This is a genomic window from Olleya marilimosa CAM030 (assembly GCF_000518485.1).
Lineage (GTDB): Bacteria > Bacteroidota > Bacteroidia > Flavobacteriales > Flavobacteriaceae > Olleya > Olleya marilimosa.
The window spans coordinates 634,386-749,728 of the sequence record NZ_JADR01000001.1 but is presented as its reverse complement, the minus strand read 5'-3'; the positions used below and the strand labels follow the sequence as shown (position 1 = coordinate 749,728).

Sequence of the window (115,343 nt, the reverse complement as noted above, 5' to 3'; positions counted from 1 at the left end):
TATTAGAGGTAAAATTGAAAACAAAGCAGAGTTTACCGAAAAATTCATGCAAATATCTCATGATTTAGATGTAGATATTGCGTTTCAAGAAGATAATATTTACAGACGTAACAGACGTTTAGTATGTTTTGATATGGACTCGACATTAATACAAACTGAAGTAATTGACGAGCTTGCAGAATTAGCAGGAGTTGGAGCAGAGGTAAAGGCAATTACAGAGTCTGCTATGCAAGGCGAAATTGATTTCAACGAAAGTTTTAAACAACGCATGCAATTATTAAAAGGGTTAAGTGAAGACGTTTTACATAACGTAGCAATCAATTTACCAATTACTAAAGGTGCAAGACGGTTAATAGATACTTTAAAAAAATACGGTTTTAAAACAGCCATTTTATCTGGTGGTTTTACTTACTTTGGACACTATTTGCAAAAAGAATTAGGGATTGATTATGTTTATGCCAATCAATTAGAAATAAAAGATGGTTTGCTTACTGGAGGTTATCTTGGAGAGATTGTAGATGGTAATAAAAAAGCCGAATATTTACAAGATATAGCTAATAAAGAAGGCATCGATATTAGTCAAACCATAGCTGTTGGAGATGGAGCCAATGACTTGCCAATGCTCAACCTAGCAGGATTAGGTATTGCATTTCATGCCAAACCAAAAGTAAAAAATAATGCCCAAAGTGCTATTTCCAGTATAGGATTAGATGGTGTATTATATTTATTAGGATACCACGACAGACATATAGATTTAATAGAATAACGATAAAAAAAATGTTAGTAGATTTTAACACATTACCAGAGACATCAAGAGTATGGATTTATCAATCTAATCGCTCATTTTCGGATACCGAATTAGAAGAGATAAAATCTAAGCTAGATATTTTTATCGAAAGTTGGACTGCTCATGGTAGCGACTTAAAAGCTGGCTATGATATTAGATATAAGCGTTTTATAATTTTAGCTTTAGACCAAGAGGTAAATAAAGCAACAGGCTGTAGTATTGATGCTTCTGTCACGTTTATTCAACAACTAGAGAAACTGTATAATGTAGATTTGTTAGATAAAATGAATGTGTCTTATAAGCAAGGCGAATTTGTAGCACATAAGACCTTAACCGATTTTAGAAAAATGGCTAAACAAAAAGCGGTTTCAAAAAACACAATTGTCTTTAATAACTTAGTTACTAATATTGAAGAGTTAAACGAAAGTTGGGAAGTACCAGCTAGCGAAAGTTGGCACAACAGATTTTTAAATTAATCACTTACTTTTATTTCTTAAGGTATCTTATTTTTATAACTATTTTACTTACTTAAATTTGTTAATTATAGTTTGATTATTAGTTAATTAGTATTTAAATCTTTTTTTTTAAATTAAGGTTAAAGTAACATATGTTACACAATTTGCAATTAATTATCACGTTATTTATTGGTAAATTTATATTAACTAGTTATGTCTAAAATCAAAGTTATTTTATTTGTTACCCTATTATTCTCAATACAATCTTTTGCTCAAGATTGGCATACTGATATAGATAAGGCAAAAAGTTTGGCTAATAAAAATAATCAAAATATAATATTAGTTTTTCAAGGTTCTGATTGGTGTGCGCCTTGTATTAAATTGGACAAGGAAATTTGGAGTACTTTACAGTTTCAAAATTTAGCTAAAAATCACTTTGTAATGCTCAAGGCAGATTTTCCTAAAAGAAAGCAAAATAAATTACCTCTAGATTTACAAGCAGATAATAATAAGCTTGCAGAAAAATACAACCCAAACGGTTATTTCCCTTTCATACTTGTATTAAACGCTAAAGGCAATGTGTTAGGTAGTTTAGGTTATGAAAAATCAACTCCTGAAGACTTTTACAAAAAACTAATAGCTTTTGAAAACTAATATTTTAATAGTCGTATTATTATTTTATGTTTTGGGTTTTAGCCAAGACACTTATAATAAGAAACTTAAATTAATGGGAAGTAGTTTTGATATTACAGTAGTAGCAGACTCCCAAAAGCAAGCAGACACTTTTATTAATATAGCAATTTCTGAAATTTCTAGAATAGAAAAATTAATATCGTCTTGGGACCCAAATTCACAAACGTCTTTAATTAATAAAAATTCAGGAATCAAAGCAGTAAAAGTTGATTTGGAGTTATTTAATTTAATAGATCGAGCTTTAAAAATCTCTAAATTAACCAATGGTGCTTTTGATATTAGTTACGCATCTATGGACCAAATATGGAAGTTTGATGGTACAATGACTGAAATGCCATCCAAAGAAGCTATCAAAAAATCAGTAGATAAGGTTGGTTATCAAAATATAATATTAGATAAAGACCAACAAACAGTTTTTTTAAAATTAGAAGGCATGAAAATTGGTTTTGGAGCTATAGGTAAGGGTTATGCTGCAGACAAAGCAAAAGCATTGCTAATATCAAAAGGTGTAATCTCTGGAATTATTAATGCTTCTGGTGATTTAAATACTTGGGGAAAACAACCTAATGGAGATGATTGGAAAGTTGCCATAATAAATCCACTAAATAAAGAAAAAATTTTCTCGTGGTTACCAGTTAATAATAGCGCAGTTGTCACTTCTGGTAATTATGAAAAATATGTAAAATTTAATAACATCTTATACACGCACATTATAGATCCAAGAACAGGGTATCCTGCAACAGGCATTTTAAGTGTTACTATTTTTACTAAAACAGCAGAATTGGCAGATGCATTAGCGACTTCAATATTTGTTATGGGAAAAGACACAGGTTTAGATTTTGTAAATCAATTAAAAGGAGTAGAGTGCATTATTATTGATGAAAACAATACCATTATTACCTCTAAAAACATAGCATTAAATAACTTAAAACATGATTAAAAAAGCAATTATTTTAGTTACTCTTATTTTTTCGTTTAGCTCATGTGTAGTAGTAAAAGAATATGAGAAAGTAAATTTAAGTGATCCAGATATGTCATTAACACAAAAAAAAATTGATCGTTTTGAAACAGCCTTTCAAGTCTATCGTGAAGGTGCTTCAGGTGCTAATGGAGGTAAGTCAGGTGGTGGATGTGGTTGTAATTAATAAGCAAAAAATGAAAAATAATATAATAATTATAATGTTTTTGTGCTTTGGAAGTGCATGGTCTCAACAAGATTCTACATTAGTTTACAAAAAACGTGTTTTAGAAACAACTGAGGTTGATTTTTTATCAAGTTATTACAGTCAAGATGGTAATAATGCCTCAGTTACTGGAGGTATAGGTACTGAAGAATTGACAGATGCAACAGCAACCATAGTCGTTAGTATGCCTCTAAATGAAGATGACGTTTTAACTATAGATGCAGGAATTTCAGCATATACTTCAGCATCTTCAAGTAATACAGATCCCTTTGACGATTCAGATGGTGCAACACCATGGTCAACTTCGTCAGGTGCTTCAGCTAGTGATGTTTGGGCAAATATTAATGCAGATTACTCTCATAGTTCTGACGATAGAAATACTATTTGGAATGCCGATCTATCTTTGGCTTCTGAGTATGATTACTTTTCATTAGGTTTTGGTGGTGGATTGACTAAACTTTTTAATGAAAAAAATACGACAATAGGTGTAAGTGCTAAAGTGTATTTAGATACATGGAATCCTGTTTACCCAATAGAGTTAAGATCTTTTGAAGATAATAATGGAAATCTAACACAGGGTTTATTTAGTAATTTAAATATAATTGATCAAAACGGAAACACATCATTAGCGTATAATCCAGTTAATTATAAATCCATTCAGGATAAGGGTAGAAACACCTATTCTTTATCATTAAGTTTTTCTCAAATCCTTAGTAAAAATGCACAATTTTCTGTCTTTTTAGATCTTGTTAATCAACAAGGCTGGTTAGCAAATCCACTACAACGTGTATATTTTTCAGATGTAGACAATTATTACGTAGGTAATGCAGCTAGTATTCCTAATTACACATCATCTGGTAATACTGATGTATTTCAATTAGCAGATGATATAGAGCGGTTACCAGACAGTAGAATAAAAATTCCTGTAGGATTTCGCTTTAATTATTATTTAAATGAAGTTTTTACCGTTAGAACTTATTATAGATATTATTTTGATGATTGGGGAATTAAATCAAATACAGCTAGTATAGAAGTCCCAATAAAGATTTCGCAAAAATTTACATTATATCCATCGTTTAGATATTATGATCAAACCGAAGCAGACTACTTTGCACCTTATGAGCAAAACCTATCTACAGAACAGTTTTACACATCAGATTATGATTTATCTAAATTTAGTGCCAACCAGTATGGTTTTGGTATAAGTTATACAGATATTTTTAGTTCTGCACATATCTGGGAATTAGGATTAAAAAGTATAGATTTTAAGTACAATAATTATCAACGTAATACAGGACTAAGTGCTAATTATTTTGGATTAGGTTTTAAATTTGTTATGGATTAACGGTTTGTAATTAGGTAATAAATCTATCTTAAAGTCTTTTAATAATAGGGATAAATATACTAATTTGGCATAGTTTTTAGTTGTACATTAAAGTGTAACTATAATAGTCAATTTCAGTATATGCAATATTTAAAATCCCTCGTCTTATTTTTATGTTTTACTTGTGTCATGGTTGCACAAGATACGCCTAACCCTTTATTAGATAAAAACCCTGTAGCCCAACAACAATGGGTGGATAGTCTGTATAATAGTATGTCTTTAGAAGAAAAAATTGGACAACTATATATGGTTCAGGTGTTTTCAAGTCAATCACCACAAGAAAAAATTAATATTGTAAATCTAATTAGAGACAACAAAATTGGAGGATTAATTTACTCAAAAGGTGGTCCTGTTAGACAAGCAAAACTAAATAATGAGTTGCAAGCTGCTGCTAAAGTACCATTGTTAATTGGTATGGATGCAGAATGGGGTTTGAGCATGCGTTTAGATTCTACTTACGCATTTCCTTGGAATATGACGCTTGGTGCTGTTAAAAACAATCAGTTAATTGAGCAAACAGGACGTCAGTTAGGAGAGCATTGTAAACGAATTGGAGTTCATTTTAATTTTGCTCCAGTTGTAGATATTAACACTAATCCAAATAATCCTATTATTGGTAACAGATCCTTTGGAGAAGATAGAGATAACGTGACAGATAAGGCTTTAGCCTTTATGAAAGGTATGCAAAGTACAGGAGTATTAGCTAATGCTAAGCATTTTCCTGGTCATGGAGATACAGAAGCAGACTCTCATAAAACATTACCAACAGTCAGTTTTGACGAAAAACGTATTGATTCGGTTGAGTTATATCCTTATAAAAAATTAATTAAAGAAGGTTTATCTAGTGTTATGGTAGCGCACCTTAATATACCAAGCTTAGAGCCTAGAGATGGTTACCCTTCAACGTTATCAGAAAACATAGTCACATCTATTTTAAAAGAGCGTTTAGGCTTTAAAGGTTTGATTTTTACAGATGCATTAACTATGAAAGGTGCTTCCAATTTTAGTGCTCCAGGAGATATTGATTTAGCAGCTTTTAAAGCTGGTAATGATGTCATGCTTATGTCAGGAGATGTTCCTACTGCTATAAATAAATTTATTCAGGCATATAATGCTAATGAAATTACTGAATCGCGATTAGCACACTCGGTTAAAAAAATATTAATGGCTAAATATAAAGTAGGTTTAAATAATTACAAGCCCATAGGTACGTATAACTTAGTTTCGGATTTAAACAGAATTAAGGACGATGCTTTATATGAAATGTTAATGGAAAACGCTATTACTATAGCTAGAGATACCACTAATCAATTACCTTTTAGGAATCTTGAAACAAAAAAGATTGCCTATGTCAATTTAGGTGACGATTCTGGTAGTGTTTTTTATAACGAATTAAAAAAATATACCAAAGTTCATGAAATTGCTGCAGATAATTTAGACGAGCTTATTGCAAAGCTTCAATCTTACAATACAGTAATTGTTGGTTTTCATAAATCAAATGATAGCCCATGGAAAGATTATAAATTTACAAATAAAGAGTTAGTTTGGTTGCAAGAGATAGCACGTACAAACAATGTGGTTTTAGATATCTTTGCTAAGCCTTATGCTTTATTGGATTTAAGCACAGTAACAAATATTGAAAGTGTTGTGGTTAGTTATCAAAATAGTAAAATAGCTCAAGAAAAATCGGCTCAATTACTATTTGGTGCAATTCCAGCAAAAGGAACATTACCAGTATCTGCAGGTGAGTTTTTTAATGTTGGAGATGGTAAACAGGCTAATTCTTTAGAGCGTTTAGGATACTCAATACCAGAGCGTGTTGGTATGTCAAGCTACGCGCTTAAAAAAGTTGATTCGATTGCAAACTACGCTGTTAATGGTAAAATGACACCAGGAATCCAGTTAGTGATTGCTAGAAAAGGAAAAGTAATTTATAATAAAACCTTTGGCAAGCACACTTATGAAGGTTCACAAAAAGTAGAATTTGATGACCTATACGATGTTGCATCTTTAACTAAAATAGTAGCGACCCTACCTTTATTAATGGAGTTAGAGGAGCAAGGTATTGTGTCGTTAGATACTAAACTTTCTGAAATTATACCTTCGTACAAAAATTCAAATAAAAAAAATGTTACTCTAAAAAAAATGTTGTCACATTATGCGCAACTAAAACCTTGGATTCCTTTTTATTATAAGACTTTAGATCCTGAAACTAGTAAACCTTCGGCTAAATATTACAGAAAAACTAAAAGTAAAGGATTTACGGTAAAAGTTGCTCCTGAACTATATATGAGAGACGACTATAAGGATTCAATCAACACTATTATTAAGGATACAGAGCTATTATCAAGATTAAAATATCGCTATAGTGATTTACCTTATTATATTTTAAAACAATATATAGAATCACACTATAATAAACGTTTAGACGAGTTGACTGCGGATCATTTTTATAAATCTTTAGGAGCAAATAACACCATGTATAATCCTTATGACAAGATTAGCGATACTAAGATTGTACCTTCAGAGAATGATGATTATTACCGTTACCAAACTGTACAAGGTTACGTGCACGATATGGGAGCAGCAATGCAAGATGGTGTAGGTGGTCATGCAGGCGTATTTAGTAACGCTAATGATATTGCTAAGATCATGCAATTGTATTTACAAAAAGGATTTTATGGCGGAAAACGTTATTTTAAAAATGAAACCTTAGATAAATTTAATACCTGCTATTATTGCGAAAGTGACAACAGAAGAGGTATAGGTTTTGATAAGCCACAATTAGGAGACGCTGGACCAACTTGCGGTTGTGTAAGTATGACTAGTTTTGGTCATTCAGGATTTACAGGTACTTATGCTTGGGCAGATCCTGAGCAAGAAATTGTATATGTATTTATGGCTAATAGGACGTATCCAACGTCAAAAGGTCCAAATACATTATTAAGAGAAGATATTAGAACAAATATTCAAGCTGCAATTTACGAAGCAATTATAGATTAAATTGTAAAGTTATTTGATTTACACAGACCAAGTTATAAAACTATAAAGATTACATGAAAATAGGAATTGTATGTTATCCAACATTTGGAGGAAGCGGAGTAGTAGCAACAGAATTAGGTTTGGAGCTATCCAAACGTGGTCACGAGATTCATTTTATAACATATAATCAACCAGTTAGGCTTGAGTTATTGGGTAATAATGTGCATTTTCATGAAGTAAATGTGCCAGAGTACCCATTATTTCACTATCAACCATATGAGTTAGCATTATCTAGTAAATTAGTAGATATGGTTAAGCTTCATCAAATTGAAGTCTTGCATGTACATTATGCAATACCACATGCTTATGCTGCTTATATGGCTCAAAAAATGTTAAGAGAAGATGATATTTATGTGCCAATTGTAACTACATTACATGGTACAGATATTACCTTAGTAGGTAGTCATCCATTTTATAAACCTGCAGTAACTTTTAGTATTAATAAATCTGATGCAGTAACTGCTGTATCGCAAAGTTTAAAAGATGATACCTTGCGTTTATTTGATATTAAAAACGACATTGATGTAGTGACAAACTTTATAGATATAAATAAGTTTAGTCATAATTTCACGGACTGTCAACGTGTTATGATGGCTAATGATAATGAAAAAATAATTACTCATATTAGTAATATGCGAGAAGTAAAGCGTATTCCAGATGTAATAAATATTTTTAATAACATTCAAAAAGAAATTCCTGCTAAGCTAATGATGGTTGGTGAAGGTCCAGAAAGAGAACCTGCTGAGCGTTTATGTGAAAAATTAGGTATAAGCGATAAGGTTGTCTTTTTTGGAAATAGTAATGAGATTGATAGAATACTTTGCTTTTCTGATTTGTTTTTATTGCCAAGTAAAACCGAAAGCTTTGGATTATCAGCTTTAGAAGCTATGGCATCAGGAGTACCTGTAATATCTAGTAATACAGGAGGCATACCTGAAGTGAATAAAGAAGGTTTTTCCGGTTATTTAAGTAACGTTGGAGATGTAGATAGCATGAGTAAAAATGCTATTAAAATATTGGTAGATGAAACAGTTTTAAAGCAATTTAAAATGAATGCTAAAGTACAAGCTAAAACTTTTGATATTCATCAAATCGTACCACAATATGAAGCCATTTATCAAAAAACATTAAACAAGTGTAAAATTTTAAATTAAAAACATAAAAAACCACCTTATAAAGGTGGTTTTTTATGGATTATATATAAGGAATATTAAAATCTATAACGGATTCCTAATGCAATATCAAAATCTAAATCATCTCTGTAATCTCCAAAACCTAATTCTGGTCTAAAATCTAAAGATAGTTGTAACGGAATATCAAAATTGTATTCTATACCTATATCTCCAGCAGCAAAAACAAATGTTTCGTCGTCAAAAGCTTTGTTGTCAAAACTATACGATCCAACACCACCACCAACTCCAGCATACCAATTAAAGTCGCCATCTAAGACCCAAACCCATTGGTATAAACCAGCTAATTTAAATCCATCATAAGCACTTCCAGAACGCCATCCTAAATCTACTTCTAATCTATTATTATCTCCTAAAGCACGTTGATAAGAGACTTCAGCTCCAAAACCATCGCTATCACCTAAACGTAAACCAATAGCATTATCAGAAATGTCCTGACCGTAAGTAATTGTTGCAAATCCAAAAATTGCAAAAGCAAATAAAAAGTATTTTTTCATGTTAATTAATTTATTAGTTAATGTATGTACGTTTAAAATCCGATTAAAGATTATAACGCTCTAATATATTATCAAGTTAACTTTTTTTTTGTTAAAAATATAAAATTTATTAACAAAAAAAAGGCTGATAAACAACTGTTTATCAGCCTTTAGTAAACTAAAACTAACTAACTATAATATTCTATTTTACAACAGAAACATCAATTCTTCTATTTTTAGCACGCCCTTCTGCTGTTGTATTGTCAGCAATAGGATCAACAGATCCAATGCCTTGAGTGTTAATGCGTCCAGAAGCGACTCCCATTTCTACTAATTTATTTTTAACAGATAATGCTCTGCTAGCAGATAAACTTTTGTTTCCTTCTGCAGATCCAGTATTATCAGTATGGCCTCTAAACAAAATATTTACTTTTGGATAAGCTTTCATTATGGCTGCTACATTTTCAATTTGATTCATAGAATTAGCATCCAAAGAAGAAGATCCTGTGTTAAAATATAATCTATCAAAAGCGTAGTATTTACCAGCTTCCATTTTTCCGTCTTTGATATAGCTTAAAAAGTTATCTTCAAATCCACCTTCAGGTATATTTAATTTTGTTCCATTAGGTAAATCAGAGCTAAAAAAGTTTCCAATAGCTTCACCAAAAGCATTGACTACGTTACCAGAAGCATCAACTATTCCTCCAGCAACATTACCAATTGTGTTTCCAGCTGCATCAACAGCATTACCTGCTGCGTCTACTGTTTTACCAATAGCGTTACCAGCAGCATCCAAAACATTACCTGCAGCATCAACTGTGTTATCAATCGCGTTACCAGTAGCATCTACAACGTTTCCTGCAGCATCAGTTACTCCATTGGCCGTATTTTTAATTGCTCCTGTTGTTTCATTAGCTGCATCTTTTACATTATCCATTATAGATTTTTCACTATCACATCCTTTTATTAAAAAGAAAGCTAGTAACAAACCAATTATTCCGATTGCCCAAGGTAAAATCTTTTTCACTAAAGATCCACCAGATTTAACAGCATTATTTGCTGTGTTAGCAGCAGCACCTGATACTTTACTTGCTCCATCAAAAGCAGCTTTACCTGCATTACCAGCTAATCCTGCAGCTCCTCCAGCCATTCCTGCTGCACCACCAATAATTTTACTAGCAACATCAACAGCAGCTTTTCCAGTGTTACCAGCAAAACCTAAAGCTCCACTAGCTAAGCTTCCTAATTTATCAGAAATTCCGGAAAATGAACTTAGACCTAATAATGAAGCTAATCCAGCAGGAGCAAACTTATCAAGAAAACTACCTTGATTTGATAATAAGCCAACAAAACTACCCAAATCCATTCCTGATGCTTTTTGTTTTCCTAAGACACCTCCTAATACAGAACCAGCAATGCTAAGAATTGAAGATGACGAATCTTTACCCATTCCAGATACAGAACTTACCAAGTCAATAACTCCTGATGCTTTTTCTCCTAATATATTTTTGACAAAATCTAATCCTTTACCTAAAAAACCTTCCGATTGTGCTCCTCCAGCTCCTAATGTTCCTGCTAAGTTGTCAACAGTACTACCATCACCTAGCATGTTGAAAATAGATTTAGCACCTTCAGGAGAAGAGGCTTTGTCCATTATTCCTCCCAATAAAGCAGGTGCTGCAGCCATAAGCCCTTTTTGGATGGTGTCCTTTTGTTCGCCTCCTAAAAGTGAAGAAACATTACCAAGTACATCATCAGATAATTGATCTTTAAATAGATTTAATAGATTTGTTGCCATTTATTTATTTTTTTAAGTTAATAATTACAAATACAAAGATATTTTTCTTACTAGCTTTAGTATTTTTGTTAAATAACTTAATTGTGTTTGTCGACTAAAAGCACTAATTATAGGTTGAAATACCGTTTTTGTTAACTTAATTTTAGTTTTATTTTCTAATATGGATTTAAAAAGCCTGAAAAACAGCTTAGTAGGTGATTTGTATCATGACGATTTAATTAAATCTATTTACGCTACAGACGCATCAGTTTATAGAATGCTTCCTACAGCTGTAGCTTATCCAAAGAATATTGACGATTTAAAACTATTAATCAAGTTTGCTAAGCAAAATAAAACGTCTTTAATTCCTAGGACTGCTGGTACATCTTTAGCTGGACAATGTGTTGGAGAAGGGATAATAGTAGATGTGTCAAAATATTTTAATGCTATTGTTTCTTTTGATAAAAAAAACAAAACAGTAACTGTGCAACCAGGTGTAGTTCGTGACCAATTAAATAATTATCTAAAACCTTTTGGTTTATTTTTTGGCCCTAACACATCAACCTCAAATCGATGTATGATTGGTGGAATGGTTGGTAATAATTCATCAGGAACAACATCAATTAAATATGGTGTTACAAGAGATAAAATATTAGTTCTAGAGACTATTTTAAGTGATGGTAGTGTTGCTGTTTTTAAAGATTTAACTAAATCTCAAATACAAGAAAAATTAAAGCTTAACAATTTAGAAGGTCAGATATATAGGCAATTACAAAGCGATTTATTTAATGATGACGCTAAGGCGGAAATAATAAAACACTTCCCAAAACCTGAAATACATAGGCGTAACACTGGTTATGCGATAGATGAATTAGTTAAGGATGAAAGTTTTAACATCTGTAAATTACTATCAGGAAGCGAAGGTACCTTAGCTTTTACTACGCAAATAACATTACAATTAGATGTTTTGCCTCTTCCAAATCGGATTATGGTTGCAATGCATTTTAATTCTATTAAAGATTGTTTAAATGCTGTGCAGCCAGTAATGGAGCATGATTTATATACTTGCGAAATGATGGATAAAACCATCTTGGACTTAACTAAGTATAATAAAACGCAACAAGACAATCGGTTTTTTATTCAAGGTGATCCCGAAGCTATTTTAATGTGTGAGGTTAGAGGAGCAACTTTAGAGCAAGCAAAACAACAAGCTAATGACTTAATTAATCTATCTAAATCAAATACAGCAAGCTATGCATATCCTGTACTAATAGCAGATCAAATTGATAAAGCAAATAATTTAAGAAGTGCTGGTTTAGGTTTAATGGGAAATATGATTGGTGATAAAAAAGCAGTAGCTTGTATAGAGGATACTGCTGTTGCATTACCTGATTTAGCTAATTATATAGCAGATTTTACACAATTAATGGCTAATTACAACCAAAAAGCTGTGTATTATGCGCATGCAGGAGCAGGAGAATTGCATTTACGTCCAATTTTAGATTTAAAACAATCCGATGACGTTAAGCTTTTTAGGCAAATTACAACAGATGTAGCGCATTTAGTTAAAAAGTATAATGGATCCTTTAGTGGAGAGCATGGTGATGGTATTGTTAGAGGTGAGTTTGTTGAGCTTATGATTGGCAGTAATAACTATCAATTATTAAGACAAATAAAATCAAGTTTTGATCCTAACAATATTTTTAATCCAGGAAAGATTGTAGATGCTTATCCAATGGATAAAAACTTAAGGTACCAACCAGATAAAGAGGTGCCTGAAATTACAACTCTTCTAGATTTTTCTAAGTCTGAAGGTATTTTACGTGAAGCAGAAAAATGTAATGGTTCTGGTGATTGCAGAAAATTACCTGAGTTTGGTGGTACCATGTGTCCAAGTTACAGAGCAACTAAAAACGAAAAAGATACCACTAGAGCAAGAGCCAATGCATTACGTGAATATTTAACCAATTCTGATAAAAATAATAAGTTTAATCACATAGAATTAAAGTCTGTTTTTGATTTATGTTTAAGTTGTAAAGCATGTGCAAGTGAGTGTCCAAGTAGTGTTGATGTTGCTAGTTTAAAAGCAGAGTTTTTATACCAATTTCAAAAAGAAAATGGAGTGTCTATTAGGACCAAAGTATTTGCTTATAATAATAAATTAAATCAAATTGGAAGACCCTTAATAGGCTTGACAAATTTTATGTTTTCTAATAAAATTACTGCTTCATTAATTAAAAAAACTTTTGGTATTGCTAAACAAAGAAGTTTGCCTTTATTATCAAGTAAAACTTTAGATAAAGCTTATCAATTAACTAAAAATAAGAATATTAATAAAGAAAAATTAAAAACAGTTTACCTTTTTAATGACGAGTTTACTAATCAATTAGATGCTAACATTGGTGAAGATGCAATACAACTGTTACAAGCATTAAATTACGATGTCATACTTATTAATAATGCAGAATCTGGACGTGCTTTTATATCTAAAGGGTTATTAGATCAAGCTAAAAAAGTAGCCGAAAAAAACGTTAGTTTATTCAGAAATATAATCACTAAAAATTCGCCTTTAATAGGTATTGAACCTTCAGCAATTTTAACTTTTAAAGATGAATATCCAAGACTAGTTGAGGATAAAATTTCTGCGGAAGCAATAGCAAAAAACACCTTTTTAATAGAAGCTTTTTTGTCAAACGAAATAGCTATTGGAAACATTACTTCGGATCAATTTACAACCGAAGCACAAGTGATTAAATTTCATGGTCATTGTCATCAAAAAGCACAGTCTAATCAAATCTATAGTTTTAATGTTTTAAATCTTCCAAAAAATTATAAAGTAACTATAATACCTAGTGGTTGCTGTGGTATGGCTGGAAGTTTTGGTTACGAGAAAGAGCATTATGAGATAAGTATGCAGGTTGGTGAGCAAACCTTATTTCCTGCTGTAAGAAAAGCACCTGAAACGACTATAATTAGTGCAAATGGTACCAGTTGCAGACATCAAATAAAAGATGGTACACAACGCATTGCATACCATCCAGTAACTATATTAAAAAATGCTTTATTGTAATTATTCAATAACATTGTAATCTGTTAATACTTGTGTATTAGTTACAGATAACGAAGTTTGTAAAGCACCTAAATCTGCGCCTAATTGATTTAATAATGCAGCAGTTTCAGTATTTAGCTGGTAATTTGTATTAGCTTCAGCCTTGATTAATCCTATATTTTCAGCGTAATAACTATTAACAGATAAGACTTGTTGTGGGTCTAAAATAGATATTGTTTGAGTGACTAAAATAGTAACTTCTGTAGTTACAGATAGTTCAAGACTTATGTTAGATGACGTTACAGAATTATAGGTTGTACCATTAACATCAAAGCTACTAAGGTTTTGTAATTGCGTGCTTTTTAATGTATAATTTATTGTTACTGGATATCCTTGAAAATCTTGTGTAAATGATCCTGATTTTATGGATAATTGTGCGCCATTATCTGCTTGTGTATTGTAAAGCAATGCGTTTTCAAGATTAATTTGAAAATCAAATCCATCAATAGGTAGGCCAACAGTACCATTAGCTGCTAATGTGGTTTCGGTTCTAGTTAATTCTCCACTAGTTAAAATACCACTCATGGTTCCATTAGCAAGACCACCTTGATTTACTGATAACGAGTAGCCATTTGTTGTTTCAATTTCCACATATAATTCGTCCTCACTTGTAGTATTTTGAGCAGTATTATTATCTGTATTTACCACATTGTAATCCCAAGAGTTATCTACATTTAATGGAAAAAAGTCTCCTTCAAATTGTTGCTGAGGCGTTGCTGGAGTATCCTCGTTTGAGTCGCTGGAACAACTAATAAAAATAATGCTAAAAAATAATAGTGAAGCAAGTTTGGAAAATGTCATAAGTGTATATTTTTTTTAACAAATTAACACAAACTATAACAAACACCAAAATTACTGCCTATTTAGATTTTTTTAAGGGTTTCATTATTGTTATTGCAGCAATTAACTCTTGCTCAGACATATCCTTAATCTCTTCATCAGCAAAAAAAGCAGACAACTTATCTTCACTGTATCTATATAGTTTCCAACGTTTAAATTGATATTCTAAAGCGGTAAAATTTTCTACCCAATCTCCAGAGTTTAAGTAATTTGTGGTTCCTTTTTTTGTTTCAACTATTTCATTTTTTGGTTGGTGGATATGACCACAAATAACATAGTCATAGCCATTTTCTATAGCTAAATCTGTTGCGGTCTTTTCAAAATTACTAATAAAGCGAACAGCACCTTTGACACTGTTTTTTATTTTTTTAGATAACGAATAACGCTCTTTTCCTAAGGTTACTAATATCCAATTAATAACTTTATTTATTAAAATTAATAGGTCGTAACCATAAGCACCTAATTTGGCTAACCATTTGGCACTTTGTATGGAAGCGTCAAAAACATCACCATGAAAAAACCATGCCTTTTTACCATCTAAATCCAAAACTAGTTTGTTAACTATGGATATGTTACCAATCTCAGAATCTGTAAATTTCCTAAGCATTTCGTCATGATTACCAGTAATATACGTCACTTTAGTGCCTTTTGCAGCTAAGGATACAATCTTTTTTATAACTTGCATGTGTGACTTAGGGAAGTATCGCTTGCTAAACTGCCAAACATCAATTATGTCACCATTTAATATTAAATGTTTAGGGTCTACGCTACTTAAATAGGTTAGCAATTGTTTGGCATGACAGCCATAAGTACCTAAATGCACGTCAGATATTACTACAACCTCAACCTTTCGTTTTAATTTCAATAGAGTATCATTTCTTAATTACGATACAAATATTAAATTCTATTGTTAATCAAACATTATTGCATAATTATCTAATTATAAGCTAATTGTTAAGTTAACATTACCAATTTTTTCAAGTTGAAATTACTAGGGTTTTGTTTGACTATTATTTATGATTACATTAGCGTAAATTAATTTATTTATGGCAGGTAATAGCTTCGGAAACTTATTTAAACTTACCACTTTTGGAGAATCTCATGGTGTGGCTATTGGTGGAATTATTGATGGATGTCCTCCAGGAATAGAACTGGATTTGGAAGCTATTCAAGTAGAAATGAATAGACGTAAACCAGGTCAATCCAATATTGTTACACAACGTAAAGAGCCAGATGAAGTTAAATTTTTATCCGGAATTTTTGAAGGTGTTACAACAGGTACGCCAATTGGATTTGTAATAGAAAACTCTAATCAAAAATCTCATGACTATTCGCACATTAAAGATAGTTATAGACCTAGTCACGCAGATTACGTCTACGAAAAAAAATATGGTTTAAGAGATTATAGAGGAGGAGGTCGTAGTTCTGCCAGAGAAACCGCTAGTCGTGTCGTTGCAGGTGCAATAGCCAAACAAGTATTAAAAAACGTAAAAATTAATGCCTTTACATCTTCAGTTGGAGATATTTTTATAGACAAACCCTATCAAGATTTAGATTTTTCTAAAATTGAAAGTAATGATGTGCGTTGTCCAGATTCAGCTATAGCTGAAAAAATGATAACACGTATTAAAGACATACGTAAGGAAGGTGATACCATTGGAGGTACTGTAACATGTGTGCTTCAAAATGTGCCTATAGGCTTAGGTGAGCCTGTTTTTGATAAATTGCATGCCGAATTAGGCAAAGCAATGTTATCCATTAATGCTGTAAAAGGCTTTGAATTTGGTAGCGGATTTTGTGGTGCTAAAATGAAAGGTAGCGAGCATAACGATTTATTTAATATTGACGGAAGCACAAAAACCAACCTATCTGGTGGAATACAAGGTGGTATTAGTAACGGAATGGATATTTATTTTAGAGTTGCATTTAAACCTGTAGCAACTTTAATTCAAAAATATGAAACCATTAATAGAGCTGGTGAAATAGTAGAAATGCAAGGAAAAGGAAGACACGATCCTTGTGTGGTGCCAAGAGCTGTACCTATTGTAGAAGCTATGGCTGCATTAGTATTAGCAGATTATTTATTAATAAACAAAACCTACTCTTAAAAATCAAAATCTGTAACTTTATATAAATTATTGTATTAATTTAAATGAACACTCAAATTTATTATACTGCTTTAAACACCTTTGATCCTGATAGCAAAACAGGTTTTAGTTGGGTAGATTTTATGGCGTATTCTGATTTGACACATCTAACAGAATTAGTATCTTTAGATGGTAACTTAAATAGGTTGGCTTTTATGCCTGATTTAGACTCGGTTGAGGATTGGGATCATATTATTACAGATCAAGGCATGGTTATGTTTTATTTTAATGATTTAGATTACGTGTTAGATAAAGTTAAACAATTACAGCACTTTAATTTGTTAGCTATTGTTAAACAGCCAAACAAGAACAAAGCCGATTTAGCAACTCATTTTGATTTTGTAGGTTATGATTTAATTGACGTAACAGGAGATACAAGTGCTTTAACTAATGCAGGAGGGTTTGATACTACATTTTCACCTTCAGATTTAAATAATTATGGTTTAATAACAGATTATAATCAAGCTAAAACAATACAAACACAATTACCTTTAGATAATCCAAATCAAGAACATACAACGTGTCATCTTTACGAAGTTTGGAGACATAAAATAATAGGAAGAAAAACCAATTTAATAACTTAAAACAGTACTTTTTAAAAGGAAATACAACCAATAGATATGAAAAAACTTGCATTACACTGGAAAATTATAATAGGAATGATATTAGGTATCATTTTTGGATTTTTAATGAATAGCGTTGATGGAGGTAGAGGTTTTGTTGGAGATTGGATAGCACCTTTTGGAACTATTTTTATTAATTTATTAAAATTGATTGCTGTTCCGTTAATATTAGCATCACTTATAAAAGGAATTTCTGACTTAAAAGATATTTCTAAAATAAAATCTATGGGCTTACGTACCATAGGAATTTATATTGGGACAACTGTTATTGCTATAGTTATTGGTTTAAGTATTGTAAATATTGTTAAACCAGGTACAGGAATGCCTCAAGACACAATCGAGAACATTAAAACAGCATACCAAGGTAATGCAGATGTTATGATTGGTAAGGCAAAAGTGACTAAAGAAGCTGGTCCATTGCAACCATTAGTAGATATTTTTCCTAGTAATATATTTAATTCGTTTGCTGAGCCAGCTATGTTACAAGTTATTTTCTTTGCCTTATTTGTGGGTATATGCTTACTATTAATTCCGGAGAAAAAAGCCAAACCATTAATAGACTTCTTTGATTCTTTAAATGAAGTAGTTATGAAAATGGTTGACTTAATTATGTTATTTGCGCCATACGCTGTATTTGCACTAATGGCAAACGTTATTATCGCTTTTGATGATACTACCATATTAGTTAAATTGTTAGGTTATGCAGCTTGTGTAGTATTTGGTTTATTTTTAATGATTTGCTTTTATTTAATGTTAGTTAAAGTGGTTACTAAAAAATCACCTCTATGGTTTTTAAAACAATTTAGTCCAGCACAATTATTGGCATTTTCTACATCAAGCAGTGCTGCAACATTACCAGTAACTATGGAGCGTGTAGAAGAACATTTAGGAGTAGATAAAGAGGTAGCAGGATTTGTTTTACCTGTTGGAGCAACGGTTAATATGGATGGTACAAGTTTATACCAAGGTATTGCTGCTGTATTTATTATGCAAGTTATTTGGCCAGAAGGGTTAACTTTTACAAATCAATTAGTTATTGTAGGTACTGCTTTATTAGCTTCAATAGGTAGTGCTGCAGTACCAAGTGCTGGTATGGTTATGTTAGTTATTGTATTAGAAGCTATTGGTTTTCCAGCAGAGTTATTGCCTATTGGATTAGCCTTAATCTTTGCTGTAGACAGACCATTAGATATGTGCAGAACTGTAGTTAATGTTACAGGTGATGCTACAGTGTCCATGCTAGTTGCTAAATCTTTAGGTAAGCTACATGATAATCCTAAGGCTAAAGAATGGGATGATAATTATGAAAATGTGAAATAAACCTTTAGTTTTATTACAATCAAAAGGAGGAGCAAACCTAAATAAATATTAATTATGGAAGGATTTGGTAATTTAGTTTCGGTAGATTGGTTAAAAGCTAATTGTAATCATGCAAAACTGATTATACTAGATGCAACTATTTCCAAAGTAGGAGGTACATCTTCAGAAGCAAATATTAACCAAATTCCTAATGCGCGATTTTTTGATATAAAAAATGCTTTTAGTGACGTTAATGCAAGGTTTCCTAATACCATACCTTCAGAAGTACAGTTTGAAACAGAAGCACAACGTTTAGGGATTAATAACGATAGTTATATTGTTGTTTATGATGCTTTAGGAATTTATTCTAGTCCACGTGCTTGGTGGTTACTTAAAACGTTTGGACATAATAATGTTGCAGTTTTAGATGGTGGTTTGCCAGAATGGGAAGCACAAGGTTATAAAACAGAAAAAACACATAATTTAGACTATAAACCAGATAATTTTACTACAAAATATAATCCAAGTAATGTAGTCTATTTTGAGTCGCTTGAAGCCATTAGTAAAGATCCTGATTTTGCTATTATAGATGCTAGATCAAAAGATAGATTTACTAGTAAAGTTGCCGAGCCTAGAGCTGGATTACGATCAGGAACGATACCAAATTCTATAAATTTACCTCATGAAGCTATTTTAGATGGTAATAAATTAAAGTCTAAAGAAGATTTACAGTTAATATTTAGTACTATTTTAAAAGAAAATCAACACTTGGTCTTTAGTTGTGGTTCTGGTATAACAGCATCTATTTTAAGCTTGGCAGCAACAATTATAGGTTATAATAATAGTGTTTACGATGGATCGTGGACGGAATACGGAACTTTAAAATCATTAAAAATGAATCAACCAAACACATGGTCTAAGGACGAATTATTAGCTTATATTTTAATTTTTATAGCACATTCTGATTTAGACGAAACTAAAAAAGAAAAAGAGTACATTCTTTCTAGAGTTAATAAGGACGTTTATAATCGTGTGCACGAAAAATTTGAAGAAGATAACGACTATCAAAGTATTCAAAATATTATTGAAGCAGTTAAATCTCATGATTATTATCGTAATGATTTTGCAGACCTATTTGCAGATATAAAGCTTATGGCTTTTGCAGATGGTGAAATGGATCAAATGGAGAAAGCTGCTTATAATTTATTAAAAAAGATATTGAAAGCTTAGTTAACCAACTTTTAATTAAGCTTTGTACTTAAATAAAAAGCCTCAAAGCAATTAATTGTCCTAAGTATAGCACTCTGCTAATTTAAGGGTAGACATTCCTTAAACTAAAACTCAATCTATTCCCTACTAACAGAAGCAAGGCTTGAGCTAACCTAATTGCTTTGAGGCTATAACCAACCTCATACTCAAAGTTAAAACACTAACTAGTGTTATAAAATTATAATTGAGTAAAGTGATGCTTTTATCGAGGGAACCATCCTTTTGGATGAGTTAAAGCCTATTAATCTAAAAATTTAGCTTTTAGTTCTGGTGTAGGTATCATACACGCCTCCTTTTTGCCATACCATTTGTAACGGTTTTTAGCTACAAAGTCATAAACCCAATTTCTAATAAAAGTAGGCACTATTAAAAAGATACCTAACATATTTGTTGGAAACCCTAAGTTAGCAGCTATAATTAAAGCTGCAGTAGATTTAGCCTTTAAGCCTTTAGTATTGGAGTAGAGTAGTATGGAGTCCGTTTTGCTAGTATCCAAGTTATATTTTTGGATAATTGCTTGTCCAATATTACTTTGTAAAGGTGCAAATAGATACTTATTTTTAGTATCGTGTTTTATAACAAATTGGACAGATGTGTTGCAAAGGTTGCACACACCATCAAAAAGTATAAGTGATTTGTCGTTTGGTAAATTTTGCATATCACAAAAATAAATTAATATATTTACAAAAATCAATAATATGAGAACTTTACAACAGTGGTTTGATAGTTATGCGGTCAGTCATCAAAATCCAACCAATATTTCTATTCATTACATATGTGTGCCAGCTATATTTTTTAGCGTTGTTGGTTTGTTTATGTCAATACCTAGTGGTGTTTTAAACTCGATTTTACCTCATCCCATAATTGCTAATTGGGCTTTTGTTTTACTAGTTTTAACCTTGGTGTTATTTTATTTTAGACTGTCTGTAAAAGTTGGGATACAAATGTTATTGTTTTCTGCTTTTTGTCTTGTACTTAACTATGTTATTGCGCAATATGTTTCTTTAGTTTATTTCTCTTTAGTGTTATTTATTGTAGCTTGGATTGGTCAGTTTTATGGTCATAAAGTAGAGGGTCAAAAACCTAGTTTTATTGATGATTTACAGTTTTTATTAGTTGGACCTGCTTGGGTTATGTATAAACTGTTTGGTAAGTAGTAACATTTGAGTAATAACATTACGTCAGTTCGAGTGCTTTGATTTTGGAGACGTGTATCGAGAACTTTTACTTTGTAGTTTATTTATTTCATGCGCTTCTCGATACAATTTGCTCGTGCCTCACAAACCACTCGAAGTGACGTTATAGTGTAATGAATTATCAATTACACTTAGATTAATTACTTTAGCATTTGAGTAATCACATCACGTCAGTTCGAGTGCTTCGACATAGGAGAAGTGTATCGAGAACATTATACGTTACTGCTAAAATTTCATTTAAAAATTTTCTTAGCTAAATTAGGTAGCTTATCAAAATCATTATTAATTAATGCTAGTTTTTTTGATTTTGACCATTTTTTTATTTGTTTCTCAGTAGCAATAGCAACGTTGATATCGGTAAATTCGGCATAAAATTTTAACTCAATGGGTCGTCTAGAATAGGTGTAACTTTTAAGGTGTTTACCTTCTTGATGTTCAATTAATCGATTACTAAGATTTGATGTAACTCCTGTATAATAGGTGTTATCCGAACATTTTAATATATAGACATAGGATAATTTCATTTTTAAATATATGAAATTAATGACTTTTTAGTATATAACTTATTTTATAGGCTTCTCGATACAATTTGTTCGTGCCACACAAACCACTTGAAGTGACGTTGGGGAGTTTTACTTTATAAACTTCTCGATACAATTTGCTCGTGCCTCACAAACCACTCGAAGTGACGTTGTAGAGTTTTACTTTATAAACTTCTCGATACAATTTACCCGTGCCTCACACATCACATGAAGTGACGTTGTGGAGCATTTTGTTACTTATTTTTATTTCTTTTTAACAGCTTCAACAAGCTCCAATACATCGACGTTGACGTTAGTGGTAAACATACCATAGTTAACAATTGCCTTGCCTTTTTCAAACTTATCAATAGTACCAACAGCACGACCATCATTCATCCTAACGCGATCTCCAACTTTTAAGATTGCTTTTGGTGCAACAGGTTTGTTTTTCTCTTTTTCTTTAGCGTCTTTCTTCTTTTTACGAATGACTTCAACCTTTTTTTCTGCTTCTTGTTTGATTTGCTTCTCTTTAGCTTTTTCAGCTTTAGCTTGCTTTGCAGTAACTTTTTTGCGCTTAGAGTTTTCAATTTGTACTAATCTAAACAACTCTGACATTAACTCTTTTTTCTTCTTATCGTTAAAAAACTTCTCCGCTATATCATTCATTTTCTGACCTAAATAAATCAGTCGTTGATTACTGTCATATAACTCTTGATAGTTTTCTAGTTTTTTCTGAATCTTAGCATTGATTTCCTCTAATTTATCAGCTTCAGTTTGCTTTTTCTTTTCGTTAACCTTTAGCGATTCGCTTGTTTTTTCAAGCTTAGCACGTTGTTTTTGTAATTTCGCTATCGTGGCATCAAAACGGACTTTACTGCGTTCAATCTTCTTTTTAGAACGATTAATTAAGCTATACGGAATTCCATTTTTTTGTGCAACTTCAAACGTAAAACTACTACCTGCTTGACCTAATGCTAATTTGTACATTGGTTCCAAGGTACGCTCGTCAAACATCATGTTGGCGTTTATCATTTCTTCCTTTTCATTAGCCAACATTTTTAGGTTAGCGTAATGTGTGGTAATAATTCCGTAGGCTTTTCTAGCATAAAATTCTTCCAGAAAAGTTTCAGCTAAAGCACCTCCTAATTCTGGATCAGATCCAGTACCAAATTCGTCAATTAAAAACAATGTATTCTTGTTGATTTTCTTCAAGAAATAATTCATTTGTTTTAAACGGTAACTATAGGTACTTAAATGATTCTCGATGGATTGATTATCTCCAATATCGCTAACAATACGATCAAATAAAAAGGCTTTGCTTCGCTCGTGCACAGGGATTAAAAAACCGGATTGTAACATGACTTGTAGTAAACCAACAGTTTTTAATGTTATGGATTTACCACCAGCATTTGGTCCCGAAATCACAATAATCCTACTGTCTTCTTTTAGTCCAATGGTCTGCGGAAACGTAGTTTCTTTTTTCTCTAAATTATTTAAATAGAGTAATGGATGGTAGGCATCACGTAAGTATAACTCTCTGTCTTCGCTTATTTCTGGTAAAATAGCGTTCATGGATTTGGCGTATTTCGCTTTCGCGGAAATCACATCCACTTCTGTTAAAAAGATTTGATATAACTCTAATAACGGTAAGTAATGACGAATGTAATTAGTCACTTCTTTTAGGATACGTACAACTTCTTCGCTTTCTTCGTATTCTAAATTATTAAGTTCTCTGGTGTGTTGTAACGTTGTTTCAGGCTCGATATAAACAATACTTCCTGTTTTACTTCCACCCATAATGGCACCTTTAACTTTACGTCTATACATAGCTTTTACTGCTAGTACGCGTTTGTTGTCCACCACAGACTCTCTAATATCATCTAGATATTCTAGATTGTGATATTGGTTTAAGGCAGAGGTAAAGCTAGAGTTAATTTTACCTTTTAACTTATTTATTTGTTGTCTAATGTTTTGTAATAAAGCCGAAGCGTTATCCTTTACGTCTCCAAAACGATCCACAACGCTATCCACCTTTTCAATAATAGCAGTGGTGACTTCAATTTGGGTGCTGTATTGATGTAAACCTGGATAATAGGTGTCAAACTTTTTTAAAAATTTGACAATATCGTTAGCAGTTAAGGATATAGACACTAGTTTTTTAAGACTGTGGGTTTCTAGATACGTATTTTCTATTTTTAATAATTGCAACTCTTTAGTAATGGTGTCAAAACCATGATTTGGTATGCGATTATCGTTGTAATAAGACGACAGATACTCGTTAGTTAACTGTAACGCGTTAAGTAGTGTCTCTTTATCTTTATATGGTAAAATGCTTAGTGCTTTTTGGTTACCTAAAGCAGTGACGCAATACTCGCTTACTTGCTCTAAAACCGTAGAAAACTCTAAATCTTGTAATGTTTTTTCGTGAATGTTTATCATCTATTTTATTTTCTGTGACAACAGAAAACCTTTAATAATCGTTAATTATTCTTTTTTTAGCATTACAAATTTACGGAATTGCGTTGGTATTTTATATTTTACTTACAAAGTTTGTGGTTTGACTATGGTTATTGGTATTATTAAGTCGTACTGACAATATTATTGTTTTTGTAACCACAATCTAATGGCTTTACGCAAGGAAACTTCAGGTTTTGGTAACGGAATGGTTTGTCCAAATTGTTTACTTCGGTTAAATTTTGAATAGTTTGTTTTATGTTTTTTCCAAACGTCAGGATATAACTCCAAGAACTTATTAAAAAAACTTTGTTCGTTAATTTTACCTTCTAATTTAGAAAGTACGTCTTTAAAAATTTGTTCTTGATCTATAAACATTGGGTTGTTGTATTGTGTAGATTAAAGGGTTTTTAGTTTATGAATATTTATGTTTTAAACTCTAAAATGACCTCAAGCAATTTCTATTTGTTTTTAAAGTAATTAAAATACAGTTTAGCTATTACTCTAGATAACGCTAAAACTATTATAAAAACAGGTATATATCTTTTTTGAAAAACAGTTTGTGTAAATAAGTCTGTAACGCTTAATATAATTAAAACAACAGATACCATCCATAATAAAGTAAATACTATCAAGTTTGCTTTTGTCGGATTTTGAAGGATGTTTTTTTTGGTCATTTTACAAACAAAGGTTACTATTTTAATTTAATCATTTCTTGTTTTACAATAACATCTCCAGAGTCGGTTTGACACATTATTTTATTGTCGTTAATCTCAATAATTTCTATAACATATTTGACACCAATAATAGGTTCCATTTTAGGATCGTTAACTTTAGTGTAAACCATTTGGTATTTACAATCTGAAAGCCAAGTCACAGTGCTTGTCATTTCTAAATTTAATTTTGGGTAAGTGTCTATTTGTATAGAGTCTTTCCTGATGGTTAGTAAGTCTGCGTAATCTGGATCAGTATAGGTAAATGTTCCGTATATAAATTCCGAACAGTTTAACTCTTGACTAAAACAACTTGATGTTATTATAAATAGTACTATAAAAATGATTTTTTGCATATTTTATCAAAATGAATATCAACAGTGTTACTATTGGCTAGGCAACTAAATTAAGCAAATTAAAATTGATGCTTGTTTAGAAATTTGGTAAACTACGGTTGGGGCAATTTTGAAATGGTAGATTTTAGTATTATGTAATTATTAAAAATTAATAAATTTTTACAGTTTAGGTTTTATTTTTCCTGAACATATTTATTACATTCTTCAACTATAAAATCAGGAATTAAATCATAATCATTTGGATCAAGTTGACAAATTAATTCGTTTTCTATGTGAAATGTTTCATTGATGAACTTTCTTAATACACTCGGTATTTTTTGAATATCCTCTTCATAAATTAGTCTAAATACATTTAGTTTAGTATAATTATTTTCGGAATTTAAATATAGGTTCTTTAAAAAGGAAAGACTATTTAGAGAGTTTATTAATGTACTATATTCAAAAGTTGGTATAGATTCTTTTATTTTTACTTCTCCTAAATTGAAATCGATTTCAGAAAGAGAATCATTTCTTCTTTCTTTTCTATGGTCTTTGCAATCTTCTTTATTTCTCTTGTGGAATAAATTTGATAACACTTGATATTCGTTACCTAAATCATCTATAATCTCAAAATGACGTCTTAAATAGATTAGTTTAATTAAATCGTCTATGTCTGATTCTATTGCTTTTTTACAAATTTGAGCAAATGAAGATAAATTGTTCCTTCTTATTCTAATTTCATTAAGTTGTCCATTTTTAGTAGAAATGAAGTTTGATTCCGAAATGTTATTAAATTCTTTTAAAACTTTCACAGTATCTATAACTGGGTCAAGGTCGTGAGTTAGCATCAATACTGTTTTATTTAAGAAACAATCTTTACTATCTCCTCTAAACAACATATGCATAATAGCGTATTTTTTACTCTTATCAAATGAAGAAATAGGGTCGTCTAAAATAATTAACTCTGGTTGTTTATGTAATGCTTCGTACATAAAAAGCACGAGTGAAAAAGCATTTTTTTCACCGAAACTTAAATATTGTTTTCCTCCATTAATTATATCTGCTGATTCAATATGTTTTAATAGTAATTTGTAATCATTTGAAATATTATTTTCAATTTCAACAGTATATTTATATCCTGCATTTATTAAGAAAGAGTTTATACTATCTCTGTGTTTTTGAATTAATTTTTTAACAAGATTTTTTTGTTTGTTAATCTCTCCTTGTAATATTCCAACTTTTTCTAATACAGTATTAAGTGAAGAATTTAACGAGGTTATTATTTCAATAGTTTTATTCGCTTTTAATCTGTCGAATAAATTAACTTGAATTTTTAAATCATTTAATTTTTCTTCTACTTTTTTGTCTTCACTAAAACTTAAAGGGGAAATGTTTTTTAATGATTTTAATTTTAATAATAAATCGTCTATTTGTTGTTTGACAACAACGATATAATTCATTTCAGAATCTTCTAACCCAGTTTTTTTTTCTGTTATGCTTTTTAACATTGTATTCGCATCTTCTGAAAAATATTCACCAAGATTTTTCAATGCTTCAATTATTACATTAAAGTTCTTTATTACACTTTTATTATAGAAAGTTGAAACTGATTTTATCGTTTCTTTATTTTCTAAAGTAGAAGAAGTGCAATAAGGACAATCGTCAGATATTTCAAGAAATTGCTCACCTTTACTTTGCCAATCTAACCAAGTTATACAACTTTTATTTTGAATTAATTTTTTGTATCCATTTAGCTCTGTAGGAATATGTTCAATTTTATTACCCTCTTTTAATCCTTTATAAAGTGCTGAAGATTTAGATAGCCCAGTTTGAGTCGTGGTAAAACTTTTCGATAAACTTTCAAAATCAGTTATAATTTTATCTAATTCCTTATTTTCTGAAAATACATTTTTGATTTCAGAAAGTTGCTGGTCAATTTGATTTGTGTAATTTTTAAATTCAGGTGTTTCAATAAAAATTTGGTAACTATTTGTAATTAATTCATCTTCTTTAAACAGAAATTGATTTAAATACTCTTCATTGAATATAAGTACACTTTTAATTTCTTCACTACTTTCTACTTCCGGAACTATTTCGTTTTCTTCATTTCTAAACTTAAAAGGTATTAATTCTTTCAATGAATCAGGTGATTCTACACTATATTTTATTGCACGTGTAATTGTGCTTTTTCCTGTACCATTGATTCCAAATTTTATATTTAATTTGTATTTAGAAATTTCTATTTTTCCACTCTCAATATTGTTGCAATTTTTTAATTTTATTTCCATTAATTTATAAAACAGTAATTTTTTAAGATTTGTATTACTTAATAATAACAACTAAAGTATTTCATATCTCTCAAAACGGAATTTTTCAAAAGCATGATTAGTTCTTTAATCATCTTAACGAAGCTACAAGTATCTAATTTAGCTTGCAATACGTACAACTACGTATTTTTAGTTTCGGTTGTGTTGTAAATGTAAAATAAGTTTTGGTGGTATTTTTACGGTATTCCGTAATCATATTAAATGTTATAAACATTAAAAGCACAAACTAAGGGTTTGTGCTTTTTGTTAAAGTGGTTATAGCTGTTGCTATAATGTAAACTGTTTAGGTTTGGTTTAATAGTTTCGGTACTAGGTAAGTGGCTTATGGCTTTATTTCCGCGAAAGCGTTATACTATTAACTTGTGGTTAGGCTATTATAAAATTGTAGAGTAGTCCAACGCTTATGGCTATTCCAAAACTAAGTAGTGTACCTATTAAAATATATTCGGTTAATTTACGGTCTTTGGCTTTGGATAAATCGCCAAATCTAAACACGGATTTTGCTGCAATTAATAGTCCTATGGCACTCCATTGATTGATGATTATAAAGCCAAATACAAATAATCGCTCTAGTATACCAATGTATTTTCCTGCTTTTTCTAAAGAGTCGTTTGCATCGTCCTCGTCCAGGATCCATTTGCTCATGACTAAGCGCATGATTACGGATGCAATACTAGTTATAGCTATTAGGGATAGTAGTAATGCTAAGACGTTTTTAGAGTATAATGTGTTGATGTCAAAGCTATATTGCGTGTAAGTTATGGCTACTATTGCAATGACTATAAGGTGTGCAATTTGATCTAATATAAATAGTAGTCTTGGGTTTATTTTTTTGGTTAGATTAAGTTTGATGACATCTATTATGTAATGAGAGACGACTATGCTGACTATTCCTATCCAATAGTTGGTATTAAATTGTAGTAATATTAGTAATGCTAAGGCGTGTATTAGCACATGAAAATATAGGTATTTGGACTTGTGTTTTTTTATGGTTTTGTCTTTTACCCATTGGTCTGGTTGCAGGACAAAATCGCCAATTGCGTGTGCTAAAACTAGCTTAAGGACTAATAACATCATAGTTTTTGTAGTTGTTGTTGGTAGTAGTTGTTTAGTTGCATGACCTCGTCATAGCCACCTCGTTTTAGGGCTTCGCTGATATTACTTTGGGATTTACCTAATAGTGTTGCTATTTCGTTTTGGTTTTTTGTAGGATGCTCTAAAACCGTTACAATAACTTTAGCGACTGTACTGCTCCAATTATTTGCGGTTAATAAGGCTAAGTTTAGCATGATATTTAAGGGTTGGTCCCAATCTGGTTGGTTAGCGTTAATGGCTAGTGTGTGCTTTTTTAAGTTTTCAAAAGCTAATCCAGAGTTTATGTAAGCAGGACCATTGGATTCGGCAATTTTTTTAGCCTTATGGGTTTGCTTGCCTAAACCAATTGCGATTCTGACATCGTATAATTTGCTTTCTTTTATGGCTGCTTTTATATGTATTGCAGCTAATAAAGCACGTTGTGGTGTGGTAACTAATTGAAAACTGTCTCCTCTAAAAATTTCCCAATCGTGTGGCTCTTGTCCATATTGGTTTAGGATGTTTTTTAAAGTATCCAACCATTGTAAGACATTACCTTGTCTTGAATTAATGATGTCTCCTGTTAAAACTGCAATCATAGTACTATTAATTTTTATAAAGATATCTGTTTTTAAGACGATATACAAATATATCTGCTAATAATACGATAATTGGTAATATCTGATTTAAAACAGATAATTAGTAATATCTGATAGGTTACGTTTACATGTAACTAGTCACTGTCATGACAACTAAAGTAAATATAATTAGCATAATAAATAATGGCATTACAAATTTTAGCCATTTATTAAATCCAACTTTAACCACTGCTAAAGAGGCTAAAATTAAACCTGTTGGGTTGATAAAATAAAATAATCCCATACCAAATTGATACGCGTTAACCACAACCTCTCTACCAATACCAACACTATCTGCTAAAGGTGACATGATTGGCATAGTTAATACTGCCATACCAGAGCTACTTGGTATAAAAAAGGATAAACCAGCGTAAATAGCAGTTAAGGCACTAGCAAAAACACCTTTATTCATACCTTGTGTCATTCCGCTAGCATAATGTAATAAGGTATCACTAATTAAGCCATCTGCCATAATAACGGTTACACCACGTGCAATACCAATAATTAAAGCCACACCTAATAAATCTCCTGCACCTTTTACAAAGGTGTCTATAAAATCTGCTTCTTTAATATTCGCGATAATACCAATTAAAATACTACCAACTAAAAAGGTAGAAGTCATCTCCACAAACCACCACTCTAAAGCGACAACACCATAAATCATGATAATAAAGCAAAGTGCAAATACAATTAAGGATAACCTTAGACGTGTTGTAAAGGTTACTGTTTTTGAGTTGTTTTGTGTAAATAAAGCAGCAATTTGCTGTTGTTGGTCATAAATAATAGATTTTGTAGGATCTTTTTGTACACGCTTACCATATCTAATAATATAAATTAAAGCAATAGTCAGACAGGCAAACAACATAAAAAGACGAATCCATAATCCTGTGGTCCAACTAATTCCAGCCGAATCACTAGCAATAATAGTACTAAACGGATTAATTGTGGAGCACATAGTACCAATCGAGCTTCCTAAAAAAATACACGCAATACCAACCATTGCGTCATATTTTGCTGCCAAAAACACAGGAATTAGAATAGGGAAGAAGGCAATAGTCTCTTCAGCAAAACCAAACGTTGTTCCACCAGCAGCTACCAACACAGTAACAAGTATAATCAGGATAAACTCGCGACCTTTTAAAGCGTTAGCTAACCATCCAATACCAGCATCAAAAGCACCTGTACTATTAATAATACCAATTAATCCTCCAATAATTAAGACTAGAAAAATAATATCGGAAGCCTCTATAATACCTTTAACAGGTGATTTAACAAAATCAAAAAAACCTTGTGGTTTAGCTTCTAATTGTTGATAGGTATTTGGTATATTAATAGGTTTGTAAATATCTCCAGAAGTGAATTTTTCTAATGGGATTTTAATATTTAAAGTCTCCAACGTTTCCTGAGTTGCAGGTAAGGTAACAGATTCCTCCAAACTAACTCTTGTAAATTGATTAGCTGTTTTATCGTAACCTAAAGTTTGATATTTACCAGCAGGAACTAACCAAGTTAGCAATGTCACTAATCCTGCAATAATTAGTAAAATGGTTTGAGCAGAAGGAAATTTAAGTGTTTTCATGTATGATGTATTCAGCTTTTTGATAATCAAATGCTATTTTATATAAATTAAATAGTTTTCAATATTACTAAAAGTTGAGTTTTAGAGGGTTATTTAATATTTTAAATATTGGTTTAGTGTTATTAAAGATAGTATTATTTTTAGCATACCATTTAAAGCACATTGCAGCAAAAATAAACAAGATATGAACGTCACTATCCATGAAAGTTGGAAAAAATATTTACAAACCGAATTTGATAAACCTTATTTTAAAGATTTAACTCAATATGTGGACAATCAATATAAAACAGAAACTTGTTTTCCGCCAGAAAATTTAATATTTAATGCTTTTAACACCTGTACTTTAGAGGCTTTAAAAGTCGTGATTATTGGTCAAGATCCTTACCACAATTACAATCAAGCCAATGGATTATCTTTTAGTGTTAATGATGGTGTAAAACATCCTCCATCTTTAATAAACATTTTTAAAGAAATTGAAACGGATTTAAATACACCTTATCCGTCAAGCGGAAATTTAGAGCATTGGGCTAAACAAGGCGTTTTTTTACTAAATGCTACTTTAACCGTTAGAGCACATGAAGCAGGCAGTCATCAAAATAAAGGTTGGGAAACCTTTACAGATGCAGTAATTAAAACTATTAGCAATCAAAAAGAAAATGTGGTGTTTTTGCTTTGGGGAGGATTTGCAAAGAAAAAATCGAAGTTAATAGATGGTACAAAACACCATATATTAACCTCTGGACATCCTTCGCCTTTAAGTGCTAATCGTGGATATTGGTTTGGAAATAAACATTTTAGTCAGACTAATAGCTTATTAACATCAAATGGATTGGATTTAATAAACTGGTAGATTTTTAAAACTGCTTTACGTTTTATGTTAAACGTTCTCATTTTATAAAATTATCTTTTGTAGTTAAAGCGAGGAGTTGTGAGTGATTATACTAGTATATATAATACAAATAAAAATGCCTCATTTTTAGTGAGGCGTTTTTTATTGTTTATACATCGGCAACTAAATCTTCATACTTCCATTTTTCAGGAATAATGTTTAATGCAAATAATTCGTCTTGTACTTTTTGGACGGTTTTTTCAGAAATATTGTCTTGAGACCACTCGGTTAAACCAAGCCATTCCTGCACATCTTCCAATTCTTGCTCGTAACGATTAGCAATCATACGGTCAATACTTGGTATGTCTTTAAACTCTTGGGTTGTGGCATTAACAATGTTTAAAATAGCTTTAACGTCGTCTTTATTGGTTTTTAAAAACTCTTCTCTTACAGCTATAACAAAACAAGGCCAAGGTGAAGGACAATTGTCCACGCGTCTAAATGTACCATTATCTACTAATGGTTTTGTGGTAAATTTTTCCCACATAAAGTAGTCCGCTTTTCCTTGGGTTAAGCCTTCAACAGCACCATCTAAATTTTTTATAACTTCAAAATCTAAATCTTTTTCTAAATCCCAACCGTTATTTTCTGCATTAATGTAAGCCATTAAATGCGATCCAGAACCATATCTACTAATAGCAGCTTTAGTTCCTTTTAAATCTTCAATGGTATTGTATTGTGACTTTGCAGCCACATGAATTCCCCATATTAATGGTGTTTTTACAAATACTTGAACAATTTTAGATTTATTACCATCAATAATATCTTTAATAATACCTTCTGTTAGGATCACAGCCATGTCTATATCACCATCTCTTAATCCTTTGCACATAGCACCTGTACCACCAAAATAGTCTTTCCAACGTAAGTTGATACCTTCTTCTTTAAACTCGCCATTTTTTAATCCTAAATACCAAGCTAGGTTAAAATGTTCTGGGACACCACCAATATTAATCTGCTTCATCTTAACTAACTATTTTGTCTAACGTATACGTAATTAATTGATCTACTACTTTTTTAGGATCTTGACTAAATTCTCCGGTTGCACGATTGGCTATAATAGCATTCATAGATACTGCACGATGACCTAATAATTTAGATAAACCATAAATTCCTGCGGTTTCCATTTCTAGATTAGTAATAGGTTGACCGTTAAAACTAAAGCTGGCTAGTTTATCGTTTAAATCGTTATCCTGAATAGACAACCTTAACACACGACCTTGTGGTCCATAAAACCCTACATTTGTTGCTGTAAAACCTTTAGTGGTTTGGTCAGATTCTAGCTTTGCAGCTAAATCTTTATCTGCTGTGACAACATAAGGTTTTGATTTGTCCGAAGACCAATTTGTATGTGCTACTAAAGCCTCTGCAACGTCTGTCTGTTGGATGTGTTTACTATTATAAAAGTGAAGTAAACTATCAAATCCACAAGCTTTTTCGCTTATTAAAAACGTGTCAATACCTATTTCTTTTTGGATAGATCCAGAAGTACCAATACGAATAATATCTAACGACTTATGCGTTTTATTTATGGTTCTGGTTTTTAAATCAATGTTTACTAAGGCATCTAACTCATTAAACACAATATCTATATTATCTGTTCCAATGCCTGTAGATATAACTGTAATACGTTTGCCTTTATAGACTCCCGTTTGGGTATGAAACTCTCTTTTATGAGTTGTAAACTCAACCGAATCAAAGTATTTTGTTACTCCAGAAACACGATCAGGATCACCAACGGTAATAATTGTATCTGCAATATGTTCTGGTTTTAAATTAAGATGGTAAACACTACCATCAGGATTTAAAATTAATTCTGATTCTTGTATAGCCATTTATATGGTATGTATTAATTTATTTTCTTTTTTATTGTACTGATAATCCGCTTTATTTACGCCTCCAAATCTAAAATTAGTATCAATAATCTTAAAGAAACTTTTTTGATGTTCTAAAGCTAAATGTCCATTTCTGTTAAGCGTCAAAGTATCTTCAGTTTCGTCATAAAATAGGTGTAACCTATCAATCATGCGTTCTAATTGTAAATCTCCAAAACCATAATAACCTTGATAATGTAAACAGTATCCAAGTAGGTGATGGCGTGATTTAATTTTGTATTCTTTAATTAATTTTAAAGTATTAAACTCTAAAGTATTTAAACCACTTCTAGTATCTGGAAAACGACGTAAGTGTGCTTTCAAACAGTTGCTTAAATATTTAAAATTAGAAGGTCTTACAATTAATTCTTTTAATAAATTGTGGTCTTCTTCACAATAGATTCGCCAAGCTTTTTGTGCAGTAGCAATATCATCAACGTTTAGTTTGATTTTGTTTTCAAACTCTTTTAATAGTTGTTTTTCAGATAATTGCGCAAGTGCTTTTAAGTCTTTTTCGCCTTCAATACGTCCGCTACAAACTAAATATAAAGGTAGTTTTATTCCTTTTTGTTTAATTAAGCTAATAGCTGCTATTAGGTTAATGTGGCAAAAAAGGTCGTATTCAAACCATAAAATAATTTGGTTGTAGTTAGAGACATCATTTAGTTTGTTATACTCCGTTGTAATGCTATCCACGTCATATTCGACATCATAAGCATTTTCTAAAAATGTTTTTCTTATTTTAAAAAACTTAGGCGTATCAATTTCTTTAACTGTTGGACCTTCACACAACATTTCATGCCAGGTTAGCATTTCACCTTCAAATTTTAATTTTTTAAGGTAATCTGTAACGTTAGATCCATTGGTAATATGCAGACTAGTTTGACTCATTGTTAACCTCCAACACGTTTAACGTTAAAACCCTTGTCTTTAAGAATAGCCATTATTTTATCACGATAATCACCTTGTATAATAATCTTATTGTCTTTAAAACTTCCACCAACACTAAGGGTTTGTTTTAGTTCTTTAGCCAAAAGTTTAAAATCTTCAGTTGCACCAGTATAACCTTCTATAATAGTAATAGGTTTACCTTTACGTTTTTCGTATTTACAAAGTATTGGGTCATCTTGTAGCCAGATATCACTTGTTTTGTCTTGTTGTTCAACAGTTTCAGGTTTGTGATCTGGAAAAAGATTTTTTAATTGATCTTTTAAATCCATTATAGTAGTATTCCGCTTTAAGATAACAGACTTTAGTTAAACTATGTCAACTAAAGTCTGTAACTAAAAACTTATTTTTTAAGCCCAAGTTCTCTTAAACGCTCGTCTAAAAACTCTCCAGCAGTAATATCTTCAAATTGTTTTGGGTTATCCTTATCTACACAACTATCTAAAACATTTAGTTTCATTTCGCTAATTGGATGCATGAAAAAAGGAATAGAATAACGTGATGTTCCCCAAAGTTCTCTAGGTGGATTAATAACTCTATGTATTGTGGATTTTAATTTGTTGTTGGTATGTCTTGATAACATGTCTCCCACATTAATCATTAATTCGTCTGGCTCTGCAATAGCATCAATCCAATCGCCATTATGATTTTGAACTTGTAATCCACGACCTTGTGCACCCATTAATAAAGTGATTAAATTAATATCACCATGTGCAGCAGCACGTACAGCATTATCAGGCTCTTGCGTAATAGGAGGATAGTGGATAGGACGTAAAATTGAGTTTCCGTTGTGGATGTAATTATCAAAATACGTTTCTTCTAAACCTAAGTATAAAGCTAAAGCACGCAACACGTATTTAGCAGTTTCTTCTAGTTTTTGATACGCTTTTTTACCAACTTCATTAAAATGCTCTAACTCATTAACAGTAACGTTTTCAGGGTATTCCTTAGCACGTTCAGCATCATCTTCAACGTATTGTCCAAAATGCCAAAACTCTTTTAAATCACCTTCTTTTTTTCCTTTTGCACTTTCTTTTCCAAAAGATACATATCCACGTTGACCTCCAATACCTGGGATTTCGTATTTATGTTTAGTTTCTAATGGTAAAGTAAAAAAGTTTTTTATCTCTTTATATAAATCGTCAACTAAGGCTTCATCAAGAAAATGACCTTTTAAGGCTACAAACCCTATTTCTTCATAGGCTTTTCCTATCTCAGCAACAAATTTTTGTTTTCTAACAGGATCTCCAGATGTAAAATCCTTTAAATTAACGCTAGGTATGCTATTCATCTTTATTATTTTATAAGTGTAATATATACAAATGTAGCGAAAACATTGGAAAAATGATAGTCATATTTTTTTAAAAGCGCTGATTTACTTTTAAGCAATTATTCTATATTTGACAAACGCTATTTATGAAAACAGCAGTATTAGAAAAAACGATAATGACTTTTGATAAAAAAACTCTAGATAACACAACGCTTTTAAACCTTTATAAGCGTATGCTAAAACCAAGATTAATAGAAGAAAAAATGCTGATTTTACTACGTCAAGGTAAGGTAAGTAAATGGTTTTCTGGAATTGGTCAAGAAGCCATATCTGTTGGTGTTACTTCAGTTTTGGATAAGGAAGAATACATCTTGCCAATGCACAGAAATTTAGGTGTTTTTACTACTAGAGACATCCCTTTGTATAGGTTGTTTTCCCAATGGCAAGGAAAAGCTAATGGGTTTACTAAAGGTCGTGACAGAAGTTTTCATTTTGGAACACAAGAGTTTAATATTGTGGGAATGATTAGTCATTTAGGTCCTCAATTTGGTGTTGCAGATGGGATTGCATTAGCATCAAAACTTAAAAATAAAAATCAAGTCACTGCTGTATTTACAGGAGAAGGCGGAACAAGTGAAGGTGATATACACGAAGCGTTAAACGTAGCTTCTGTATGGCAATTACCAGTGTTGTTTTGTATAGAAAATAATGGATATGGTTTATCTACACCAACTACAGAGCAATATAATTGTAAAGATTTAGCAGATAGAGCAATAGGTTATGGTATGGAAAGCCATATAATTGATGGTAATAATATCCTTGAGGTTTATACTAAATTAAATGACATTGTAACAAGTATGCGAGAAAATCCGCGTCCTGTTTTAATCGAGTTTAAAACCTTTAGAATGCGAGGACACGAAGAGGCTAGTGGTACCAAATATGTGCCACAAGACTTAATGGATGAATGGGCAGCTAAAGATCCTATTGATAATTTTCAAGAGTATTTAATACAACAAGCACTTTTAGATGATACGATTATTGCAGATTTAAAAGACGAAATTATTAAAGAAATTAATGATAATTTAGATATCGCTTACGCGGAAACTCCAATCGTTCCTATTGAAAGCAATGAATTAAACGATGTATTTCAATACTTTGAATATCAAGATTTTAAAGAAAATAGTAATACTGAAGAATTACGATTAATTGATGCTATATCTGAAGGATTAAAACAATCTATGGAGCGTCACGACGATTTAGTAATTATGGGTCAGGATGTTGCCGAATATGGTGGTGTATTTAAAATAACTGATGGTTTTGTAGCGCAATTTGGAAAAGAGAGAGTACGTAATACTCCAATTTGTGAATCTGCTATTATCGAAACTGCAATGGGTTTAAGCATTGCAGGAATTAAAAGTGTTGTCGAGTTGCAATTTAGTGACTTTGTTACCTCAGGATTTAATCCTGTAGTTAATTATTTAGCTAAATCACATTATCGTTGGAACCAAAATGCAGACGTCGTATTAAGAATGCCATGTGGAGCAGGTGTTGCAGCAGGACCTTTTCATAGTCAAACCAACGAAGCTTGGTTTACTAAAACACCAGGTTTAAAGGTGGTTTATCCAGCGTTTCCCTATGATGCAAAAGGACTTTTAGCTACAGCTATTAACGACCCAAATCCTGTCTTGTTTTTTGAACATAAAGCATTATATAGAAGTATTAGACAGCAAGTTCCAACGGATTATTTTACAATTCCGTTTGGTAAAGCTGCAATCTTACAAACTGGAAACGATGTTACTGTTATAGCTTATGGTGCAGCTGTACATTGGGCTTTAAATACACTAGAAAAACATCCAAATATTAAAGCAGATGTTATTGATTTAAGGACTTTACAACCTTTAGATACAGACACTATTTATGCGTCTGTTAAAAAGACAGGTAGAGCAATTATATTACAAGAAGACTCATTATTTGGTGGAATAGCAAGTGATATATCTGCATTAATAATGGAACATTGTTTTGAGCAATTAGATGCTCCAGTCAAACGTGTAGCAAGTTTAGATACACCAATACCATTTATAAACCAATTAGAAGATCAATACCTTTCTAGAGATAAATTTGAAGGTGAATTGCTAAAATTATTAGAGTATTAATATATTTTTAGCATTTAGGTATGATTTTTGGTTTATTTTCGACTAATAATAGATTATAATACCATGAAATTTTACATTTCTTTTTTAATTCTTTTCAGTGTTTCTTTATGTGGTTATGCACAAATAGACAGTCAGAATAATGGTTTTGCCATTCCTGCAATAGAATCTGAAGACCCTAAAGATGATCCAGAATTAATCATAGAACCTGCTCCTGAAGCAGAAACTGTTAAACCTGATACTGCTGATAACAACAAAATTGTAGCACCAAAAGAAGTTAAAACAGCTGTTAAACCTAAAAAAGAATTCTCGATGATAGAAGAGGATAACAATTTTAGAAATCCAGCAGAACTATTTAACAAGCAATTAAAAAAACAACTTAAGTTTAAGGAAGATGACGAAAAATCTAATAACGGAAGTTTGGTTAATCAGTTTTTAGGAGAATATAAAACGACTGCCAAAACCGTAAATATTATTTATAGAGATCATCAATATCCAGATGGAGATGCTATACGTGTTTTTTTAAATGATGATATTATGGTACCTAGTGTAACGTTAACTTCTGGATTTAACGGGCTGCTTATTTATTTAGACGAAGGAATTAATAAAATAGATTTTCAGGCCTTAAACCAAGGAACGTCTGGTCCAAACACAGCAGAGTTTCAGGTTTTGGATGAGGCAGGTAACGTTATTGCAGCAAACCAATGGAATCTTGCAACAGGTGTTAAAGCATCAATTGTTGTTGTTAAAGAAAAGGGTAGTGTACTTAAGTTAAAATCGCAGGAAGAGGATAAATCTGAAGCTGATCCAAATCCAAAAAATGACGAATAACCTAATTAGGTACTAATCCTAAACTGTTAAACAACTTCGCTTTTGTAACATTAAACTTATTATTAAGCTTAATTGCTTTTACTTGAGATTCAATTAATTTGTTCTCTCTGCTATTTATTAAAAACACTGAGCTTTCTCCAAAGCTAAATTTACGTTCTTCAGCACTTAGCAACGTCTGATAGTCCGCAACGATTGTTTTAATAAGTTTATTTTGTGTCTTATAAGACTCTAATTCTTGTGTTATAGCTTCAATTTTATTTTTTATTTGAAGTTGTGTGTCTGCAAATGTAAATTGAGCATCTTGTAATTTTAATTTAGATAATTTTAAATCACCACGTTCCTTTCTTAAAAACAACGGAAATGCAACATTTATGGTAGCCTTGTAAGATGAAGCATTAAAACTATTGGCTTGATTTGGAGTTTCTGATAAAAAATTATATTGAGCATCGATTACAGGTAATAACTTATTAGCTTTTAATTGTCTATCCACATCTAAACCGTCTATTTTGCTACCTAAAGCTAATAATTTTGGATGGTTGTCAACGTTATAACTCTGGATGGTATTAATGCCTAGAACCACATCAATATCTTCTTCTAAAGTGGACATTGGGCTTACGGTTTGATTTATATCTACAGGCGTATTGTTTAGCCATATAAAATTAGAAGCCTCTAAACGCGTTTTTAATAATTTTACTTTGGCTTGTTCAAGTTCAAGACTTCTGTTTTTAACAACAATACCAGCTTCTAAACTATCAATACCAGCTTTATCTCCTGCTAAAACGCTAGAGCGTACACCTTCAAATCTAATGCTAGCATTTTCTAAAAAACGTTCATAAATTTTAGTTTCATTATATGCTTGTAACCAATCAAAGTAAGCAATAGAGGCATCATAAAGAATTTGATTTACTTGTAAATTACGTTCTGCTTGAGTTTGTGCTTTAAAAAACTTAGCTTTTTTAACATCAGCCATACGCTTATTCATCAATAAACCTTGTCCTAAAGAAAATCCAATTCCAGCACTAAATAATCCATCGTCAGGTACTGTGTTTTCTGGATTTAAATAATAGCCTGTATTTTCTTCAAAATTAGCTTTAAGCTCTATACCATACCAAGTAGGAACTTTAAATGTCGCATTTAAACGCTCATAATACTCTGTGTTTTTATAATCTTTTTCATTAAAATCTGCTTCAAGTTTTGGGTCAAAACCACCACGTGCTTTCATTAATGACGCTTGACCACTTTCAAGCAATAAATCGGCTTGTTTTGCAACAGGATGGTATTGTTTTACGTAGCCTAAAAATTCGGCATAACTTAGACTGTCTAATGTTTGAGACTGCAGGGCAATAGGAATAATAATTGCTATAAATAAAATAACTTTTTTCATATTTATTTTTTATCTGCTTTAGCTGTTTTGCTACCACTAGGTTGATAATAGTTAGGAGGGAAGCCATTTAATTGTCTCCACAACTCAAACCAAATAGGGACATCCTCTAATAATCCAATAGCTCTGGCACCAGAACCAACGCGAATAGCTTCAGGCCATTTGTGCTCGTTTTCAGCAGGTGCTAAAAGCACTCTAAATTTTCCGTTAGGACTAATAAAACGCTCGATTGCTACCACTTTAGCTCCATAAGTACCATACGATACGTTAGGCCAACCACTAAATATAATGGCAGGCCAACCATCAAACTGTACTCTAAAAACTTCGCCAATATGCACTAATGGTAAGTCTATTGGGTTTATAAAAGTCTCAATAGCTACGTCAAAATTAGAAGGAGAGATTCCTACCAACTGTTCGCCTTCTTTAAACGTTTCTCCTATACCAGCCTTTATAGCTTTATTAATGTAACCATCCTGAGGTGCTTTAATATAGTACATCTCATTACGTATTGAGTAATTGGTAAAAGCGTTTTCAAGTTTTGTAACCTGAGCTTCGGCATCAAAACCACTAGATTGTGCTGTAAACTTATCGCTTTGCGCTTTAGATATTTTATCTGTGTATTCTGCGCTAATACGGTTTAACTCGACTTTAGCATTGATAATTTCATTTTGAGCAGCTAAATATTTATTTTCTTGAGATATTAGCTTTGCTTGAGTTTCTTGCAATTTTAGGCGTTTTTCTTCAACATCTGTAACTGCTTTTAAGCCTTCTGATTGTAATTGCTGTGTACGCTCAAATTGTTTTTGCGCAATACTTAAATTGGTTTTTGAAGCTTCAAAATCTATACTATCACTTTTAGCCTTTAATTTAGATTGTAAAAGTTTGTTTTCTGCTTGTTCAAGTTTTAATTTTCTTTCATTGGCTAAAGCCGAAATCTGATTATTTAAAGCATTGACTTTACCAACATACGATTGTACAGAAGATGATTTGGCTTTAATTTGTTGACTTGTTCTTTCAGCTAAATTTGGATCAAAATATTCGTTTTTGATTTCAGAAATAAATAAGATTGTATCTCCTTTAGACACAAAATCCCCTTCTTTAACAAACCATTTTTCTATACGTCCAGGAATTGGAGATTGTATAGTTTGAGGACGTTGATCTGGTGTTAACGTAGTGACTAATCCTGAAGCTGTAATATTTTGAGTCCATGGTAAAAACAATATAATAATACCAATGACTCCAAATGTAATAAGTAAACGATTAAAATGTTTGTAATGCCTCCTGTGTAGCGCTTTTTGCACTGAAGTGAAGCGACTGATGTCAACGTTTTTATTGACGCTATTTGTTGAAATATTTAACATACTATTTAGTGTTAATTATTTGACCTTTATCTAAAATAATAAGCTTGTTTAATTTTGGTTTCCAAATGTTATTCTGGCTTACCACAACTAATGTCCAAGGGTGTTCAGGTTGACTTAAAAAATCTACCAGTTGTTGAGCTTCTTTAGCTTCAAACTGATCTAAAGGCTCTTTAAGCATTAATAATTTAGGATTTTTAACAATACTTCTAGCTAACATAATTTTTTTAGAAACAGTAAAGGAAACCCCTTTTCCTTCTGGATAAATCATTGTATTTAAACCATTAGGTAATTGTTTTACAAAATCTTTTAATCCTACATTTTGAATAGCCCAATCTAGTTGCTGACTTGTAATGTCTGTATCTCCAAACGTAATGTTTTGTAAAAGTGTACCTTCAAAAGGAGTTTCTTCTACTAAAGTTTGACCAATATGTTGTCTATAACTATTAATATTTAGGCTTGTTAGCGATTTATCACAAACATAAACGCTTCCACCTGTTGGACTGATTACTCCAGCTATTAATTTTAACAAACTAGATTTACCAGAACCACTATTACCTTGAATTAAGATGCGGTCTTTTGCATTAATTTTTAAAGAAACATCTTGTAAAATCGGTTTTTTTCTGTCTTTAACACTATAAGATACATTGTCAAGTTCTATATTAAAGTCATTATGTTTTACATTTAAAATTTCGCCATCCTGAGGCTCTAACTCTTTATCAACAACTTTACCTAATTTTTCAATAGAAGTTAAAACATCATAAAAGGTTTCTAGCCCTAATATTAGTTTTTCTACAGAATTAATAACTAATAAGATAATGATCTCTGCAGCAACAAATTGACCAATATTCATTTGTTGATTAAGTACTAAAGCACCACCAATCATTAATAATCCTGCAGTAACAAGCACCTTAAAGCCAATTAGTTGAATGAATTGTACAACCAATATTTTAAAATGACTCTCACGTGCTTCTAAATAATTAGTAACTAATTTATCATTTTTATTTAGCGCTAAACTTGTTTTACCAGATAATTTAAAACTAACAATTGATCTAGCAATTTCTTGTAACCAATGTGCTACTTTGTATTTATGGTTAGACTCGTCGATACTTGTTCTTAGCCCTTTTTCTGCAGTAAACTTAAATACTACGTAAATTAAGATTAAAAGTAAAGCACCATAAATTATAAAAAAGGGATGGTAAAAGGATAATAACATTAATCCAAATACAATTTGTAATACTGCAGCTGGAAAGTCTATCATTACCTTAGCAATCCCTTTTTGTACGTTTATTGTATCAAAAAAACGATTAGCTAATTCTGGCGGATAATATCCATTTAATTCGCTCATTTTCATTTTAGGAAAACGGTACGCAAACTCAAATGACGCTCTTGTAAAAATCTTTTGCTGAATGTTTTCAATAATTCTAATCTGCATTAGTTGTAATACACCAACAAAAACGACACCTAAAGTAACTAATATGACTAAAACTATCCATGACGTACTAACTTGAGCTGCTTGTAATAAATTAATAATAGCTTGTATTCCAAGTGGTAGCGATAGGTTTACTAATCCAGCAAAAATTGCATAGAAAAAAACTTGTCTAACGTCCTTTTTGTCTAGTTTTAATAGGCTAATAAAACGTTGCCAAGCGGTAAGGATTTTTTTACTCATTTGTTGGGATGTTTAGGGTTTTGAAAACTAAATCTTTAAAATAGTTAGTAGGATCGTCTGCTCTTTTAAGGTCAGATATGGTAGTAAAATGATCTTTTAAAAAATGCTGATGTAATGCACCATCAATAACAGTACTTGCCAAACTAAAGGCATACGGATAGTCATTATCTATAGACAATATCATGTCGTGTAGTCTTGTCACAAGTCTTTTGTATACTAAAAAATAACCATCTTTATTTTCGTTATCGACCTCTTTAGTTAAATAGGATTTAGAATACTCATTAATTACAATACGCTTTAAAATTACCTCATCTATATGAGAGAAATTAGAGTCTAGTGTTGCAGATTGCGCAAGTACTTCAATAGCTTTTTCAATTTTATCTTTTGGATTAGCTATACTATTTGTTGCAAAAACTAATTGATATTCTAACCAACTCCAATACCACGAGGTAAGGTAAATTAATAGTTTGTGTTTACTTTCAAAATAACGATAGATACTACTTTCGTTGGAACCAATTTTAGCACCTAACTTTTTAAAAGTAAATACATCAAATCCAATCTCGTCAATTAATTGAATACTGTTTTCAACGATACGTTTCCCTAAATCAGAGGATTCTGGGTCTTTAAGGTAAATTTTATCGTTAATATTAATCTTTAAATTTGAAAGTAAAGTATGCATAATTAATTATTTGATTGCAAAGATAATAGTAATACTATTACAATTGAAATCAAATTAACTATTAATTAACTTTTTTAAAGAAATATAAAAGAAATTTACTTGAAAGTACTGTTGCTAGGCAATTCAAACAGTTCTAAATCAAAGTAAGGTACAGCAGCAAGGAAGTGATCAAAAAGGTCACTCATAACATACTCATAACTCTCCCAACGTTTGTCTTTACTAAAACAGTAAATTTCTAGAGGTACACCTTGTGAGGTAGGTTGTAGTTGCCTTGCCATTAATAGCATGTTATTATTAATAGCAGAATGTTGCTCTAGATAGGTTTGAATAAATTTTCTAAAAACACCAATATTGGTCATGTTACGACCATTAATTAATGAGGATTTATCTATACCATGCGATGTATTAAAATTGTTAATTTTATCTTGCATAGTGCTTAAATAAGTCGAAATAATTTCAATCTGTTTTAAACGTTCAATATCTTCATTATTTAGATATTTGATAGACGTTTGCTTAATTAACATGTGTCGTTTAATACGTCTACCATCAGAGTTTGTCATTCCTCTCCAGTTTTTAAACGAATCAGATATTAAAGCATACGTTGGTATAGTAGTAATAGTGTTGTCAAAATTTTGAACCTTAACCGTTGCTAAATTAATTTCAATAACATCTCCATCTGCTCCAAATTTTTCAAAGGTAATCCAATCACCAATGCGCACCATATCATTAATAGATACTTGTATACTAGCTACAAAACCTAAAATGGTATCCTTAAATATTAACAATATAATAGCTGTAGCAGCACCAAAACCAGTAATAAACTTCCATAACGAGTCGCCTCCAACAAGAACAGCCATAGCTAATCCTGCACCAACAATCCATGCAAATATCATAAATACTTGTATGTAACTATCAATAGGTTTGTCTCTTAAACTAGGTAGTGTCTTAAAGTAGTTTTTTAAAGTATTAAGTAAGCTTCTTACTATCCACAACCCTAAAATAATACCAGCGACTTGCATACATTTTTCAAAAAGCAAATGCAAATTTGAAAAGTCACTAAATACTAACGGAATACTTTTTATTGCTGTGTATAAAGCTGGAATATGCGCTATATTTCTTGGCACACGATTGGTAATAAGTAAGTCGTCAAAATTTGATTTTGTTCGTGATGCAATTTTAGCCGAAATCAACCTTAAAACCTTTCTAACTAATAGATCTAAAATTAAAATAAAGATTAGTGTTAAAACTAATAACACTAACATATTTAGGTACTTAGATGTTACTCTAGTAAGTCCTAAATCTCTAAAATAATCGTAAAAAAAATGTGCGTATTGTATCATGAAATATGTTAATATTTAAAACAAAAGTACTATGTTTTTGACAATTACTCTTGCTATAAAAACTAAAGATACGTTAAAGTAATTGGTTTAGATTTTTAATAGCTAAAACATCTGCAACTTGCATGTTATCTAAAGTAATATTTCCGACTCTAACACGCACTAAACGCAGGGTTGGGCAATTTACAGCACTAGTCATTTTACGGACTTGTCTAAATTTACCTTCTGTTAAGGTTACCGAAATCCAAGTTGTTGGACCATGTCTTGCATCTCTAATTTTTTTAGAGCGTTCTGGTAATTTAGGTATTTCCGTTAATTTACGGACCTTACAAGGTTTGGTAGTGTATTTTTTACCATTAAATCCTATTTCAACACCTTCTGATAATTGTTGTATCGCTTTCGCGGAAATGTCGCCATCTACTAAGGCATAGTATTCTTTTTCAATTCCGGATTGGTTAACATGGTCACTTAGCTTACCGTCTGTGGTTAGTAGGAGTAGACCTTCACTTTTTTCATCTAGACGTCCAATAGGCATAATGCCTTGCGGAAAATCACCTAATTCGCTTAAAAAACGCTTTTTTTGTTCTTTAGCAGCATTGCTAGAAAACTGACTTAGCATCCTATAAGGTTTGTATATTTTAAAGTGTTTATGGCTAGTTTCCATATAAAATTTTAAATACTAAATCCTTTGTAAGTTGCTGTCCATTGGCTTTTTCACGAATCAAATCATAACTAAACCTAAAGTCACATCCTGATTTATAGTCACTACAACCATAAGCTGTTTTGCCTTTTATAATTGTTCCTTTTTTACATTTAGGACAAGGGTTAGTTTCGGAATTTGAATTTGCTTTAGCAGGCTTTTTTTGCTTAGGTTCTAATTTAAGTTTAAAATTATCATCAAAACGCAGCAAACCTTCAACAGTTACACCTTCGACTTTAAAACCTTTTAAATTAACGGTAGATCCTTTGTCCAATAAACGTTTGTATTGATTTTCGGATATGTTTTTTTCGCCAAAACTAAACGGTAATACAAAATCACATGTTTTACCATAATTAGTACAACCGTAGGCCTTTTTTCCTTTTAAAAGTTGTCCTTGTTTACATTTAGGACAGGCTTTACCAACAATACCTTTGCTTTTTGACTTGGTTTTAGATTTTGTTTTGGTGGTCTTTTCTGTTTTATTATTAGTGTAACTTAATTTAGCTTCAATTTTTTCGCTTCGTACTTCATACACTAATTGATCCACCATATGCTTCATGTTTTTAATAAAAGCAGCAGCAGAATATTCGCCTTTTTCTATATCTTTTAATTGTTTCTCCCAAAGACCAGTCAACTCGGCTGATTTTAGTAAATCATTACTAATAATATCTATTAATTGGATACCTGTAACGGTTGGTAATACTTGTTTTTTATTACGTTTTATGTACTTACGTCTAAATAGTGTTTCAATGATATTTGCACGTGTTGATGGTCTACCAATACCGTTTTCTTTCATTAAGTCACGCAGCTCATCATCGTCCACTTGTTTTCCTGCAGTTTCCATAGCACGAAGTAGTGTTGCTTCTGTATATTGGTTGGGTGGTTTGGTTTGTTTTTCTAAAAAACTAGGTTCGTGTGGTCCTTTTTCGCCTTTAATAAAGGTTGGTAGTAAACCAGGCTCTTTAGTTGGGCTGTCTTTAGTTTCAAACACGACACGCCATCCTTTTTCAAGGATTTCTTTACCAGTGGTTTTAAAGTTAACGCTTTCGGCTTTTCCAATGACTGTTGTGTTAGCCACTTTGCAATCGTCGTAAAAAACAGCAATAAAACGTCGTGTAATAATATCATACACTTGTTGTTGATTATACTGCAGATTACTTTGCACACCTGTTGGTATAATGGCATGGTGATCTGTAACCTTAGCATCATCAAAAACCTTTTTAGATTTTTTAATTTTTTTTGCTAACACAGGAGCAGTTAAAGTTGCGTATTGTGTCAGATTTTTTAAAATACCAGGTACTTTTGGGTAAATATCGTTGGGTAAATAGGTTGTATCTACTCTTGGGTAGGTAACCACCTTCATTTCATACAGTTTTTGTACAATTTTAAGGGTATCGTCTGCAGAAAATCCAAACTTGGTATTACAGTAAACTTGTAACCCTGTTAAGTCAAATAATTTTGGAGCATATTCATTACCCTTTTTCTTGGTGATAGAGACAATTTCAAAGTCATGCGCTTTAACAATATTAGCTAACTTTTCTCCATCTTCCATTTTTAAAAAACGACCTTCTTCATAGCTAAACAGCGTATCGCGATACATGGTTTGCAGTTCCCAATAGGGTTGAGGCTTAAAGTTTTCTATTTCTTTCCAACGGTTTACAACCATTGCTAAAGTTGGCGTTTGTACACGTCCAACACTTAACACTTGCTTGTAACCACCATATTTAACCGTATATAGTCTTGTAGCATTCATACCAAGCAGCCAATCACCAATAGCACGCGAAAAACCTGCATAATATAGATTGTCGTATTTTTTACTTGGCTCTAGTTTTTCAAAACCTTCTTTTATTGCTTCAGTCGTTAAGGAGCTAATCCATAAACGCTGTACTTCACCTTTATATTTAGCTTGATCAATAACCCAACGTTGGATTAATTCTCCTTCTGTTCCTGCATCACCACAGTTTATCACCACATCTGCTTTATCAAATAGGCTTTTAACAATTTTAAATTGCTTTTGTATACCAGAGTCCTTGGTGACTTTAGTTTCAAATTTTTCTGGTAACATTGGTAAGTTGTTTAAATCCCAACTTTTCCAATAGGGTTTATAATCGTTTGGTTCTTTTAAGGTACAAAGGTGACCAAAAGTATAAGTTACTGCATAGCCATTACCTTCATAATAACCATCGCGTTTAGCGTTGGCACCTAATACTTGAGCTATTTCTCTAGCTACAGATGGTTTTTCGGCAATACAGACTTTCATTTTATTAGGTCAATTTATTATTAAAACACAAAAGATTAGTGTGTTGCGCTAATGTATTAATGCGCCACAATTAGGCTTTAATTTTTAGATTTAAAGTCGCAAAATAAGTGAATAAGTTAACTAAATAAAAGGGTTTTGTCAGTAGTTATTAACTATTGATTAAGTCTTTTGGTTGTTCCTAAAATTTCAGAATAATTAAACTCTCCAAAGTTACTAGTAAATTCGCTATCTTTTGAAATGACTAAATAGCTAGAGCAAGGATAATGGTATTCAAAAAATAAAGATTCAATTAAACCATCTGGATCTTGATGCCATTTAGATAGATCATAATTATTTGCTAAACCATCTATAGTTTTATACAAGTAAATAGGTTTGATTTGAGCTAAATTGTATAATTTATCTTCAAAGTCTTGTTGTGCTTTTGCTCGTGTTTGTTTTGTTGCAGATCCACTAGAATTACAAGGGTCTTTTCCTGGATAATAAATAATCACTACAGGTTTGTCACTAGCAATATCAATATTTAATGTATTGTTTAATTGTTTTATTATAGTTGCTTTATTTGATATGATACCATGTTTTTGACCAGCTACTAATCGTTTATCAAATTTTGTTTTATTGGACACATAAGCCCATGATAAATCTTGGTTTTTTAATAGTTGATTGTAAAATTTAGATTCACTTATTCTATTATTTTCCTGATCGTATAAACGGGATTTTTTATAGGTATCTTCAATGTTATTATTGGCAGTTTCTTGTTTAGATTTACAAGAAACTAAAAACACTAAGGTGATTAAAAGTGGTATTGATTTTTTCATTTTAAGCGATATAATAATATAATTTAAAGACTAATATACTAATATAATTATTAAGTAAAACTATTACACTACCAAGCAACCACAAAGCATTTGGTCATTTGACCATTAGGAAACTTTAGCCATAATAATGGTGAATAGTTTTCGGATTGATACACAGTTAATTGTGGTTGTATTTGCTCTAAAGTCAACCAATTAACATGACTATTTAAATCTAATAACCAGTCTGTTTTTTGTGGTTTATAAAACTTACAATCTTTAAATAAACCTAAATCTTTATAATTAAAGTAAAATCCATAAACACAAGCATTATTTATAGTTTTAAAAGTAATGTCGCTTCCGTAAGGCACAAAAATTTGAGCTTTAAAATATATTTGTTGTTTAATAGTGTTTGCTTTTAATTGTAATTTATCCAAATAAGGTGTAGTAGCATTATTATGTAGTAGTGGTAGTTGCTTTAGCTTAAGTTTATTTAATTTTTCAATTAAACTATCACGACGCATAGGTCCAATTAAACACTCTATTTCAGTATTACCTAAATTAGCATCATATAGATAGTATTTAAACTGAATTTCTAAATGAATAGGTTGCGCTTTATCCAAAAGTAAGCAATCTAATTCGCCAATAGTTTGATTAACATTTTCTTGAATTTGGATATTTTCTGACAAAACAGAAATATCATCAAAATGCTTTAACTCTTCAAATACAAATTGTTCTACACGTTGCCCTAATCTTATATTAGGTCTAACCACTTTATTAAACACAAAAAATCTATCTAATTGCTTAACAAAAGGTTGCATGGTATTTATTTCGGAAAAAAATAAATGTGGCGTATTAAAAAAGCCACTAAATTGGGCTTGAAAATTATCTGTTTTATCACTCATAATATCATGTAAAAGTAGACATAATAATTTTTTTTACAGAATAGTCGTTGAAACCCTTTAAATCGTTGTATTTTTGCACATCTTAAAATTTAAAAATTGCAATTAATTAATGTCTACTAAAACTCTAGAATTACAAGAACGTACAGAAGGAAAAAGTCTTTATAGCTACCAAAAAGGTGCAATAGATAAGATTTTTAAATGTTTTGAAGAAGCGCCTGAAGATTATCACTTATTATATCAACTACCTACAGGAGGTGGAAAAACGGTTATCTTCTCTGAAATTGTAAGACAATATTTAAAACACCACAAAAAACAAGTGTTAGTAATGACACACAGGATTGAATTATGTAAGCAAACATCAAATATGCTTACAGAATTTGGTGTTAGTAATAAAATTGTTGACAGTAAAGCAGATTTAAGTGATCAAGGTGATTTTAATTGCTTCGTGGCAATGGTGGAGACACTAAATAATCGTTTAACCGATAATAAACTAGATATTTCAGACATTGGACTAGTCATTATTGATGAGGCCCACTACAACAGTTTTACTAAGTTATTTAAGTTTTTTGAAAAATCGTTTATTCTTGGTGTAACAGCAACACCTTTAAGTAGTAACATTAACCTTCCAATGAAGGATAATTATAACGAGTTAATTGTTGGTGAAACCATCCAATCTTTAATTGAAAACGAATTTTTAGCGCGTGCTGAAATATTTTCATACAACGTAGGATTAACCTCTTTAGTGGTTGGTGCAAATGGAGATTATACAGTAAAATCATCAGAAGATTTATATACCAATACTGACATGTTAACTAAGCTTATCCAAGCTTATGAAGAGCGTTGTAAAGGTAAAAAAACATTAATATTTAATAATGGTATTAATACCTCATTACACGTATACGATACCTTTAGACGTGCTGGTTATCCAGTAGCACATTTAGATAATAATAATACTAAAAAAGAGCGTAAAGCCATCTTAAAATGGTTTAAAGAAACGCCTGATGCCATCTTAACTTCTGTAAGTATCTTAACCACTGGTTTTGATGAGCCAACAGTAGATTGTATCATGCTTAACAGAGCAACCAAGTCATTAACATTGTATTATCAAATGATTGGTCGTGGATCACGTATATTAAAAAACAAAAACAAGTTTATAGTTATCGATTTAGGTAACAATTTACACAGATTTGGACCTTGGGGAAGTGATTTAGATTGGCATAAAATTTTCCGTTCTCCAAATTACTATTTAGATGGTATTTTAAGTGATGAAGAGCTTGAAAACAATTTTAGATATGAAATGCCAGAAGACTTACGTGAGCAATTTAAAAAGTCTGACCATGTGTATTTTGATATCAAAAAATGCTATATTGATAGTATCAGAGCAGGAGAAAGCTCTAAAGTGGTATTAGAGCGCTCTATCCAACATCATGCACACATTTGTACAGAAAACAGCGAGGATTTATGGGACGCTTTAGCTTTAGCTAAGTTATTGGGTGACGATATAGATTACCGTATTTCTAGATATACTAAATGTATTAGTAAAAGTACCTTTAACTTTGTAGAGTGGCTAAAAGACGATTATCGTAAAAAATTAAACGCTTATTTACGTACTAATTTTGACGAGATTTTTGAAGAAATCAATGGTTTTCCACCAGAAGATTAAACCTTAAATGTAACAGTATTCAGTCGCAGTTTGCAGTTGCTTACTTTTGTAAAAACATATTAATAACACAGACTTATTACTTTTAAATTATGACTTTTAAAGACCTTGGTTTAGATAAAAACTATATAAAATCACTAAAGGAATTAGGGATTAAATCGCCAACCGAAATTCAGGCACAAGCGATTCCTATGTTATTAAAATCATCAACCGATTTTATTGGTTTAGCACAAACAGGAACTGGTAAAACCGCTGCTTTTGGTTTACCTTTATTACACAAAATAAATCCTAAAAACGAGGCTGTCCAAGCGTTAATAATTGCGCCAACAAGAGAGTTGGTTCAGCAAATTAAAAAGCAACTATTTAAATTCACTAAATACAATAATTCTAAAATATTTTTAGAAGGTGTTTATGGTGGAGAAAAGATTGATATTCAGCTACGTAACGTTGCTAGAACAACACATATTATTGTGGCAACTCCAGGTCGATTAGTTGATTTAATGACGCGTGAGGCTGTAGATTTATCTCAAGTTAAAACCATTGTTTTAGACGAAGCAGATGAAATGCTAAGCATGGGTTTTAAAAATGATTTAACCTCTATTTTAAAAGGGGTTACAGGTAAAAAAAATACGTGGTTATTTAGTGCTACTATGTCTAACGACTTAAAAGATATTGTGAAGCGTTACATCGCTGATGAAGCTATAAGATTAGAGATTGATAGAAACAGTGTTGTAAACCAAAACATATCTCATTATTTTGTTGAAACGACGTTGCACGAAAAATCGTCTACATTAATTAGACTTTTAGAAGACCGAGAGAACCAACGTGGAATAATTTTTACAAAAACAAAAGCTGGTGCACAAGCGCTAAGACATCAATTAGAAACCGAAGGATTTAACGTTGGAGCTTTAGAAGGTGATATGCAACAAAAAGAGCGCGATAAAGTCATGCGTGCTTTTAAAAACACAACATTACAATTATTAATATCTACAGACGTCTCTGCTAGAGGTATTGATGTTAATGATTTAGCATTTGTAATCCATCACCAATTACCAGAGCATACTGAGTATTACACACATAGAAGTGGTCGTACAGCACGTGCTGGTAAAAAAGGAGAATCTATTGCATTAATTTTAGGCAATGAGCATAGTGATCTTAAAAAAGTAGAAACCACATTAGGTATTAAATTTAAACAACTATCTGTTTAATTTTAAAACATAAAAAAGCGACTTTTTCAAGTCGCTTTTTTTTATATAAAGTATAGCATTAAATTAATGCGTATTCATTTTTCCTTTACGTTTTGCTAATTGTCTTTCTAATTGATTGACAACTTCGCTAACACTTTTGTGCAAGGTCTCTTTGCTTTCTTCAGCAAATAGTCTAGGTCCTGGAGCACTAAGTCTAATACCAGCAATTTTACCTGATTTATCGTCATTAGTATTTTCTAATTTAAAAAATACATCAGCACGTACTATAAATTCATATTTATTAAAAAGTTTTTGGATTTTTTCAGTAGTAAATTCCTCTAAAGCCTCACTTGCTTTTACCTTGTCATATTCAAAATTGATATCCATATATTTAGATTTTAAGATTACTTAAAGATAATTAAATTCAATTTCATTTTCATTTAATTTATTAAAAATTTAAGACAAAAATTTATTGATTATCTTTAAACCACAATCAAAAAAACTAAAAATAATGCGTACAATTAAATTTGCTTTACTGCTAATGTCCTTAACAGTAATCTCTTGCAAAGATTCAGGTACTACTGAAACTACCAAAACCGAAGATTTTAAAATCAATTATGAAAAATTCACTTTAAAAAATGGTTTAGAAGTAATCCTTCATGAAGACCATTCTGACCCAATTGTAGCTGTTGCTACATTAATGCACGTTGGTTCTAACCGCGAAAAACCAGGAAAAACAGGATTTGCTCACTTTTTTGAGCATATGTCTTTTAATGATTCAGAGAATGTTCCTGTTGGTGCCAATCGTAAAATGATACCAGAATGGGGTGGAAGTCGTAATGGTGGAACCTCTAACGATTATACAGTATATTACGAGGTTGTACCTAAAGACGCATTTGAAAAAATCATGTGGATTGATTCAGACCGTTTTGGTTACATGATTAACACAGTGACAGAAGCTGCTTTAGAGCGCGAAAAGCAAGTGGTTAAAAACGAAAAACGTCAGCGTGTTGATAATGCAGCTTACGGTTATACAGACGAGATTATTAGAAAAAACCTATATCCAGAAGGACATCCTTATAGTTGGACAGTTATTGGTGCCTTACCAGATTTACAAGCAGCAACTATAGATGATGTTAAAGCCTTTTACCAACAGTATTATGGTGCAAAAAATGCCTCTTTAGTTATTGCAGGAGATATTGATGTTGCAGAGACTAAAAAATTGGTTGAACAATGGTTTGGAGAAATCCCAAGTGGACCAGAAGTTGAAGAGCAAAATTTTGAACCTGTTGTATTAAATGAAACCAAGTCTTTATATTTTGAAGATAATTTTGCGAAACTTCCAGAAATTAGAGTGGTGTATCCTACAGTTAAAAATTATCATGAAGACACTTATGCTTTGGATATTTTAGGGCAATTACTTAGCGGAAGCAAAAAATCACCTTTATATAATGTGATTGTACAAGAACAAAAATTAGCACCTAATGTTGGGACTTATCAAAATAGTAGCGAATTAGCAGGCGAATTTGTTTTTAGAGTGCGTGCTAATGCAGGTACAGATTTAGATCAAGTCAAGTCTGCTATTGATGATGGTTTAAAACGTTTTGAAACTAACGGAGTTAATTCGGCAGATTTAAAACGCATTAAAGCGCAATTAGAAACAGATTTATATCAAGGTGTAAGTACTGTGTTAAATAAAGCATTTCAATTAGTTCAGGATAACGAGTTTAATGGTGATCCTAGCTTTATTACAAAACGTGCTAAATTAACTAATGCTGTTACAGAAGCAGATATTATGCGTGTGTATAATACCTACTTAAAAGATAAACATGCTGTAATGACTAGCGTTGTACCAAAGGGACAATTAGATTTAGCTGTAGCTGAAAGTAAAGAAGCAACAGTTTGGATAGAAGAGGTTAAACAAGACGTCGCTAATGAAGAGGTTAGTCAAGGTGAAGAAGCGGTTTACGAAAAAACTCCTAGTAAATTTGATAGAAGCGAACCTGATTTTGGTAAACTTCCGGTATTTAAAGCACCTGCTATTTGGAAAGGAGAATTAGAAAACGGAATGGCTTTATATGGAATAGAAAATAACGAAGTGCCTTTAGTACAGTTTGATATTACAATTCCTGGTGGACAATTATTAGATCCAAAAGGAAAAGAAGGTGTCTCTAATTTATTTAGCGATTTGATGATGCAAGGGACAAAAACAAAAACTGCTGCAGATTTAGAGGAAGCTATTGGGTTATTAGGTGCTAATATTAATATGTATAGTGCAAATGAGGATTTTCATATTACAGGATCGTGTTTAACTAAAAATTTAGACGAGACTATTAAACTAGTTAAAGAGATTATTTTAGAACCACGTTGGGATGCTAGTGAGTTTAGTAGACTTAAACAAGCTTTAGAAACAAGTTTAAAAGGTAGCGAAGCTAATCCTAACGCAATAGCCTCCAATGTATTTAACCAATTAATGTATGGCAAGGATAACCGTTTTGGTATTAATAGTTCTGGGACTTTACAAAGTACTAAGGATATTACAATGGAAGATTTAAAAGCCTATTACCACAACTTATCACCTAAGGATGCTACATTCCATATTGCTGGAGCCATTAACAAAACGCAAACCATAGCTGCTTTAAGTCCTTTAAAAGCTTGGAAAGGAGATACTATAAATGTACCAACATTAGCGGTTCAATCAACAGATGCAGCCGGAACACTATATTTTGTAGATGTACCAGATGCTAAACAATCTGTGTTATATATTGGTAAATTAGCGTTATCTGGAAAAGACCAAAATGCCAACAATCTTGATTTTGCTAACGAAATCTTAGGAGGAGGATCAAGTGGTCGTTTATTTCAAACGCTTAGGATTGGAAAAGGATATACTTATGGAGCATATTCTGGTATTACAAATCGTGAAGCTGTTAGTCCTTTTGCTATTAGAACAAGTGTTCGTGCCAATGCCACTTTAAAGTCTCTAGAAATCATTAAAAACATGGTTAAAGACTATAAAGAAAGCTTCACAGATACAGAAGTAGAGTTAACCAAAAATAAAATATTAAAAGGTAATACTAGAGCTTATGAAAGTTTAGGCGCACAATTAGGGATATTAAGACGTATTAGTAAATACAATAAAGCTGATAACTTTTTAGATACAGACCAAGACGAATTGTTATCTATGAGTTTGGAAGATTATCAAACAATTATAGACCAATATTTAAAAGAGTCTGAAATGGTTTATTTAGTAGTTGGTGATAAAGCCACTCAATTTGAAGAAGTCAAACAACTTGGTAAACCAGTGGTACAAATAGATATCTACGGAAACAAAATATAACCAGTCACTATTATAGTACTTAAAAGCACAATGTAATCATTGTGTTTTTTTTATGCTTTAAAGTTAAGGTATATGTAAATGTTGTAAAGGTCTAAGATAATTGTATAATGAAAATAGTAGTGTTTATATCCATCTTTGTAGTATAACAAATTAGTAACCCATTAAACACTAAAATTATGAAGCTAATAAGCATAATATTCAGTCTATTTTTTGCTTCCACAATAGTAGTAAACTCTAATGCCATTAATATGGAAAATAGAGGTGTTACCAAACAAGTCGTTTATGATGGCTATGATGGAAGGATTTTTTACTTCACAGATATAAAAGATAACACTATAATTATTGAAGATATTAACGCAAGTAAAACTTTAGATAATTACAATTTACAAGCCAATAAGCATGTAGGTAAAGCCTTTAATTTAACCTTAAAACAAACTACAGAGGACAACATCTACAGTGAAATTGAAGTCGTATCAATCAACCTTTTAAACCAATAAATTATGAAAGCATTTAAAAATATCAAACTAATACTAATCGCACTTATAGCATTTAGTTGTCAAAACACAGTTAAAGGACAAATACCAAACGCTGTCAAACAAGCTTTTGAAGCTAAATATCCAAATGAAAATAATCCAGATTGGGAAGTTGATGCTAATGGTAATTACGAAGCACAATTTAAACAAAATGGAGAAAAATATAGAGCAGATTTTAGTCCTAGCGGAAATTGGATTGAAACCGAATCTAGCATAAAAAAAGACGATTTACCTAAAGCTATTAGAGACATCATTAAAAAAGAATATGGTAGTGAAGACATTACCGAAGTCGAACATGTTGATAGCGCGTCAAAAGGAGAATTTTTTGACGTAGAGTTTAAGCAAAAAGGGAAAAATATGGATGTCGAGTTTAGAGCAAACGGAACAATTATAAATTAGTATTGCCTTTAGTTAATAAAGCCCAACTAACTAGGTTGGGCTTTTGTAGTTTTATATTCCAATACCAACATGACAATCACAAAAACATTTAAGCTTACAAGTTTACCCAAACTGTTGTTAACAACAGCAAAGTCATGGTATAAAAGCGAACCCTTTCAGCGTAGCGCAATTGTTGCGTATTACGCCATTTTATCTTTACCTGCTTTAATTATAATTATATTAAATTTAGTAGGATCTGTTTGGGGACGTGATATGGTTCAAGGCGAATTGTTAGATGAAATCGCTAAAGCTATAGGACCTGACACTGCCGAAACCATACGACTAATGATTGTTGGTCGTGGTAATGAAGCGACCTCATTATTTGCAACAGTTGTTGGTATAGCAACCTTATTATATGGTGCTACAGGAGTGTTTTTTCAACTACAAGCTGCTTTTGATAAAATTTGGGAACATGAAGACGATTATACCAATGGATTTATGTCAACTCTTATAAGTCGTTTAAAAAGCTTTGGTTTTATATTAATTATTGGTTTCTTACTGCTAACTAGTTTTTTATTAACCTCATTATTAAGCACGTTTAGTAGCCAATTACAACATGTTCTTCCTGATAATGTTGTAGAATACTTGTTTGCTTTTGACTTTATAATTTCTATTGGATTTATATACGTATTATTTGCTGCTATGTTTAAGTTTTTACCTTCAGCAACTATTTCCTGGAAGTCGGTTAGGGTAGGAGCATTATTAACGACTTTACTATTCATATTAGGTAAATATCTTTTAGCTATATATTTTAATACCATGCAACCAGGATCCACCTATGGAGCAGCTGGTTCAATAATATTAATCATGCTTTGGGTATCGTATTCAAGTTTAATATTACTATTTGGTGCGCATTTTACAAAAACTTATGCTAATGCGTATATTAAAGCATAAAAGTAATAGTTAATACGCAACCATTATTCAGCTAATGTGTCAATATTGTAAAGGACTACAGTAATTGTGTAACATGAAAAGCATACATTATTGTGACCTTTGTTTAAAACAATTTCAAACCAATTAATTATAAAACGCTATCCAAATAGCAACACGTTTTTGATTAATTATAAAACATAAAAAGCTGTGATTAAACCAAGAGAAAAAGCACCAGAATTACAAATCAAATTAGTTAACGATACCACATGGAAATTAAGCGATCAATCGCCAGAAAATTTCACATTAGTATTATTTTATAGAGGTAAACATTGTCCTGTTTGCAAGAGTCAATTAGAAGAGCTTCAAAAAAAGTTAGATAAATTTACAGATAGAGGCGTAAATGTCATTGCCATCAGTTCGGATACAGAAGACGTTGCAAAAGCAACACATAACGAGTGGGATATTTCAAACATTCCGTTAGGTTACGATTTTTCAATTGAGGAAGCTAGACAATGGGGATTATTTATTTCTTCAGGAATTAAAGAAGAACCAGAATTATTTACAGAACCTGGACTATTTTTAATAACTCCAGATCAAACCGTGTATTGGGAATCTATCCAATCCATGCCATTTGGAAGACCAAGTTTTAATGATGTTTTAGGTGGTATTGACTACATACTAAAAGCGGATTATCCTGCTAGAGGAGAAGCCTAAAACCTTTAAATTAAATAAAATTTAATCCAACAACACGATTAGCCTTTCATTAAAGGCATTCAAAACACGCTTATTCATATTACAATCCAACTTGGACATTGCTAAGCGTATCACTAACTTAAATATAAATTTACATGAGTAATACCACAGATCAAGGATTTAAAACTATAAATCCAGCAACAGAACAAACAATAAAACATTACGAATACATGACAGCAGACCAAGCTATTAAAGCTGTGGACAATTGTCATGAAGCTTTTTTAGAATGGAAACTAAAACCGTTAGAAGAGCGTGCTACAATTATAAAAGCAGTAGGTAAAGCATTAATGGATGTTCAGGACGAGTATGCCGAATTAATGACTCAAGAAATGGGTAAATTAGTGAGTCATAGTCATGATGAAATCGAGCTTTGTGCAGGAATTTGCGAATACACTGCAACCGAAGGTGTTAAACAACTACAAGACGAAGTTCGTACCATGGAAAATGGCGGAAAAGGAATTATCCAACAAGCACCTTTAGGTGTTATTTATGGTATCCAACCATGGAATTTCCCCTTATATCAAGCCATTCGTTATGCAATAGTAAATCTAATGGCAGGAAACGGAGTGTTATTAAAACACGCTAAAAACGTTACAGGATCTGCATTAAAACTTAAGGACGTTTTTGAAAAAGCAGGATTACCTAAAAACCTATTTACGGTCTTAATTATAGATCACGAAACATCAGATAAAATTATCGAACATAAAGCAGTTAGAGGTGTTACGCTAACAGGAAGCTCTAAAGCTGGTGAGTATGTAGCACAAAAAGCAGCCAAAGTCTTAAAAAAGACAGTCTTAGAGTTAGGTAGTAATGATGCCTATTTAGTATTAGACGATGCAGATATAGATTTAGCAGTGCAAACAAGCATACAAGGACGTACGTACAACAACGGAGAAACGTGTGTAGCTGCAAAACGTTTTATAGTGGTAGATAAAGTGTACGACCAATTTAAAGAGGCTTTTGTTAAAGGAATGAAAGACATTAATTTTGGAGACCCAATGGACAAAGATTCTAAATTAGGACCTATGGCTAGAAAAGACTTGAGGGACAAAATTCACCAACAAGTAGAAGACAGTGTTGCTAATGGAGCAACCATTTTATGTGGTGGTACAATTCCTGAGGTTACAGGATATTATTATCCTTCAACCGTTTTAGGCGACGTTAAACCAGGACAACCAGCATATAGCGACGAGTTATTTGGACCTGTTGCTTCACTAATTAAAGCAAAAGATAACAAGGATGCAATGCGAATAGCTAATGACAGTCGTTTTGGACTTGGAGGCGGAATATTTAGTAAAGACGAAGACAAAGCCATCCAATTAGCAAAAGACCATTTTGATACAGGAATGATAAACATAAACTCTTACGGATTAGCGCATCCAAACATGCCATTTGGAGGAATTAAAGACTCTGGTTATGGACGTGAACATGGTGGATTTGGTATCAGAGAGTTTGTAAATTCTAAATCTATAATGTTGAATAATAGCAAATAAATTATAATAGCGCAACAGCTATTGTATATCAAAGATCAAGTTGAAAAGCTTGGTCTTTTTTTTGTTTTATTGTGAAATTTTAATGTTGAGGTTTGAATTAAGAATGATAGCAAAAGTTTTTTCAATCCTTTTCATTAAAATCCCTATGTATTTTGTAGTTTTAATTTTTCTACACAACTAAAAATATTGTCAATTTTGCTTAATCTAAATTGAAAAAAATAATATAAATCATAGGTAGAATTTAATCTCTAAAAATTTCTTATTTAAGAGAAAATTTGAATTAAAATGAAAAACGAAAATCAAATAAAATGTCCTAATTGTGGGACTTCCATAGATGTTCAAGATATTTTAGCACATCAATTAGAAGAGGAAATAAAACAAAAGTATCAGTCGCAAATAGCTGCCGAGAAAAAACGATACGAGAGTCAGCAAGAGCAACTTAAACAAGAGAAGTTAGATTTTGAACAAAAGAAAAAGCGTGAGAATGTGTTATTTCAAGAACGTTTAGAAAATCAGCTTAAAGAAGATAAAAAGGAAATTGAAGCAAAGCTAAAGCTTAAGTTAAAGGAAGAGCAATCGGACCAGTTTGCAGCTTTACAAAAAGAGTTAAACGAAAAGTCAGAACAAGTCAAAGAGTTAAACCGATCCAAAGCTGAAATTGAAAAGCTTAAAAGAGAAAAAAGTGAGCTTAAAGAAGCTGCTGAGGCGGAAGCACAAAAAAAGCTGAACGAGATTTTGATTGCTGAAAAGGAGAAGATTAAAAAATCTGAGGAAGACAAAAACGAATTGCGTTTTAAAGAAATGCAAAAGCAATTGGAAGACCAGAAAAAGCTAACCGAAGAAATGAAACGTAAGCAGGAGCAAGGCTCCATGCAATTACAAGGTGAAGTGCAAGAGTTAGCAATAGAAGAGTGGTTAGCAGCTCAGTTTCCGTTAGATACTATCGAGGAAATTAAAAAAGGTGCTAGAGGTGGAGACTGTATTCAAATTGTACATACCAGAACCGAGCAAAACTGTGGTACTATCTATTACGAGAGTAAACGCACAAAAGATTTTCAGCCTAGCTGGATAGAAAAATTTAAAGCAGACATTAGAGATAGAGGAGCCAATATTGGTGTATTAGTGACTGAGGTTATGCCTTCCGATATGGACCGAATGGGTTTAAAGGATGGTATTTGGATTTGTAATTACGACGAGTTTAAAGGCTTGTGTGCTGTGTTAAGAGAGGGAATTTTACAAGTTAATAACGCTATTATCACTCAAGAAAACAAAGGTGATAAAATGGACTTATTATATGATTACCTAACTAGTAATACCTTTAGAATGCAAATTGAAGCAATTGTGGAAGGTTTTACACAAATGAAGTCTGATTTAGAGAGCGAAAAACGATCGATGCAACGTATTTGGAAGCAAAGAGAGAAGCAAATTGAAAAAGTTGTGACTAATACGATAGATATGTATGGTTCTATTAAAGGAATTGCTGGAAACGCAATACAATCTGTAAAAGCTTTGGAGTTGCCTGGTTTTGATGAAGATGACGACTAATTATTACTATTATTTACACTATGTTTTGAGTTTATTTAATTGAAAATCAAATAATAAATGAGATTTATGAGTCATTATCTAATTAATGGCACTATACTTGCATAATATTAAGTATTAATAAATAAATTACATTACAATGAGTAAAGGAACAGTAAAATTTTTCAACGACACAAAAGGATTTGGTTTTATCACTGAAGAAGGAGTAGACAAAGATCATTTTGTACACATTTCTGGATTAATCGACGAGATTAGAGAAGGAGATGAGGTTGAATTTGACTTACAAGAAGGAAACAAAGGATTAAACGCAGTTAACGTAAAAGTTATCTAAGATATATATTCAGTACAATTCAAGAAAAAAGGTTGCCTATAAAGGCAGCCTTTTTTTATGCGCTTAATTTAAGATCTATTAAAACTAAGGACTGAAAAGGTTTAGACGTCTAATAGATTTATTTTGGCATAAAATTACTAACAAAAAAAGGTTGTCCATTTGGACAACCTTTTTTAATAGATTATAAAGCGAAGCTTATCTTAAGCTTTCTAATAATTTTTCTGCAACTAACTCAGACGATGCTGGGTTTTGTCCAGTAATTAAATTACCATCTTGAATAGCGTATGCTGCCCAATCTTCTTTTTTAGAGTAGATTCCTCCATTTTCATTTAACATGTCTTCCACTAAAAATGGAACAACGTCTGTTAATCCAACAGCAGCTTCTTCAGAGTTTGTAAATCCTGTTACTTTTTTACCTTTAACTAATGGTTCACCATTTGATCCTTTAACACCTTTTAATGCAGCAGGAGCGTGGCAAACAAATGCTACAGGCTTCTCTTGAGTATTAAATTTTTCGATTAAGGCAATAGATGTTGCATCGTTTGCTAAATCCCATAATGGTCCATGACCTCCTGGATAAAATACAGCATCAAAATCGTCTGCATTCATGTCTGATAATTTATGTGTATTAGCAATTAATGCTTGTGTTGCTTCGTCTTTGTTGTAACGCTCAGTATCTTCAGTAGCAGCATCTGGTGAGTCACTACTTGGATCTATTGGAGCTGCACCTCCATTTGGAGTGGCAATAGTAATTTTAGCACCTTTGTCTAATAATGTGTAAAATGGATTTGCGAATTCTTCAACCCAAAATCCTGTTTTTTTTCCTGTATCTCCTAATTTATCGTGAGATGTTAATACAAATAATACGTTCATTTCTTTTTCTTTTTTAGTTTCTGTTTTTACTTCTGAAACGTTTTCAGAAGGTGTTTTGTCCTTACAGCTAGTTGCTGTAATGATGGTTAGCGTTAAGGCCAATGTTTTTATTAAATTCATATTAATAAAACTGAGTATATTTAATTATCATATCAGTTTGAGTGCAGTTAAAAACCTTAGAATTTTTGCTGTTATAGCACTTTAACTACACCCAAAAATGATAGTATGTTTAGTATGCCATTTTTACAATTTTTTCTACTTTATCTGGAGATAGGTCTTGGTGTTCTCCTAATCCTGTCCATCCACGATCTGTAAAACGTTTTGAGATTTTTTCAGCAGTTCCTTCATAATCGTTAGTGTAATCTGATAATTTAGTATCAATACCTAATTGATGGAAAAAATCTACTGTTTTTTCAATAGCAGCATAGGCTTTATTGTCTGTACTACCTTCAGTAATATTCCAAACACGCTCTCCATATTGCGCTAATTTTTCTTTTTTAGCCTCAAAGTTAAACTTGTAGTGACTTGGAGCAATTACAGCTAAAGTACGTGCGTGATCAATACCAAACATAGCTGTTAACTCGTGACCCATTGCGTGAACAGCCCAATCTGTTGGTACACCTTTTTGTATTAAACCATTTAAAGCCATAGTACAACTCCACATAAAGTTTGAAGCTGCTTTATAGTCTGTTGGATCTTTTAATACTTTAGGAGCAACCTCTATTAGCGTTTGTAAAATGCTTTCGGCAAAGCGGTCTTGTAGTAACGCACCAATTGGATAAGTCATGTATTGTTCTAACACGTGTGTAAACGCATCAGTTAATCCATTGGCTAATTGACGTTCTGGAATAGACGTTATCACTTGAGGATCTAATATTGAAAACTCAGGAAATAATCCAGGTCCACCCATTGCAAGCTTTTCTTTAGTTTCTTCACGTGTGATTACTGCTCCAGAATTCATTTCAGATCCTGTTGCTGGTAAGGTTAATACGGTTCCAAAAGGCATGCCTTTTTCGGTTCTGATATTTTTAGTTAAAATATCCCAAGGAGTATCGCCATCGTACACAGCAGCTGCAGATAAAAATTTAGTTCCGTCAATTACAGAGCCACCACCAACTGCTAGTAAATACGTAATGTTTTTGTCTTTAATTACTTTTAAAGCCTCCATTAGCGTTGCATATTCTGGATTTGCAGGAATACCTCCAAACTCAGTGACATCAACATCTGCTAAAGCAGTTTTTACTTGGTCGTAAATTCCGTTTTTCTTGATACTTCCTCCACCATAAAGCAATAATACTTTGGCATCTGCAGGAATTTCTTCTTTTAATTTTTCTATGGTATCCTTTCCAAAAATAATTTTGGTAGGATTTTTAAACTCAAAATTGTTCATCTTCTTTTTCTTTTTTGGTTATTATATTTTTACAATCATTTTCCCTTTGTTTTTACCTTCAAATAAATCGATAAAAGCTTGAGGAATATTATCAAAACCATCAACGATAGTTTCGGTATAGGTTAACTTACCTTCGTTTAACCAAACAGCTAATTTTTGAATCGCTTCTGGGAATTTTTCGGCATAATTAGACACAATAAAACCTTGCATTAAGGCACTATTTTTTACTAAAAATGGCTGTACGCTTAGGCTAGTAGGTAATTCAGTTTCATTATAAACCGAAATGGCACCACAAATTATAATTCTTGCAAATTGATTTATACTGAATAAAACCGCATCCGAAATTGGTCCACCAACATTATCAAAATACACATCCACACCATTTGGCGCAGCTTCTGCAATAGCAGATTTCATATCTTTAGTGGTGTTATAATTGATACCTTCATCAAAACCGAATTTAGTTTTTAGCATCTCGATTTTTTCATCTGTACCAGCAATACCAATAACGCGCAAGCCTAGTATTTTTGCTATTTGTCCAACAACACTACCAACAGCTCCTGCAGCTCCAGACACCACAATAGTTTCACCTTTTTTAGGTTTTCCTATTTCGGTAAGTCCTAAGTACGCTGTTAAACCTGTCATACCTAATACACCTAAATAGGTGCTTAAAGGAGCTTTTTCTGGATCCACTTTATTTAGACCTTCGCCATCAGACACTTGTTGTGTAGACCAATTTAGCATACCCGAAACGTAATCTCCAACTTGGAATTTTTCGTTTTTAGATTCTAAAACTTTAGCCACAACACCAGAGTGCACAGGTTGGTTTAACTTAAAAGGAGGAACGTAAGATTTTGCATCGCTCATTCTTCCTCTTAAATATGGATCAACCGAAACATAGGCTGCTTCTAATAAAATCTCTCCATCTGAAATGGTTAGCGTTTTATCTTCTTCTACAAATTCAAAATTTGAAAGTGTAGGTTTTCCTTGAGGTCTATTATTTAATACAATAGTTTTCATTGTTGATGTTTTTTAATCAATTACGGTTACCATATCTTCCATAGGTTTTCTAACCTTTACAAGATTTACTAACCAATCTTCATCTTCTTTTCTATAACCAATTGGTAATAATACTGCACTGCGTAAACCTTTTTCGCGCAAGCCTAATATTTGGTCTACAGCTTCCGGATCAAAACCTTCCATTGGAGTTGCATCTACACCTTCAAAAGCACAAGCAGTTAATGCTTCAGCAAAAGCTATGTAAGCCTGTTTTGCAGCGTGATTAAAGTTTTCTTCAGCATCTTTTTGAGGATAAGAGTTTAATAACATTTGACGGTAGTTTTCCCATCCTTCGTTTTCAAAACCTCTAATTTTATTTGTTAAATCAAACATATAGTTGATACGCTCTGGCGTGTAAGTATCCCAAGCAGCAAATACAAGTAGGTGAGAACAATCAGTAACTACAGATTGATTCCAAGCTACAGGTTTAATCTTCTCTTTAACGTCTTGGTTTTTTACAACAAATATTTCAAAAGGTTGTAAACCTGATGATGTAGGAGCTAAGCGTGCAGCTTCTAAAATACGTTCTACTTTTTCTTCTGGTACGACTTTACCATTCATTGCCTTAGCAGCATATCTCCAATTTAATTTGTCTAATAATTCCATAGTTTTAATTTTTATTTTAGTTGTTTTTTGTAATACGTTGTATTGCGTCTGATGTTATAATAGTTTTAGCATGATTAGTGCTATTAGCTAAGTTTAACATGGCTTGTGCAATGGTTTCTGGTTGAATAATTTTATATTTTTTTAAAGCACCAATAAATAGCGGTTTTAAGGCTTCAAATATTGAGATTCCTATTTTTTCAAGTGTGCGTCTCTCTTCGCGTTGTCCTCCAATTAATGAAGGTCTTAAAATAAAGGTTCGGTTGATGTCTTGATTTAGGACCTCTTGCTCCATTTCGCCTTTAGTTTTATTATAAAATATTGAACTGTTAGCATTTGCTCCCATTGCAGATATTACCACAAATGTATCTATAGCATTAGCTTTTGCTAATTTTGCAGCAGTCACTGGAATGCCATAATCTATTTTTTTGTAAAGTGTTTTATCTGGTGTTTTACTTTTAGTGGTACCAATACAACAATACACTTGATGTGCAGTAAAGTCGTCTTTAAAATCCTCTAACTTTAGTAAATCTCCTATATACTGAGTTACTTTGCTAGGTAATCCTTCTATTTTTGATCTTGAAAATAATTTGATACTTGAATAATCTTGATCATCTATTAACTTTTGAAGTAAAATACCTCCAGTTAAACCTGTTGCTCCTAATATTATTGCTGTTTTATTCATTCTATTGACACACTTTTATGCTGCTCCAAGCAGATTGATAAGCTTCTTCTAGATGTCTTTCATCTAGCTGAAAATCGCCTCTTTTTTGAATAATCATTAAAAAGGATAATGGGTTTATGGAATAAGCATACAGTAAGTAGTCAGACATTGGTTTAATAATGCCTTCTTTTTTTCCGCGAGCCCAAAGGTCTAATAACGGTTGTAGATGCATTATACCTTGTTGTCTGCTTTGATCGTCAATCATTGGTGTGTTGTCACATTGTGCTAAAAACATTGCATTTTCGCACTCTTTAAGCTTAAAATCTGCAATACGTTTCCAGATTAACTCAAAACCTGCTTCAACAGACATTTTTGGATCGTAAGTCGCAAAGGCGTATTTGGTATATTCAGCCTTAACATCAATGTAAGTTTGATTAACTAAATCCTGCTTATTTTCAAAATATAAATAAATTGTAGCAGGAGAGACGTTAGCCATTTTAGCTATTTTACTCATTGGTGTTGCATGAAAACCGTTGTTGTTTACCAGCTCGATTGTTGCTTTTACCAATGCGTTACGTTTATCTATGCTTTTTTGAAGTTTAGCCATTTTGTTTTATATCTGATACAAAGATATGTAAAAATGAACGTTCATTCTTTTTCTTTAACAAAGATTTATATTTTACCGAAAATCATAAAATTAACTTATGCTAACAACGATGAATAGGTGAGTGCAAAGTAGATAGAAACTATTTTAAAATGGTAAATATAAATGAGGATCCTTTGTTAATCTCAGAATTTGCTTCAATGGTACCTCCTAATTTGCTAACTAGTTTGCTGACAATTGGTAATCCTAGACCAGCACCTTCATTACCATATTTATCTGTCTTGGATAGTTTGACAAATATTTTGAAGATTTTTTCTAAGTACTCTTTTTTAATTCCTGGTCCATTATCGCTAACATTAAATCTGTAATGAGTATCTGTTTCAGAAATATCAATGTTGACATTTACGGTTGGTTTATCAGTATATTTTTCGGCATTATTAATAAGGTTGGTTAAAATTTGACCAACAATGACTGAATTGATATGTAATTTTTTTAAAGTTGTGGAAAAGCTTAGTTTTAAAATTTGATCGTTAGCATAATAATCCAAAATATCTTTTTTAAAGGCTGTAATCGTAAGATCTTCTTTAAGGTCTGAAAGTTGGTCTAACTTTGTGCTATATTCCATTAAACGGTCTAAAAATTTATACGATTGTTCTGTAGATTTTATAATCAAGTCAATAATGTTAATGCCTTTAGAGTCAATTTTGTCTTTATAATCGGCTAAAAACATGCCTGCTAAATTAGATATATTTGATAAAGGAGATTTTATATCATGGGATGCTGCATAAGCAAATTGCTCTAAATCTGAATTTTTTTCTTCCAATTGCGTCACTAAATCATTTAGTTTAAAATTCTTTTTTCTTAAAGCTAGTAGGTTTACGACTTGTTTAGATAAGGCAGTTAAAGCTTCATTTTGACTATCTGACAATACTCTTGGTTTAGAATCAATAACGCATAAAGTACCCAATGGTAAGCCATTTGAGGATTTTAGAGGGACACCTGTATAAAAAATTACTTTTGGTCCTCCAACAACTAAAGGATTATCAACAAAGCGTTGGTCTTTTCTAGCGTCTTCAACAATTAGCGCATTATCTTTATCATTAATTGCGTGACCACAAAAGGATAGGTCTCTGGGGGTTTCTGTAGCTTCTAAACCAAAACTTGATTTAAACCATTGTCTATCATTATCCACAAGACTAATTAATGCAATTGGCACATCACATATTTGGGCAGCGATTTTAGTCAAACCATCATAATCTTGATCAGGTAAAGTGTCTAAAATATTATACGATTTTAATTCTGCTAACCGTTCAGCTTCTTTTATGTGTTTTTTTGGAGCAATCATAAACTAATGGTGTTTATATGCAATATACTATTTTTTTGAAATTAATAATTTTAAATACACTAGATTGAAATTAAGTTTTAGAAACAATTGATATCGATTTAGTAGCCTACAGAAAACTATTTATTTTTAATACAAATTTAGTAGAATGTTTTAAAAATAATATTGATTTATTAAATTGGAATAAAGATGCTTTTTGTTTACCATGACCTGAATGTTACATAGAATATTTAAAGAGATTAATGTAGTATTAATTTTTAATAATGTATTGATATATAGTTAAATGAGATTTGTTTTTAAAACAAAAGGTTTAAACATAATTAATAGTATTGTGTAAATAAATAATAGTAATAAATACCAGGTATTAGATACTAAATCTAAATAATCAATTTTACCATTAGCAAAACTAAGTATCATTAATACTTGTGCACCATAAGGCAAGATTCCTTGGATAATACAGGCAAAAATATCTAAAATTGAAGCAGTTTTTTTGTTATCTAAATGATATTGATCATTGATTGTTTTTGCTATGGGACCAGCTATGATAATAGATACTGTGTTATTAGCAATAGCCATATTAATAGTACCAACCAATGTAGCAATACCTAGCTGAGCTGAGCGTTTACTTTTAATTAAAGTTTTAATTTTATTTAAAATAAAATCAATACCTCCATTTTTTTCAACCAAAGCAGCTAAGCCACCTGTTAAAAGAGATAATAAAAAGATTTCGGTCATGCTAGTAAAACCATTGTATGCAATTTTAGTGGATTCGATTAATGTAAAATCTCCATAAATAATACCTAACAAACCACCAGCAATAACACCTAATAGTAACGTAACAAACACATTAATACCTATTATTGATAATATGATAACTAATAAATAAGGTAAAATTTTAACTACTGAATACGTATAAATGATAGCTTCTGATTTTACTTCTTTTAAGCCAAAACCTTGAACAATTAAAATACCAATAGTAATTAAAGCTGCTGGAAAAGCAATTTTAATATTTTGCTTAAACTTGTCACTCATTTTGCAACCTAAAGACTGTGTTGCAGCAATAGTAGTATCTGAAATAACAGAAAGATTATCTCCAAACATACTACCACCTAATAATGCACCACATAATATACCTAAATCTACGTTGCTTTTATCTGCAAAACCAATCACAATTGGAGCTAAAGCTACTATAGCTCCAACAGATGTACCTGTAGAAACCGATAAAAATCCTGCAATTATAAATACACCAAAATAGATATATTGTATTGCAATATAATCTAGCCCTAAATTAACAATAGCATCTACACTTCCTGTTGCTTTAGTAATGGTAGCAAATGCACCTGCTAATAAATAAATAAGGCACATGGTTAAGATCTTGTCGTCACCACAACCTTTAAGCAGCGTATTTATTTTAGAGGTTATAGATTGTCTAAACATTAAAAACGCCACAATTATACCAACTATAACTGCAATTGGAGCTGGAAGTGCGTAAAAATCGTTTTGATAAATACCTACTCCTAAAAACGTAAATACAAATACGAATAGTGGTATTAATGCTGAAAATTTTGGAGTAATTGTTTTTGAATTTGCCATGTTTCCTTTTCATTTTTTAAAGGAAATAGCAACAAGTAAAAAGAAGTATGAGTTAACATTTGTTCCAATTAATTGGCTTATCTATTTAGCACCTTGCTTGTTATTGCAGGTTGCTATCTCCTTTTATTGAGATTCTTGATAATTAATTTAAGTCGGCAAATGTATAGCATAAAGCCATACCAAAATATTAAAATACGTTAAAATTTCTTAAAAATATAACATCTGTAAATTTTAAAGCTAAAAGAAGAAAAGTAGTATTAGTCTTCTATAAAAATTTTTAAACTCTATTTAAATTGTTACTTGTTTAAAAACATATTAAATAAACTCTAAAAATATTTATTTTTTACATCATCGGGATTAATGATTTTAGTTGTTGTAATAAACTTCATGAAAAGGTATAAAGACATGTAATGACAGAATAATATTAGAACACTAAATGTTTGATTGTATAAAAAATACTCATTTATAGGAGATAAACATAGATTAAAAATAGTTGCTACTCCTGAAGCTAATAAAATAGTAGCATTTTCATAATTATCACTAATATAAATTATAGCAAATGTGATGGAGTATATAAATAAGCATACAGCACAAATTAGAATAAAAATCAAGTTAGAATTGGGCATTTGACCAATTAATAAGTCCACAACAGCATAAATTACATAACCCACTAATAAAACACCTAAAACAACTGATAAAGATAAAAAGGACTTGAGCCTACTTTTAATAAGATATTTTTTAAGTATTAAAGAAAAAAGTATTAAATAGGTTGATGTTAGTAAACTAATGGTATTAAAATATTTATTATAAGCATAAAAACTTATCACGTTAAGAAAAAGAAAAGCTAGTAAAGCTATTATAAATAAAGGGTCTAATTTCTTTTTTACAACACTAAAATACTTAATGATTATTGTTAATATAACAATTGGAGAAATGTAAATTAAATTCTTTTTTTCTTTAAGCGTAATACTTAATATTATTGTAGTTATAAACACTAAAAAAAATAGAAGATCAAAAACAGTCGTGTTTTTCCTAATTTTATATGAGACCAATTTTTTAATACTCATGTTTAATACTCATGTTTAATACTCAAAATTTGTTGTTTGACTATAAATATAGATAAATAGATTAATAAAAATTTAAATTTTCAATTTAGAATCAATCTATAATATGGTTTTACTTAAATTATTGATATTCAGTTTTAATCAATCATAATCAATTTTAGTAAGGCTTAACAATTAGGTTTTATATGTGTTTTAGTATTCAAATTTTTGATCTATTTTTAAAATAACAACTTGTACGAGCTTTAAATTGATTAAAATTTAGTTTTAATCGCAGATGGATATAAATTGCTTTTAGTCCAATTGTTAAAAATAATCACCAAACAGAAATAGATATTCAAAATTCAGGATTGGATTGGACAATTGTTTAAGAAGGTATTTTAAATCATATATGATGTAAATTCAAGTTATAAACAGGCTAAAGGCAGATTAGATAAACCTACATTAAAGATTATAGTAAAACACATAAAAGCACAATTGCATTTTTCAAAACAGATTATTTTAATCGCATACATAAAAATTTCCTGAAAAGTCTATCAATTTTGTAAGAATTGTGGCAGAAAACGACTTAGTGATATAAACACACACACATCAAATTTGGCCATATAATGACCACTACGTTACAATGGATTGTTTAAATTTGATGATAATGGCAAATCTAAATATGAATATTGTAACACATTTTAAACAGGTAAGAGCGCAAACAGTATCGTTTTGCAGTCATTTAAATGTTGAAGATTATTCAATTCAAGTGGTTGCTTTTGCAAGTCCACCAAAATGGCATTTAGCACACACCACTTGGTTTTTTGAAGAGTTTATTTTAAAACAATTTTTACCTGATTATAAAGAGTTTAACAATAATTACAGTTTCCTATTTAATAGTTACTACAATACTTTAGGATCACGCATATTACAATCTAATAGAGGTAATATGTCTAGACCTGTTACTAGTGAAGTATTGGATTATAGAAGTTATGTAGATGAACATGTTTTAAAATTATTAGCTCAAAATTCAAATAAAGAATTAACCAATTTAATCATTTTAGGATTAAACCACGAGCAACAACATCAAGAATTATTGGTTACAGATGTTAAATATATGTTTGGTCACAATCCATTATTTCCGGTTTATAAAAAGGATGAGAACCTTTTAAAAAATCATAATCAATCTAAAGAAACCTTTCAAATAAAGGAAGGTGTTTATGAGATTGGCTATAAAGGAAATGACTTTTGTTACGATAACGAGTTAGGAGTACATAAAGTCTTTATTAATGACTTTGAAATAAACAACTTTTTAGTAACCAATGGAGATTACATTGCATTTATGGAAGCTGGAGGTTATTCAGATTTTAATCTTTGGTTAGACGAAGGTTGGTCTTGGGTAAATAAAAACCAGGTAAATGCACCTTTATATTGGTATAAAATGGACCAAGAATGGCATTACTACACTTTAGCAGGTTTACAACTTGTGGATAAAAACGCCATATTAGGTCATATTAACTTTTATGAAGCTAATGCTTACGCAGAATGGAAAGGGATGCGATTACCAACAGAATTTGAATGGGAAGTCGCTTCTAAAAACCTTGATTGGGGAAAACGTTGGGAATGGACCGCAAGTGCATACCTTCCTTATCCAAACTTTGAGAAAGCAAATGGAGCAGTAGGCGAGTATAACGGAAAGTTTATGAGCAACAAAATGGTCCTTCGTGGCGCATCTGTTGCAACATCACAAAACCATAGCAGGAATACATATAGAAATTTTTTCAGTCCATTAGAGCGCTGGCAATACACAGGAATTAGATTAGTAAAATAATTTATGATAGAACAATTTAAAGAGGCTGTAAACAACGGTTTAAGCGCACCACATAAAAATTTACCATCTAAATATTTTTACAATAAAAAAGGAGATGCGCTTTTTGTTAAAATAATGGGTCTGCCAGAATATTACTTGACTAGAGCAGAGCATGATATTTTTAAAAACCAAACGTCTAATATCATAGCATCTTTAAAATTAGAGAAAGACACCTATTTTGAACTGATAGAATTAGGTGCTGGTAATGGCACAAAAACCAAAGAGCTACTTAAATTGTTAAGCAAAGAAGGTTATAATTTTGATTATTTACCTGTCGATATTTCTCAGAATGCCTTAGATAATCTTGAAAACAATTTAAAAACAGAATTACCCTTTGTTTCAGTTAAAACAAAACAAGGTGATTATTTTGAGGTTTTAGAATCTTTAAAGCATAGTAATCATCCCAAAGTAATACTATTTTTAGGTTCTAATATTGGCAACATGAATGATGCTATTGCATCAATATTTATGCAAAACCTAAGTGCTAATTTAAACTTAGGTGACAAACTATTTTTAGGTGTAGATTTAATAAAACCCGAAGCTATAGTTTTACCAGCTTATAACGACAGTCAAGGTGTCACAGCTGCTTTTAATTTAAATTTATTAGACCGAATTAATAACGAATTACAGGGTGATTTTAACCCAAACAATTTTGTGCATACGCCAACTTATAATGAAAAAGAAGGTATTGCTAAAAGTTACCTAACAAGCATTAAAAACCAAGAGGTATATATTAAGGCTATAGATAAAACCTTTCATTTTGCAAAAGACGAAAAAATTCATTTAGAAATTTCTAGAAAATATAATGATGATATTTTAAATCAGATTATTGCTAACACACAATTTTGTATTAAAAATAAACTAAAGGATAGTAACAACTATTTTGCTAATTACATCCTTGAAATAGTATGAAAACATTAGGATTATTAGGATTAGGAAGTTTTTCAACCTTGTATTATATACAAAAGCTTAACACCTTTTATAATACAAAGTATGGCGGATTTAGTACGTGTCCTTTTAAAATGCTAAATGTAGATTTTAATACCATAAATAATTTACTTCCAAATACTTCTACAGAATTAGATATAATTGTAAAATCATGTATTAAAAACCTAGAAGAACTGCAAATAGACGCTATTTTAATCCCAAATATAACCTTACATGAAACCATTGACAGGTTAAATATTTCAACCAAAATAATTCATCCTATAACCAAAACTATAGCTAAAATACTAAAGAATAAACACGCTAAAGTGACCCTTTTTGGAACAAGACATACCATGCAGTCCGACTATATTAAATCCAAATTTGAAGCGGAAAATATAATGGTTTTGCAACCAAACGTAAAAGAAATGTCTCAAATTGATAATTTAAGAATTTCGGTTTATAATAATCAACAAACCCAAGAGCAATTAATGATTTTTAATAATCTGCTTAAAAAATATACAACAAACGGAGTCGTGGTTTTGGCATGTACAGAGTTGTCTGTAATACAAAATTCCAAAAATAAATTGGTTTATGATATGGCTCAGATTCAGCTTGAAGAAGCTGTAGATTTTATTTAGAGTTTCTAAATATAAACTTTCATTAAGAATATAATATCAAAAAGACACCTAATAAAATCCCAAATAAAGGGATTAGTTTTTTGCGTTTATTTTGTTCTTTAAAGACTATACCTCCAATAACTACAGCTATTATTAATTGACTTCTTTTTATGGCAGACAATAGCATGATTAAAGCGTCTGGATCTTGTAAAGCCTTAAAGTAAAAATAATCTGCAGCTTGTAATAATACTCCAACCGCAATAATAGTCCAACGCCATTTAAACGCTTGACGTTTAGCTTTAAACGGAAACCATGTTATGGATAAGATAACTAGCAAAATTAATATGGTATACCAGCAAAACCAAAACTGTAAAGTTTGTGGGTTTAGGTTTAAACTTTGAATCAAAAATTTATCATACAATCCACTAGAGGCACCTAAAAAAGTAGCACCAACAATAGCAAATATCCACTTATTACTCTTAAATATAATTCCTTCCTTTTTACCAATTCTAGAATATAAGATTACTGAAAAAATTATAAGAAAAAAGCCTATCCATTGCAAAAACTTAGGTGTTTCATTATAAATTATTATGGCGCCAATAAAAGTAAAAAATGGTCCAGCAGATCTTATGGGTGTTACAATAGTTATAGGTAAATGTTTTAAAGCTTGGTAGGCTAATATCCAAGATGCAGCCATAATCATTGATTTTATAACTATAAAACCATGCGTTTGCCAAGGAATACTATTGATATAAAATCCTAAATTTTTGGTTGCCTGCGGAAAAAAAACAGAGCCAATAAAAAAAGGAAGAATAAACAAAAAACCAGAACCTATGGTACCTAAAAGTACAGGAAACACTTCATTACCTTGTACTGCGTGTTTTTTGCATAAGTTATGTAATCCTAAAAAAAGTGCTGCTAATAAGCCTAAATACATCCACATGTTGCGAATATAGTTTTTTAAGAGATTTTGAAATATTAAAATTTAATTTTTAATTTTTTTTCACAGTCAAAAAAAAGAAACTTCAATCAAAATTCTACAATTTAAATTCGATAAGATTTTTACTACAACGGACTTTTTTACTGATAAACGTTTGAGTAGATTTTCTGACTGATATTAAAAACACTTTTTTTAAGTTTTAAGACGAATTTAACTTTTATAGATTTACTAGTTAAGTATTAAAAACATTGGACTTAAAACATATTTATATACAATTATTTAACGATTCAATAATCTTATGCAAAAACATTATTATATCAATAATGCCTAGTTTTGACAGCTATTTATTTAGTTAAAACAATTGTTTTTTATTGATTACAATTGTTGTTAATTTGCCGGCTTAATTAATTTTTAAAATAAAAAATAATTTAAATATGAAACAGTTTTACAACATTTTATCATTAACCCTTATACTAGTATTTAGTATGCAATTTTCTTTTGCACAAAACACAGAAAAGACTTGGTCTTTTGAAACTGGTTTTGCTGCAATTGATGTTTATCCTGTAGGAGAAGATTTTCCTCAAGGTGAATATTTAGACGAATTTTTAAATCTTAACGACCATTGGAATTATGGAGTTTATGTTGGGATTGCAAGAAACTTTAATAACAATTTATCACTTTCTGCTAGAGGTACTTTTAGCGAAATTAGCAAATGGGGTGATTTAGGTGCTGCTGATGAAAGTGTCTTAGTTGATAACCTTAAATATTATGGTTTAGATGCTATGATCAATTATGCTTTTGGTAAAGGAAAATTACAACCATTTTTAGCAGTTGGTGGTGGTTATACTTGGATTGAAGAAGGTCCATATAATACATCTTATGCAGCTAATGGATCTGATTTAGTTGGTGCAGGAACAGCAAATGGTGCTTTAGGTTTACGTTATAACGTTTCTAATAGATTTGGTATTAACTTACAGACCACTTATAAACATTCATTTGAAGACTATTTAACTAAACATTGGGCACACAGTTTAGGTTTAGTTTATAATTTAGGACAAGACACTATTAAAGAAGAAAACAGTACTGATATGTCAGTTACAACTTCTAAAAAAGATAACCGTTGGTCTTTTGAAACTGGTGTAAGCGCTATTGACGTTTATCCTGTTGGAGAAAATGCACCTCAAGGCGATTATTTTGACGAATTTTTTAACCTTAACGATCACTGGAACTTAGGTGTGTATGTTGGTGTTACTAAAAACTTCAACAAAAACTTATCTATTACAGCAAGAGGTACTTTAAACGAGTTAACTAAATGGGGAGATTTAGGAAGTGCAGATGAAAGCGTATTAGTAGACAATCTTAAGTATTATGGTTTAGATGGTATGATTAACTATGCATTTGGTAAAAACGATTTACAACCATTTTTAGCAGTTGGTGGAGGTTATACTTGGATTGAAGAAGGTCCTTATAATACCTCTTATGCAGCAAACGGTTCAGATTTAGTAGGTGCAGGAACTGTTAATGGAGCTGTTGGTTTAAAATATAGCATCAATGATGATTTTGGATTAAACTTGCAAACTACTTATAAGCATGCTTTTAAAGATTACTTACCAAAACATTTTGCACATAGCTTAGGTATCGTGTATAAATTAGGTAATGGAACTGAAAAAGAAGAAGTAAATAATGACACTGATGGAGATGGTGTACCAAACGAGTATGATGTATGTCCAGAAGTTGCTGGAGTAGCTAGTCTTGGTGGATGTCCTGATACTGATGGAGATGGTGTTGCTGATAAAGACGATTTATGTCCAGAAGTTAAAGGTAGCGTTGAATTTGGTGGATGTCCTGATACTGATGGAGACGGTTTCCCTGATAATAAAGATAACTGTCCTGATGTAAAAGGTACAGATAACGGTTGTCCTTTAGTAGTTAAAGAAGTTGAACCTGTTGTTAATCCAATTGAAGGAGAAAGAAAAGTATACTTTGCATATGATAGTGCCGAACTTGATTTAAATGCTAAAATAATATTAGATCAATTAACGTCTAACATGACTAAAGATGCAACTTATAACGTATCTATTGTTGGTCACGCAGATAATAAAGGTGGTGTAAATTATAATTACAATCTTTCTGTAAAAAGAGCTCAGGCTATTAAAGCTTACTTAGTTTCTAAAGGATTAGCTTCAGATACTATTACAACTACAGGAGTAGGAGAGACGCAACCTGCATCTTCTAATACTACTGCAGCTGGTAGAGCAGAAAATAGAAGAGGTGTATTAACTATTAAGATTAACTAATAAGTTAACTTTAATTTCAGCTTATAAAAAAAGCTATCATAATTTTAATTATGATAGCTTTTTTGTTTTATAATATTTAGCTTTTTAATGCGATTTAGTATAGTGTTTTAATAGCTAGTTATTCAAAAGTATGACGTTGCTCTGCTATAACAGATGCTTTTAGTAATTGGTTAAAGGTTTTAATTGAGTCAAAGTTTTTAGTAATCTCAGTTGACACAGCTACACCAGATATACCTGTTTTTAAAATGGCTTCAATATCTGCTGTATTTATACCTCCAACACCTATAACTGGCGTTGTTGTATTTAATACGTCGATAATTGCTGTATAACCTTCTAAACCTAAAATTGGACCTAATTCTGATTTAGTATCAGTAAATCTAAAAGGACCTAAACTAATATAATCAACATCCTGAGCTATTAAAGCTTCACAATCTTGTAAAGTGTTAGCAGTACCACCAATACTTTGCCAAGTATATAAATGTTTTCTAGTAATTGTAGGGCTCACGTCTGATGGACCTAAATGTACACCATCAGCTTTAATTGTTTTAGCTACTTTATAATGGTCATTAATAATTAGTCTAGTTTGAAAATGAGATGTTATCTTTATAACCTCTTCTGCTAATTTTAAAAACTTTTTTTCAGATACATTTTTGTAACGCAATTGTACTAATTCTGCTCCAGAGGTGCATGCCTTCTGGACATTTTCCAAAATTTGTTTAGGGGAATCGCCTTGTGTTATATAATGTAATTTAGGTATAATCATGTATTTAAGACTTATAGTTACAACGATTGACAGGTAAGTAAAGTGCAAAAATACAATTATTATAAAGACCTGAGTGTATCTTATCATACTCAAAATATTATAGTTTTTTATGAAGGCTTTAGCAAAAGTTTAATAGCTGTATTTAGGCTTTGCATTACTAGGTTATGTAACTTTGTAATAGTAATATGTATGGTCTTAATTAGACTTATATTAGCACATAAAATTTATGAATACTCACAAAACATCATATTCTATATTAGATTTGGCGTTAGTATCTCAAGATCACACACTAAAGCAAACCTATACTAACGCGTTACATTTAGCACAACAAGCCGAAAGCTTTGGTTATAAAAGATATTGGTTAGCAGAGCACCACAACTCTACAAATATTGGTAGTACTGCAACCTCCATATTAATTGGTTATGTTGCTCAGGGTACAACTACAATCACCATCGGTTCTGGTGGAATCATGCTACCAAACCATTCTCCTTTAATAGTTGCAGAGCAATTTGGGACTTTAGCAACACTATATCCAAATCGTATAGATTTAGGTTTAGGTAGAGCACCTGGAACAGATCGTGAAACAGCAGAAGCGATTCGGTCTGACTTTATGGAAGCTGCACATGCGTTTCCTAATATGGTAGGACAAATCCAACAATATTTTTCAGTAGATAATGCAACGTCTAAAGTAAGAGCTACAGTAGCAGAAGGTGTCTCAGTGCCTATTTATATTTTAGGATCTAGTACAGATAGTGCACATTTAGCCTCTAAAAAAGGATTACCATATGCATTTGCCAGTCATTTTGCTACAAGCCACTTATGGGATGCTTTGGAAATATATAGAAGTAAGTTTCAACCTTCATCAGTGTTACAAAATCCTTATGTGATTGTTGGATTAAATATTATTATTGCAGATACAGATGAAGAAGCAGAGCGCTTATTTACCTCTTTAATTAGTATGATTGTTGGTTTATTTACAGGTAAAAGACAAGCAGTACAACCACCAACAGATATGACAGAAAATTACAGAGAAATTTTAAAAAATCCACAAGTACATCAAATGCTAAAATATACGTTTGTTGGTAGTAAAAACACTGTAAAGCCTAAAATTAAGGAATTTATGGATCAAACTAAAGCGGACGAGTTTATAGCTGTATCAAATATTTATGATATTAATGATCGTATAAAATCGTATAAGTATTTTGCCCAAATAATGGACGAACTAAACAATTAGTATTGAATGGAACTTTTTCAAAAATAGTTTTAAAACATAAAAAAAGCCTCTAAAACTTAAGTTTTAGAGGCTTTTTTTTTATATTAAGGATATAATTAAAAACCCTTATTGTTTTTTACTAGAAGATTTAAATCTATAAGTGATACCAAAATTAATCCCGAAAGAAGAGTATGGTACTTTTTGAGATAATTTTCTTGACGAATCCGTATTTGAATTAGATAAATTATCTACATAAGTTGTTTCTTTATTATAACCGTTTGGCAAATTATCTATATTATAAAAACCAGCAAATGCAACAGTACCATCAGGTAAAACTACGTCTGTATTAAATTCTGTAATTTCAGAGTCTTTACGTTTTAAGCTAATTCCGTAATACTCAGCTTCAACAAATAAATTTAAGTTATCATTTAGGTTAAATTTATAACCTAAAGCACCTACAAATCCTAATGGAAAATGTCCATGAAAATCTTCTTTATAATTTGTCTCAGAATAAGACCCTAAAGGGATTCCAAAAGCATCAGCTTCTGCCTGAGAAAGTACTGATTTATCATATACTACAGCTTCGGTTTTTCCTCCTAATTTTAATAAAGCACCAAAACGACCATAAATATTGTTTGTAAATTTATATACGATAGATGTTGATGCTCCAAAAGCACGTGCTCTAGCAACAGCATCTACTTCACGATTTGGAACATTAACTTCCGATATTGTTTGGTCTGTACCATGTAAATATCCTAAACCTAAATCTACACCAAAAGACTCATTAAAATAATAAGTCCCTCTTAGTTGTACGTTTGCACCTTCACCATAACTACCATAAGAGTTTTCTGTTTCTGATAAGTTAATTGATTCTCCTAATTTCATTCCTGCACTTCCAACAGCATAACCTGTACTTAAAGAGACTTCTACTTGAGCAAATGATAAACTACTAATTAATAGCGCTGTTAACACTATTCCAAATTGTTTCATAATTGTTTGATTTGAAAATTATTTTATGTAAAAAAGAAAGATTGAATTTAGAGTCAATAAACTCCAATTTCAATCCCAACAAATATACTTGATTTTTAAACAATTTAGCCTAATAAAACATGTAAACTATAACTATAAACACTGACTAATTTGCTAATCAAATACTTATGTTACCAATGGTGTTTAAATGATTGTTTAAAAAAATGTTAATTTGAACTGTCATAAATATTAATTTTAAAAATGTATATATTATATTAGTAAATCCAAATTAACTTAACCGTATTTAAAATTTTGATTTTTGCTATGAATAATGATTATCAAGACCTTTTAGGAACCCACTCAGAACAACTTAAAACTAATAAAATTAATTACTTACAACAGTTAGAAAAAGATAAAATTATTGAAAGACAAATACGTTTTCAAGAATTATTAATTAGTATTTCTACACAGTATATTAATTCGGATTTATCAGACATTAATAACTTGATTAATAAATCCTTACAACAGATTTGTGAGTTTGTAGAGTCTGATAGAAGTTATATATTTTCATACGATTTTATAAGCAATACAACATCCAATACTTATGAGTGGTGCGCGAAAGACGTAGAGCCTGAAATAGATAATTTACAGCAAGTGCCTTTAGATTACTTTCCGCAATGGGTAGAAGCTCATAAAAAAGGAGAGGCCTTTTTTGTTGAAGATGTTAGTTTACTACCAGAGGATGGAGAACACGGTTTGCGTGCTGTTTTAGAGCCACAAGGCATAAAAAGTTTGATTACCATACCTAAGTTTAAAAATAATGAATTAATTGGCTTTATAGGTTTTGACTCGGTAAAACAAATTAATAAGTTTAATGACCACGAAAAAGAAATCTTATTTGTTTTTGCTAATATGTTAGTCAACATTATACAGCGAAAAGAAAATGAAGAACGCATTAAAGCGCAAGAAGCTAAAAAGGAAGAGTTATTACAGTTTTTATCCCGTCAAAATGAAGAGTTAAATGAATACGCTCATGTTGTATCTCACGATTTAAAAGCACCATTAATTAATATCCACACTTTAATAAGTTGGTTTATGGATGATAACAAAGAGGTTTTGGATGATGCAGCATTAACACCATTACATCAAGTGATTTTTAATGTAGAGAAGATGGATTTTTTAATCAAAGGAATTTTAGATTACTCTACCATTGACAGGCTTGAGACAGAAGATATATCTATTGATTTTAATCTTATCGTGGACGAGGTTATTCAAACATTATTAGTACCAAGCCACGTTACTATAACAGTACAAGATAATTTACCAAGTATATATGGTAACGCTTGGCGTTTTAAACAAGTGTTTCAAAACTTGATACAAAATGCCATAAAATATGGTAATCCAGAAAAAGGAACTATACAAGTTGGTTATACAGATCAAGAGGATCATTATCAGTTTTTTGTCAAAGACAATGGTATTGGAATTAAATCTGATTATTACGACAAGATTTTTAAAGTCTTTACTAAATTAGAAAGCACAGGATCGTCCTCTGGTATTGGCTTATCTATTGTAAAAAAAATAATTACTTATTATAAAGGTTCTATTTGGGTAGATAGTCAAGAGGGTAGTGGTACCACGTTTTATTTTACGTTATTCAAAAACTAATCTAAATTGTAGACCAAGAATTATATAAGCTGTGCTATTATTATGAGTAAATCTATTGTTTAATATAACTCTTGTGTATTATTTTTACACTAAAAAAACACCTAATTATAATTAACTCGAGTTATTTTTTATGAAGCAAGCCATTACGCTATTACTACTTGCACTTATATTATGCAATTGCGAAAGTGAAAAATCAAAACAACAACAATTAGAGGCAGCACAAATACAACTTGAAATGGCTTCCGAAAAAGAGTTGATTAAACCTAAAATTGAAGCCACAGGTAGCTATCGTAAGAGGCAAACACAAGCTGGTTACCAATTAAGCTTGATGCTTACTAACACCTCTAAATATACAACTTATAAGGATTGTACAATTGAAGTGCAATATTATTCCAAAACCAACACGATTATACATAAAACGCTTATTAAAATATCTGATACTATAAAACCAAATCAAACAATAACGGTTGAAAAATTTACGGATGAAACAGCAGATATTAAAGATGTTAACTCCTTAGGATGGATTTGTATTGATGCTGTTATTGTGGATTAATTGTAATTTAAAAACTAAGCGATTTTCATGTCTATAGTTTAGTCATAATCTTAATATTTTAAAATAATGGTGCTTTTCAAAAAGTAGTAGCTACATTTTAAAATATTAAAAGATCCTTTTTTATCATTATTTTAGAGGTAAATTCGCTATAATTTTTTCTAAAACACCTTTTTAATTTGAAGTTGATTTTTTGTATCTTATTTCTATTGTTATTTCAAAATAACCTTGTGTCTCAAAATCTAGATTCTATTATTAGTAGTTTAGAATTTAAGATGCGTAATTATAAAATGTATGATTTAGAAAAGGAAGCACAAATAGATAGCTTAATTAAAAAAGTAAGTAATACTTCTAACCTCAATGACCAGTACATAATTAACAATGCTATTTTTGAGGAGTATCAATTTTACAGTTTTAATAAAGCATTAGAATATATAGAAAAAAACATAGAGATTGGAAAATTGCTTAATAATGATGAGTTACTAGATAAAGCTATCCTAAAAATGGGATTATTATTAGTTAACACAGGACGATTTAAAGAATCAATTGATGCATTAAGTAAAATAAAAAGAAACTCACTACCAAAATCTTTACTAAATAATTATTTTATTGCTCATAAAGAAGGTTATTCTGGCCTATCCTATAATACAGCAGTAAATAGCAATAAATTAATATATTTAGAGCTATACAAAGCCTATCAAGACTCATTATATGATAGACTTAAACCTGACACTGAGGAAGCCTTAAGACTTAAAGAAAAGGAATATAGAGATAAACGAAATTTGGACAAGGCTTTTAAAGTCAATTCACAAAGACTTGGTAAAGTTAAATTAGGTTCTCGTTTATACTCTTTAATAACTTTTGAAAGATCCTTGTTGTATGAGTTAAATAACCAATTAACTAAACAAAAAGAGTATTTAATACACTCTGCAATATCAGATATTCAAGCGTCTGTAAAGGATAACGCATCAATGGGGACTTTAGCTAAAATACTTTTTTCTGAAGGTGATATTGACAGAGCACATAAATACATTAATTTTTCTTACAATGATGCTGAGTTTTATAATTCGCGTTTACGTTTTGTAGATATTGCTAATAATATGCCTTTAATTACAAAAGCCTATGAACAAAAAACTGCAAAGCAAAAGCAAAAGTTAGAATACTCTTTAGTTTTTATTAGTGTTTTAGCTGTTTTTTTACTAATCGCAATTTATATGGTTTATAAGCAAGTCAAAAAAGTATCAGAAGCCAAGGATAAACTTAAAATTGCTAATAATCAACTTCTAGTTTTTAATAAAAAGCTTAATACATCTAATCAAGAACTTAAAAATCTTTATTTAGAGCTCTCAGAAGTAGATAAAATTAAGGAACATTACATTGGTAATTTTGTAAATCTGTATTCAGAATACATCACCAAATTAGATGTTTACAGAAAATTGGTAAGCAAATATGTTAATGCAAATCAAATGAATGCGTTGCTTAAATTATCAAAATCTAAAAGACTAATTGATGAAGAATTAGAAATTTTTAACAACAATTTTGATAGTTCATTTTTACATATTTATCCAAATTTTTTGTCAGAAGTCAATAAGTTACTAAAACCAGACCATCAAATTGAATTAACAGATTTAAACCAATTAAATACAGAATTAAGAATCTTGGCACTTATCAAATTAGGAATTGATAATAGTTCAAGAATTGCAAAAATTTTAAGGTATTCTGTAAATACCATTTATAATTACAGATCAGCTATTAATAAATCTGCAATTGATAAAACAAATTTTGAGAAGATGATAAAATCTATCTAAAAATTAAATAATATTATCAAAAACACCCTCTATAAATTACTGATTTCGGATATAAAACTCTGTAATCATCCAATAAAATCCACTTTTCGTATTCTGATTAAATCTTATAAGTAGTTGATTTTAAATATTTTAACAAATATTTACACGCTATAAAATCCACTTTTACAGATTTCTCTATTGTAGTTGCTGTTATTTCAGGGTAATTTGCTAAACCATTTTATTGACTTCATAATTTAATACATATAGAGGCAAATGATTTATAAAAAATTAGTTTTCATTACGGTAATTTTCATTTCATTATTGTGTACAAGTAAAAGTGTAGCACAAAATAAAGTTACAGGTGTTGTAACAGAGAATGATGGATTACCTATACCTGGAGTTTCCGTGATATTAAAAGGAACTACAATTGGTGTTAGTACAGATTTTGATGGTAAATACACATTAAGTGAAGGTGTAAATCAAAATTCAGTGATAGTATTTAGTTATATTGGATTTAAAACACAAGAGATTTTAGTAAAAGGACAGTCTGTTATTAATGTTGATTTGCAAGAAGATACAAGTGTTTTAGATGAAGTTGTAATTGTTGGTTATGGATCGCAACTTAAAAAAGATATAACAGGATCGGTCTCTACAATTGACAGCGATTCTTTTGAATCTAGACCCAACACTCAAGTAGGTTCTTTATTACAAGGACAATCAGCAGGTGTACAAGTCATATCTGGATCAGGTAAACCATCAGGTGGATTTAGTGTACGTATTAGAGGTACAAATTCAATTAATGCCAGCAGCGAACCATTATATGTGGTTGATGGTGTACCTACAACAGACACAAGATCAATTAATCCTAGTGATATCGATACAATAACCGTATTAAAGGATGCCTCTTCGGCTGCTATTTATGGTGCTCAAGGAGCAAATGGTGTGGTTTTAATTACTACTAAACGTGGAACAACTTCTAAACCAAAAGTAAGTTTAGATATCTATTCCGGAGTGTCACAAGTCTGGAACACTTTACCAGTATTAAATGGTGAACAATATAGAGATTTAATGACAGAAATGGGATTGTCAACAGATTGGGACAGCTTTACAGCACGTACTGATTGGCAAGAAGAGATATTTCAAAATGGATTTTCTCAAAATTATCAAGCCTCAGTATCTGGTAAAACTGAAGGAACTAGTTATTTTATTTCAGGAGGTCATTTAACCCAAGAAGGAGCAGTAAGAACGTCTGAAATTGAAAGAAGTAATTTTAAAATTAATATCGATCAAGACATTAATGATTGGTTAAAAATTGGTACCAGAATAGCATATACATCTTATAAGGATGTGGATATTAATGACAATAACAACGTAAATCAAGGAGGTGTCCTTTTGGGTGCATTAACCACACCTTCTATAATTGGTGTATATAATGACGCTGGTATGTTTACTAGTAACCCGTTTCAAAATTGGGAAAATCCATTAGCTAGTACAGACGGTTTAGATAGAGAATATAATAACAACCGTTTTTTAGGAAATATTTATTTAGAAGCTAAATTTATTGAAAATTTTAAATACAAGTTTAACTATGGGATTGATAATAGTAATGGCGTATTTGATTCGTTTTTAGATCCTTTCAGAACAGGTTTTGGTGCTGCAATTGGTGGTCAAGGTATTAATAATACAGATAAAAAATCTTATTATATTGTTGAAAATACACTTAGTTATAATAATTCATTTAATAAACATACTGTTGAAGCCTTAGTGGGATCTGTCACACAAAAGTTTACATTTGAAAACAGTTCTATTCAGACTAGAAATTTTGCTAGTGCATCCGTAACAACACCAAATGGAGGCTCTGAAATTTTTGATGCTTCTGCTTGGAAATCAGAAAGAGCGAATGCTTCCTTTTTAAGTCGAGTTAATTATAGTTTTGACGATAAATATCTGTTAACTGCTAATTTTAGAGCAGATGGATCAAGTGTTTTTGGACCTAATAAAAGATGGGGTTATTTTCCATCATTCTCTTTAGGATGGCGAGTTTCAAACGAAAAATTTATTAATAAAGACGGATTAATTAATGACCTTAAACTTAGGGCAGGTTGGGGACTTGTTGGTAACGATAATATTAACGCTTATAGTTATTTAGGTCGTGTTGGATCTGGAGCAAATTACCCATTTGGTGGTGTCACGCAACCTGGTACATTTCCGGGATCTATTGAAAACTTAACATTAAAATGGGAAGAGTCGGAACAAACAAATATAGGTTTTGACCTTTCTATGTTAAATAACAGACTATCTGTTACAGCTGATGCCTACATAAAAAAAACTAATGACTTATTGTTAAACGCACCATTGCCAACGACTTCTGGTTTTGATAATGCAATTAGAAATATTGGAGAAATACAAAATAAAGGAATAGAATTAGCTTTAAATACGGTAAACGTTAATTCTGATAACTTTTCATGGAATACTGGATTTAATATATCCTTTAATCGTAATGAAGTGGTTAGTCTTGTTGGACAAGAATTATTACAAGGTGGTATAACAGGAGGTAGAGGTGAAGCTAGTCTAGTAAGAGAAGGCGAACCTTTGGGTACTTTATATGGTTATATTTTTGGTGGTGTTGATCCTGCATCTGGTAACGCTTATTATATTGACAATGAGGGTAACTCCACCTTCAATCCTACACCAGAAGACCGTACAATTATTGGTGATGCTAATCCAGATTTTTACTATGGTGTAACTAATACTTTAAATTATAAAGGCTTTGGTTTATTTGTTTTTCTTCAAGGATCTCAGGGTAACGATATGTTAAATGTCACACGAATTGAAACCGAAGGTATGATAGATCCTAAAAATCAATCTACTGCAGTTTTAGATCGTTGGAGACAACCAGGAGATATTACAGATATACCAAGAGCTAGTTTTGGTAATAGTGATAATTCTAGGGTCTCAACACGTTTTATCGAGGACGCTTCATATTTAAGATTTAAAACCATAACCTTAAGTTACGATTTGCCTAAAAATCTAATTGACAAGCTAGGTATAACTGCCCTAAAAATTTACGGTACAGGAGAAAACATTTTTACTATAACAGATTATTCTGGTTTTGACCCAGAGGTTAATGCTTTTGGTGGAAGTAATACAGTACAAGGTATAGACTTTGGAACCTATCCTCAAACAAGAAACTTAATTTTTGGTATAAACGCAACATTTTAATTATTACAGTTATGAAACTATTTAAAATATTAACTTTAGGATTACTTCTAACAACAATGGTTGGTTGTGAAGACTTTTTAGACCTTCAACCTATTTCAGAGGAAACTAGTGGTAATGCCTATGAAACAGCAAGCCAAATAGAGGCAGCATTAGTTGGTGCTTATGAGTCCTTTCAATCATCAGAGTATTATGTTTGGGATTATTTATTGTTTCAAGATGTACGTTCGGATAATTGTTATGCAGGTGGTGACAATCCAGAGGTTTTTCAAATAGATAATATTACAATTCCTGCTACACATTCTAGAATATTTACACATTGGTCTAATCTATACAATGCAATCTCAAAAGCTAATTTAGTAATTGAGCGTGTTAGTAATATTTCTGACCCTTTACTTACTGAAGCACGCAAAAACCAAATAAAAGGTGAAGCCATTTTTTTACGTGCTTACCATTATTTTACCTTAGTTAAATTATGGGGAGGCGTTCCATTAATTACTAATACAATAACATCAACAGATGCAGATGCTGTTAATATCCCAAGAGCAACACAAGAAACCGTTTATGCACAAATAATAGCAGATTTAGAGCTAGCAGCAACCTTATTACCTGAAACCTATAGTAATGATGCTAGTATAAATAAAGCTAGAGCGACATCTGGTGCTGCTCATGCTTTAGCAGCTAAAGCATATGCACAACAACCTAATCCAGATTATAATGCTGTATTATTACACATACAAGCTGTAGAGACTAGTAGCGCTAACTATCAATTAATAGTATATAACGATTTGTTTAGTGGTAATAACTATAATAATGCAGAATCAATAATTGAGGTGCAATATCTTGGAGGTAATGAAGGTAATTATGGACCACAATTATTATTACCACCATCTGTAAGTGGAGATTCCTGGAGAAAATTTGTTACACCATCTGTAGACCTAATTAATGCTTTTGACACTGAAGGTGATATTGTTAGAAAAAATGCTTCTATTTTATTTGAGTCAGTCCAATGGGTTGACGAATTTTGGGGGAATACACAAGGATCTGTAATTCCATTTAGTTATAAATGGAAAAATGCCAATGGTTTTGCAAGTTCTGATAATACCTATCTCATTCGTTATGGTGATATTGTTTTACTTAAAGCTGAAGCCTTGAATGAAACCAATCAACTTCAAGCTGCAATAACAGAAGTAAATAGAATAAGATCTAGAGCTGAATTACCTGATTTAACTAATGCACAAAGTAACTCTCAACAAGTTTTAAGAGAAACTATACTTAAAGAAAGACGATTAGAATTATTTCAAGAAGGTCAACGTTGGGATGATCTTGCTAGGTATAATGCTTTAATTACAACAATGAATACCTTAGTAGAAATTGACTTAAGAACTGGTAATCAGGTAAATTATAACATGACTGATGCTAAAAAACTATTACCAATTCCGCAACAAGAATTAGATAGAAACCCAGCTCTAACACAAAACCCACTTTAATAATTAGCTATGAAAACAAAAAACCTATGTATTGTAATATTTAGCATACTACTTAGTTTTACATATTATTCCTGTGAAACTGATGGAAACTTACAACCTGAGGGAGAATGGGACCTAAGTGCTCCTGTAATTTTAACACCAACATCTGAGCAAAGTATTGTTTTAGATCAAGACACACCTTCTGAATCCGTTACTTTTAGTTGGGAAGCAGCAGAGTCTTCATTAGGTTACGCTGTTACCTATAAGGTAATGTTATTACAAGAAGGTACAGTGGATTTTTCTGAACCAATTTTTATTTCAGAATCCTCAAATAACGGAATTAACACTTCATTATCCATTAGTTATGAAGCATTAGATCAAGCATTAGCTTTTTCAGGTTTTCCTGCTAACGAATACGCATCATTAACCTTAGCTGTGCAAGCCAGTAGTTTAAGTAAAACTAGTGTAGCATTTACTACTGTTAATATGACGCGTTTTGAAAACGATATGCTACCACAAAGCTTGTATATTTCAGGAACAGCAACCGAGAATAATAATGATTTATCTCAAGCAATTGCATTAAAGCGTTTAACAAATAGTGATGGAGCTTTAACTAATATTTATGAGGTTTACACCAGTTTAATTGCTGGAGAAAACTATAAATTTTATAGTGAGCGCTCACTTCCTGCTTTACAATTTGGTGGTAATGAAGGTAATATAGTTCCGTTTGGTGATGCGATAGTAGCGAGCACTTCTGGACAATTTAGAATAAAAGTAGATCTTGACACAAACACTTACGAGTTGTTACAAATTAATTTTTGGAGTATGGTTGGTACACCTATTTCTGGTGGTTGGGGAGGAGACCAACCTTTGGAATATCAAGGTAATAGTGTATGGAAAGCTTCAATAAGCCTTATAGAATCTGGTGGATTTGTATTTAGAGCTAACGGAGATTGGTCGTATTTATTAAAACAAATTGTTGGTACAACCAATACGCTTGTTTTAGAAGCAGATGCTAGTAGTCAAGGAGTATCAGTTGAAGATATATCAAACAATCCAGTAGGGTTATATTTTGTGACGTTAGATTTATCTGCAGACAATTATAATTATTCATTTGAAATAGATGATACAATTATAGAGCCAATAGTAACGCCAACTCAATTGTTTTTATTTGAAAACGGAAATATGATAGAAGAATTTTTATTAGATGGTGACACCTTTAGTTCAAACCATTACATACCCATGCAAGCTAGCAATGTTTACAGTTTAAATAGTGCAGCAGATGGTAGCGGAACTTCCTATACGATTAACCAACCTCTTGCAGATAGTACGACACCAGATGGCGATTTAGTTTCTGATACTTTAACTCTGATAGAGAGTAATAATACTTTTTCAGTCATCACTGACAGAGCTTTACAATTTAGTTTAGATTTTAGTGCTCCCACTTTGACGTGGACGTATTATAACATTAAATTGTTTCATTGGCAAGTTTGGGATGATCGCCAAGAGATTGCAATGACTTATAATCATCCTAATACATATACTGTAACTACAAATCTTACAGCAGGATATGATAGCAAATTTATAAGTCCATGGGATTTAGATTTTGGTAGTGATAATCCAACAGCATTAACCGGAAACCTTATAAATGGAGGTGGATCCAATCTACTTAATATTAATACAGATGGATCTTATACGGTAACCATAATTTTAAATGATGATTATCAAACAGGAACCTACGAATTTGCACAATAAAAAGATAATACTTATGAATTTATTAAAACGATATAATTTGAAATTTTACTTTACTTTGCTTCTTCTAGTTGCCTTTCAAGCTTGCAACGAAGATGATAATAAAACGTATCCACCACCTACAATAGCAGATGTTAACGTTAATTTTTATTTAACTTCACCAGACCAAGCTAATCTACTTAAAGCAACTACAAATGGGTTGTTTCCAATGGTAACAAACTCTAACTTTACTATTAACGTAACAGAAAGTACAAGCTATCAAGAAATGGATGGTTTTGGATATACATTAACAGGAGGAAGTGCTATGTTAATTAACAATATGTCCACTAGTTCAAGATCTGAATTATTACAAGAACTTTTTGGTACAGGAGATAATAGTATTGGTATTAGTTATTTAAGAATTAGTATTGGAGCTTCAGATTTGGATGCAACCACATTTAGTTATAATGACTTGCCAAGTGGTCAAACGGATGAGAATTTAGATAATTTCTCAATAAATCCAGATATGTCAAATTTAGTTCCGGTATTAAATGAGATTTTAGCTATAAATCCTAATATTAAAATACTAGCAACACCTTGGTCTGCACCAACATGGATGAAAGACAACAACTCTACAATAGGAGGAGCATTATTACCACAGTATTATAATACGTATGCTAATTACTTTGTAAAATACATAGAGGCTATGGCTGCTCAAGGCATTACTATAGATGCCATTACAATACAAAACGAACCAGAAAACCCATACAATAATCCAAGTATGGTAATGAGTGCTGACCAACAAAAAGATTTTATTAAAAATAACTTAGGACCTGTATTTCAAACGGAAAACATCTCTACTAAAATTATTCTATTTGATCATAATTTAGATAATCCCGATTACCCGATTTCTATTTTAAATGATGCTTCAGCAAAAAGTTATGTTGATGGTTCAGCGTTTCATTTATATGCAGGTCAAATAAGTAATATGTCTCTTGTTCACAACGCACATCCTGACAAAAATGTGTATTTCACAGAGCAGTGGATACAAGCACCTGGAGACTTCTATACTGATATACGTTGGCATGTTAGAGAGTTAATAGTTGGAGCACCAAGACATTGGAGTAAAAACGTGTTACAATGGAATTTAGCTGCAGATCCAAACAATAACCCTCATACTGATGGAGGTTGTACAGAATGTTTAGGTGCCATTACTATCGATGGGAATTCAGTACAACGTAATCCTGGATATTATATTATTGCACATGCTTCAAAATTTGTACCAGCAGGTTCTGTTAGAATAGAATCTAATACGTCTTTTGAATTTCCTAATGTTGCTTATAAAACTCCTGATAATAAGATTGTTGTTATTGTACTAAATAACTCTGATGTACAAAAATCCCTTAATATAAACGTAGAAACTCAACCAATATCTGTAACCATGCCTGCAGGTGCTGTAGCAACTTTTGTTTGGTAATTAAAAATAAATAAAATGATTAAAAACTGTTTTTATATATTATTTGTAGTCGTTACTGTATTTGCTTGCAAAAACGTAGACGCAGATAGTCAAAGTCAAAATGATAACACTCAATCGATTAAAAAAGAAGCTGTTGCTAAGCAGCAAATTAATTTATTGGGTAAAGACGTAAAAGTTTATACTACCGCAGAAAACACAGATAAAAGGTTGTCTTTAGATAGTTTAAAGACTTTTAATAACGCGCAACAACCTTTAGAAACGCAAGTTGCCATATTTGTTAATCCTAAAAAACAATTTCAAGAATTTTTAGGTATTGGTGGCGCTATTACAGATGGGTCTGCAGAAGTGTTTTCATTATTAAGTAAAGATAAACAAGATGAGCTGCTTAAGGCCTATTATTCAGAAGAAGGTATTAACTATAATATTATTAGAACTAGTATTCATAGTAGCGATTTTGGATTGGGAAGCCATACCTATATAGAAGAAGGCGATAGTGATTTGAAGACGTTCTCTATTGAAAAAGATCTAGTAAAACGTGTTCCTATGATTAAAAAAGCACAAGCAATAATTAAAGACGATCTTGTGTTTTATGCTAGTCCATGGAGTCCTCCAGCATTTATGAAATCTAATAATCACATGCTGGAAGGAGGAAAATTATTACCAGAATATTACCAAGCTTGGGCCAACTATTTTGTTAAATTTATTCAAGCCTATGAAGCAGAAGGTATACCTGTTTGGGGTGTAACAATCCAAAATGAACCCATGGCTAAACAACGCTGGGAATCTTGTATTTATACAGCAGAGGAGGAGCGTGATTTCTTAAAAAATAATTTAGGACCAACATTTGAAAAAAACAATTTAGGTGATAAAAACATTGTAGTTTGGGACCATAATAGAGATTTAATATCGCATAGAGCTAATACGATTTTTGAAGATCCAGAAGCTATAAAATACGCTTGGGGAATTGGTTTTCATTGGTATGAAACATGGACTGGTGGAGAACCTAAATACGATAATTTAAAAAATATTAAAGCCTCTTTTCCTGAAATGAATTTACTATTCACTGAAGGGTGTCAAGAAAAATTTGATCCTACTCAATACAATCGTTGGTCTAATGCAGAGCGTTATGGTAACTCTATGATTAATGATTTTAATAGTGGAACAGTAGGTTGGACCGATTGGAACATCCTATTAAATGAAAAAGGTGGACCAAACCATGTTCAAAATTTTTGCTTTGCACCAATACATGCAGACACTAAAAATAACGAACTTATATATACTCCAACGTATTATTACATAGGTCATTTTTCAAAATTTATTAAACAAAAAGCAAAACGTATTAGTACAACTACTAGCAGAAGTACCATTGAAAGCACGTCGTTTCAAAACCCTGATGGGCAAATTGTAACAGTATTAATGAATAAAACAGACAGTCCAATTGATTATAAATTACTTGTAGGTGGCTATCAAATTCAAAATACAATATTACCACATGCTATGCAGACACTAATTTATTAACCTAAATAATTTATAATTATGAAAAAAAATTACTTCACAGGATTAATAATTCTAACCATTCTATTGTCAATACCAAGTTTTTCTCAAGTTAATGTAACTCTAAAAGTAGATATGACTGGCCAGACAATAAATGCAGACGGAATTCATGTTGTAGGAACAATTAATGGATGGTCTACAAATGCAACAATACTTACAGAAGAAGGCGCAACAGGTATTTATTCTGTAACTATACCATTAAATGAAGGTTGGCATCGTTACAAATTTTTAAATGGTAATACTTGGGGTACAGAAGAAACTGCAAATTATCCATGTGCGCCATCAAATGGTGATAGATACTTGTATATTAATAATTCTAACCAAGATGTTGTTTTAGAAGCAGTACCTTTTAACGGTTGTAATACATCAGGAACAGGATTTGAAGTAACTTTTAATGTAGATATGGCAAGTGAAGGGACTATTGCTGCCGGAAATGTACATATGGCAGGTTGGTTAACTGACTGGAATCCTAGCGTATTGTCATTTCCAAATGCTAATGGAAATATTCATAGTGCTACATTACGTCTTCCAACACCTGCAGACTATCCAATAACATTTGAATATAAATACTTAAGTGCAGCAGGTTGGGGAAATGACGAAACACCAGGACCTGAAGACTCTTGTGCAACAGTATCTGGAGGTAATAGGTTAATAACGGTTAACACTTCAGGAGAGAACATATACGATATATTTAATGCTTGTAATTATACGTTAAGCAATACTGAATTTACAATAGATGCATTAAAAATAGTATACAGTCCAACGGATAGAGTGGTTAAACTTTTAAATAAACAATTTGATAATAAGTTATCTCAATTAGAAATATTTGAAATAACTGGTAAATCCATTAAAGTAATAAATACCATTACAGAAATAAAGGATACATTGATCGACTTTAAAAACCAATCAAATGGACTATATTTTGTAAAAATAAAACATGGAAACAAGCAATTAGTTAAGAAAATTATGGTTTATTAAGGTCTTAAAAATATAAGAGCAGAGGGTCTACTAAAAAAACAGAAATTTTATTCAATACTTTTGTTTAACTTTAACAAAGTATAGTTAAACATATTGTATCTTTATACAATAATATAAAAGGTGTTATTAGTATAAAAGATTAAAATCTATGTTCGGAATATTTAAAAAGAAAACAGAAAAAGAAAAATTACAAGCTCAGTATGAAAAGCTTTTAAAAGAAGCCCACTCGTTATCTACTACCAACAGAAAACTAAGTGACCAAAAAACATTTGAAGCTGAAGAAGTTATGAAAAAGCTAGAAAACCTTAAATAAGGTTTGTAGCTTTTTTTATTAAACATCTTATAACATACTTTAAATGAGTCTTTTAAATTTAGCAATACTATTATCTAGTTGTTCCTTTTTATTTTACGGTATTAATTGCCTTGTTTCTCAAACAATGAAAGACGAGTTTGTCAGATTTGGTTTAGACAAACAAAGACAGCTAACAGGTATATTACAATTGTTAGGCGCTTTAGGTCTAATTTTAGGTTATTTCTTAATTCCAATAGTAACAGTAATAGCTGCTGCAGGATTATCAATTTTAATGTTTTTAGGCTTTTTAGTTAGAATAAAGATTAAGGATAGTATATTACAATCCCTACCATCTCTATTATTCGCAGTTATAAATTTATATATAAGCGTACAATATTATTACAAAATAGTCTCATAATCAGTATTATACAAATGCAATAACTAGGCATAACATTAAAAACAAAGCTGCCGGAAAAGACTTAATCAATGGATCATTTATCTTAAAGTGCATCACAACAGATCCCGATAAAAGTAAAGCTAAACCTAAAGCTGCTGGTTGTTTTAAAACAGGAAACCAAATAGCACAAATTAATAAAACAGCAAGTGTTATCTTAAAAAAACCAATAACGTAACACATTTGCTTTGATAATCCATAAACGCGAAACTCTTCCATTAAGGTTTTAGCCTTTCCACCTCGCCATTTGGTGGCCTTGTTATACTGTATTAGCCATACGTTAAGTATACTTATACCTACTATAATTTGAAGTGCAATAATTAAATAATTCATGATAATGATGGCTTTATTGGTTTATAACTTTAAATAACTACTCTCAAAAATACTAATTTTGTTTATCTTTACACAAAAATAATTAAACAAAAAAAATATAAAGTGAATAAACAGGATTATAAAATACACATTGTTGGAGCTGGAATTAGTGGCTTAATTGCTGCAACTGTTTTAGAAAAAAATGGGTTATCTCCTGTTATTATTGAAACAACAGACAGTATTGGAGGCCGAGTAAAAACAGATATTGTAGACGGTTATCAATTAGACCATGGCTTTCAGGTATTATTAACTGCTTATCCTGCTGCTCAAAAATATCTTAATCTAGAAGCTTTACAATTACAATCGTTTATACCAGGAGCTTCAATTTTTAAAAACGGTAAACAACAAATTATTGGCGATCCTTTAAGGGATAAGTCTTTATTATTATCTACAGTATTTGCTAGGGTAGGAACCCTTTCTGATAAATTTAAAATATTGAAGCTCAATAATAAATTAAAGAAAAAATCACTATCTGAAATATTTTCAACTCAAGAGCAAACCACAAAATCATATTTAATGGCATTTGGTTTTTCAAATTCAATTATAGACAACTTTTTTAATCCTTTTTTTAGCGGAATATTTTTAGAGAACAAGCTAGAAACCTCCAGCAGAATGTTTGAGTTTGTGTACAAAATGTTTGGAGAAGGTCAGGCTGCATTACCAAAAGGAGGTATGCAAGCTATACCAAAACAACTATCAAATAATCTAAAGCGTACCACGTTTAAATTTAACACAAAAGTGGCATCTGTTAATGATAGTGAAATAATTCTTGTTGATGGACAAAAGATTAAAAGTGATTTTACCATAATAGCAACCGAACCGAGGAAGTTGGTAAATACAGTAAACAAAAAAGTAACAGAATGGCAAAGCTGTGATACGTTATATTTTGAAACTGAAAACAGAGTTATTAATAAACCGTTAATTGGTTTAATTCCTGAAAAAGATGCAGTAATAAATAACATTTTTTATCACACTAGCCTTGATTCCGATTTAAAAGGCAATAAGGAGTTACTATCAGTTACTGTTGTAGATAATCAAAACTTGCCTTCAGACAAATTAATACAACGTGTGCAAACCGAATTAAAACAGTACTGTGGTATTAATACCAGTAAATTAATCAAGCATTACAACATACCAATGTCGTTACCAAAATTAAAAGAATTAAAATACAATGCATTACCATCCCAAACACGATTAACAGATACTATTTTTCTAGCTGGAGACCTACAGTTAAATGGATCATTAAATGCAGCTATGATAGCAGGAGAGAAGGCTGCACTTGGTGTATTAGACAATTTATAGACAAACCTTTAATTTTTTAAATAAGTCATAATCCTATGACTAAGTTAAAATCAACCCAAAAACAAAAGTTATATATTATTTTTGTAGTCCATATTTAAAGCATAATAATTAAGATTTGTTACAAAAAAAACAGCAATTACCACAAACACATGTTGTAGATACAGACTATTTTATTTACTGTTTAGAAGCAGTTGAAGATGTAGAAGTAGAAACAATTACAGAAACGCAAAACAAACTAGACCAATTAACCTCACAGTATGGTGTTGCTAGTATTTATAATACATGCGACTCTATTGAAGGTTTAGAAAATAACATAAATACGTTAGTACTTGATGATCATAATTTTAATGATTACGAAATAATTTACCTAGTTATAACTGGTGAAGCTAATAGTATTACTTTAAACGATTATAACTATAGTTTACAAGAAGTTGCCGAACTTTTTGAAGGTCGTCTACAAGGAAAAATTCTACATTTTTCTAATATAAAAGTTTTAGATTTAGACGAAGAAGAAGCTCAATATTTTTTAGATATTACTGGAGCAAAAGCTATTTCAGGTTATGGTTATGAATATAACGGAATAACCAGTTCTAATCTTGATATTGCCTTTTTTAATTTATTTAAAGAAGACGATAATATGTTTGATGTTGTGGAAGAATTACATCAAAGACATTACAAATTGTGTAAACTACTTGATTTTAGATTGTATTATTAATCAGCAATTTGTTTGATAATTTTTGAAGAACATATCGTTTATTTCTATTTTACATAATTTGTAACAAATCTATTAAAATTTGACACGCTATTTATTGTATGAAAATTCATACTCCTGAGAATCGCGTATTTAAAAAATATTGAATGATTGTACAGAATATTTAATTTTTACAAATAGCATAAATATAAAAGCTAGAGTTCTAAATTATTCTAATGAAGTAATAATTAGCTTAACATAATTACTATATATACAAGGTTAAGCCTTTATATCTGTAATTATGTCAAATATTACCCAAAAGCACTATTTCGCTAATTGTTGCAAAATGTACTATAATGTTCTGCGTTATGTAACTTGAGCTTTGGTTAAAAGCGAAAGTTGTTACTACAGTTTCTTTAAAAAATTTATTCTCTAAAGTTTCTTCTGCAATGTTAATGGAACACTCTTTTTACGAAGCTACGATAGGAGCGTAGTGGAATGTGTGTGGAATGGGTTATATTAAAATAGTTTTATTATATTTACGTAATCACTTATTATTAGTAATTAAAGTTTCTCTGTTTAAGAATTACAATTGCAAATTTTATGAATTACTCACTATTGGGTATGTTTTGGTTTTAGCTATTTTATTAGTTTTCATTATTAAATATCATATTCCTATATCATATAATTAAAAGTGAGATTAAATTAATTTATGAACTAAAAAATGAATTATTCTATTTTACAAGAATGATATAATATTACGTTTATAATTATAAGCAAAACTTTAATATACACCTCTACTAATGAAAAATTTAAAATACATTCTCATTTTTATTTTGAGTGGCATATTTTTAACTACTTGTGCTAGAAAAAAAGAAATTACACCACTTCTAAAATTAGAAATGAAGTCTAATGATAGTCTTTTGGTTACAATGAACATGTATCGAAATGTTCCTTCATTTATTTCATGTCAAATACCAATTGCTGAACTTTTAAATAAAAAGGATTCGGACTTAAATATTGAATTAATTGGAAACAGTCTTATAAAGGAACATGGAGAAATTTTTAAAGTTAATATTGAAACAACTAAATTAGTATTAGACACTACTTTTATCGATGAAATTGGGATGCATAACCATAATTTTCATCAACATCATAAAGGTTACCCTGTGTATAAATCATTTTTAAGACTGCACATTGATAAAGAGGATATAGTTACAGCTATTAGTTCAAATTTGATTCCTTCTCTTAGAGAAGAATTAAATCCAATTAATATTGACCTTAATGAAGCTCGTTTTATTGGTGAATTAGCTATGCCAGAATCATATGAAGTAAATGAGCCTTACTTAGCATTATTTGTTGATAAAGAAGGTATTATTTCAGGAGAAAATGCTAGGCTAGTCTGGATACAAGAACGTGCTAATGATAGTATTCCTAGTTGGAACGAATTAATTGTAGATGCAACTAATGGTGTGTTAATTGAAGTTATTAATAAGATAAAGGATATTAGATACAGAAATACATATAGTGCTCAAAACCAAAATAATCTGCCAGGAGTACTTGTACGTAATGAATCTTCTAATCCGAGTGCAGATGTCGATATTAACGAAGTCCATGATAATTCTGGGTTAGTGTATAACTATTTTATGAATACGCATTCAAGAGATAGTTATAATGGTAATGGAGAAGAGATTAATTCTGTGACTAATTATAGAACTAATTATCGAAATGCTTATTGGACTAGTGGTTGGCTTGTCTATGGCGATAATATGGGCACTTTAGACATTGTGGCTCATGAGTTTACTCATGCAATAACAGATAATTCTCAAGCAGATTTAATATATGCATGGCAGTCTGGTGCCCTAAGTGAAAGCTACAGTGATATTATGGCTATGGCTGTTGATGATGATGATTGGACTGTTGGCGAAGGTAGCGCATTAGGAATTATACGAAGTATATCATCTCCCACAACATATCGTCAACCAGACAATGCTGATAATTGGGTTAGTACATGTGATGATTCAGAAGGCGTGCATACAAATAGTGGTATTCATAATAGAGCCTTTTTTAATATAGCGCAAGACATTGGTTTACAACCTGCAGTTCGTGTTTTTTATAGAAGTTTAGTCCGTTATTTACATCCAAATGCCACCTTTGAAGAATCCCGAGCTGGATGTTTACAAGCTGTAAGAGATTTATTTGGTAACGGTTCAAATGAGTTTAATGCTGTAAATAATGGTTTTGCAGAAGTAGGTATAATTGGATCTTTTAGACCTAGTCGACAGACTTGCAGTGATAGAAGACAGGATAGAACATGTGCGGTAAATTATGTAATGAATGAAAACAAAACCGATGAAAATACGGTTATCGAAGTCATTCAAGAGTTTAAAGAAAAATACTTAGAAACGTCTTCAGAAGGAATGAAATATAAGGCATTATACGATAAACATTCTTTTAGAATGGTTTATTTATTTGCAAAAGATAATCAATTACTTTCTGATGCTTCTCAGTTGTTAACTGACTTAAAACCTGGAATTCAATCTTTAGGAACTAACTCTGATAATCGTGTGGATCAAAAAATCATTGATGCATCATTAAAATTTTTGAATAAATTTATTATTGCAGATGGCACTAATGGCAGTTCTGACCTTTCACAAGAAATTAGAAATGAAATTAAAAGAATAGATTTTCCTTCACTTATTGGCTTAACATATGAAGATGCTTGGAAAAAAATATCGCAAAGCAATTAAATTTCAATCACCTAAAATAGTATTATAATGACTTCAAAAAAAACGGCATTCAATTCTCCTAGAATATCCCAAAAAGACATTCATGCTGATGTTAAACCATTAGCTGGGGAAAAACCAGCAATTGTATTTTCTAAAGAAGCATTTAGGCTTTTATTTTTAACTAGTATCCATGAGACAGGTGCAAAAATTGGGAAAATGACATTTCCAATAGAAGGTCAACCTGACGTTAGCGTAACATATATGAACTTATCAGTTGATACACGGGATTTTGATGTGGATGTTAGAGAACATAATGGTGAAATTCAATGTGATATTATCCCAAATTTTGAATTATCCTTAATGGTTCATCCCACTAATAATGTAAATGAAAGCTTTAGTAATATTGTAATAAAGGTAAATTCCGTTTCAACAAAAATTAACATCGCTGCACCACTTTTGACGTTTTCAGATTATGAAATAGATATCTATGATTCAGAAGTTATTGAAAGTCCTACTAGACAAGCTGCAATGCAAAGTATAAATATAGATAGTGAAACTGTTTTTAGAATTGAAGGTGGTATTGCGTATACATTACCTAGAAAGATAGTAAATGCAGCATTAGCAACTGTTGAAGATATTGATGTTAGTAAACATTTTAACTCCATTAAATTAAAAGGTGGCTGGAATATTAAATTGGTCAATAGTAATTTAATTATTATCCCAGAAGGTGGTATTGAATTACTGTCGCGTCAAGAATGCACATTTGTAGATAGAGTTCCTCAACTTCAAACTCAAATTACGCAAGTACAGTTACCAAATGGAGAATACGAATTGAATGTTTCTCATACAGGGATACCTCCAATTACACCTCCAAGAACAACTGATGACCCAGGATTTGCCTCATTATACATAACACAATCTATTTTTGATAAAATTTGTAAAGCTATAGGTAGAGACTTTAATTATAATGATTCTAGAGGAGGAGGTATAAGCTTTAAAATGTCAACGAGTGTAAGCTTTAGATGTAAAAAAATTAGAATTGATTTTCCACCATACCCAGATCCTCGAGGTACAGCAGATTTAACCTATCAAATTTCCAGTAATATTCGATTATATGGTAAGGTGCCTTGCGTTGGTAAAGTTCTTATTGGAACAGCAAGTGTTAAAGGCTTACCTACATCGATAAAGCTAAAAGTTGGATTTGACCTAAAGAATTCAACAATAGGGATGTACTCAACACTTGAGTCTATGGGTCAGTCAACAATGAAAGTAAAAGCTAGAGTATTTGGTAGATGGTTAGGTTCCCTTGGTATTGTTACATCTTGGGTAACTGATGAATTGGACCGTATCATTGCACGAAATATTAAGCAAAAGCTAAAAGACAAATTTACATCAGTTATTAAAAGCACAATTAATAAAAATAGTTATCAAGTTATAGATTTAGATCCTTTAGATAACCTATTACCAGAATTATATGAAGGTAATAGTATTTCGGTTGCTGGTGATACTGAATCTCTTTTAGTTGGCGTGTCTTTTAATAAAGGATAGCAAACTTAAATACCAATAAACGTTATTGTACAAACTGTTTTAATGTTCTTGCATTATGTGACCTGACCTTTGGTTACGACCGAATGAAAATGGTCTACTAGACCTTTTGAAGTAGGAGCGAGACGGAGTAGGGCAAAGTTGTTGCTACAGTTTCTTTAAAAAAATTATTCTAAAATGTTTCTTCTACAATGTTAATGGAACACTTTTTATGCGACGACGTAGGAGGGAAGCGTAATGTGTATGGAAAGGAAAATTATTTCATAATTAATGATTTATTTTGTATATTTTTACGTCAAATACTATAATACTAAATGGCTGCTGCTGATCAAATAAAAAGTTTAATTAAATCATTCAGTGAAGGTGACGATTCACGCTTCTATGCTACAGCTATGCAAATTGCTGCTGCAGAAGCACGTAAAGGACATCAAGATCTCGCAGAAGAGTTGAAAAAATTAATTCAAGATTCGAAAAAATCTAAGATTAATGAAAATACTCTAAAAAGATTACCAGTAAATGCGGCACAAAAAGAGCTTAATGATTTATTAGAATTCTCTAGACCTGATGATAAATTGAAAGATATGGTCTTATCTATTAAACTAAAAAAAATTATTCAAAGAATTTTAGATGAACAACGTCAAATAGAAAAGTTAAGACAACACAATTTATTTCCTAGAAAAAAAATACTATTAACTGGACCTCCAGGTTGTGGAAAAACAATGACGGCAAGAGTGATATCTAATGAATTAAGTATTCCTCTTTTCGTAATAAGACTCGATGGTCTAATAAGTAGGTATATGGGAGAGTCTATAGCGAAACTTCGTTTGGTCTTTGATACAATGAAAGAATTTAGAGCTGTTTATTTATTTGATGAATTTGATAGTATTGGAACAACTAGAAGTCAAGGAAATGAGGTTGGAGAAATAAAAAGAGTGCTTAATAGTTTTTTACTTCAAATTGAAAAAGATGATTCAAATAGTTTAATAATTGCGGCAACTAATATGCCTGAAAATTTAGATGAAGCATTATTTAGACGATTCGATGATATTATAAATTATCCATTACCTAATGAAGAGCAAATCTTCAAATACTATAAAAGAGAACTTTTAAAAAATGAATTAATAAGCGAAAAAAATCTAATTGAACTTTCAAAAAATTCTATCGGACTAAATTTTTCAGACTTAGAAAAAATTTGTCAAGATTTTCTAAAAAATATTATCGTTTACGGAAAGGAAGAGTCAAGTTTAGAGTTTTTATTTGAAATTATTAATTCAAGAAAAAGATCTTTCTAAAATAGTATGTCTGACTTAAATCACATTTTTCTTAATGGAAATAATTCTTCTTTACCATATAGCACTTATGGTGGTGGAAAATTTCATCATAAAGACGGTAGGGATAGAACAGGGCATGGAAGAGGTATAAAAAGTTCTTTTAGTTCTGCTGTATCTAAGTTTACTGACGGAAATGAAGAATATGAATTTGTATATATAGAGTTTGAATCTGCATTAAATTTTGAATTAGCTTTCGATAGTTTTGAAGATGCTGCTGGAAATTACAGACTTGCATCTTGTAAAGCTGAATTTAGCACTGATTCTAATGGTAATCAGCAAATTGTATACAAAATTGCGGTTTATTTAAATAAGAAAGCTGTTTCCAATTTTTTAAATAAAGTTGAAAAATACTTAACAGAGGAAACTATAACAGGTAAACCAAAAAACCAAAATTTAATAGCGAATATTGAAAATATTAGAGCAGCTACTCTAGAAAGTTTTTGGCAAGAACCAGAAATAGATTTTCCTAGCTCAAATGTTAGTGTATGGTGGGAAGTTTGGTTTAGTGGTGCTAATAAAGAAACAGTAGTAGAAACATTAAATACTTTAACTACAGATACTGTTTTAACTAATAGTAGACTTCTTGTTTTTCCAGAAAATATTGTTGGTTTAATTAAAGCTACTCCAGAAGAATTAGGAGAAAGATTACTTTATGTAGATAATTTAGCAGAAATAAGAAAACCTATTGAAACCGCTGATTTTTTTACAAATCTTGATAAAGATTGGGAAGGAGATTTCATTAATGATTTACGTGATAGAATTAACAATCAAATAGAAATGAATAATGTTTCAGTTTGTTTATTAGATTCTGGAGTCAATCGAGTAAATCCACTATTGGTAGATTTAATCCCGGAAAGAAATTTAGATTCAGTAAATCCAACTTGGACAAATTCTGACTCTTACAGACAAGGACATGGTACTCCAATGGCTGGTCTTATTATCTATGGGGATTTGATTGACCCATTGAGTTCTAGTACACCAATCAATGTTTCTAATAATATTGAGAGTATTAAAATTGTTGATCGTACAGCGAATGACCCAGATTTATATGGCCAAATAACACTTGAAGCCATAGCTATTGGTGAAATTATGAACCCTGAAAATAAAAGAGTCGTTTGTTTGGCAGTAACTTCTCCTGATAATAAATATTTAGGCAGACCATCTTCGTGGTCCGCTGCAGTTGATCAAAAAATGTTTGGGTCAATTGAGGATAGAAATAATAATACTGTAATTTTAGTTTCAAGTGGAAACCTATCCTTTGCAGATAGATTAAATTACCCTATCTCAAATGATGATCTATCAATAGAAGATCCAGCTCAAGCATTTAATGCTATAACTGTAGGAGCTTATACAAACAAGGACAGATTGGATGTTGTAACTTATCCTGGAGCACAACTATTGGCTCAAAGAGGACAAATGTCTCCATGTAACACAACTTCCATAAGTTGGAATAAAAAATGGCCAAAAAAACCAGATATAGTTTTTGAAGGAGGAAATGATGGTATCTTTAATTCTGGTATATTAGATGAAGAATCATTAAAACTTTTGTCTACAGGAGTAGGAGGTATAGGAAGATCATGGCTCTCAACAATGGCAGATACAAGTGCAGCTACTGCACTTGCTTCTAAATTTGCTGCTGAATTATATCAAAAATACCCAAGCTATTTACCTGAAACTATTCGTGCCTTAATAATTCATTCTGCAGATTGGAATGGTATAATGCTGAATAATAGGAATATAAATAGTTTCTCTTCAGAAGAAAAATCTAAACTTTTAGCGAGAGTAGGCTATGGTATACCTAATTTGAGCAAAGCTAAATATAGTGCTGAAAATTCATTAAGTATAATAGCAGAAAGAACTCTAAAGCCTTTTAAATTTGAAGATAGTAGAGTTAAAACTAATGTTTTTCATTTATTTGATTTACCCTGGCCTACAGATATTTTGTCTGATTTAGCTGAATTGGATGTGAAATTAATAGTAACGTTATCATACTTTATTGAACCAAATCCTGGAAATAAAAGATATGCTAGTGACCAATCATACAAATCACATGGATTGAGGTTTAAAATGATTGATAAAAATGAAAGCCAAGGAGCTTTTCAAGCTCGAGTTAGTAAAGCTATCAAAGATGAACAAGACGATTATGTAGCTGAAGGTAGTGAGAATTGGATATTAGGCAGTCAAGTTAGAGATAAAGGTAGTATTCACAAGGATATTTGGGTTGGTGCAGCTGCTGATTTAGCATTAAGAAATAAAATTGCGGTTTATCCATTAGGTGGATGGTGGAAAAATAGAAAAAAACTCAATCGTTATGATTCATCGGTTAGATATAGTTTAATTATTTCTATTGAAACAAACGAAGCTGATATTGATATATATAACAATGTATTGAATCAGATTAGAGTATCAATACCTATTGATATTTAATTATTATGTAAAATAGAATCTTGATGTGTTACGTTTGGCCTCATAAAATTTTGGCTAAAACAATAGGAGAAATGAGCGTCCATATTTTAGGGGTATAGTAATACAGTTTCTTAAGAGTTTCAATTATACAAGGTATTTCAAAACAATGTTAATGAGTTCCAATGTTTCCTAAAATATAGCGAATGAGCCGTTAATTGTTTCTTAAATTATATGTAGCCTTGAATTTTTGTTTCTTTTGTTTCAAGACAAAAGAAAATGAAACATTAAAAAGAAGATTAATTGAAGTTCTAAATATAACAAGTGCATAGAATTTTATTTTTCTTAAAATTTATGCTCTTGTGGCAATCCACGAGAATCGTCTAAATTTTTTTATTACGTACAATTTTATCGAATACGCCATTTTTATAACGAAGCAAAAAGGCTAGCTTTTAAATTGCGCTGGCATGCGGTTGGAAATTGTGTGTAAAATAAATTGCCAGAGCAATTTGATTTTATAAAACAATCGAGCGCTTGGTAGCGGCTATTTTACATAACGGCTAATTATAGATACAAATGTTTTATAAACACTGCGAAGCAAACCGATTATTGTTTAATTGCCCAAGTTCTTAATACTCTAATGAAATGTGATGTTTCTGGGATATTTTACATAATATGGAATTATAGCTTACACAGTAACAAACATCATACTTAGTACTAAATGTTGTTTTAATATGGAATCATCCACAGGATGATCCAATATTAAAAGTGTACTATAATTTATATTATGTAAAATAGAATATTTTAAAACCTCTTACGTTTCTGTAAGATTAAACAAATATTTTAACGCCATATAGATAATAATTCTATTTAGAAATTAGGTCAAGTAATAATTATAGAAGTTATAATGACTTATTAATTACGAAGTTGATAAGAATAATATATTAGCCTGTAGTTATTTCAATTTTGTTTTTAAAACAATATTTAAAGTTAATCCAACAATAATCAAAATAATTCCTAATAAGCTAATTAGTGTATAGATTTCTTTAAACCAAATTGCGCCAATTAACATAGTAAAAACAACTTCAATATATTTTAAAGGTGCTACTTGGTTAACTTCAGTGGTTTGTAAAGCTTTAGTCATGTAAACTTGTCCAAAATATCCAAATATACCAAGACTTAATAGCAATAACCATTCTAATCCTTGAGGATTTGTCCAATGCTTAATACTCAAAACACCACCAATTATAGCAGATATAATCATAAAATAATTGACAATTACTATTGGATGGTCACTATTACCAATTTTACGAATTATAATATAGACTAATCCTGTAAAAACTGCTGATAATAAAGCATATAATAATCCAATGGTATCAATATTACTATCAAATCCTTTTAAAATAACAACTCCCATAAATGCTAATAAAAAACAAAACCACTGGAAATACTTGATATGTTCTTTAACTAGAAAAACTGCAAAAAAGGCTGCAAAAATTGGTGAAATATACCTGATGGACACAGCAGATCCCATAGACAAGTGATTTAGTGACATAAAAAACAAAGTCATAGCAACACAGCCAACCACTCCTCTAGCGATTAATAGTTGTTTTTTGTTTCCTAAAAAATTGATTTTATTTTTGATTAAATACGGAATAGTAAAAAATAATGTCCCAATAGATCTAAAAAAAACGACTTGATTGACATTAAAATTTCCAGATTGTTTGACTAAAACATTTAAAAGCGCAAATGCTAATGCACTGATAGTCATGTAAAATATTGCTTTTTTTTGCATACAAATAGTATTTAGACTATCAATTTTAACATCATATAAAAGCAGCTTGGTTAAAAGCTGCTTTAAAATGCAATTATAATTTTAAATGCTCTGTTTTAATATAGTAAACCGTTACTTTTTTAGCGTTTTAATAATATTAATTGCTGTTTTAGTAAGGTCTGTAATGGTCTCTAAATCATAGTTACCATCTTTATCTTTTGCTATTAATTTTGATCCAATTCCAACACAAGTAACGCCTGCGTTAAACCATGACTCTAAGCTTTGTTGTGTAGGTTCTACTCCACCAGTTGGCATAATACTTGTCCAACTACATGGTCCTTTTATAGCTTTAACATAACTAGGATTATAGGCATTACCAGGAAATAATTTTACTATCTCACAACCTAACTCTTCTGCTTTAGCAATTTCTGTTAGTGTTGCGCATCCTGCAGACCACAATACTTTTCTTCGGTTACAAACTAAAGCAATATCTTCTCTTAATACAGGAGTTACAATAAAATTTGCACCTAATTGCATATATAAAGAAGCAGCTGCAGCATCTGTAATTGATCCAACTCCAAGAATCATTCCTGGTAAGTTAGTTATAGCATATTTGTTAAGTTGTGCAAAGATTTCAAAAGCAAAGTCTCCTCTACTTGTAAATTCTAAAAGTCTTGCGCCTCCATCGTAACATGCTTTTAATATTTTTTTACTGACTTCTAGGTCATCATTATAAAATAAAGGTACTAAACCTGTATTTTGCATTACTGTTGCGACTTCTATTCTTGAATATTGTGCCATGTTATTGTTTTTATCTTGAAACTTTTCCTGAAGCATCACCACTTAATAATTTTTCGATTTCATTAAGTGTAATTAAATTATAATCACCAGAAATGGTGTGTTTTAAGCAGCAAGCTGCTACTGCAATATTTAAAGCTTTTTGTTTATCTGTATCGTCCTTTACTAAACCGTAAATTAATCCACCCATAAACGCATCACCACTTCCTACTCTATCTACAACAGGTGTTACCTCTTTAACATCTGCGTTAAAAATGGTTTTACCATCATATAAAATTCCTCCAATACGTTGGTGTGATGCACTAACCGAATACCTTAACGTAGTCGCCACTGTTTTTAAATTAGGACATAATTTAAATAGTTGATCGTATAATGCTGGTAATGATTTTTCGTTTTGATAATTAGGATTTACTTTATCTTTTCCTAACATAAAAAATGCAGTATCAATATCTCCTAATATGACATTACTATATTTTAAAAGTTCTGGCATAATTTGATCTGGTGTTTTACCATACTGCCAAAGTTTAGATCTATAGTTTAAATCTGAAGAAATTGTAATCCCTAATTTATGTGCAACTTTTAAAGCAATTAAACACTCATCTGCAGCAGATTGTGATATTGCAGGAGTAATACCACTCCAGTGAAACCAAGTCGCATCTTTTAAAACAGCTTCCCAGTCTATCGATCCATTTTGAATGGTTGACATCGAGCTGTGCGCTCTGTCATAAATTACATTACTACCACGTGTACCTGCTCCTGTTTCTAGATAATAAATGCCTAATCGCTCTCCACCATAGATAACATTTTTAGACTCTACATTAAATTTGCGCATCTCTTTAAGTGCACAAGCTCCAATCTCGTTATCAGGTAATCTAGTTACAAACTCGACAGGAATACCGTAATTTGCTAATGATACTGCTACATTAAATTCTCCACCACCATATGAGGCAGCAAATGTTTTTGCTTGAGAAAATCTTAAATGACGTTCTGTTGAAAGCCTTAGCATGATTTCTCCGAATGTGACAATTTTACTCATTTTATAAATTTGATTACTATTCTATTTTTTGTATTAAAATCAGATTGTTTTGCATAAATGTTTAAATACCTTTAAGATAATTAAATCATCAAACAAAACAATCTGATTTTATAAGTTTAGGTTATTAAATACCTAATGCCTGACCACCACCAATTTGGATAGTTTCTGCAGTGATAAATGACGCATCCTTGCTAGCTAAAAATGAGATTACACCAGCAACATCTTCTGGTTGACCTAATCTACCTAACATAATATTATTAGCCCAAGACGCAAATACTTCTGGTTTAGTTGCTTTAATTTGCGCATGGAAAGGTGTATCAATAGTACCTGGAGATACTGCATTAACACGGATTCCGTATTCTGCTAAATCTTTAGCCAATGCTCTAGTAATGGCATGTACACCAGCTTTAGACGTACCGTATATTCCTGCTCCTGGTCCACCTGCTGTCCATCCTGCATTTGATGTATAGTTTATTATTGAAGGATGTTCTCCTTTTTTAAGAAAAGGAATCGCTGCTCTAGATGCAAAAAACACAGAATCTAAGTTTAGGGCCATTACATTTCTATAAAACTCAGTTGTCATTTCTTCAAATCTAGAACGACCACCTAAACCACCTGCATTATTTACAAGCACATCAATACGACCAAATTTTTCTCCAATTTTAACGATGTTAGACGTTACTTGCTCTTCATTAGTAACATCAAAACCAAAATATTCAGCAGTGATACCTTCAGCTGTAAGCTCTTTTACTCGCTCTGCTCCTAAATCATCTTGAATACCATTTAATATAACAGTATAACCATCTTTTCCTAATCTTTTTGCTACTTCAAAACCAATACCTCCTGTGGCACCTGTTACTATAGCTACTTTTCCGTTTGTATTACTCATTTCTAATTGTTTTTATTATTTAAATTCTTATTTTTTTTGAAAATGTTATGAGTCTTTAATTAACTTTTTGGTTTTAAAGGTTCTATTTTAGGACATAATACCCAAATAGATAATAAGGCTATAATAGCCAATGCACCACCTATTAAAAATGCAGGAATATAATTACCTCCTGTTGTAATAAATGTTACTAAAATAGTTAATCCTGCAGCTGCTAGTTTAGCTGCCATACCTGCAAATCCTGATAATGTCCCTACTATTTTACCACCAAACATATCACTAGGTAATGTTTGTATATTTCCGATAGCAATCTGAAATCCAAAAAGTAAAACAGCCATTATTATTACTGCTGTTGTAGCAGATCCAGGTGCTTTTAATAGAAAGAAACATGGTATCATAATTAAACATCCTAAAGTAATTACCATTTTTCTTGTTTTATCAACTGACCATCCTGCTGTAAGTCTATTTTGTGCTATAAGTCCTCCAGCCCAAGCTCCAATCATTGCTCCAACATATGGCAACCATGCAGAAAAGGCTATTTCTTTTACGTTTAATCCAAATACTTCTGATAAGTAAATTGGTATCCAAACTATAAATAACCACCAAATTGGGTCTAAAGCTGCTGAAGCAATAATTACTCCCCAACTTTCTTTGTGTTTAAGAAGTTGTGTAGTAGTTGGTACGTAACCATCATCATAATTACCATCTTCATCAATATCTTGATTTTTTTGTCCAGAAAGAATGTATTTTCTTTCATCTTCTGATAACCAAGGGTGTGTTTTTGGTCCTGATTTAACAATGTATAACCAAGGAATTAACCATAATAATCCAAGAGCACCAACAACAATAAATATAGCTTTCCACTCTAAATATGCAGATAATAATCCAATCACAGGATACGCTACAATACCACCAATTGCAGCTCCAGAGTTAAATACACCTTGTGCCAAAGCACGCTCTTTTGTAGGGAACCATTCTGCGTTAGCTTTAGCTGCTCCTGGCCAGTTACCAGCTTCTGCTAAACCTAAAATAGATCTGAAAATTGAAAAACTTAGCATTCCTTGTGCAAATGCATGAAACATAGTTGCTACTGACCATACACCTATGGAAAGTGCAAATCCCATTCTGGTACCAATCCAATCAAAGATTTTACCAAATAAAGCTTGACCACCAGCATATGACAGTATAAATACTGTTGATATGGTACCAAATATTAATTTGTGACCATCTTGATCCATGTCTGGAAATAGATCTTTAGCAATTTCTGGCCATAGTGCTCCAAAAGCTTGTCTGTCTATGTAGTTAATTACTGCAGCTAAAGCTACAAGTCCCACTACCCACCATCTAAGTCCTTTTAATTTCATGTTTATTTTAATTTTTAAAAAATAAAAGTCTAAACCGAATAACAAGTAACTACTCATTATCAGTTGATTAACTTAATTTATATTATTTTTGATTGAAAATAATTTAAGATTAAATTATCTTAAATTTTAGTCTGGTTTATTATAAGTTATAACAGTATTTATACAGTTCGTTAAAGTGATTTTTCATTGCTTGTTTAGCTTCAACAGGATCTTGATTTTTTATTGCTTCAAAAATTAATTCGTGCTCTTTAATAGCAGTTTGAGATAGATTTTTATCGCAAACATGATATTTTTCAAAATTTGTAATTATTTCTGGTGTGATGATTAACATAAACGTGTTCATGGTACTATTTCTGCTAGCTCTTGCAATAGCTAAATGGAACAATAAGTCTTCCTGAACTGCATCTTCTTTATTAATCACTTTATTTTTATAAGCATCTAAAGCACTTTTCATTTTTTCTAAATCCTCATCAGTACGTCTTAAGGCAGCTAATCTTACTGTTTTTAATTCTAGTAAAATTCTAGTTTCAACTAATGATTTAAAATCTGGATCCTCTAATCTTAAAATATCTTCAATCATCCCATTAAGTGCTATGACTCCGATATTTGCTACAAATGTTCCACTTTGTGGAATTGATTTTAATAATCCATAAAACTCTAATTTTTGAATGGCTTCCCTTACATTACTTCTAGAAACTTCAAACATTTCGGATAACATACGTTCAGCTGGTAATTTATCACCAGGTTCAAGATTTTTTTTATTAATTAAATCTCGAATGTTAGCAATAATAGTTTTCTGAATATTAGAATTTTCGTTTTTTGTAAGGATTTCCAATTTCATATAAATAATGTTTTATTTATTTAATTTTTCATGTCAAATTTACTAAATCTGAGTAGACTTTTATTTAATTATTAAGCTAAACTTCAAGGTCTTTTTGCAACCTTTAAAGCTTAACTTAATAAAAAAGACTAATCAAATATTTTTAATGAGAGACTTCTAAATCATAATATCTAACTTTAGCAAAAGCCCCTTCATCTCTGGTCTGCAAATAGTTTCCTGCTTTAAAATAGTTTTCAAAAATTCCCCATTTTTTCATATGTATGTTTTCGTAAACTTTGTATTCGTTTTCATTTAAAATAACCACCATTTTTCCGTCGGTAACTTTTACTTCTAAAGTGAATTTTTTAAATCCAACTTCTTGTTCAAAATTAAATCCTTCGTCATCATCCCAAGCATCTTCATGCAGCATTTCTTCTTCTGTTGCATCTAAATTTTTAAGAACTTTTGTTTTTACTCTAATTTTACCTTTGTCCCAATAAATTTTAAGAATTGGAGGTGCATTATTATCTTTTTCTCCAATTAAATCTCTTTGCTCATTGGTTAATCTACCATGTATTTGCATAATAATAGTACGATGGTATTTACCATCACTATCTTTTGAAATATCATCTATTGCTAATTTACCTTTCATGTAACCACCTTGCTCAAATGTCCAATTAACATTGTTTTCTCCTGAGACCATTTGTTCTCTTAGCTCTGATCTAGAATATTTAGTATTAGCAGTTGTCGCACTACTTGGATATGCATAAAATACTAATGCTCCTTTTGTAGAATCGTTATACATATATGGTTTTAACGAGGCATTTGTAGCATAATCAAAAATCTCTGGTGGAGCTACTTCTTGAGGCTTTTTACCATCTCCAGCTGGAGTTGTTACTTTCCAATGCGTTAAATCTATATTAGGAAGTTTATACTTTTTTCTTTTTTTCTTCTTCTTTTTAGATTCAATTTTAGTTTCTGTTACAACTTTGTTGGATTGACAGTTAGCATTGAAGACTGAAACAAAAACAAACAAGACTATTAATTTAAGTTTTATACGCATAAGTTTCAGTCTTTAATTTTTATTGATTGTTATTAATTATTGTAAATCAGCTGTAAAATTATCTACTCTTGCTTCTTCACCTTGATTTGTAATGTAAATACTTACTGTACTATTAGCACCAGAGTTAAATAGTATGTTTACTGGTGTGTAAGCTTCAGCAGATCCTGTAAATGATTGTATGATTGCTGCATCAGTTTCTGCTTGAGTTGTAAATCCTCCACCTGCAAGTATTGCAACTGTACAAGATCCACCAGCAGCTTCTAGTCTATAAGAGTAAGAAATTACGTAATCTGTATTTGGTGATACTTCTATCTCTTGATATCCAATTCTGTCACCTGCTCCAGGAAACTTAGCTGCTTGTCCACCATCTGGAACAGAGCTACTTGTGTTAATTTGAATAACACCACCTAAGTTAGAGTTTTTCCAAGAATCACGACCATCTCCTGAGCCATCAGGCAATGTATTGTCTTCAAAACTTGGTTCTAAAATAACAGGTATAATAGCTAAAGGCACTTCTGGTTCAAAAACTACAACATCTATAGTTATTGTATCTGATGCACCATTGGCATCACTTGTTGTTAAAGTTACTGGGTAAGTCCCTTCTCCTGCTTCAAAAGTATAAGTAGGATCTTGCTCTGTTGATGTTACACCACTACCAAAATCCCATAAATACATTGTAGATTCTGATGATAAATCTGAAAAATAAATTTTCTTGAAATCATCAATATCTGCTATATATGTAAAATTAGCTGAAGGTAAAACGGTGTCTGCTTTTGAATTTGAATCTGGTAACTCAAAATCAAATTGATCTTCGCAACTTGTAAAAGTAAATGACATTATCATGCTTACAAGTAAAAACGTAGTCGTACGAATAATATTAACTTTGTTTTTCATATTTTTTATGTTTTAATATCCTGGGTTTTGACTTAAAAGTCCATTACTTATATTAATTTCTCTGGCTGGAATAGGTAATAATAAATCTCTT

100 protein-coding genes and 1 riboswitch (2 of these 101 cut by a window edge) are annotated in these 115,343 nt (G+C 31.2%); of the genes, 49 read left to right on the top strand and 51 right to left on the bottom strand.

The genetic code is table 11. From position 1 onward, the window contains the following. From serB to bshA, 8 genes are all read left to right on the top strand, one after another. A protein-coding gene (serB, locus tag M890_RS0103640; protein ID WP_028282222.1) for a phosphoserine phosphatase SerB crosses the window boundary here: on the top strand, positions 1-766 show its 3' portion. Its footprint begins 458 nt before the window's first position; only the last 766 of its 1,224 coding nucleotides appear in the window; its start codon lies beyond the left edge, outside the window; it ends in the stop codon at positions 764-766. Between the two features lie 11 nt (positions 767-777). Continuing rightward, entirely contained in the window at positions 778-1,263 is a 486-nt protein-coding gene (locus M890_RS0103635) for an ABC transporter ATPase (protein WP_028282221.1), read from the top strand. Positions 1,264-1,455: 192 nt separating this feature from the next. Beyond that, entirely contained in the window at positions 1,456-1,896 is a 441-nt protein-coding gene (locus tag M890_RS0103630; protein WP_028282220.1) for a thioredoxin family protein, read from the top strand. Next, complete coding sequence (locus tag M890_RS0103625) at positions 1,886-2,875, top strand: FAD:protein FMN transferase (RefSeq protein ID WP_028282219.1); 990 nt, start codon at positions 1,886-1,888, stop codon at positions 2,873-2,875. Before M890_RS0103630 ends, M890_RS0103625 begins: the two co-directional genes overlap by 11 nt. Further along, positions 2,868-3,080, top strand: coding sequence for a DUF4266 domain-containing protein (locus M890_RS0103620; RefSeq protein WP_028282218.1), 213 nt, complete (start codon positions 2,868-2,870; stop codon positions 3,078-3,080). Before M890_RS0103625 ends, M890_RS0103620 begins: the two co-directional genes overlap by 8 nt. 10 nt (positions 3,081-3,090) lie before the next feature. Continuing rightward, positions 3,091-4,464 carry a DUF3570 domain-containing protein gene (locus tag M890_RS0103615; RefSeq protein WP_036597061.1) on the top strand — a complete coding sequence of 458 codons (1,374 nt, stop codon included), beginning with the start codon at positions 3,091-3,093 and terminating at the stop codon, positions 4,462-4,464. Positions 4,465-4,584: 120 nt separating this feature from the next. Next, positions 4,585-7,506, top strand: a complete 2,922-nt coding sequence (locus M890_RS0103610) for a serine hydrolase domain-containing protein (protein WP_028282216.1) — start codon at positions 4,585-4,587, stop codon at positions 7,504-7,506. A 53-nt stretch (positions 7,507-7,559) separates the two neighbouring features. Next, positions 7,560-8,699: an N-acetyl-alpha-D-glucosaminyl L-malate synthase BshA gene (bshA, locus tag M890_RS0103605; RefSeq protein WP_028282215.1), complete on the top strand. Its 1,140-nt coding sequence runs from the start codon at positions 7,560-7,562 to the stop codon at positions 8,697-8,699. Between the two features lie 56 nt (positions 8,700-8,755). Here bshA and M890_RS0103600 read toward each other — a convergent pair whose 3' ends face one another. Next, positions 8,756-9,232: a hypothetical protein gene (locus M890_RS0103600; RefSeq protein WP_028282214.1), complete on the bottom strand. Its 477-nt coding sequence runs from the start codon at positions 9,230-9,232 to the stop codon at positions 8,756-8,758. 181 nt (positions 9,233-9,413) lie between these two features. Beyond that, positions 9,414-11,009, bottom strand: coding sequence for an OmpA family protein (locus M890_RS16350; RefSeq protein ID WP_051437434.1), 1,596 nt, complete (start codon positions 11,007-11,009; stop codon positions 9,414-9,416). A 160-nt stretch (positions 11,010-11,169) separates the two neighbouring features. On the opposite strand from M890_RS16350, the gene M890_RS0103590 reads away from it, so the two are divergent. After that, the gene (locus tag M890_RS0103590; protein WP_028282213.1) at positions 11,170-14,058 is read left to right on the top strand and encodes an FAD-binding and (Fe-S)-binding domain-containing protein; all 2,889 of its coding nucleotides are present in this window, start codon (positions 11,170-11,172) and stop codon (positions 14,056-14,058) included. Here the strand turns inward: M890_RS0103590 and M890_RS0103585 are convergent, their stop codons facing one another. Together M890_RS0103585 and M890_RS0103580 are read right to left on the bottom strand one after the other, a co-directional pair. Continuing rightward, on the bottom strand, positions 14,059-14,898 hold the full coding sequence (locus M890_RS0103585) for a hypothetical protein (RefSeq protein WP_028282212.1): 840 nt from the start codon (positions 14,896-14,898) through the stop codon (positions 14,059-14,061). It lies immediately after the preceding gene. 58 nt (positions 14,899-14,956) lie between these two features. Beyond that, complete coding sequence (locus M890_RS0103580) at positions 14,957-15,802, bottom strand: UDP-2,3-diacylglucosamine diphosphatase (protein ID WP_028282211.1); 846 nt, start codon at positions 15,800-15,802, stop codon at positions 14,957-14,959. 181 nt (positions 15,803-15,983) lie between these two features. Between M890_RS0103580 and aroC the strand changes: the two genes are divergently transcribed. The 4 genes from aroC to M890_RS15705 are packed head-to-tail and all read left to right on the top strand — an operon-like array spanning position 15,984 to position 20,236. Further along, on the top strand, positions 15,984-17,045 hold the full coding sequence (gene aroC, locus M890_RS0103575; RefSeq protein ID WP_028282210.1) for a chorismate synthase: 1,062 nt from the start codon (positions 15,984-15,986) through the stop codon (positions 17,043-17,045). A gap of 44 nt (positions 17,046-17,089) precedes the next feature. Beyond that, complete coding sequence (locus M890_RS0103570) at positions 17,090-17,668, top strand: hypothetical protein (protein WP_028282209.1); 579 nt, start codon at positions 17,090-17,092, stop codon at positions 17,666-17,668. Positions 17,669-17,704: 36 nt separating this feature from the next. Further along, positions 17,705-19,027, top strand: a complete 1,323-nt coding sequence (locus M890_RS0103565; RefSeq protein WP_028282208.1) for a dicarboxylate/amino acid:cation symporter — start codon at positions 17,705-17,707, stop codon at positions 19,025-19,027. 54 nt (positions 19,028-19,081) lie between these two features. Next, positions 19,082-20,236 (top strand): rhodanese-like domain-containing protein, encoded by a 1,155-nt coding sequence (locus tag M890_RS15705; protein ID WP_084553544.1) that lies wholly within the window; start codon positions 19,082-19,084, stop codon positions 20,234-20,236. A gap of 280 nt (positions 20,237-20,516) precedes the next feature. Here the strand turns inward: M890_RS15705 and M890_RS0103555 are convergent, their stop codons facing one another. Then, a complete protein-coding gene (locus M890_RS0103555) occupies positions 20,517-20,933 on the bottom strand; it encodes a thiol-disulfide oxidoreductase DCC family protein (protein WP_028282207.1) in 417 nt (138 codons plus the stop codon). 40 nt (positions 20,934-20,973) lie between these two features. Here M890_RS0103555 and M890_RS0103550 point away from each other — a divergent pair, with 40 nt between their 5' ends. Next, positions 20,974-21,432, top strand: a complete 459-nt coding sequence (locus tag M890_RS0103550) for an Mpo1 family 2-hydroxy fatty acid dioxygenase (RefSeq protein WP_028282206.1) — start codon at positions 20,974-20,976, stop codon at positions 21,430-21,432. A 272-nt stretch (positions 21,433-21,704) separates the two neighbouring features. On the opposite strand, the gene M890_RS0103545 is transcribed toward M890_RS0103550, so the two are convergent. The 9 genes from M890_RS0103545 to M890_RS0103505 form a co-directional block, all read right to left on the bottom strand. After that, the gene (locus M890_RS0103545) at positions 21,705-21,995 is read right to left on the bottom strand and encodes a GIY-YIG nuclease family protein (protein ID WP_028282205.1); all 291 of its coding nucleotides are present in this window, start codon (positions 21,993-21,995) and stop codon (positions 21,705-21,707) included. A gap of 261 nt (positions 21,996-22,256) precedes the next feature. Continuing rightward, on the bottom strand, positions 22,257-24,431 hold the full coding sequence (locus tag M890_RS0103540) for an endonuclease MutS2 (protein ID WP_028282204.1): 2,175 nt from the start codon (positions 24,429-24,431) through the stop codon (positions 22,257-22,259). A gap of 159 nt (positions 24,432-24,590) precedes the next feature. Then, complete coding sequence (locus M890_RS0103535; protein ID WP_028282203.1) at positions 24,591-24,824, bottom strand: hypothetical protein; 234 nt, start codon at positions 24,822-24,824, stop codon at positions 24,591-24,593. 83 nt (positions 24,825-24,907) lie between these two features. After that, complete coding sequence (locus tag M890_RS0103530) at positions 24,908-25,123, bottom strand: hypothetical protein (protein ID WP_028282202.1); 216 nt, start codon at positions 25,121-25,123, stop codon at positions 24,908-24,910. A 17-nt stretch (positions 25,124-25,140) separates the two neighbouring features. Beyond that, the gene (locus M890_RS0103525) at positions 25,141-25,515 is read right to left on the bottom strand and encodes a hypothetical protein (protein WP_028282201.1); all 375 of its coding nucleotides are present in this window, start codon (positions 25,513-25,515) and stop codon (positions 25,141-25,143) included. 173 nt (positions 25,516-25,688) lie between these two features. Further along, positions 25,689-27,782 carry an AAA family ATPase gene (locus M890_RS0103520; RefSeq protein ID WP_028282200.1) on the bottom strand — a complete coding sequence of 698 codons (2,094 nt, stop codon included), beginning with the start codon at positions 27,780-27,782 and terminating at the stop codon, positions 25,689-25,691. A 405-nt stretch (positions 27,783-28,187) separates the two neighbouring features. Next, on the bottom strand, positions 28,188-28,898 hold the full coding sequence (locus M890_RS0103515; protein WP_028282199.1) for a DUF3307 domain-containing protein: 711 nt from the start codon (positions 28,896-28,898) through the stop codon (positions 28,188-28,190). Beyond that, entirely contained in the window at positions 28,895-29,494 is a 600-nt protein-coding gene (locus M890_RS0103510) for a SatD family protein (RefSeq protein ID WP_028282198.1), read from the bottom strand. The genes M890_RS0103515 and M890_RS0103510 overlap by 4 nt, the downstream gene beginning before the upstream one ends. A 124-nt stretch (positions 29,495-29,618) precedes the next feature. Further along, on the bottom strand, positions 29,619-31,112 hold the full coding sequence (locus tag M890_RS0103505; protein ID WP_028282197.1) for a YfcC family protein: 1,494 nt from the start codon (positions 31,110-31,112) through the stop codon (positions 29,619-29,621). A 184-nt stretch (positions 31,113-31,296) separates the two neighbouring features. Here M890_RS0103505 and ung point away from each other — a divergent pair, with 184 nt between their 5' ends. Continuing rightward, a complete protein-coding gene (gene ung, locus M890_RS0103495; RefSeq protein WP_028282196.1) occupies positions 31,297-31,962 on the top strand; it encodes a uracil-DNA glycosylase in 666 nt (221 codons plus the stop codon). Between the two features lie 148 nt (positions 31,963-32,110). On the opposite strand, the gene M890_RS0103490 is transcribed toward ung, so the two are convergent. From M890_RS0103490 to M890_RS0103470, 5 genes are all read right to left on the bottom strand, one after another. Then, entirely contained in the window at positions 32,111-32,965 is an 855-nt protein-coding gene (locus tag M890_RS0103490) for a substrate-binding domain-containing protein (RefSeq protein WP_028282195.1), read from the bottom strand. Between the two features lies 1 nt (position 32,966). Then, positions 32,967-33,836: a nucleoside phosphorylase gene (locus M890_RS0103485; RefSeq protein ID WP_028282194.1), complete on the bottom strand. Its 870-nt coding sequence runs from the start codon at positions 33,834-33,836 to the stop codon at positions 32,967-32,969. Continuing rightward, on the bottom strand, positions 33,837-34,766 hold the full coding sequence (locus M890_RS0103480) for a DUF1835 domain-containing protein (protein ID WP_028282193.1): 930 nt from the start codon (positions 34,764-34,766) through the stop codon (positions 33,837-33,839). Positions 34,767-34,768: 2 nt separating this feature from the next. Next, positions 34,769-35,095, bottom strand: coding sequence for a translation initiation factor (locus M890_RS0103475; protein WP_028282192.1), 327 nt, complete (start codon positions 35,093-35,095; stop codon positions 34,769-34,771). Between the two features lie 71 nt (positions 35,096-35,166). Continuing rightward, positions 35,167-36,114, bottom strand: a complete 948-nt coding sequence (locus M890_RS0103470; RefSeq protein WP_028282191.1) for an isopenicillin N synthase family dioxygenase — start codon at positions 36,112-36,114, stop codon at positions 35,167-35,169. Positions 36,115-36,269: 155 nt separating this feature from the next. Between M890_RS0103470 and M890_RS0103465 the strand changes: the two genes are divergently transcribed. After that, positions 36,270-38,246 carry an alpha-ketoacid dehydrogenase subunit alpha/beta gene (locus tag M890_RS0103465; RefSeq protein WP_028282190.1) on the top strand — a complete coding sequence of 659 codons (1,977 nt, stop codon included), beginning with the start codon at positions 36,270-36,272 and terminating at the stop codon, positions 38,244-38,246. Positions 38,247-38,309: 63 nt separating this feature from the next. Next, positions 38,310-39,074, top strand: a complete 765-nt coding sequence (locus M890_RS15700) for a hypothetical protein (RefSeq protein WP_051437431.1) — start codon at positions 38,310-38,312, stop codon at positions 39,072-39,074. A 1-nt stretch (position 39,075) separates the two neighbouring features. On the opposite strand, the gene M890_RS0103455 is transcribed toward M890_RS15700, so the two are convergent. From M890_RS0103455 to M890_RS0103415, 9 genes are all read right to left on the bottom strand, one after another. Beyond that, positions 39,076-40,458 (bottom strand): TolC family protein, encoded by a 1,383-nt coding sequence (locus M890_RS0103455; RefSeq protein WP_028282189.1) that lies wholly within the window; start codon positions 40,456-40,458, stop codon positions 39,076-39,078. A gap of 2 nt (positions 40,459-40,460) precedes the next feature. Beyond that, positions 40,461-41,816: an HlyD family secretion protein gene (locus M890_RS0103450; protein WP_028282188.1), complete on the bottom strand. Its 1,356-nt coding sequence runs from the start codon at positions 41,814-41,816 to the stop codon at positions 40,461-40,463. Position 41,817: 1 nt separating this feature from the next. Continuing rightward, positions 41,818-43,485 (bottom strand): peptidase domain-containing ABC transporter, encoded by a 1,668-nt coding sequence (locus M890_RS0103445; protein WP_028282187.1) that lies wholly within the window; start codon positions 43,483-43,485, stop codon positions 41,818-41,820. After that, complete coding sequence (locus M890_RS0103440; protein WP_028282186.1) at positions 43,478-44,164, bottom strand: TetR/AcrR family transcriptional regulator; 687 nt, start codon at positions 44,162-44,164, stop codon at positions 43,478-43,480. The genes M890_RS0103445 and M890_RS0103440 overlap by 8 nt, the downstream gene beginning before the upstream one ends. A 95-nt stretch (positions 44,165-44,259) precedes the next feature. After that, positions 44,260-45,504, bottom strand: coding sequence for a mechanosensitive ion channel family protein (locus M890_RS0103435; protein WP_028282185.1), 1,245 nt, complete (start codon positions 45,502-45,504; stop codon positions 44,260-44,262). 73 nt (positions 45,505-45,577) lie between these two features. Continuing rightward, the gene (locus M890_RS0103430; protein ID WP_028282184.1) at positions 45,578-46,165 is read right to left on the bottom strand and encodes a pseudouridine synthase; all 588 of its coding nucleotides are present in this window, start codon (positions 46,163-46,165) and stop codon (positions 45,578-45,580) included. Beyond that, a complete protein-coding gene (locus tag M890_RS0103425; protein WP_028282183.1) occupies positions 46,155-48,461 on the bottom strand; it encodes a DNA topoisomerase 3 in 2,307 nt (768 codons plus the stop codon). Before M890_RS0103425 ends, M890_RS0103430 begins: the two co-directional genes overlap by 11 nt. Before the next feature lie 152 nt (positions 48,462-48,613). After that, positions 48,614-49,276 carry a hypothetical protein gene (locus M890_RS0103420; protein ID WP_028282182.1) on the bottom strand — a complete coding sequence of 221 codons (663 nt, stop codon included), beginning with the start codon at positions 49,274-49,276 and terminating at the stop codon, positions 48,614-48,616. A gap of 68 nt (positions 49,277-49,344) precedes the next feature. Next, complete coding sequence (locus tag M890_RS0103415; RefSeq protein ID WP_028282181.1) at positions 49,345-50,157, bottom strand: DUF1853 family protein; 813 nt, start codon at positions 50,155-50,157, stop codon at positions 49,345-49,347. A gap of 109 nt (positions 50,158-50,266) precedes the next feature. On the opposite strand from M890_RS0103415, the gene M890_RS0103410 reads away from it, so the two are divergent. Both M890_RS0103410 and M890_RS0103405 read left to right on the top strand, forming a co-directional pair. Beyond that, positions 50,267-51,820, top strand: a complete 1,554-nt coding sequence (locus M890_RS0103410; RefSeq protein ID WP_028282180.1) for a DEAD/DEAH box helicase — start codon at positions 50,267-50,269, stop codon at positions 51,818-51,820. A gap of 86 nt (positions 51,821-51,906) precedes the next feature. Continuing rightward, positions 51,907-53,025: a DEAD/DEAH box helicase gene (locus tag M890_RS0103405; protein ID WP_028282179.1), complete on the top strand. Its 1,119-nt coding sequence runs from the start codon at positions 51,907-51,909 to the stop codon at positions 53,023-53,025. A 63-nt stretch (positions 53,026-53,088) separates the two neighbouring features. Here the strand turns inward: M890_RS0103405 and hpf are convergent, their stop codons facing one another. Next, positions 53,089-53,391: a ribosome hibernation-promoting factor, HPF/YfiA family gene (gene hpf, locus M890_RS0103400; RefSeq protein ID WP_028282178.1), complete on the bottom strand. Its 303-nt coding sequence runs from the start codon at positions 53,389-53,391 to the stop codon at positions 53,089-53,091. A gap of 124 nt (positions 53,392-53,515) precedes the next feature. Between hpf and M890_RS0103395 the strand changes: the two genes are divergently transcribed. The 8 genes from M890_RS0103395 to M890_RS0103360 all read left to right on the top strand — a co-directional run bounded on the left by M890_RS0103395 (position 53,516) and on the right by M890_RS0103360 (position 62,304). Further along, complete coding sequence (locus M890_RS0103395) at positions 53,516-56,341, top strand: M16 family metallopeptidase (RefSeq protein WP_028282177.1); 2,826 nt, start codon at positions 53,516-53,518, stop codon at positions 56,339-56,341. A gap of 176 nt (positions 56,342-56,517) precedes the next feature. Then, the gene (locus tag M890_RS0103390) at positions 56,518-56,838 is read left to right on the top strand and encodes a hypothetical protein (RefSeq protein WP_157243251.1); all 321 of its coding nucleotides are present in this window, start codon (positions 56,518-56,520) and stop codon (positions 56,836-56,838) included. Positions 56,839-56,841: 3 nt separating this feature from the next. Further along, entirely contained in the window at positions 56,842-57,273 is a 432-nt protein-coding gene (locus M890_RS0103385) for a PepSY-like domain-containing protein (protein ID WP_028282175.1), read from the top strand. Between the two features lie 69 nt (positions 57,274-57,342). Then, positions 57,343-58,206 (top strand): YihY/virulence factor BrkB family protein, encoded by an 864-nt coding sequence (locus M890_RS0103380; protein ID WP_028282174.1) that lies wholly within the window; start codon positions 57,343-57,345, stop codon positions 58,204-58,206. Between the two features lie 186 nt (positions 58,207-58,392). Next, the gene (locus M890_RS0103375) at positions 58,393-58,899 is read left to right on the top strand and encodes a peroxiredoxin-like family protein (protein ID WP_028282173.1); all 507 of its coding nucleotides are present in this window, start codon (positions 58,393-58,395) and stop codon (positions 58,897-58,899) included. A 134-nt stretch (positions 58,900-59,033) separates the two neighbouring features. Continuing rightward, positions 59,034-60,431, top strand: coding sequence for an NAD-dependent succinate-semialdehyde dehydrogenase (locus tag M890_RS0103370; protein ID WP_028282172.1), 1,398 nt, complete (start codon positions 59,034-59,036; stop codon positions 60,429-60,431). Positions 60,432-60,716: 285 nt separating this feature from the next. Next, a complete protein-coding gene (locus M890_RS0103365; protein ID WP_028282171.1) occupies positions 60,717-61,976 on the top strand; it encodes a DUF2130 domain-containing protein in 1,260 nt (419 codons plus the stop codon). Between the two features lie 136 nt (positions 61,977-62,112). Then, a complete protein-coding gene (locus M890_RS0103360) occupies positions 62,113-62,304 on the top strand; it encodes a cold-shock protein (RefSeq protein WP_028282170.1) in 192 nt (63 codons plus the stop codon). A gap of 195 nt (positions 62,305-62,499) precedes the next feature. Here M890_RS0103360 and M890_RS0103355 read toward each other — a convergent pair whose 3' ends face one another. From M890_RS0103355 to M890_RS0103310, 9 genes are all read right to left on the bottom strand, one after another. Next, positions 62,500-63,297 carry a type 1 glutamine amidotransferase domain-containing protein gene (locus M890_RS0103355; RefSeq protein WP_028282169.1) on the bottom strand — a complete coding sequence of 266 codons (798 nt, stop codon included), beginning with the start codon at positions 63,295-63,297 and terminating at the stop codon, positions 62,500-62,502. Between the two features lie 109 nt (positions 63,298-63,406). After that, positions 63,407-64,567 (bottom strand): iron-containing alcohol dehydrogenase, encoded by a 1,161-nt coding sequence (locus tag M890_RS0103350; RefSeq protein WP_028282168.1) that lies wholly within the window; start codon positions 64,565-64,567, stop codon positions 63,407-63,409. Between the two features lie 21 nt (positions 64,568-64,588). Next, positions 64,589-65,584, bottom strand: a complete 996-nt coding sequence (locus M890_RS0103345; protein WP_028282167.1) for an NADP-dependent oxidoreductase — start codon at positions 65,582-65,584, stop codon at positions 64,589-64,591. A gap of 12 nt (positions 65,585-65,596) precedes the next feature. Next, positions 65,597-66,229: an NAD(P)H-dependent oxidoreductase gene (locus tag M890_RS0103340; RefSeq protein ID WP_028282166.1), complete on the bottom strand. Its 633-nt coding sequence runs from the start codon at positions 66,227-66,229 to the stop codon at positions 65,597-65,599. A 16-nt stretch (positions 66,230-66,245) separates the two neighbouring features. Then, the gene (locus tag M890_RS0103335; RefSeq protein WP_028282165.1) at positions 66,246-66,911 is read right to left on the bottom strand and encodes an NAD(P)H-binding protein; all 666 of its coding nucleotides are present in this window, start codon (positions 66,909-66,911) and stop codon (positions 66,246-66,248) included. A gap of 1 nt (position 66,912) precedes the next feature. Continuing rightward, on the bottom strand, positions 66,913-67,497 hold the full coding sequence (locus M890_RS0103330; protein WP_028282164.1) for a TetR/AcrR family transcriptional regulator: 585 nt from the start codon (positions 67,495-67,497) through the stop codon (positions 66,913-66,915). Between the two features lie 139 nt (positions 67,498-67,636). Further along, complete coding sequence (locus tag M890_RS16980) at positions 67,637-68,839, bottom strand: sensor histidine kinase (RefSeq protein ID WP_028282163.1); 1,203 nt, start codon at positions 68,837-68,839, stop codon at positions 67,637-67,639. A gap of 276 nt (positions 68,840-69,115) precedes the next feature. Then, a complete protein-coding gene (locus M890_RS0103320) occupies positions 69,116-70,429 on the bottom strand; it encodes a Na+/H+ antiporter NhaC family protein (protein WP_028282162.1) in 1,314 nt (437 codons plus the stop codon). Positions 70,430-70,477: 48 nt separating this feature from the next. After that, positions 70,478-70,576, bottom strand: a riboswitch (SAM-I-IV-variant riboswitch). A 179-nt stretch (positions 70,577-70,755) separates the two neighbouring features. Further along, positions 70,756-71,496, bottom strand: coding sequence for a hypothetical protein (locus tag M890_RS0103310; RefSeq protein ID WP_028282161.1), 741 nt, complete (start codon positions 71,494-71,496; stop codon positions 70,756-70,758). Between the two features lie 643 nt (positions 71,497-72,139). On the opposite strand from M890_RS0103310, the gene egtB reads away from it, so the two are divergent. Genes egtB through M890_RS0103295 form a run of 3 tightly spaced genes read left to right on the top strand, consistent with a single transcriptional unit; the run spans position 72,140 to position 74,907 of the window. Continuing rightward, entirely contained in the window at positions 72,140-73,303 is a 1,164-nt protein-coding gene (gene egtB / locus M890_RS0103305; protein ID WP_316929343.1) for an ergothioneine biosynthesis protein EgtB, read from the top strand. A gap of 3 nt (positions 73,304-73,306) precedes the next feature. Further along, on the top strand, positions 73,307-74,254 hold the full coding sequence (locus M890_RS0103300; protein ID WP_028282159.1) for an L-histidine N(alpha)-methyltransferase: 948 nt from the start codon (positions 73,307-73,309) through the stop codon (positions 74,252-74,254). Continuing rightward, on the top strand, positions 74,251-74,907 hold the full coding sequence (locus tag M890_RS0103295; RefSeq protein ID WP_028282158.1) for an aspartate/glutamate racemase family protein: 657 nt from the start codon (positions 74,251-74,253) through the stop codon (positions 74,905-74,907). Before M890_RS0103300 ends, M890_RS0103295 begins: the two co-directional genes overlap by 4 nt. A 22-nt stretch (positions 74,908-74,929) precedes the next feature. Here the strand turns inward: M890_RS0103295 and M890_RS0103290 are convergent, their stop codons facing one another. Further along, positions 74,930-75,829, bottom strand: coding sequence for an EamA family transporter (locus M890_RS0103290; RefSeq protein WP_028282157.1), 900 nt, complete (start codon positions 75,827-75,829; stop codon positions 74,930-74,932). 431 nt (positions 75,830-76,260) lie between these two features. Here M890_RS0103290 and M890_RS16345 point away from each other — a divergent pair, with 431 nt between their 5' ends. Then, positions 76,261-78,123: an OmpA family protein gene (locus M890_RS16345; protein WP_028282156.1), complete on the top strand. Its 1,863-nt coding sequence runs from the start codon at positions 76,261-76,263 to the stop codon at positions 78,121-78,123. A gap of 118 nt (positions 78,124-78,241) precedes the next feature. Here M890_RS16345 and thiE read toward each other — a convergent pair whose 3' ends face one another. Further along, positions 78,242-78,886: a thiamine phosphate synthase gene (gene thiE / locus M890_RS0103280; protein WP_036597057.1), complete on the bottom strand. Its 645-nt coding sequence runs from the start codon at positions 78,884-78,886 to the stop codon at positions 78,242-78,244. Between the two features lie 226 nt (positions 78,887-79,112). On the opposite strand from thiE, the gene M890_RS0103275 reads away from it, so the two are divergent. Next, positions 79,113-80,120 carry an LLM class flavin-dependent oxidoreductase gene (locus M890_RS0103275; RefSeq protein ID WP_028282154.1) on the top strand — a complete coding sequence of 336 codons (1,008 nt, stop codon included), beginning with the start codon at positions 79,113-79,115 and terminating at the stop codon, positions 80,118-80,120. A gap of 105 nt (positions 80,121-80,225) precedes the next feature. On the opposite strand, the gene M890_RS0103270 is transcribed toward M890_RS0103275, so the two are convergent. Further along, positions 80,226-81,089 carry an outer membrane beta-barrel protein gene (locus M890_RS0103270; protein WP_028282153.1) on the bottom strand — a complete coding sequence of 288 codons (864 nt, stop codon included), beginning with the start codon at positions 81,087-81,089 and terminating at the stop codon, positions 80,226-80,228. A gap of 303 nt (positions 81,090-81,392) precedes the next feature. On the opposite strand from M890_RS0103270, the gene M890_RS0103265 reads away from it, so the two are divergent. The 11 genes from M890_RS0103265 (at position 81,393) to M890_RS0103215 (ending at position 96,208) form a co-directional block, all read left to right on the top strand. Beyond that, a complete protein-coding gene (locus M890_RS0103265; protein ID WP_084553541.1) occupies positions 81,393-82,733 on the top strand; it encodes a GAF domain-containing sensor histidine kinase in 1,341 nt (446 codons plus the stop codon). A gap of 130 nt (positions 82,734-82,863) precedes the next feature. Further along, positions 82,864-83,286, top strand: a complete 423-nt coding sequence (locus tag M890_RS0103260) for a hypothetical protein (protein WP_028282151.1) — start codon at positions 82,864-82,866, stop codon at positions 83,284-83,286. Between the two features lie 227 nt (positions 83,287-83,513). Further along, a complete protein-coding gene (locus tag M890_RS0103255) occupies positions 83,514-85,091 on the top strand; it encodes a SusR family glycan utilization regulator (RefSeq protein WP_157243250.1) in 1,578 nt (525 codons plus the stop codon). Positions 85,092-85,343: 252 nt separating this feature from the next. Then, positions 85,344-88,292, top strand: a complete 2,949-nt coding sequence (locus M890_RS0103250; RefSeq protein WP_036597055.1) for a SusC/RagA family TonB-linked outer membrane protein — start codon at positions 85,344-85,346, stop codon at positions 88,290-88,292. A gap of 11 nt (positions 88,293-88,303) precedes the next feature. Beyond that, complete coding sequence (locus M890_RS0103245; protein ID WP_028282148.1) at positions 88,304-89,779, top strand: RagB/SusD family nutrient uptake outer membrane protein; 1,476 nt, start codon at positions 88,304-88,306, stop codon at positions 89,777-89,779. Positions 89,780-89,788: 9 nt separating this feature from the next. Further along, a complete protein-coding gene (locus M890_RS0103240) occupies positions 89,789-91,513 on the top strand; it encodes a SusE domain-containing protein (protein ID WP_028282147.1) in 1,725 nt (574 codons plus the stop codon). Positions 91,514-91,550: 37 nt separating this feature from the next. Further along, positions 91,551-92,966 carry a glycoside hydrolase family 30 protein gene (locus tag M890_RS0103235; RefSeq protein ID WP_232219121.1) on the top strand — a complete coding sequence of 472 codons (1,416 nt, stop codon included), beginning with the start codon at positions 91,551-91,553 and terminating at the stop codon, positions 92,964-92,966. 15 nt (positions 92,967-92,981) lie between these two features. Beyond that, positions 92,982-94,484 (top strand): glycoside hydrolase family 30 protein, encoded by a 1,503-nt coding sequence (locus M890_RS0103230; RefSeq protein WP_028282145.1) that lies wholly within the window; start codon positions 92,982-92,984, stop codon positions 94,482-94,484. An 18-nt stretch (positions 94,485-94,502) separates the two neighbouring features. Beyond that, positions 94,503-95,498, top strand: a complete 996-nt coding sequence (locus M890_RS0103225; protein WP_028282144.1) for a T9SS type A sorting domain-containing protein — start codon at positions 94,503-94,505, stop codon at positions 95,496-95,498. Between the two features lie 148 nt (positions 95,499-95,646). Continuing rightward, on the top strand, positions 95,647-95,811 hold the full coding sequence (locus M890_RS16695; RefSeq protein WP_036597053.1) for a Lacal_2735 family protein: 165 nt from the start codon (positions 95,647-95,649) through the stop codon (positions 95,809-95,811). Between the two features lie 43 nt (positions 95,812-95,854). Further along, positions 95,855-96,208 carry a DoxX family protein gene (locus tag M890_RS0103215; RefSeq protein ID WP_028282143.1) on the top strand — a complete coding sequence of 118 codons (354 nt, stop codon included), beginning with the start codon at positions 95,855-95,857 and terminating at the stop codon, positions 96,206-96,208. 6 nt (positions 96,209-96,214) lie between these two features. On the opposite strand, the gene M890_RS0103210 is transcribed toward M890_RS0103215, so the two are convergent. Further along, positions 96,215-96,577, bottom strand: coding sequence for a DoxX family protein (locus M890_RS0103210; RefSeq protein ID WP_316929342.1), 363 nt, complete (start codon positions 96,575-96,577; stop codon positions 96,215-96,217). Between the two features lie 102 nt (positions 96,578-96,679). On the opposite strand from M890_RS0103210, the gene M890_RS0103205 reads away from it, so the two are divergent. The 6 genes from M890_RS0103205 to M890_RS0103180 all read left to right on the top strand — a co-directional run bounded on the left by M890_RS0103205 (position 96,680) and on the right by M890_RS0103180 (position 106,641). Then, positions 96,680-97,918, top strand: a complete 1,239-nt coding sequence (locus M890_RS0103205; RefSeq protein WP_028282141.1) for an FAD-dependent oxidoreductase — start codon at positions 96,680-96,682, stop codon at positions 97,916-97,918. A gap of 115 nt (positions 97,919-98,033) precedes the next feature. Next, complete coding sequence (locus tag M890_RS0103200; RefSeq protein WP_028282140.1) at positions 98,034-98,633, top strand: DUF6642 family protein; 600 nt, start codon at positions 98,034-98,036, stop codon at positions 98,631-98,633. Positions 98,634-99,445: 812 nt separating this feature from the next. Then, positions 99,446-101,359 (top strand): M4 family metallopeptidase, encoded by a 1,914-nt coding sequence (locus tag M890_RS0103195; protein ID WP_198018191.1) that lies wholly within the window; start codon positions 99,446-99,448, stop codon positions 101,357-101,359. A 27-nt stretch (positions 101,360-101,386) separates the two neighbouring features. Further along, positions 101,387-102,886, top strand: a complete 1,500-nt coding sequence (locus M890_RS0103190) for a hypothetical protein (protein WP_028282138.1) — start codon at positions 101,387-101,389, stop codon at positions 102,884-102,886. 311 nt (positions 102,887-103,197) lie between these two features. Beyond that, positions 103,198-104,175, top strand: a complete 978-nt coding sequence (locus M890_RS0103185) for an AAA family ATPase (protein ID WP_028282137.1) — start codon at positions 103,198-103,200, stop codon at positions 104,173-104,175. Between the two features lie 6 nt (positions 104,176-104,181). Further along, on the top strand, positions 104,182-106,641 hold the full coding sequence (locus M890_RS0103180; protein ID WP_028282136.1) for a S8 family peptidase: 2,460 nt from the start codon (positions 104,182-104,184) through the stop codon (positions 106,639-106,641). Between the two features lie 931 nt (positions 106,642-107,572). Here the strand turns inward: M890_RS0103180 and M890_RS0103175 are convergent. The 9 genes from M890_RS0103175 to M890_RS0103135 all read right to left on the bottom strand — a co-directional run. Next, positions 107,573-108,412, bottom strand: coding sequence for a DMT family transporter (locus tag M890_RS0103175; protein ID WP_028282135.1), 840 nt, complete (start codon positions 108,410-108,412; stop codon positions 107,573-107,575). Between the two features lie 111 nt (positions 108,413-108,523). Further along, positions 108,524-109,192 (bottom strand): bifunctional 4-hydroxy-2-oxoglutarate aldolase/2-dehydro-3-deoxy-phosphogluconate aldolase, encoded by a 669-nt coding sequence (locus M890_RS0103170; RefSeq protein ID WP_028282134.1) that lies wholly within the window; start codon positions 109,190-109,192, stop codon positions 108,524-108,526. Positions 109,193-109,202: 10 nt separating this feature from the next. Continuing rightward, positions 109,203-110,225 (bottom strand): sugar kinase, encoded by a 1,023-nt coding sequence (locus M890_RS0103165; protein ID WP_028282133.1) that lies wholly within the window; start codon positions 110,223-110,225, stop codon positions 109,203-109,205. A 124-nt stretch (positions 110,226-110,349) separates the two neighbouring features. Then, a complete protein-coding gene (locus M890_RS0103160) occupies positions 110,350-111,114 on the bottom strand; it encodes an SDR family NAD(P)-dependent oxidoreductase (RefSeq protein WP_028282132.1) in 765 nt (254 codons plus the stop codon). A 59-nt stretch (positions 111,115-111,173) separates the two neighbouring features. Next, a complete protein-coding gene (locus M890_RS0103155; RefSeq protein WP_028282131.1) occupies positions 111,174-112,475 on the bottom strand; it encodes an MFS transporter in 1,302 nt (433 codons plus the stop codon). 139 nt (positions 112,476-112,614) lie between these two features. After that, positions 112,615-113,316, bottom strand: coding sequence for a FadR/GntR family transcriptional regulator (locus M890_RS0103150; protein ID WP_028282130.1), 702 nt, complete (start codon positions 113,314-113,316; stop codon positions 112,615-112,617). Between the two features lie 142 nt (positions 113,317-113,458). Further along, a complete protein-coding gene (locus M890_RS0103145; protein ID WP_028282129.1) occupies positions 113,459-114,358 on the bottom strand; it encodes a polysaccharide lyase family 7 protein in 900 nt (299 codons plus the stop codon). Positions 114,359-114,394: 36 nt separating this feature from the next. Continuing rightward, complete coding sequence (locus tag M890_RS0103140) at positions 114,395-115,252, bottom strand: PKD domain-containing protein (RefSeq protein WP_036597051.1); 858 nt, start codon at positions 115,250-115,252, stop codon at positions 114,395-114,397. A 12-nt stretch (positions 115,253-115,264) separates the two neighbouring features. Further along, positions 115,265-115,343, bottom strand: the final stretch of a protein-coding gene (locus M890_RS0103135; protein WP_028282127.1) for a RagB/SusD family nutrient uptake outer membrane protein. Its footprint extends 1,352 nt past the window's final position; only the last 79 of its 1,431 coding nucleotides appear in the window; its start codon lies beyond the right edge, outside the window — the gene reads right to left on this strand; its stop codon occupies positions 115,265-115,267.

Excerpts from the sequence above, each read along its gene's own strand:
- M890_RS0103635 (WP_028282221.1), top strand. The coding sequence starts at position 778 with ATGTTAGTAGATTTTAACACATTACCAGAGACATCAAGAGTATGGATT.
- M890_RS0103630 (WP_028282220.1), top strand. The coding sequence starts at position 1,456 with ATGTCTAAAATCAAAGTTATTTTATTTGTTACCCTATTATTCTCAATA.
- M890_RS0103620 (WP_028282218.1), top strand. The coding sequence starts at position 2,868 with ATGATTAAAAAAGCAATTATTTTAGTTACTCTTATTTTTTCGTTTAGC.
- M890_RS0103615 (WP_036597061.1), top strand. The coding sequence starts at position 3,091 with ATGAAAAATAATATAATAATTATAATGTTTTTGTGCTTTGGAAGTGCA.
- M890_RS0103610 (WP_028282216.1), top strand. The coding sequence starts at position 4,585 with ATGCAATATTTAAAATCCCTCGTCTTATTTTTATGTTTTACTTGTGTC.
- bshA (WP_028282215.1), top strand. The coding sequence starts at position 7,560 with ATGAAAATAGGAATTGTATGTTATCCAACATTTGGAGGAAGCGGAGTA.
- M890_RS0103600 (WP_028282214.1), bottom strand. The coding sequence starts at position 9,232 with ATGAAAAAATACTTTTTATTTGCTTTTGCAATTTTTGGATTTGCAACA.
- M890_RS16350 (WP_051437434.1), bottom strand. The coding sequence starts at position 11,009 with ATGGCAACAAATCTATTAAATCTATTTAAAGATCAATTATCTGATGAT.
- M890_RS0103590 (WP_028282213.1), top strand. The coding sequence starts at position 11,170 with ATGGATTTAAAAAGCCTGAAAAACAGCTTAGTAGGTGATTTGTATCAT.
- M890_RS0103585 (WP_028282212.1), bottom strand. The coding sequence starts at position 14,898 with ATGACATTTTCCAAACTTGCTTCACTATTATTTTTTAGCATTATTTTT.
- aroC (WP_028282210.1), top strand. The coding sequence starts at position 15,984 with ATGGCAGGTAATAGCTTCGGAAACTTATTTAAACTTACCACTTTTGGA.
- M890_RS0103570 (WP_028282209.1), top strand. The coding sequence starts at position 17,090 with ATGAACACTCAAATTTATTATACTGCTTTAAACACCTTTGATCCTGAT.
- M890_RS0103565 (WP_028282208.1), top strand. The coding sequence starts at position 17,705 with ATGAAAAAACTTGCATTACACTGGAAAATTATAATAGGAATGATATTA.
- M890_RS15705 (WP_084553544.1), top strand. The coding sequence starts at position 19,082 with ATGGAAGGATTTGGTAATTTAGTTTCGGTAGATTGGTTAAAAGCTAAT.
- M890_RS0103555 (WP_028282207.1), bottom strand. The coding sequence starts at position 20,933 with ATGCAAAATTTACCAAACGACAAATCACTTATACTTTTTGATGGTGTG.
- M890_RS0103550 (WP_028282206.1), top strand. The coding sequence starts at position 20,974 with ATGAGAACTTTACAACAGTGGTTTGATAGTTATGCGGTCAGTCATCAA.
- M890_RS0103545 (WP_028282205.1), bottom strand. The coding sequence starts at position 21,995 with ATGAAATTATCCTATGTCTATATATTAAAATGTTCGGATAACACCTAT.
- M890_RS0103540 (WP_028282204.1), bottom strand. The coding sequence starts at position 24,431 with ATGATAAACATTCACGAAAAAACATTACAAGATTTAGAGTTTTCTACG.
- M890_RS0103535 (WP_028282203.1), bottom strand. The coding sequence starts at position 24,824 with ATGTTTATAGATCAAGAACAAATTTTTAAAGACGTACTTTCTAAATTA.
- M890_RS0103530 (WP_028282202.1), bottom strand. The coding sequence starts at position 25,123 with ATGACCAAAAAAAACATCCTTCAAAATCCGACAAAAGCAAACTTGATA.
- M890_RS0103525 (WP_028282201.1), bottom strand. The coding sequence starts at position 25,515 with ATGCAAAAAATCATTTTTATAGTACTATTTATAATAACATCAAGTTGT.
- M890_RS0103520 (WP_028282200.1), bottom strand. The coding sequence starts at position 27,782 with ATGGAAATAAAATTAAAAAATTGCAACAATATTGAGAGTGGAAAAATA.
- M890_RS0103515 (WP_028282199.1), bottom strand. The coding sequence starts at position 28,898 with ATGATGTTATTAGTCCTTAAGCTAGTTTTAGCACACGCAATTGGCGAT.
- M890_RS0103510 (WP_028282198.1), bottom strand. The coding sequence starts at position 29,494 with ATGATTGCAGTTTTAACAGGAGACATCATTAATTCAAGACAAGGTAAT.
- M890_RS0103505 (WP_028282197.1), bottom strand. The coding sequence starts at position 31,112 with ATGAAAACACTTAAATTTCCTTCTGCTCAAACCATTTTACTAATTATT.
- ung (WP_028282196.1), top strand. The coding sequence starts at position 31,297 with ATGAACGTCACTATCCATGAAAGTTGGAAAAAATATTTACAAACCGAA.
- M890_RS0103490 (WP_028282195.1), bottom strand. The coding sequence starts at position 32,965 with ATGAAGCAGATTAATATTGGTGGTGTCCCAGAACATTTTAACCTAGCT.
- M890_RS0103485 (WP_028282194.1), bottom strand. The coding sequence starts at position 33,836 with ATGGCTATACAAGAATCAGAATTAATTTTAAATCCTGATGGTAGTGTT.
- M890_RS0103480 (WP_028282193.1), bottom strand. The coding sequence starts at position 34,766 with ATGAGTCAAACTAGTCTGCATATTACCAATGGATCTAACGTTACAGAT.
- M890_RS0103475 (WP_028282192.1), bottom strand. The coding sequence starts at position 35,095 with ATGGATTTAAAAGATCAATTAAAAAATCTTTTTCCAGATCACAAACCT.
- M890_RS0103470 (WP_028282191.1), bottom strand. The coding sequence starts at position 36,114 with ATGAATAGCATACCTAGCGTTAATTTAAAGGATTTTACATCTGGAGAT.
- M890_RS0103465 (WP_028282190.1), top strand. The coding sequence starts at position 36,270 with ATGACTTTTGATAAAAAAACTCTAGATAACACAACGCTTTTAAACCTT.
- M890_RS15700 (WP_051437431.1), top strand. The coding sequence starts at position 38,310 with ATGAAATTTTACATTTCTTTTTTAATTCTTTTCAGTGTTTCTTTATGT.
- M890_RS0103455 (WP_028282189.1), bottom strand. The coding sequence starts at position 40,458 with ATGAAAAAAGTTATTTTATTTATAGCAATTATTATTCCTATTGCCCTG.
- M890_RS0103450 (WP_028282188.1), bottom strand. The coding sequence starts at position 41,816 with ATGTTAAATATTTCAACAAATAGCGTCAATAAAAACGTTGACATCAGT.
- M890_RS0103445 (WP_028282187.1), bottom strand. The coding sequence starts at position 43,485 with ATGAGTAAAAAAATCCTTACCGCTTGGCAACGTTTTATTAGCCTATTA.
- M890_RS0103440 (WP_028282186.1), bottom strand. The coding sequence starts at position 44,164 with ATGCATACTTTACTTTCAAATTTAAAGATTAATATTAACGATAAAATT.
- M890_RS0103435 (WP_028282185.1), bottom strand. The coding sequence starts at position 45,504 with ATGATACAATACGCACATTTTTTTTACGATTATTTTAGAGATTTAGGA.
- M890_RS0103430 (WP_028282184.1), bottom strand. The coding sequence starts at position 46,165 with ATGGAAACTAGCCATAAACACTTTAAAATATACAAACCTTATAGGATG.
- M890_RS0103425 (WP_028282183.1), bottom strand. The coding sequence starts at position 48,461 with ATGAAAGTCTGTATTGCCGAAAAACCATCTGTAGCTAGAGAAATAGCT.
- M890_RS0103420 (WP_028282182.1), bottom strand. The coding sequence starts at position 49,276 with ATGAAAAAATCAATACCACTTTTAATCACCTTAGTGTTTTTAGTTTCT.
- M890_RS0103415 (WP_028282181.1), bottom strand. The coding sequence starts at position 50,157 with ATGAGTGATAAAACAGATAATTTTCAAGCCCAATTTAGTGGCTTTTTT.
- M890_RS0103410 (WP_028282180.1), top strand. The coding sequence starts at position 50,267 with ATGTCTACTAAAACTCTAGAATTACAAGAACGTACAGAAGGAAAAAGT.
- hpf (WP_028282178.1), bottom strand. The coding sequence starts at position 53,391 with ATGGATATCAATTTTGAATATGACAAGGTAAAAGCAAGTGAGGCTTTA.
- M890_RS0103395 (WP_028282177.1), top strand. The coding sequence starts at position 53,516 with ATGCGTACAATTAAATTTGCTTTACTGCTAATGTCCTTAACAGTAATC.
- M890_RS0103390 (WP_157243251.1), top strand. The coding sequence starts at position 56,518 with ATGAAGCTAATAAGCATAATATTCAGTCTATTTTTTGCTTCCACAATA.
- M890_RS0103385 (WP_028282175.1), top strand. The coding sequence starts at position 56,842 with ATGAAAGCATTTAAAAATATCAAACTAATACTAATCGCACTTATAGCA.
- M890_RS0103380 (WP_028282174.1), top strand. The coding sequence starts at position 57,343 with ATGACAATCACAAAAACATTTAAGCTTACAAGTTTACCCAAACTGTTG.
- M890_RS0103370 (WP_028282172.1), top strand. The coding sequence starts at position 59,034 with ATGAGTAATACCACAGATCAAGGATTTAAAACTATAAATCCAGCAACA.
- M890_RS0103365 (WP_028282171.1), top strand. The coding sequence starts at position 60,717 with ATGAAAAACGAAAATCAAATAAAATGTCCTAATTGTGGGACTTCCATA.
- M890_RS0103360 (WP_028282170.1), top strand. The coding sequence starts at position 62,113 with ATGAGTAAAGGAACAGTAAAATTTTTCAACGACACAAAAGGATTTGGT.
- M890_RS0103355 (WP_028282169.1), bottom strand. The coding sequence starts at position 63,297 with ATGAATTTAATAAAAACATTGGCCTTAACGCTAACCATCATTACAGCA.
- M890_RS0103350 (WP_028282168.1), bottom strand. The coding sequence starts at position 64,567 with ATGAACAATTTTGAGTTTAAAAATCCTACCAAAATTATTTTTGGAAAG.
- M890_RS0103345 (WP_028282167.1), bottom strand. The coding sequence starts at position 65,584 with ATGAAAACTATTGTATTAAATAATAGACCTCAAGGAAAACCTACACTT.
- M890_RS0103340 (WP_028282166.1), bottom strand. The coding sequence starts at position 66,229 with ATGGAATTATTAGACAAATTAAATTGGAGATATGCTGCTAAGGCAATG.
- M890_RS0103335 (WP_028282165.1), bottom strand. The coding sequence starts at position 66,911 with ATGAATAAAACAGCAATAATATTAGGAGCAACAGGTTTAACTGGAGGT.
- M890_RS0103330 (WP_028282164.1), bottom strand. The coding sequence starts at position 67,497 with ATGGCTAAACTTCAAAAAAGCATAGATAAACGTAACGCATTGGTAAAA.
- M890_RS16980 (WP_028282163.1), bottom strand. The coding sequence starts at position 68,839 with ATGATTGCTCCAAAAAAACACATAAAAGAAGCTGAACGGTTAGCAGAA.
- M890_RS0103320 (WP_028282162.1), bottom strand. The coding sequence starts at position 70,429 with ATGGCAAATTCAAAAACAATTACTCCAAAATTTTCAGCATTAATACCA.
- M890_RS0103310 (WP_028282161.1), bottom strand. The coding sequence starts at position 71,496 with ATGAGTATTAAAAAATTGGTCTCATATAAAATTAGGAAAAACACGACT.
- egtB (WP_316929343.1), top strand. The coding sequence starts at position 72,140 with ATGGCAAATCTAAATATGAATATTGTAACACATTTTAAACAGGTAAGA.
- M890_RS0103300 (WP_028282159.1), top strand. The coding sequence starts at position 73,307 with ATGATAGAACAATTTAAAGAGGCTGTAAACAACGGTTTAAGCGCACCA.
- M890_RS0103295 (WP_028282158.1), top strand. The coding sequence starts at position 74,251 with ATGAAAACATTAGGATTATTAGGATTAGGAAGTTTTTCAACCTTGTAT.
- M890_RS0103290 (WP_028282157.1), bottom strand. The coding sequence starts at position 75,829 with ATGTGGATGTATTTAGGCTTATTAGCAGCACTTTTTTTAGGATTACAT.
- M890_RS16345 (WP_028282156.1), top strand. The coding sequence starts at position 76,261 with ATGAAACAGTTTTACAACATTTTATCATTAACCCTTATACTAGTATTT.
- thiE (WP_036597057.1), bottom strand. The coding sequence starts at position 78,886 with ATGATTATACCTAAATTACATTATATAACACAAGGCGATTCCCCTAAA.
- M890_RS0103275 (WP_028282154.1), top strand. The coding sequence starts at position 79,113 with ATGAATACTCACAAAACATCATATTCTATATTAGATTTGGCGTTAGTA.
- M890_RS0103270 (WP_028282153.1), bottom strand. The coding sequence starts at position 81,089 with ATGAAACAATTTGGAATAGTGTTAACAGCGCTATTAATTAGTAGTTTA.
- M890_RS0103265 (WP_084553541.1), top strand. The coding sequence starts at position 81,393 with ATGAATAATGATTATCAAGACCTTTTAGGAACCCACTCAGAACAACTT.
- M890_RS0103260 (WP_028282151.1), top strand. The coding sequence starts at position 82,864 with ATGAAGCAAGCCATTACGCTATTACTACTTGCACTTATATTATGCAAT.
- M890_RS0103250 (WP_036597055.1), top strand. The coding sequence starts at position 85,344 with ATGATTTATAAAAAATTAGTTTTCATTACGGTAATTTTCATTTCATTA.
- M890_RS0103245 (WP_028282148.1), top strand. The coding sequence starts at position 88,304 with ATGAAACTATTTAAAATATTAACTTTAGGATTACTTCTAACAACAATG.
- M890_RS0103240 (WP_028282147.1), top strand. The coding sequence starts at position 89,789 with ATGAAAACAAAAAACCTATGTATTGTAATATTTAGCATACTACTTAGT.
- M890_RS0103230 (WP_028282145.1), top strand. The coding sequence starts at position 92,982 with ATGATTAAAAACTGTTTTTATATATTATTTGTAGTCGTTACTGTATTT.
- M890_RS0103225 (WP_028282144.1), top strand. The coding sequence starts at position 94,503 with ATGAAAAAAAATTACTTCACAGGATTAATAATTCTAACCATTCTATTG.
- M890_RS16695 (WP_036597053.1), top strand. The coding sequence starts at position 95,647 with ATGTTCGGAATATTTAAAAAGAAAACAGAAAAAGAAAAATTACAAGCT.
- M890_RS0103215 (WP_028282143.1), top strand. The coding sequence starts at position 95,855 with ATGAGTCTTTTAAATTTAGCAATACTATTATCTAGTTGTTCCTTTTTA.
- M890_RS0103210 (WP_316929342.1), bottom strand. The coding sequence starts at position 96,577 with ATGAATTATTTAATTATTGCACTTCAAATTATAGTAGGTATAAGTATA.
- M890_RS0103190 (WP_028282138.1), top strand. The coding sequence starts at position 101,387 with ATGACTTCAAAAAAAACGGCATTCAATTCTCCTAGAATATCCCAAAAA.
- M890_RS0103185 (WP_028282137.1), top strand. The coding sequence starts at position 103,198 with ATGGCTGCTGCTGATCAAATAAAAAGTTTAATTAAATCATTCAGTGAA.
- M890_RS0103180 (WP_028282136.1), top strand. The coding sequence starts at position 104,182 with ATGTCTGACTTAAATCACATTTTTCTTAATGGAAATAATTCTTCTTTA.
- M890_RS0103175 (WP_028282135.1), bottom strand. The coding sequence starts at position 108,412 with ATGCAAAAAAAAGCAATATTTTACATGACTATCAGTGCATTAGCATTT.
- M890_RS0103170 (WP_028282134.1), bottom strand. The coding sequence starts at position 109,192 with ATGGCACAATATTCAAGAATAGAAGTCGCAACAGTAATGCAAAATACA.
- M890_RS0103165 (WP_028282133.1), bottom strand. The coding sequence starts at position 110,225 with ATGAGTAAAATTGTCACATTCGGAGAAATCATGCTAAGGCTTTCAACA.
- M890_RS0103160 (WP_028282132.1), bottom strand. The coding sequence starts at position 111,114 with ATGAGTAATACAAACGGAAAAGTAGCTATAGTAACAGGTGCCACAGGA.
- M890_RS0103155 (WP_028282131.1), bottom strand. The coding sequence starts at position 112,475 with ATGAAATTAAAAGGACTTAGATGGTGGGTAGTGGGACTTGTAGCTTTA.
- M890_RS0103150 (WP_028282130.1), bottom strand. The coding sequence starts at position 113,316 with ATGAAATTGGAAATCCTTACAAAAAACGAAAATTCTAATATTCAGAAA.
- M890_RS0103145 (WP_028282129.1), bottom strand. The coding sequence starts at position 114,358 with ATGCGTATAAAACTTAAATTAATAGTCTTGTTTGTTTTTGTTTCAGTC.
- M890_RS0103140 (WP_036597051.1), bottom strand. The coding sequence starts at position 115,252 with ATGAAAAACAAAGTTAATATTATTCGTACGACTACGTTTTTACTTGTA.